This is a genomic window from Legionella pneumophila subsp. pneumophila str. Philadelphia 1 (genome assembly GCF_000008485.1).
GTDB lineage: Bacteria > Pseudomonadota > Gammaproteobacteria > Legionellales > Legionellaceae > Legionella > Legionella pneumophila.
On sequence record NC_002942.5, the window covers coordinates 3,220,343 to 3,335,685 of the forward strand.

Consider the following 115,343-nt stretch of genomic DNA (forward strand, 5'->3'; position numbering starts at 1 on the left):
TTTCTTTTGGAAAGCCTATTCACCCCAAATTAAACCAATTACTATAGCAACCATACATGGCATGACAATGAAAAATGAATATTCTATGAAAATCAATGATTTTCGGTATATGCGCCGCGGCAAACATCTCAGCGAACTGCAGTCGGAGGAAGCAAATCTCCTTGCTCCAGTCAATCAGCGTGGTAAAGGCACAGAACGAGCTTTACTGGTATTGCATGGTTTCTCTTCTTCACCGGCAGTTTACCGATATCTGATTCCTAATTTAAAAAATTATGATGCCATCCTTTGTCCTGTATTGGCTGGTCACGCCGAAAGTATAGAAGCCTTTTCAAAATCCAAAGCAGCTGATTGGCTTCAATCAGCAAAAAGCGCCTGTGAACTCTTAATAAATCAGTATCAAAAAGTTGATGTTTTAGGATTATCCCTGGGAGGATTATTAGCCTGTCAATTAAGTCAATCCTATGCTATCAATCACCTGTTTCTATTAGCCCCCGCATTAAAATTACACATGCGCATCAACGCCATGCTGAAATTAGCCCAGATTCTTAAGTGCCTCGGATTTCGACAACTTCGCAACGCTGCAGGGAATATTATCACCGATGAGCATGCCGAAATCGCTTATAGAAAACTTCCCATTTCCACAATCATTGAAATGCTAACCTTGGCTCAGGGATATGAATGGCTCCCCCCAACTTGCCCGGCCGATCTTTTTCTTGGAATTCATGATCAAGTGGTTGCTTCTCAACAAGTAGAACAATTATTTTGTAATTTACCTAATGTCAAAATACATTGGCTAAAAAATTCCGCGCATGTACTGCCGCTAGACAACGATCTGAATGAGATTATTGATTGTATTAATAAAAGCAAATGAATGGAAATAAAAAATTGCCATGATTGATTTGTAACCAATCAAACAACCTCTTCTTTAGACTTGCAAGCGTTATAGCGATTTAGATATTGAATAAGAAAAAAAATCATTGTATTTTAACGGCTCATTTTGTTCTTTGGAAATTAAACATGTTTTTTTATAATGCCTCATTAAAAAATGATGAATTAAATGCATCAAAAATTGCTGTTCTCGTTACAGGATTAGCCTCATTATTACTCATTGGAAATTATAGTGATGAAGAGTCCTACGAGGATGTCTCTCCCTCTTTCCTTAGTCGGATGATGGAAGATACTCCTAATTATCCATTTACATCCGATGAGGAAGGATTTGAAGTCAACATAGGGATTCCGTTTCAACTCTAATTTATAGCAAGCTAAATTCACCAAGGGTTTACCCTTATGAATTTAGCTCTTTTATCCTGAATCAATGCTAGGGAAACTGCTTATTGTATCTATCAAAATCTTTTAAATCAGATTGGCCCCATTCACGCATATCCAGCACTGAGCCATTAAATGCCATGAAATCAGCCCTGGTTTTTGATAAGTTATAATAGTAAATATCACTGGCATCAGTAGCAAGGCTGCTTTGATGATTCACAGCTGAAATTTCTGCTACGGATTTATCATGGGTTTTCACAAAACTACGTTGAGCTCGTAAATATTTCCCCTTAAATTGAGCAAAATCCCACAATTCAACATCCAGTCGATTCACAATTCCAGCCAATTGAATTTTGGCCGCCTTTTTTGCTCTAATGGTTAAAGTATCGCTTTTTATCCAATACAAACTTAACGTGCCTTTTCCATACATATCAAGCTGTCTTAGATTGACAAAACCAGATATCAGTACTTTGGGATCTCCTTTCAATACGATTTGCAAATTCCTGCTGGATACACCATTGATTTGTGTCACGCCATTACCGACTGCCTCGAGTTTTTGCAACCCAATGTTTCCTGCCAGTCTGGTGGTACCTTCGTTCGCTAAATACAAGTCCAAGTAGCTGGTCCGTAAATTATTCCCTGTCACAACCCCAGCGCCCTCATAGCGAAACCGGTTGAGGAATTTGGTTTTAATATCCACAGTCACAGCACCATAATCCGGGTATCCCTGGCCCAAAGACACATAGAGTGTATTTTGTTTTACTATCGTTCTTACTTGAACCAAATCTCTGGGATCACCGCGTAACATGACCTCTGGCTTATTATACCCGGTATGCAAATTAACATTCAGTCGTCCCTGAACTACGATTTGATTGAACGATGACACTTGGCGAAACTGCCGTGTACTGCTGGTACCTTGTTTTTTAACTTCCGCTGGAGGTGTTTGCGGTTTATGATGGGCGCAGCTTGCCAATACAAACATAAGTAAAATCAATAAGTAGCACCGCTTTAGCATAATCTGTATTCCTATATCAATAATCTCTCTACATTAGAGGAAGTTTTGACAATGTGCAAGGCAGTCTCCTATAAGGAAGCAATGCCATATTATTTTAAAAAAGTTTTGTGAACGAGCCATCTCCTCCACTTGAATACCTATAACCATTTTTCATTACTAAAATCAGAAATGGTGACATTGCTATTACAATAATCATGGTGTTGTGAGTGGCTGGCTTTATCAACCAAAGACTCTAGAGACTCTTTAAAAGGTATGAGAGCAGGTAATTGGACATAAATATCCACCAAGATCCCATTCTTGCAACTTAAAGTCACTTTACCTGTATTGTTTTCCCCGAAAGATCTTTTAATCAATTCACGCAAAGTAGTCAATTTTACAGTATCACCACGATGAGCGGTAAGATATTGACCGAACTCTGTATTATTAACTTCTGTAGTCAAGCGCATAGCCAAACTAAAATAACCATCCGTGCTTAAATCCTGACAGCTCCCATGTTTGTTCCATTCATGGCGCTCCAGACAACTGCCATAATTGTAACTCGGCATAAGTTTCTTTAAATTTTGAGCAACATCAGAAGATAAATCCAATGGAGAATAATCACAATGGTTTGTTCGAGGGCTTATTCCACAATAGCCATAATTATGGCCGCATGCTTCTTGATTAGGCCATAATCCATGCAGGATCAGATGATTGGCCTGATAAACTGTCTTTGTTAATTTCAAACACTCTGGTTTGCCTATTTCATATCCATAAGTTTCACAAAAACCTGGCTGTGAACTTAAAGCCAACACATAAGAATCAGCCATCCCGGGAGAAAGATCACAGCTCGCTTTGGGACGCTCAGTGTATTCAATGACCCCGCAATCAACACTCACCCAGCGCAGATTAGGTTGATGATCTGAAAATTGTATACGCAACCAATCCGGTTTGGTTTTATTAATTTCTTTTAATTGATATTTCTGGTTGGGCTCAACCATCAAATTATCAGGATTTGATTTACGATTCTTGGAAAGGTAAGCAGGGCATGATTTTGTTGCTTCGAAAGTACCATTGACGAGAATTGAGGCATTAACAGTGAAAGAACAAAAAAGCAAAAGCAGGGTGATTGGTTTTATCATTACGACATCCTGGCTTGTCTTTGGTAAGCCCATTATACCCTAGTCGGATATGAATGCCAGCAATTATTTTTTCATGAAATTGATTAATAAGGATTTTTTCAATACAACTACATTCCGAATAAAAGAATACTATGATATAGAGGTAGGTACTGGAGAAAATAAATGACCCAACAAGATCCTGTAGTGATTAAATCCAAGGGAGACCAGGCTTTAGAGAAGGGGGATTTGCCTCTTGCCTTAACACTGTATGATGAAGCATTAGCGATAAACCCACAATTTTCCGGAGCCTATTATCAAAAAGGAACCGTTTTACTTCGCATGGGTAAAACAATACAAGCAGCAGCCATGTACTGGCAAGCTTATTTATTCAGCGAATTCAAAACTGACATAGGATTAATGACAGCAAAAACTCTGGCGCATGCTAATTATTCTTTGTCAGCCTGCAAGCTTTTTGAATCATTTAAAATTGAAGAAATGGACGGTGAAAGCCTCGCCTATTACCTCTATGCTCTAAGGCAACAAGGAAGGGTACAAGAAGCGTATTCCTTGTTCCCTTATGTAAACCAATTCAATATCCCCAAAACAAGTTGGGCAAGAGCCATTATTTTGCTTGACCTTAATAAAGTAGAGGAAGCGCGCTTCTTACTTGAACCACTTGAAAAAACGGATAAAGATGGACACATCACCATTTTACTGCATGCGGTATATCTGGCTTTAAATGATAAAAAAGCAGTAAAATCTCTTTTAGACAGAGCAATTCAACGCATACCCAATAATGATTATTTTTGCTGCCAGCGAATTGCAATAGACATACTCAATGGTTTAAACAAGACACCGATAGAAACGTATCGCGCATTCAAACGCTTTGATCTCATTGATGCAGCTGATTATCTTCATAAACATGCTGACAAACATTTGCGACATAGTGGAACAACTTATCAAACATTTGATTTATTAGCACCACAGGTTCTTTCTGAAGGCTTAATACTGGAATTTGGAGTGCGATTTGGCTATTCCATTTCCCATATTGCCAAACTCTTTCCCAAACGCAAAATTTTCGGTTTTGACAGTTTTCAAGGGTTACCTGAAGATTGGCACCACGAAAAGGCTGGCTCTTATTCCACCTATGGTAAAATTCCCTCCGTAGCAAGTAATGTGACTTTAATCGCTGGATGGTTTAATGAAACTTTGCCAGATTTTAAAAAAAATAACAGGGAACCCATAGCTTTTATGAATATCGATTGTGATCTCTATTCTTCCACAAAATTGGTGTTCAACGAATTAAACCCCCAGATTGCACCAGGTACTATCATAGTATTCGATGAGTACATTGGTAATATCAATTGGCGCCAGGATGAATTTAAAGCTTTCCAAGAATGGGTAAAAGAAAATAAAGTGGAATATCGTTATCTTACTGCCAGCTTTTATACCAAACAGGTCTCGGTACAAATTCTTAAGAGAAAGTGAAAAATAATTGAAAAAATTAATGCAATTTATTGGCATTAAAAAACCACCTTCCTCTTCGTTTTTTTAGACAAAGAGGAAGGTAATTCAGTGAATACGGGATTATATAGCAGTTACTTCTTCTGCTTGCAAACCTTTCGCTCCCTTAGTAACAAGGAACTCCACTCGTTGTCCCTCTAGCAAAGTTTTGCGCCCAGCGTTGCTAACGATAGAGCGGAAGTGTACAAATACATCGTCTTGACCATTATCACGACTAATGAAGCCATAACCTTTATCATCATTAAACCACTTAACGTGGCCAGTTTCTTTCACAGACATTTCAAAGTTCCAAATAAAATTAAACAAACACTTGTAATGAGCGATAAGAGAAAAAATACAATGTAATCATCGATGAGAAATTCACGACCAAGGGAAATATAAGGAAGGAGTTTGTCGAAAAACAAGATTTTAACCAATAATGCTCGTAGAACAAGTAATTATATTATAATATACTATTCTACAAATAGCGAGCATTATGTACAATATCTTCGATAAATGTACCACTTTTATCTTACCGTCTATGGCCTGTTACTGTGCTCATCCGACACCCTGGGCTCACCCAACGAAGCGAGTGGCGGTTTCGTTGGCGATGTAAAAAACTGCCAGGCCCTATTCATATTTTTCCAGCTGAAATCCTCTTCATACCTCACAGTGGGAGCATACCATTCCGTCATGGCATCGGTTGCCTTATTTGCCACACAGGCTACGTCTTCAAAACTTCCCAGAGCATAAGAGCCCAAATACATAGTATTCGTGCGCTGTTGCTCTTTATCCAATTGCAATCGCAAATCCCAGGGAAGAGTCGACATATAATCTTCCCAGATTTTATCCTTTACAACCGTAACTTCAGTTACATCCGGGATAGACTCTAATTCTTTTCTTAGCGCTTCATGATCAAATTTAAATTCATTATTATTGGGAGATAAATTCACATAAACCGTGCATAACCGTCCATCTTCCGGATTACTCCTGTTATCCCTGGTTGTAATAAGCGCCAAATGCCCAAAGCCCCTTTCCTCAAGTGCTTTTGTGAAAAAATACTGTTGCGGCGGCAATCCTTTGATTTTATAAACAGCAACAGGATAGCGATAATAATCCAGACTCTCTATACAATTGTTTTCAACTTCAGTTAAGTCTAAACCCAGAGATTTCCAGTTTTTTGGTGAAGTCGCCAAAACCAAAGTATCGGCTGTTTCTGTTTGCTCGATACCATTATGCACATAAGTCACAGTCACCTTATTTTTTTCTCTCTTAATCCTGGAAACAGAAGCACTGGTACGCACATCAAATTGTTCCGCGATTCTCTCCATTAAAAGCTGAAAACCGCCATGTATTGCTAATAGTGAGGGCCTGCCAATTAATTGATCGGCTAAGAGGATGTCCGGCATGGTGACCTTGCCCATATACTCAAGAACACAATAAGCCGGACAAAAGTTTAAATCCCCGTAACCAAATCCAGGCACAAATGGCTTTAAAAGGACAGGTAAATAAGACATGTTGTTCAGCTTACAATATTCAGAAAAGGGGTTTAACAATTGATCTGGAAGTGCTTTTTTATTTTGTTTTGCCTTTTTATAAACATCATAATCACTATTAAAAGCCCATAATTCTCTAAGCAACTTCATTTCCATGCTTATTTTTTCTAACGAACTGGCTTTTTCAAATAATTGCTTGATTTCTATCGTTTCAGAAGCTGTTGGCATTACCTTTTCAAATTCAATGCCGTGCTCAGCTAATGCATCAAGAACAACACCATAGTTGGGAGCAACCAATGCGGCTCCCCATTCCGTTTTTAACTCAGGATGAGCTGCATCCGAGTAGGTGTGGCATTTGCCGCCCACTACGGGTTCACGTTCAAGGAATATACATTCTACTGTCTTATTTTGTAATTTTGCTATTTCCTTTAATTGGCGTGCAGCGAATAAGCCGCTCGGGCCTGCCCCTATAAAAATGACTTTGGATGGTAAGGTCTTCATTGAAATCCTCTTTGGTGAAATCCATTTACAACTTACCTTTATTAAATACAACTACTCAAACTGGAACTATTTACTGCCTACGCAAAATGCCCTGAAGTTGAAAAAATATATAGTGACTTGATTTTTAAAAACCGCGTTAAGCAGCAGTACGTAGAGAATCGATTATTTAAAATTCAAGTGACTATAGCTATAAAAAAACAATCACTTATTATTAATTTTATGAAAAGCTACAGTTAACTTAACACAAGGTTCGATAAATGAAAACTTACAAAAAATCAGCATCAAGGAATTGATGCAGGCGTGATATTTTTTGGCAGCACAGACTGTAATTCATGAGCCAACTCCAATAAGAGCAAATCATTGCCTTTTGCTGAACCCATTTGCACAGAGACAGGCAAATGATGGTGGAACATAACTGGTACAGTCATAGCGGGTAAGCCACCTTGATTAAACAGGGAAGTAAAAGGTGAAAACTCTTTCTTTTTTTGTAGATACTTATTGAATTCCTCATCAGTGCGCAAATGACCGATTAACAGGGGTAATTGAGCCAATGCAGGAGTTAATACAATGTCTGTTTTTTCCAATAATTGATGCAGAGGTCTTAGTGATTGATATAGTTTGTTTTTGGCAATAATGAATTCATAAGCGGAGACCATTTTTCCTCTGTAATAAAATTCCCATGTTATGGGTTCCAATTCATGAATCATTGGTTTTCTGCCACTGATTTGTTCTTGAGTTTTTATTTTCGCATACGTGCTCGCTGCAATTAAAGTATGGGCGCATGAACTGATAACTTGCAGATCCAATGGCAAGTGCACTTCATTTAATCTGTGACCTGAATTTTTCAGGATTTCTTTTATTTTCTCTACCGCCTCCTGGCATTCCCTTGCAATTGGTACCTCTGCAAAAGCGCCTGTCAACTCGGTAATAAGTAATTTTTTTTTCTTTCTCGATAGTCTGTTAAGTCGCATGGGGTTTATTACATTTTTAAACAATGCAATAGCATCACTCATGGAACGAGTTAGTATAAAACTGGTAGCCATCCCGGACCATGCTTCATCAACCAATGGCCCTGAGGGAACCAGACCTGGTGTCGGTTTGAATCCAAACAAACCACAACAAGCCGCTGGAATACGAATCGACCCGCCTCCATCGCTTGCCGTAGCCACAGGCGCTATCCCTGCCATTATGGCAGCAGCAGAACCACCAGAAGATCCGCCTGCCGTTCTCATAGTATCAAAAGGATTTCTGCAAGGCCCAAATAAATTAGAGTCAGTAACGCAGGAAAGGCCTAATTCTGAAGTATTTGTTTTTGCAAATGGTACAAAACCAAGAGCAATCAATTTATTAATCAAATCACTGTTTGTCTCAGCCAGATTATTTGAAAAAAACCTTGACCCTTCCGTTAGTCGAATGCCCTCTATGGCATGGCCCAGATCCTTGACTAATAACGGAACACCATAATAGGGCTCGTTACCTTTCATTTTAGCAAGGCATTGATGCGCATATTCAAAACAATCTGTAACTACGGCATTTAATGAAGGATTCACTTGATATAGGCGTTCTTGCGCACACCGCAAAACTTCCTCAGCACCAACCTGATGGTTTTTGATCAGTTCAGCAAGCTCCTGCACATCATAGTGGATATACTCATTAACATGCATACTCAATTCCTACAATAGCCAGAGAGCTTTATAAAGAGAGAACATTACTCTTTACAAGGTTATCTATAACATTATAGCTGTTGTTATCATAGTCGCCTGAGCCAGCTTAGCCAAATTATGACGGCATACAATCTGGCAGTAGTCCCGTGATTACAGAAAAAAGAGGATAAATAAGTTGTCCATATTGACAGTAAAGGAATAACTGGCAAAAACCACCGCTTAAACAGATTTAATTTCTAAAATGGATTAATAGGAGGTAAATTACTGTTTTTTCGCTTTTTCACAGATTCGTTACGTTTTACCGCTTGCACAGCCCGCAATAATTCATCCCCGCGCCATAATGTTTTTTCCTGACTTCGGTACAAGACTTGCGAAAGCAGATGCAATTGTTTCCTTAAATGCGCGTCTCTTACCAATTGCGCCAAGTCAGTTAAATTAAGCATTGGAGCATCAGGCCATTGCAAAGAGGCCCATTTTAAAACAGCATCACGAGCTTTTTTGGGATTACATTGACTACAAGCTTTATTTAAAGCATCCAAAGCTTTTTTATACTCCTTTTTACTGGATGACTCTCTCGGTCGCTTTTGCCATATCCATAAGCTTAAAGTGATTAACCAGGCCAAACCAAAAAATATTGCCAACTTCACAGCCCAACCTCCTGATTCATTGGCAACTGATGCAGAATCAGGCGCTAATTGACTGCTGGCAGACATTTCTTTACCTGTGACTTGAGTGTTTGCAGTATTTGCCTTGACCGCAGTAGAAGGGATGATATCTATGCTCCTTGGAGGTAAAACAGCGATTTCTTCTTTACCTGTTTCAGTATTAAACCAGGTAAGACGCAATTCGGGTATTGTCGTTTTGCCTGCTTTGTTGAACAAATAAGTGACCTTGATTTCGACACTGCCAATTAGCTCACCTTGCTTAACCTGATTGCGTTCCGCCCCTTTCTCTGGATAAACGCTAAAGAAATCTGTTTCTTGAAAGGTAAGTGTTGGCAATAACTGAGCTGGAATGCCTATTCCTTCCAATGTCACTGTACGTGTTAACGTACTTCCCTGACTGAGAGTCTGATTACTGTTTTCATATTGCTCGGATAACTTAACCTGTTTTGCTGGCAACCATAATTTGCCTTGATACTTTTTAGGGATTGGCTTGATAGTTAAGTTAATCGCTTTATCCGTCGCTTTGGTGCGTTGGGGGTTATAGTCATATACAAGAGCATTAAAAATCGGTGATATGATTTTCAAAGTGCCACTTTTTTGCGGATATATCGCATAAGTTTGCTCTTCAACAACATAATTAATGTTGTTATGAACAGCATGGTAACGTTTCGCATCCCCTAACGGAATCAGCAAGGCATCATCAACTTTTGGACCTTGATAATCGGCATCTAACAATCGTTTGCTATTGTATAATTTGACCGTATAAATAATTTGTTGGTTAACATAGGGGTTTTTCTCATTCACTTCAGCTGTCAGGAAAACGTCCTGCTTTTGTATAGCCTCATCTGGCAAAGCTTGTGTATTGGCACTACCCTGGACATTGATAGTGATTGGCAGACTTTGTTCAAGACCTACTTTTATTGGAGGAATAGTAAAAATACCTGGCTTTAGCGCTCTCAAGAGTACAATCCATTGACTTTGTGATTGCGCCTGCCCATTAATAATGGAATAGTTTACATGCCTTTCTGTACCCAAAATCACAAAATCCTTTTGCAATTCAGTCAGATCGGGAACTCCGCCCCCCTGTTGATCTTCTTGAGTAATGGATAATTTAAAGGTTTCTCCCATTGTGACTTGCGAAGGCTCAAGTTCAACTTTGATTTCTGCAAAAGATAATGATGAAAATAAACTCAATAAACCCCATAACATTAATTTCTTCATTGATACCACCCACGCTCTCTACGTAAATGATCACGTAAAAATTTTTCTCTCATTAATCCACCCGGATCATCAGGTATTAATCGCAACCATTGTTCTTTAGCAAGTTGTTTCTCCTGATTCGCTTCGGACTGAATTTCTCCCTCTTGCTTGTCATTTTTTTTATTTTGAACTTTATTCTGTTGTGCCTTATTTTGCTTGTCCTGATTTTGCTGATCCTGGTTCTGCTGATCTTTGTTTTGCTTGTCCTGATTTTGCTGATCCTGGTTCTGTTGATCTTTGTTTTGCTTGTCCTGATTTTGTTGATCCTGGTTCTGCTGATTTTTGTTCTGCTTGTCCTGATTTTGCTTGTCCTGGTTCTGTTGATCTTTGTTTTGCTTGTCCTGATTTTGCTGATCCTGGTTCCGTTGATCTTTGTTTTGCTTGTCCTGATTTTGCTGATCCTGGTTCTGTTGATCTTTGTTTTGCTTGTCCTGATTTTGTTGATCCTGGTTCTGTTGATCCTTATCCTGCTGATTCTGGCTTTTTTTCTTTTCTTTATCTTTCTTCAACAATTCACTGATTAATTTTCGATTATATAAAGCATCCTGATTATTTGGATTAAATGCCAAGGCTTTGTCATATGCTCGTATTGCTTCCTCATATTTCCCTAAGTGTGCTAGAGCATTTCCCTGATTATAGTAGCCTTGTTCCGTTTTTAACTCATTGAATAATTTGGCTGCCTGTTCATAATCTCCTGCTCTGTATGCTGCGCTTGCAGCCCAGTCATTGCGCTCAAAAAGATCTTTAGCTTTTGCAAATTGTCCCTTTTCCATCAAATGTTGAGCTTGTTGATTGGGAGTAAACCATAAATCAGACCAACTAAATGCCTTAAGTTGATTGGATATTAGTGCAGCTGCCACAATAGTTAAAACCCGCCACATCATATCGTCACCCTTTGCATCCAACCTCGCTGAAATACGGGTAATAATAAAAGCAATGCGGGAATCAAGAACCAGCGGCCTTCATCACGCCATAATGGGATATCTTCATTTTTTTCAAGAGCAAATTTTTCTTTGCCTTGAGAGGCGTTCAACCACTTTTCCAAATCACTTGAATCTGGTGAGTATACCAACAAGTATCCATCTCCCGCATTGGCGAAGCGCTGAAACAAGGGGTTCAAATTTTCATCAGCTCTGATTGGCATAATTGAAGAAAAAATACCTGATTCTGCCAGCTTTTTAGCTTTTTCAATAGCGCTAGAGGACGGTGTTTCAGCGGTTAAAACTAAAATTTCGCCATGGTCATAACCCGCTTGCTTAATTAATTGGCTTGCTTCATCCAAGGCACTGTCTAAATTATATCCTGCAACGGGCATGATATCAGGGGTCAAGGCTGACAATAAGGAAGAGATAGTTTGACCATCGTCTGTTAAAGGAGATACAACAAAAGGTTCGCCTGTGAAAACAATCAAACCAAACTGCCCTATATCCTTGCGGGTAAATAAATCATGCAATTTGAATTTAGCCCGACTAAGACGATTTGGCGATAAATCCCCAAGCATCATTTTATCTGACATATCCAATAACAAAACCCTTGGCTGAATTGGCTTATAAGTAGATTGAGGCAATTTGTACCAAGTTGGACCAGACACACTCAAAATCATAAATAAAATACTAAAAAACAGGAATGATAAAGATAAGGCACGTTTACTCTGACCTTTACTGTGTAATAAATGTTCCAGAAGATGGGGATCACATACCGCCTCCCAGGCATGTAATTTTGGTTTTTGCCGCCAATAAATTACCACCAACGCAAACAAAGGCACTATCATCAACAAACACCATGGCCTTAAAAAATGAAACTCAGCTATCATGACTTAAGCTCCGCTCTACTTTTAAAAAAGACCTTAAGTACACAAATAAATCCGCCTTGCTAATCAACCAATAAAAGCATAATAACAAAGCAAAGGCAACGAACCAGGGATAATATTCCTTTTGAGGCCGAACAGTTGCCTGTTCTTGCTTCACGGTTTCCAGTTGATTGATGGTTTGGTATATGGATTGTAAAGACTCAGGATCTGTCGCCCTGAAATAACGACCACCTGTCATTTTTGCCATTTTTTCCAATGTCTTTTCATCCAGTTCGGCGGAAAGGGTGGGGGCAAAAAAATCACCAGTTAACGCTCTTGGATCTGCCTCCGAACCTAAGCCTATAGTATAGATTTTGATTCCATCTTGCTTGGCTAACTCTGCTGCTTTTAAGGGGGCTAATACACCTGAGTTGTTTGCTCCGTCCGTCAGCAAAATAATAACTCTTCCTTTGGAAGGAACATCTTGTAACCTTTTGACGGCTAAACCTACTGCATCACCAATCGAAGTAGTTTTACCTGCAAGACCAGCTGTTGCGTCGTCTATCCTCATTAGTACGCTATGTCTGTCATAGGTTAATGGTGTTTGCAAATAAGCTCGAGTACCAAACAGAATCAAACCGATTCTATCTCCGACTCTGTCCTCAACAAATTGCTCTGCAGCCCTTTTCACGACAAGCAAACGACTGACTGGTCGGCCATGCAGTAGCATATCCGTAATTTCCATGCTGCCTGAAAGATCCAATACCATCATGATATTATATCCTTCCCTTGCTACAGGCTTTGGCTCACCAACCCATCGCGGACCAGAAAGGGCGATAACCAGCAATACCCAAACTAAAACAGGAATTAATAGCAGCGTTTTAGCCGAGATTAGCCGGTTCTCTTGTTCAACAATACCTGCCATTGCCTCAAAAAAAGGAACCTTCAATGCAGCAGGTAATTTTACTTTTGCCCGCGGTAACAAATACCAGAGAAACAAAGGGACAGGAATAAGTGACAAAGCCCATGGGGTAGCTAATTCGAACACGGCTTCCCCCTTTGCTTGATCCATTTTTCTGCACGAGTAAATAAAGGATTTAAATTCAGTGCATCTGATGTTTTATAGGGTGAATCCAATAACATCGATTTAACCGGAGTAAAATCAATCCCCTTGCCAGTCTGATTTAAAAATTCAACCCAAGCTTCACCATGCATACTAGCGACTTCTGCTCTTGGATAATAAACCAAGGCAACTCGCTTTAGCAATTCAGAAATATGGGCACTGGCCAATTGAGTGTTTTTATCTTTTTCATACTGTTCTTTGTGGATTTTTAATAAAGTTAAGGCTTGTTTCTTGGGTAATGCGTTAACATGCCTTTTATAAATGAAATAGGCAACCCCTGCCACTAAAACAACGATAAGAACCATTAAGCCATACCACCCTGGCGCAAGAGGCCACCAGCCAACAGGCTCAGGCAAATGAATGTCTCGTAATTGAGCTAATGGTTCTGTTTTAGCCACGAGACCTCCGGGGAAAGGTCAAGCGCACCAGTGGAGTGAGATTGGTATCAGCAGTCACCTGGACATACTGAATTTGCAACCGCTTAAATTGATCATTTAACTGCTCAATTCTCTGCTGGCAATAGAGCTGATAAGCTGTGCTAACAGTTTCCAGGCCAGTGTCTAATATGATTTCCTGTTTACCATCGCTAATGGCATATTGTTGCGGTTTTGGAGGAGCCAGTTCAATTCTGTCACAAACATGATAGGCCAGTATGTCATTATGGCCTCGTAAACGATTTAAATGCTTCTCACACTCAACATCCATAGAATAAAAATCGCTTATCAAAACAAGTATACTTCCAGGCCGAATAACCCGACGCAGCCTCATTAAGGCATCACTTAACATACGTGGCTTTTCTTCTCGCTGAACCTCTGTTTGAGTGGTATATCGACTTAAAGAAGCCAATAAAGGGAGTACGCCCGAATCTCGTCCTCGCGGAATAAACTCACTGTGTTCTGTAGCTGAAAAAAAGAATCCTCCTACCCGATCTCCTTGTTTTATCACTGTCCATGCTAAAAGAGAAGCCAATCGTGCAGCTACCACTGACTTAAATGCTATCTTGGTACCGAAAATCATGGAAGGGTTAAAATCTACAAGCAGAACCACTGGCCTTTCCCGCTCCTCCTGATAAATTTTGACATGAGGCCTTCCAGTACGCGCAGTAACGCGCCATTCCATATGACGAATTTCATCACCAGCCTGATAATTCCTTACTTCCGCAAAATCCATTCCCCGTCCACGAAACTTGGAAATATGGTTTCCAGAACGCAACGCTCTTCCTTGCGGCTTATAATGAACGGAATGAACATACCGTCTTAAATCGATTAATTCGCTTAATTCAGCTACAACTCCGTCAGTCATAAAAAACCTCTAAGGGATGGCGACTAAACGTAATAAAGAGTCTATAAAGTCATCGCTGCTAATGCCTTCTGCTTCTGCTTCAAAACTTAACAAAATCCTGTGGCGCAGTACATCATGAGCGATAACGTGTATATCATCGGGAGTCACATAATCTCTACCTGCAAGCCAGGCATGAGCCTTGGAACAACGGTCCAGTGCGATAGTAGCGCGTGGGCTTGCCCCAAAACGCAACCAGCGTCCCAATTCGTCACTGTATACTCCGGGATTACGGGTAGCAACTACCAACTGAACCAGATAATTTTCAAGTGCTTCACTGGTATGTACTTTCAATACTTGTTTTCGAGCTTCAAATAAAGTTTTTTGGGACAATTTCGTCACTTTGATTTGATTTTCTGTTGCATTACCCAGTGCTTCTTTACGTGCCAAAGTTAAAATGTCATGTTCTACTTTTGCATCAGGGTAACTAATTTTCACATACATTAAAAATCTGTCCAATTGGGCTTCTGGTAAAGGATAAGTTCCTTCTTGTTCTATAGGATTTTGAGTTGCCATGACCAGAAACAATTCTGGCAGAGGATAAGTTTTTCCTCCAATAGTGACTTGCCTTTCTGCCATCGCTTCAAGCAGGGCTGACTGTACTTTGGCAGGGGCGCGGTTGATCTCATCAGCCAGGATAAGATGATGAAATATAGGGCCGGGCTGAAAGACAAAAGAACCATTTTGCGGATGGTAGACGTCCGTACCAGTTAAGTCCCCAGGTAGCAGATCGGGGGTGAATTGAATCCGATGAAAATCACCTTCAACTACGTCTGACAATTCTTTAACGGCTCTGGTTTTTGCTAAACCCGGAGCTCCTTCAACCAACAAATGGCCATCTGCAAGCAAAGCGATCAACAGACGAGAGATCAAATCCTTTTGACCCAAAATACGCGAATTAAGATGACGACTTAACTGTAGTATTTTTTGTTGCACATTATCTGCGACTTTATCGTCTAGTTGCTCCATAACAATTACCCTTTTAAAAAAATAATATCCTAACTTGAATCCATTGGGATGCCAAGTAGAATGAGTCTATTTTGGATAAAAATAAATCATTTTGATATCTGATTAATGCATCTTGGGCTATGCACAACATAAGGAAACTTAAGCAAAGACACTTAACAGGGCGCTAATTCAGCCGGTTACTCCTGATAGTCACTTTGCAACTCCAGAGGCATCATCGACTGCACTCTCTCATACAATGAAATAATTTCCTCACAAAAAACATGCAATTGTTGCTGATTTTCCCAAAGGTCGTAATCTACTCCTTTATTAAACACTTGCTGTCTTGATAAAGTTTTTAAAAGAAAAATATCATTGCTGGATAAACCAAGATGACTATTCAACTCAACCAATTCCATCAGATTTTTATATTCCTTTATTGGTCTATGATCATGCAAACAATAAGCTTTGAAGGTTAGCTGAAAAGCAACGTACATGAGTGAAGTGATTGGAGAAAAAACTGCGATGGTTTCCCCACCTCGATACATTCCATTGGCAATTTGCTGCAACATATAATCTGCTGTATAGGCGTGTTGCGTAGCAATGCCTAGCAGCTCCAAAGGTGACAAATACCTCCTGTCCATATGGAAGCCTCTCCCTTTTTTCTGGTTCTTCATGATGAATCATGTTAAAATAAAAAGCGATTATAGCCTTTAATTCCATTGATGCACACTTTTATTAACAGTCCTCTGCAAATCGGCTCTTTAAAACTCCCTCATCGACTGATTCAAGGACCTTTGGCAGGATACAGTTGCGCCCCTTTCAGAGATCTATTCAATATTTATACACCGCCTGCTTATTGCGTTTCTGAAATGTGTTCTGCCATCGACATTCTTCATAAACATTCCTCTCAATCCCGGTATATTTACAGAGCTCCCACAGAAAAATTCCTGGCTTACCAAATCTCCGGAAATGAGCCACATGTCCTTGCAGAAGCAGCAGCTAAACTGCAATCACTGGGTGCGGATCTAATTGATATTAATTGCGGCTGCCCTAAAAGCAAAATTCGTAAAAAAGGGGCTGGTAGCGCTTTATTGGAAGATCCACAAAAATTGATTGCCATTATCTCTAGGGTACGCGCAGCGATCAGCATTCCGCTGACTATTAAAATACGCATTCAAAACAATGAAAAGGATTTAACCTTAGCCAAACAAATAGAGGACGCTGGTGCTCATGCCCTGATAGTGCATGGCAGGCGATGGACAGAAGATTATGATATCCCATGCAATTGGCAGCAAATTGCAAATATCAAGAATGCTGTCAATATACCAGTCATTGTAAATGGTGATATTAACAATATATTCAGTTTAAGAAAGGCCCTGGAAATCAGCGCGTGCGATGGTTTTATGATTTCTCGAGCAGGTACGGGCAAACCCTGGCTATATCGGGATTTATTGAATCTGGAAACAAATGATGTCGCTTTTGATGAGAAATTAAAACTGTTTATGCTCCACCTCGAAGGATTGTCATGCCTTGAAAACGAGTATAAAGCGGTACTGCAAAGCAAGTCCCTGGTTCGCTATTACTTCAAAAAGCAACTGAACGAACAACAACTGCAACAGTTCTATCAATTAGGTTCATTAATGGAAATCAAGGATTTTTTAGCTGAGGCAACTCACCGAGTTTCCCCCATATTAGTTGCCGCCTCATGATATAAGGTCAGGATTTGTATATTATTTCTATAATTTGATAACCATTACATTCCGCTGTTTAGTTCAGCTCACGCTGAAGATTAAAGGGTTATGAGGAGAACTTCCTTGGATTACAAGACTATCTAATCCAAGGATTATGAGTTTTTTAATAGAAGTTATACTTATTCAATTAAACTTATTTTGATAATCGTGCTTGCTCACTAGGCATCCAACTCAAGCCATCCGTTCGCAGGGATTGTGTACGCTCAACTTCTTCTGAGGAAGTTATCCAATTTGGAATATTATCGGAAGTAAAATTAGTCTTCCCAGCCACACAGGCATGCGTTTGCAATACACGTAAAATTTGTGCATCAGGCTGTTTGAGGTTTTCAATATAACGTGTTGGTTCACCAGTAGGTAATAGCGGTAGTATTTCACGAGTTACTGCACAGGGCCCAGAGAACTCCATCACCAAGGGTTTGTATAATAAAGAAAGCTGAGTGCCCAAATATTTCTTAATTAAATTCTCTTTTTCAGATGAGTTTAATCTTGATACGTTATCCATACCATGAACTAAATAAGCCACTAATGCATTTGTTAAGACAATGGTATTACCTTGTTGTAATGCTTCCTGGAATAATGGGGCATCCTCTGGCGCACCAACCATTTCAGCAAATCGCTGTACGCCAATAAATCTTACATAAGAACTCAAATTACTGTGAGCCTGTGTCAATGCTTTTCGTAACATCGGTAGAGACAACTTGTTGTTGTTTTCTTCACAATCTTTCAAAAGCTGATGGTAGCCTGGCATCAGGCCAAGTCTCTTGAGTTCTGGATTACCACTCTTAGAAATCCGCTCTGTAACATGGAGGTAGTTGCCAATCAGCGATTGAGCAATCCGTTTAATGGCAATGCTTCTATCCTTACATTCACCAGTGAAATTGATAATATCCGTATTAAATGCAACATTTTCCATGGGCAAATTAACCCCATCTTTAACCAATGCAGATCCCATATTTAATAGCACAGGATGTCCCGCATAAACCTCTTCAGACTTAATGCTTTTATTACCAGTAAGCATTGGCATATCGGCATCAACGTAGGCTATGGGAACATCTCCTATGACACCTGATATCCATCGCACCAGATCAGAGGCAGCAGCAGGATTCCCTCCTTTACCTTCACGCATCGCCTTTAACTCGGCCTGTGCCAAATTCCATAATTCTAAATCCTCGCCCTGACATTTTAACTCATCAAAATCTAATAATGTAATACCATTCTCTTTTGCCCACTGAACAAAATTAGTATTTTCTTTCTTGGTCAAACAAGCTCGGCTATAAACTAATTTTGTTACTCCTGGTGCATTTTGTTTGGCTCTTTCTTCCAAAATATCCTTAATTTTTTTTGGCATGGCACTGTTAGGATTATTACTAAACCAAATACAAAAAGAATTTTTTGTTGAAAAACTATAGGGATCGTTTAACTGAATAGTTACTCCCAAGTGATTCCTTTTAGATTCATTAAGGATTTCTGTATGGTTCTCTTTAATACGATTCACTATTGGGAGCAATATTTCCTCAAATTTTGAGGGTATTGGCTTTTTATCCCGAATACATTCGTATAACTTTTCAGCTTGCTCACCTGAATAAGTCTCTTGGACTTGAAGTGCCAATAACCTGAAGATGTATTCGACCTGTTTTAGATTTGGTTCATCCATTAAAATTGATTCGCATATTTCTCTGGCATTTTGCTTAAGAAGCTTCACTACAGGTGATTTTCCAAATGTAATTGCAGCGCCAAAGATATTCGGCTTATTATCACTAACCGTATCCTTCTCTGGTGTGATATCAACTCTTTGTTCAGAAGTTAACGGTTGGATATTACTTAATATTTGTTGCTTTTTTATCCATTCTTCTGCTGCCCCAAATCCATATGCCATGTAAGAGGAAAGTCGATTACAAAAATTATCGTTTTCGAATAATTTATTGATTGACTCCTCAGGGAATGGCTTCAACTTACGTTTTAAAACGGTTATAAGTCTGGTTGCTTCATTTTGATTACATCCACCCTCAGTCATCAATTTGAAACGCCAATATTGTTCGCTCATAATATCTCCAAATAGACGCCAATTTGGTTATATTATAAGCAGTAAAGTGGGTTAAAACAAATCACAAAGAACAGTTAATAACCTAAAATGCAGTAGATCCAATGATTCAGGATTTACGAAAAATTTTAGCTTGTCAAACTTCTACCTCCATCTACTTTCAATGTTTGACCAGTGATAAATGAATTTTCAGCCAGAGCAAGAACAGCCTGAGCAATAAAATCGGGTTTGCCATGGCTTTTTAACGGTGTTTTCTCGATAATTTTTTGTTGTGCTTCCGCAGTTAAACTATTGTCATTCTCAGGCCAGGCAATGGCGCCAGGCGCAACGGCATTGACTCTTATTTCTGGTGCTAGCTCACGAGCAAGCGACCTCGTTTGCATCTCCAATGCGGCTTTAGTTTGACAATATACCGAATATCCTTTAAGTGGCTTATCTGCATGAATATCAGTTATGTTAATAATGGAACCCTTGCATGGAGCCAGTAAAGGACAAGCTGCCATACTCAGTAGAAAGGGAGCCTGGACATTCACTGCAAACAGATATTGCCAGTCTGCCTCATTCAATAAATGGCAATCCGTTCGTTTAAAAGCAGAAGCATTATTCACTAGCAAATCCAAACGACCGGCCCAATGTTTCACTTTGGATATGATCTCTTCTGCTGCATCAGGCTCAGTTAATTCTTTTTGCATGACAATGGCGCTATTCGTACGCAACCGATTCAAATCTTTGGCCAGAATATCGGCTTCATGCAAAGCAGAACGACAATGGATGGCTACCTGATATCCAGAGAGATGTAATTTTTTAACAATTGCTGCGCCGATACGTTTAGCGCCTCCAGTCACTAAAGCAACCTTGGCTTCTTGCGTGTTTGTCTGATTCAAGGTACGTTCCCCATATGGTAACAGACTCCTTTCGCAACCTCACTGCAAAAAGTAATCAGCCAGGATGCTCGAATCCTCAAGTATTATTGTGTACACTTCAGTATTTTCTTTGTTTCTCCTCGCACCCTCTTGTTCACAGCGAGTTTAAAAGAAATCTAACGATAGTTTAAGTGATTATGAATTTAAAACAAACTCTAATAAACCAGTTAAAGCTGCAAAAAGAAATCCCTTTTATAGACTTTATGCAGCAAGCACTCTATGCCCCCTATGAAGGCTATTATACTTCAGGACTGCAAAAACTAGGAAAACACGGTGATTTTATCACTGCTCCTGAATTAACCTCCTTGTATGGCAAAACTTTAGCCAACCAATTCCAACAAATTCTTCCCTTGCTGGACTCCCCCGTACTATTCGAGTTTGGGGCCGGAACTGGAAAGCTCTGTATTGATACATTAACTCATTTGGAACAATTACAATGCTTGCCTGAATCGTATTTCATCCTGGAAGTAAGTGCTAACTTACGCCATCGTCAGCAAGAATTGATTCAACAAAAAATCCCGCAATTGGCCGGTTTGATTCACTGGCTGGACAAATGGCCAGAGGCTCCTTTTAATGGAGTGATAATAGCGAATGAAGTACTGGATGCCATGCCAGTTTATCGCTTTATGCAATCTGAAACAGAAATCCTGGAAAGCTATGTCACTCTGGATGAACATGATCAATTAACAGAAATCTTCAAACCAGTACAAAATCAACGACTATTGGCCTATATCAAAAATCGTTTACCACCACTGGATTACCCTTACCTTACCGAGGCTAATTTGTTTCTTGATGATTGGCTGTTAAATTGCAGTCATATGTTGAAAAAAGGGGCTTTGTTTATTATTGATTATGGCTTCCCTCGCCATGAATACTATCATCCTGATCGTAATCAAGGCACGTTAATGTGTCATTATCAACATTATTCTCATCCCAATCCTTTACTTAACCCGGGAGAACAAGATATCACCGCACATGTTGATTTTACTCATGTTGCTGAGGCAGGGCACCAGGCGGGATTTCATATTGCAGGGTATACTAATCAAGCCTCTTTTTTGCTGGCGAACGGTTTGCTAAGCTTAATCCATACTCTTGATGATGAACAGGAACTGTTTGCAGCAAAACAGGCCATTAAACAGTTAACTCAACCGAGTGAAATGGGAGAGCTATTCAAAGTCATTGCGTTAACCAAAGATCTGGAAATTGATTTAAATGGTTTTCTGATAAATGATAAGAGAGTGAATTTATAATTATGAAAAAATATCTGACTACTGTGGAATTACAGAAAGAATCCATGAAGTTTTCTGCCGGGCATACCACCATCTTTTCGGCAACAGAAAGAGAGCCTTTGCATGGTCATATGTATTCTGTTTATTTGGCTCTAACTACCTGGGTAGAAGAAAATGGTATGACTTTTGATTACCGTTATTACAAAGAGCGGATTCATAAATTATGCCGCTACTTAAATCAAACTTTTCTTATGCCACAATTTTCACCTTTTTTAGAATACTCGGAAGATGAAGAATATTATTATTTCATCTTCAATAAGAAAAAAATCCCTTTTCTTAAAGAAGATATCACCTTAATGCCCTTAACCAATATTACCGTGGAAGAGTTATCACGCTGGTTTGTTAATGAACTGATTAAAGAAAAAGAGGAGTTAGATAATCATCGTATCGAAAAAGTAGTAGTCAAAGTGTTTTCCGCGCCCGGCCAATCAGCGAGTCATGAATGGCTTAGAAGTTAAATGAACGATATTTATCAGGTTTGTATCCCCCATACCAATCGAGATTGTTTTGATTACGAAGCCCTGGATTTAACTCCATGCATTGGCGGAAGAGTATGGGTTCCTTTTCGCAATCAAGCCCGAGTGGGCATTGTAATCAATAAAGTTTGTGACCAGCAAACGGGCCATTCGTTAAAGAAAATCACTTCAATAATCGATGAGAAACCTCTCGTTCCTGAAGATCTCTTAGAGCTTTGTCTATGGGTAGGAAGCTATTATCAGTCACCATTATCTGAAGTGATTCCTTTGGTAATACCAAAAAAATATCGCCTGGGTTTACCCTGCTCACTACCTACAGAAGATTTTTATCAATTGAATATACCTGTTGAAAAGGCGAAGACACTCATCTCGAAAAAAGCAAAAAAACAACATGAGTTGATTGATTTTTTAAGCAGGCACCAGAAAGGGATTTCCAAACAGACCCTAAAACAACATGGCTACAACGGAACTCAAATTGCGGCACTACTTGCTTGTCAAGCAATTAACCTGTCACAGCAAGTTACCTTGCCAACCAAAATTCCTGAAAAACTCAGTCCACCGCTAACACTCAATCCTGAACAAGCCGTTGCCGTAGATTCCATTTTCGAACACATCCATCATTACCAATGCTTTTTACTGCAAGGTGTTACCGGGAGTGGTAAGACAGAGGTTTATTTGCATGTCATTGCCAAAATATTGGAGCAAGGCAAACAAGTATTGGTGCTGGTACCAGAAATCGGGTTAACCCCTCAGCTTTTATCTCGTTTTACAGCCCGATTTAACCACCCCATAACCGTATTACATTCCAATTTGAATGAATCAGAAAGGCAAATTGCCTGGCAGCTGGCAAAAGAGAACAAAGTTAAAATGGTGATTGGAACTCGTTCTGCCGTTTTTACCCCTCTACCCAATCTTGGTTTAATTATCATCGATGAAGAGCATGACAGTTCGCTCAAACAAATGGAAGGGGTGCGTTATTCTGCGCGAGATACTGCTTTAATGCGTGCTCATCTTGCCAATATTCCTATCATTCTTGGTACAGCCACTCCCAGTCTGGAAACCATCCACAACTACAAACAAAAAAAATATAATTTATTACGCTTAACGCATAAAGCTGCCTCCACTACACCGTTACACTATCAACTGATTGATTTACGATCGCAAATGGTACAGCATGGCTTGGCTCTCCCAACCCTTAAAATCATAGAAAATCATTTGCTGCAACAAAACCAGGTTCTTGTTTTCATTAACCGACGCGGCTTTGCCCCAGTGTTACTTTGCCATCAATGTGGATGGATGGTTGATTGCAAAGCATGCGATAGCCATTTAACCTTGCATAAACAGGCAGGACAAATGATTTGTCATCATTGTGGATTAACCCAAAGAATACCCTTGTTTTGCAATAACTGCCAAAGTAAGGAATTAATCCCCGTAGGATCTGGCACCCAGAGAATTTATGAGTTTTTAAGCCATCAGTTTCCAGATACGAATGTTTTACGAATTGACCGAGATGAGGTTCGTAAAAAAAATTCTCTAAACAGCCATTTGGACAAAATTAATAAAGGGGAAGCTCAGCTGATCATAGGCACTCAAATGCTAGCCAAGGGACACCATTTCCCCCGTCTATCCCTGGTCGTTGTCGTAGATGCTGATGCAGGCTTTTACAACCAGGATTTCCGGGCTATTGAACATTTGGGGCAATTATTAACTCAAGTATCTGGACGAGCAGGGCGAGCAGAACATCCCGGGCAAGTATTGATTCAAACTTATTTACCTGATCATCCCCTGCTTAATCTACTCATTCAGCATGGGTATGATGAATTTGCGAACGCTTTATTAATTTCAAGACAAGAGGCTGAAATGCCACCTTTTCAGTTTTTAGCGGTCATCAGAGCTCAGGGCAAAACCGTCAACAAGGTGGAGCAATTCCTAAAAGCAACCAAAGATCAAATTCAAGCTCATCCTCTCACGGTACTGGGTCCTGCACCAGCTCCTTTACCACGAAAAGCTAACCAGCATAGGATGCAACTATTAATTAAATCCCCTTCAAGAAAAGTTCTAAAAAGTTCATTGACGCAATTAAGAGAGTGGTTAACAATGAATAAATTAAGTAATGGCATCCGCTGGAATGTGGATGTTGATCCTATGGACTTATCATGACTGAAATAAACAAAATAATACATAAAAAAACTTTTGATATCGCCTGGGGCGATATGGACGCATTAGGACATGTTAACAATGCTCGCTATTTTGACTATTTTCAGGAAGCCCGGATTGATTGGCTCCGGGAGCTTGACATCAAAATGACAGGTCAAACAGGTCCTGTTGTCATTCATGTGGCCTGTACCTTTCTGAAACCAATCGTTTATCCTGCTACTGTAACCATACACAGCAAGGTAAATAGTCTTGGCAATTCCAGCATGATTATGGACCATGATTTGTATCAGGAAGAAACGCTTATGGCACAAGGTGTGAGTAAAATAGTTTGGATTGATTATACCCAAAATAAATCCGTGCCTTTGCCTGATATTATTAGGAATTTAGTGTAGAGCCTATTCGGACAATCGCTCTCTTACGGTCACGGCTCAGTTTTAGTTATAATCCGAGCTGCGACCGTAAGGAGCAGACGATAATTTAATATACAGAAAGAGTATTTTCAGCCAAATCAACGCTCATCACACACAGTAAAATAACCATGTCGATAGGGGTTGGAGCGTCCTCTGAATTCGTAATCACGGCAACGTTGCCCGCGATCATCGACATAGCGCTCTTTCAAGCGAAAAGCATAATCTCCAAAGTTCATATCCTGTTGCCATTCCTGAGCGTCTCTTTGTTTTTGCTCAGCATCCATTTTATTCAGAAATTTACTCAATTTACTCGTAAAGCCTGCGCTACAAACAACAGTCAGCAATACAAACACTATAATTTTTTTCACAGCAATGAGCCTCAAATAAACAATTGAGGCAATATTAAACCATAGTTGGCAATAAAAATCCAATGCTGATAATAATTAAACGGCGATAGGCGCTTTAATTGCGGGATGTGATTGATAATTCAAAAATTCAAAATCCTCATAAGCATAGTCAAATAAAGAAGCCGGTTTTCTCTTAATAGCTAAGGAGGGCAATGGCAAAGGTTCTCTTGTTAATTGGATTTGCGCTTGCTCCAAATGATTAAGATACAAATGACAATCTCCCCCGGTCCATATAAATTCAGCCACATCCAAATTACATTGCTGAGCAACCATATGAGTAAGCAACGAATAAGAAGCGATATTGAAAGGAACTCCTAAAAATACATCGGCTGAGCGTTGATATAATTGACAGGATAGCTTGTTGTTTGCAACATAAAACTGAAACAAGGCATGACAAGGCATTAAAGCCATTTTATCCAATTCACCCACATTCCAGGCGCTTACAATCAAGCGACGAGAGTCAGGGTTGCTCTTTATTTGTTGCACTACTTCACTTAATTGATCAATGGTGCGTCCATCAGCAGTTGGCCAACTTCTCCATTGCTTCCCATAGACAGGCCCTAAATCACCATTATTATCTGCCCATTCATCCCAAATAGTTACCCCGTTTTCCTTAAGATAAGAAATATTGGTATCACCACGCAAGAACCACAGTAATTCATGAACAATACTTCTCGTATGCAGTTTTTTAGTGGTAACAAGCGGGAATCCCTGGGCCAAATCAAAACGCATTTGATACCCAAATACAGATAATGTTCCAGTGCCCGTTCTATCGGATTTTTCTACCCCATGTTGTAAAATATGCTCCAACAATTGCAAATATGTTTTCATCGCTTAGCCCACCATAACCAAATTCCAATTAATAACATAGGGATGGATAAAACCTGCCCCATTGTCAGCCAGCCAAATGCCACAAAACCCAATTGCGAATCAGGTTGCCTAAAGCTTTCAGCAATTAACCTGCAAATCGCGTATCCCATTAAAAATAAAGCGCTCACTCTCCCTTGTTGTCTCGGCTTTGATGCGTAACACCAAATCAAAATAAATAAAGCGACCCCTTCCAAACCAAATTCATACAATTGAGAGGGGTGTCTTGGTTGATCATCAACATGAGGATATATCATACCCCACGGAACATCAGTGACACGCCCCCATAATTCCCCATTAATGAAATTTCCCAGGCGACCTGCCGCTAAACCTAAAGGAACTAGAGGGGCGACAAAGTCTCCAACCTCCAAGAAAGTTTTTCCGTATTTACGGCAAAAGAGCCAGGCGGCAATTACCACTCCAAGCAAACCACCATGGAAAGACATCCCTCCTTCCCATATTTTAAATAATACCCAGGGGTGGTGGATAAACTCCTGAAAGTCATAAAACAACATGTAACCTACTCGTCCCCCAAGAATAACACCAAGGGCACTATAAAAGATCAAATCACTTAACTGGTCGTTATTCCAGTTCAATTTATAATGTTTGATGCGCCAATAACCCAGTAGCCAGGCGCCAACAAAACCGATTAAATACATCAAACCATACCAATGAACTTTTAATGGCCCTAAAGAAAAAGCAATTGGATTAATATTTGGATAGGTGAGCATGGTTATTCAAATTCCTTTCACAAAAACATATGAATTCCGGTGGTAATTAAAATCACGATAAATCCATATCTTAAATAATTTACGGGTAAAAGATAATTTAATTTCGCCCCAAATGGTGCAATCAAACTACTTGGAATTGCTACCCCTAAAACTGCTGGCCAATATATATACCCTGTGGAATACGATATTTTTGCCATGTCTAATGTGCCAGTAATCATAAACATAATTGTACCCACTAGGCCAACTGCAAAAGTGCCCAAATTGGATACTGCGGCAATCTTTCTGACTGGAACTCCACAATAGGTCAGATAAGGGATAATGATGACTCCTCCTCCAACCCCTAATAAACCAGATATCGAACCTATTGAACTACTGACTAAATTATTAAGCCAATATCCCGGAAATTTATCAGTGTGGCTCACTCGGACATCAAGAAGCATTTTCATAGCTACGCCAAGCAAGAACAGTCCAAATATTATTTTCAATAAATGGGTTGGAATAAAAGAAGCCATTATGGAACCTAAAATAGTACCAAGAACCAAACCAGGACATAACTTCTTAAAAAGGGGTAAGAGTATCTCATCCATTTTATTATGTGCTTTTAAGGATGCATAAGAAGTAAAAATCATCACCGCCAGTGAACAACCTGCAGCGACATGCATAAGGATATCTTCTGGAATCACCTGCGAGTGTTGAAAAATATAGACGAGTCCTGGTACCACAATAAGCCCGCCACCAACGCCCAGAGCGCCCGCCATTATTCCTGCAAAAGCACCAATAATGATGTAAATCACTCCATTAATCAGTAACTCACCGGATATCATGACTTTCCTGCTCTGATTAATCCCCCTAATCCTTCCTCTTCTAGAGCCTTTTGCAAATGAAATCGTATTTCAGCAGGATGTTCAAATTCCAAAACTTCTGCCAGAATTTTACGGGCATTCGCGATAGCAAAATTGCGAATAACCCATTTCACCCTGGGTAAACTGGCGGAATTCATGCTTAAGGTGTCAAAACCCATAGCAATTAACAAAATCACCGCTAAAGGATCGCTGGCCATTTCGCCACAAATACTCACCTCAACACCAGCCGCATGCCCTCCTTCGACTATTTTTAGCAATGTACGCAACATGGCTGGATGCAAGGGATCATAAAGTGCGGCAACTCGGGCGTTATTTCTATCCACAGCCAATAAATATTGGGTAAGATCGTTACTACCCACCGAAATAAAATCTACTCGTTTCGCCATTTCTCTTGCCAGATAAGCAGCGGCAGGCACTTCAATCATCACACCAATTTTGGGTTTTACTATTTCGCACCCCTCTTCCACCAGCTCTTCAAATGCCTGTTCAATCAAATAAACGGCTTCCTCTACTTCGCTAAGTGTTGTGACCATAGGCAACATGATACGTAAATTATCCAGTTCCTCACTGGCACGCATCATGGCACGAACCTGAATCAGGAAGACATCTGGATGATCAAGAGTTATCCTTATTCCACGCCATCCTAAATAAGGGTTTTCCTCTTCAACTGGAAAATAAGGTAGAATTTTGTCTCCACCAATATCCAGGGTACGCATAGTCACCAAACGTGGAGCAAAGGCCTTGAGAGTCTGTCTGTAAATAATGGTCTGCTCATCTTCTGAAGGGAATCGATCTCGACTCATAAATGGTACTTCTGAACGGTATAAACCAACTCCTTCAGCGCCAACACTCATTGATAAACCGGCATCCATTGCCAAGCCGGTATTGACTTGCAAAGAGACTCTGTAGTTATCAGTAGTTTCAGCTGGTTTATCACGCAAGCTTACCAGGCTTTGGTTTAATTCCTGTTCTTCTTGAGCTAATTGCTTAAATTCCGCTAATAATGATTTGGAAGGAGAGATATAAACATGCCCATAATAGCCATCAACAATCAAAGCCCGACGCGATACCAACTCTACTTTTAATCCTCTCAACCCCATCACAGTAGGTACACCGAGAGCTCTCGCTAAAATAGCAACATGGGAGTTATTGGAGCCTTTAGCTGAAACGACACCAGCCAATTGCCCTTCTGGAACTTCTGCCAGAGCGGCAGCAGTAATTTCTTCTCCTATTAAAATGGTTCTCTTCGGATAAACAATTTCTTCTCTTTGGGTACGTTGTAATTCCGCCAAAACTCTTCGGCCCAAATCACGGAAATCGCTGGCTCGTTCGCGCAGATAATCATCGCCCATGCTTTCAAATTGCTGCACGTGTTTCTTGATCACTGTAGCCAGGGCAGCTTGAGCGCTGATTTTCTCTTCACGAATCACATGCTCTACTTCAGCACCCAAGCTATCCCTATCCAAAATTCTTAAATACACATCGAATAAAGCATGCTCTTCCTCAGCAACAGTTTCTTTCATGCGTTTACTTAAACGCCTGATATCATCTCTTGTCGTTTCCAAAGCTTCATAAAACGCATTGATTTCATCTTCCAATTCTTCAACCGGATTACGAGGGACAGCATCAATATCCGCAGGTGGGTACACAACCACGGCAGTACCAATTCCTATACCAGGAACACTGCCTATTCCAGTCAGTGCAGTATAAGTCGCTTCTACCTTGTCGACGCCTATACCCTTTTTAGGTTGTGTTAACTCGGCCAATTCACCTGTTGCCTCTGCATGAGCAATAATCCCGCCTAATTGAGCCGCCAAGGTAATAAGAAATGATTCTTCAGCATCATCAAAATAACGTTGTTCAAGCTGTTGTACAACTAAAACACCGTATAATTTTCTATGTTGAATAATAGGGACGCCTAAAAAAGCGTTCAGGTGATCTTCGCCGATTAATGGATTATGATAAAAATCCGGATGAGAGGGAGCATTTTCTATATTGATAGGTTCCTCTCTTCGTCCTATCAACCCGATAAGACCGCAATCAAGAGCAATTCTGACTCTAAACTCTGCCTGCTTGTTCAAACCTTCCGTGGCTATCAATACGTATTCAGCATTTTTATTATCAATAAGATAAACGGAAACAGCCTCTGCATTAATGGCTGTATTAATACGTTGCACCAAAATGCCAAGTGCTTCTTTCAAATCACTGGCAGCGGTAACATCTTGTACTATCCGTTTAAGTATTTTAAGCATCTAAGCTCTTTGATTACCTCTTTTACGTTTTAAGCCATAAGGGGTACGGCGTTCTTTTTTTAACAAAGGTTCTAATTCTTTTAACGCTTGAATATAAACCTGCCTCTTAAAGAAAATAACTTGTTGCTCAGGCTCATGAAAATCCACCCACCGCCAGCTATCGAATTCGGGAGAATCACTCAAATCCAATCTGACTTTTTGCTCGCTTGTTACAAGCTTTAACAAATACCATTTTTGTTTCTGGCCAATCACCAAAGGCTCACTGCCATGACGCAAATATTGCTTCGGAAGTCGATACTTTAGCCAACGCCTGGTCGAACCCAATATTTCAACATCACCTTTATCTAACCCCACTTCTTCATGCAATTCACGATACATTGCTTGCATGGCTGTCTCGCCTGGTGCCAATCCACCTTGCGGGAATTGCCAAGCGTCATGCCCGCTTCGTCTCCCCCAAAAAACTCTATCGGAATCGTTGACGAGTATAATACCTACATTCAAGCGATATCCGGCACGATCGATAACCATGATGTCACTGCTTAGAATAAACCGTTAATAACTTGATTTTTCCACAAAGTACAAGAGCTTACAATTAAATCTGTAAATATTATTTGGACTAATTTATTCCCTGTTTTCATATTGCATTTTTTGATTTATTATAGAACAAAAATTACTCATCATAATGACTCTCAATACCTTGGAGACAGATAACTTTAATGTTTTTAACGAGGGAGTTTCTATAAACTAAATGACCGAATTAAACACTTTTTTACCAAAGAGATTGGGGCTTTTCGCAAGTCTTGAAATTAGTTGTTATTGGTATAGCCAAGTTTTCGCTATACTTATCGAAAGAATAATAAATCATTGATTATAAATCCGCATGAAAAAACGAGTTTTAATTATCAATACTGGCGGCACAATCAGTAGCATAAAAACATCGCATGGTTATGAGCCTTCACCGGGATTCATTCAAAAAGCGTTGGCAGACATTCCTGCTCTAAAACATCAAGACATGCCTGACTACGTTATCAAAGAATATCAGCCGCTACTTGATTCCTCTAATATGACCGTCACGGAATGGAACAGGATTGCCAGAGATATTGCTCACGAATACGAACAGTTTGACGGATTTGTTGTATTACATGGCACTGATACCATGGCTTACACTGCTTCCGCTTTGTCATTTATGTTGGAGTATTTGGGAAAACCCGTCATAGTCACTGGTTCACAGATTCCTTTATCCGAGATTCGTAACGATGCGACAGATAATCTAATTACTTCCTTATGGCTTTGTGCTCATCAACCTATCCATGAAGTATGCATCTACTTTAATCAACATTTGTTTCGAGGCAATCGCACCCAAAAAATCAGTGCCCAACGCTTCAATGCTTTTGATTCACCCAACTACCCACCCTTGGCATCGATTGGTATCGATATCGAGTTACATCAACACCGTTTATTGCCACACCCCAAAGCACCGTTCCATCTACAAACCATTACTCCTCACTTTATCGCAAACTTCCGCCTGTTCCCAGGCTTTGCCTCTGACGTTCTTGAATACATTTTAAATCAACCTTTACGAGGTTTAATCCTTGAAACCTATGGGGCAGGTAATGCCCAGAACAATGATCCAAGATTTTTAAGTTTGCTTAAGGAGGCTTGCGGCAGGGGGGTTATTATTATTAATTGCACCCAATGCCACCAGGGGAAAGTGGAAATGAATCAATACGCAACAGGACATACTTTAAAAGAAGCAGGCTTGATTAGCGGCCATGATATGACACCTGAGGCGGCTCATTGCAAATTGCTGTATTTATTAAGCAAGAATCTGGAAATCCCTGAAATCAAAAAACTGATTGAAACCAATTTGTGTGGTGAACTGCAGATTTAAGAACGAGGGATCTCCTTGCTCCAACAGAAAGTATCTTTTGGAGACCTCTCGTATGCATTCGAGGCAGAGAAATCAAAATACACCCATTGAAAGTAAATTACAATGTATGAGTATTTTCAGATGAATGTTCTTCATCCTCCTCGTCTGTTGCCTCTGTTTTTTTTACATCGGATGGTTTGGTCTCTTCTTGCTTTACCACTGTTTGTTTTACTGTCGGTCTTTCAAACTGGCTTTCAGTCATTCCCTGAATGGTGCGAACCGCCGTATTAAATTCAACGCCAAACCGCCCTTCTCCTGAGCTAAACCAATCCGATGGTGTAACTACTGAAACACCCCAAAAGCTTAAACCAGGAAGAGAAAAACCTTTATCTTTCTTGATAGCGTTTTGATTGTCCTGAGCGAGATCTTGCAACACTTGCAACGCTCTTTTTCTTTGTTCTTCCAAATTGTGGCTTGGATTAATTCGCTCGCTTAGTGCCTGCAGCCTTACTGCCAATTGCACTTCTTTTTTGGTGCGGATTTCGTAATCTATCCCTGTTCTAGGGCTAAAAATTTCATCTCCCAGATAGATAGCAGCATGGTAATAGACAATATTTTCAGGTGTTTCTGTATAAGCTTTATTTAACAAGTCAAAATCAAATTTCTTTAGTTTGCCAAGAAAATCGTTGGAATGATTTTTCAAATTATTGAGACAGGTTACAGATTCCCCTTTATCTCTCGGCTCACCATAGGATTCTCTTATGGATTGAATTTGTATTCTGGCAGTATCTATCAATGCATTGATTGACAGCAAATCTGCTTCGTCATTACCTGAATCTTTAAAAAGAACGATACTTTCTTCGAGTTTATCAATGACATTCTTTTGATCGATTGATAATTTGGTATTATACCCAATGGTTTCTGACTTCCATTTCAAATTGGCGGATAACTCACTCAATTTTTCCTTCATTAATTTCTTTAAAACCTTTAGAAATATATTCATTGCTCTACTCCTTTAACTGCAACTTATTTATCATATAGCTCTTTACATCATTCATAACATTGGGGCAGACTGTTTAAATCAGCACCGATTATGATATTTAACTTAGGAAAACACAAATCTCATGAATTTACAAATTATTATTTTAGCTGCAGGGCAAGGTAAAAGAATGTATTCGGACACGCCCAAAGTTCTTCACCACCTAGCTGGCAAACCGCTGTTAACCCACGTCGTGGAAACCGCTCAGCAACTAAATCCCAATGCAATTCATGTCATTTATGGTCATGGTGGTGAACAAATTAAAAGTTCACTCCCCAACTTACCTGTTCATTGGGTGCATCAGGCAGAGCAACTAGGGACTGGCCATGCTGTTTTGCAAGCCATGCCCCATATCCCTGACGATGCATACGTTCTGGTTTTATCTGCCGATGTTCCCCTGATACAAGTGGAAACTCTTCAATCATTAATTGAATGCAGCCAACGTCAAAATCCAGATCATTCTGTTTTAGCACTCCTGGTTGCAGAACTGGAAAATCCAAGCGGTCTTGGGCGTATTATCAGAAACAACCAAGGTGAAATTTATAGCATTGTAGAAGAAAAGGATGCAAATGAGCAAGTAAAGAATATAAAAGAAATTTATTCCGGGGTGTGTTGTACTTTGGCAAATAATCTGAAGAAATGGTTGCCTCAACTAAGTAATAGTAACGCACAAGGCGAATATTATTTAACTGAAATTATCTCATTGGCTGTACAAAATAAAACACCCATTACGTCATTAACCGCCAAGAACAGCTTTGAGGTACAGGGCATTAATAATCGCCAACAACTTCAGCAACTCGAACGCATCTGGCAGCAAAGAGCAGCCAATCAACTCATGGAAAAAGGCGCGACCCTGGCTGATGCCAACCGCTTTGATTTGAGAGGAGAATTATATTGTGGCAAAGACGTCTATATCGACATTAACTGCATTTTTACAGGCAAGGTAGTTTTAGGTAATGGCTGTAAAATTGGCCCAAACTGCAGTCTGACTAATGTGACATTAGGCGATGGGTGCGAAGTTTACGCTAATAGCGTACTGGAAGGCTGCCACATTGCAAACGACTGCCACATCGGTCCTTTTGCCCGCTTGCGCTCAGGGACGCAATTAGCTTCCCATTGTAAAATCGGCAATTTTGTTGAAACTAAAAAAGCGATTTTTGATGAAGGCACGAAAGCCAGTCATCTCAGTTACTTAGGGGACGTCCTGTTAGGAAAAAATGTAAACGTTGGCGCTGGAACCATTACTTGTAATTACGATGGGGTTAATAAGCATCAAACAATTATCGAAGATGGTGTTTTTATTGGGTCAGATACTCAATTAATTGCTCCAGTTACCGTGGGCGCTAACGCAACAATAGGAGCAGGGAGCACCATACGCCGGAATGTGCCGCCCGATGAGTTAACATTAACCGAATCACGACAAAAAACCATCTACGGCTGGAAAAGGCCGGTAAAAAGAGAGAGGGATTAAATAAAAGAGGACAGAAATGCCTTCTGCTGTCATCATTCTTCTGATTATTCTTATTGCAATTGCTTTACGGCAGGTTGTCAGAGTTATCATTCCAATTTGGGCAATTATGGCAACAGGAGCCATTGCTGTTTTGCTCTGCCAACAGATAACACCATCACGCGCTTTCGCTGCCGTTGAGCCGGATGTCATGCTTTATTTGTTCGGTGTTTTTTTCATTTCACAAGCCGCAGAGGAAAGTGGCTACCTCGCTTTTCTGACCGATCAAATTTTTTATTATGCAAATAATGGAAAACAAACGTTAATGTTGATTGTTTTTATTCTGGGTTTAAGCTCCGCGGTGTTAATGAATGATACCATTGCCATTATAGGTACACCTATCATTTTACAACTGTGTCAATCACATAAAAATTTAATTAAACCCTTGCTGTTGGCGTTGGCATTTTCAATTACCATTGGAAGCACCATGAGTCCTATAGGCAATCCACAAAATTTATTGATTGCTATTAAGGGAGAGATGGCTTCGCCATTTTTTGAGTTTTTCAAACACTTGGCTGTACCTACTTTGTTAAATCTGGGTATAGTTTATTTTTTTATTCTTTTTTTATACAGAAATGAATTAAAAGAACCTATTAAAAAACCAGTCCTACCTTTGATAAATGACCGTAGCAATCTTACTTTAGTTAAAATGAGCTTGCTCATGATGTTAGTTCTGACTATGATCAAAATCTTGACGGATTTCCTGCATTATTCAGAATTTCAGCTGAATTTTAGTTATATTGCACTCTTGTCGTCTGTACCAATTTGGTTTAGCAAGCATCGATGGAATTATATAAAAAGACTGGATTGGGGAACTTTAGTTTTTTTTGCGAGCACCTTTATTTTAATGCAAAGCGTATGGGATAGCGGCTTTTTCCAAACCGGAATGAGTGATTCTCATATTGATGTCAACCACATCGTAGTGATTTTTATAATGAGTATCGCCCTGAGCCAATTGATCTCTAATGTCCCATTAGTAACAATATATTTGCCTTTATTGATGAGTCATAATCATTCCAATATAACCCTGCTGAGCCTGGCTGCGGGAAGTACTATTGCCGGTAATCTCTCTATCCTGGGGGCAGCAAGTAACATTATTATTATTCAAAATAGTGAAAAACGTGGTATCAGGGGTTTTGGGTTTCTGGAGTTTATACTTGTGGGAGCCCCACTTACCTTACTTAATCTATTAGTGTATATCTCATTCCTTCAAAAAATATAAGAGAATGAACCATTAAATTTGTTTATTTAATTCCTCTCTGTTTGCACAACTAATGAATAATTTCTTTCTAAAATCTTGCACATCCATAAAATGACCGGGAGAGCAATTAACGCTGTCAATAGTTTGTATTGCCAAACACTCACCGCTAAATTAATAATTTGTTCGTAAGGATAAATACCACCATAAAGCAAACTGTAGTCAACCAGGCATAATAACGAGTTGACTGATATATTAGCGATTAATATTCGCAAGGATCGGTTAATTTTCCATTTTGAATACTTTAAATAGTGCAATAGCATTGCATTACCAAGAAAAGTGACAAACAATGACAACGATGCAGCTGATAACCTGCGTGGCATGATGTAATGATAAAAAGGATTCAAATTAAAAAAAGGAGGAGAAGGTAGTGCAACACTCCCCATCAATAACATATCAAAAATAAATTGTGCCGCAAGAAGAGCCAATGCTAATTTCAAGTTGGCCTGGTAACCCCACAATTCGCCAACTATAGAACTGATAATGATAGTAATTGGAAAGAAAATACAGCTGGCCGATAAAACCAAGTCTTTATTGATTGCTATGATTCGATACTCACAGGCCAAACACACCAACATCACGGTCACAGCGAAGCAAATCAAATATTGATAAATTGGAAAAAGCGTTAGTTCTGTGGTTTCAATTAATGCTTTGCCCTTATGTTGTTTGTCGTTCAATAAAAATGTTAAATAAACTACGCCAATAATTAGGAGCAAAAGAGACGAGATCATGAATGAATCGATGAAAATTTGCTTGAAACTGTGAGCATGTGGAGCAGAAAATAATAGATAAAAATCCAGGCAAAAAAAACTTACTCCCCCCAGCAAAGCTAATAACACGCATTGCTTTGGAGTTGATAAAACCCTGTCATTTTTAGTGCAAAACAATAAATGAGGCAAATAGAAACTGAGTGCAAAAGCAATAGTTGTAGCAAAAAATTTCTTGGGTATTTCTTCAAAAATTACTTGATAGGCTGGATTATCATGCATGTATTCAGCAGCAGGTAAATTGACGAGCACATAAACCCCAATACAAAACATATATAAAGTCATCAAACAAATATTAAGTAAATGGCGTTGCTCTTTGAAGGTACAATTTCTCAATGCGAATAAAAATAACGCTGCAATAAGGGGACAAATCAAGCTGTTTATTGCAAATACAAGCCCCCCGAGTAGAATAATTTTAAAAGAAACGTTAATTAATAATATCAGGCAAGTTATCATACTCACTGCGATGAATAGAAACCCGGGGGATTGTTGGGGTGATAACGATTGATTCATACGACAAGAGCTTCCATAGTATATAACAACTCATTCTGCCTTATTGATAGAGACTGACTATAGGGGGTTAATTCTTTATGATTTACATGGAAGTATTAACAACATCCCTATAAGCTTCAAATAATAATTGCCCTTTATTAAGCTAATCAGGTCGCAAATATAGCATTATAGCCCTTTGCATAGCAAGATAAACGAGAGTCGTCAACTGTCGACTTAAACGATGACTAAATGATAAGTTAATAAGAAAATAAATAAACTGAGATAACTTCATGAATACTCATAAAACAAAGGCTTCAGCAAAAGCGGGACTCTTACCGGGGACTGCCGTATATATAGGCGAACACCCACCGCAACCAACTCAAGTAACGATACATATTTATGACAAAAAAAATTATAAGCGTTTAGATTCCTTCGATACCCGACAAGTGAAAGAGGCCTATGAAGCTGGACATAATATTTGGATAGATATTTCAGGTCTTGCAGACATCGAGAAAATTACTAAAATTTGCTCAGAATACAACATACACCCCTTGGTTATCGAGGATTTGCTTAATACCAGACAAAGACCCAAACTGGATATTGTAGACGATTATATTTTTGTTGTTTTTAAATTATTACAATCCCCTCCCGATCACTTATCTTACAATACAGAACAGTTCTGTTTAATCATCAAGCAAAAACTTTTACTCACATTCAGAGAATCTGAAAAATATAATTTATCTTCCATTTATCAACGCCTTAATGGAGAGCACTCGTTAACCAGAGAATATGGAAGTGATTATTTGACCTATCTGATCATGGACTATATTGTTGATGATTATTTCAACTTTGTCGAAACTTCAGCCCAACTGCTTGAAACCTTGGAAGATCAATTAATTAATAAACCAGAAACGATTAGGTTACAAGCGTTATACACCATCAAAAGAAGAACCATTACCCTCAGAAAAATCATTCCTCCTTTGAGAGATATTGTCCATTTGTTGCTTACAGACGATGGGGGGTTAATCAATAAAAAGTATAATCTTTACTTCCGGGACTTATATGATCATTGCATTCGCCTGGTAGAATCGATCGATTTGCATAGAGAAATGTCGGCAAGTATGCTAGACATATACCTGTCTACTATAAATAATCGCATGAATGAATCCATGAAAATTCTGACCTTGTTTGCCAGTATTTTTATTCCTTTAAGTTTTATTGCCGGGGTTTATGGAATGAATTTTAAATTTATGCCTGAGCTGGATTGGCGATACGGTTACCCTATGATTCTGGTTACCATGGTACTTCTGGCAATACTCATGCTGTATTTTTTTAAACGAAAAAAATTATTTTAAGTGGCGGAAAGCGCCCCATTTACAACCTGCATAATATCATCGATAGAACTGGGTAGGGTCTTTACCGGGCAACACACTTCTGTTGCCCTCTTGTCAGAAAAGCCTCTAAAATTTATTTAGTCATGCTCAGTTCTGTTATCGCAACTTTTTCTTGATCTGGATTAACCCGACGTCTCCTGGTTGAAAATAAACTATCAGGGCTAATCGTCACTACAACTCCAGTCTGAGGTTGGGATCGAACAGGAATCAGGCTTTTTGCTGGCACTACTTCCTTAGTATCTTTTTCCGTAATTAGTAGATGGGGAGAAACTATGGGTTCCTTTTCAACAGATACGGGAGTAGGCTGAAGAGGTGTCACCCCATTCAAAGCCAGATTGGAACCTGTAATTAATTTTGGTTCACCTTTGATATTGTGTCTCTCAAACCACAATTTGAATGCTGTAGCCAGGTTCCAGAAGTCTTCTTCTTTGCTTAACATTAAAACAAAGCGTGTTACTTTTTTAGGGATTCCAAATTTGAGATTGATGGCGGCTGCTACAGTTTTTGGTGCCCATGCCAAAGTAGCCATCGTTTTGGTTTTCCCCACTCCTTCTACAAATTCAACAGCAGAAATAGCTCCTGAGCGAATAGTAGGCCAGTACATAAACACAATTGGATCGTTGATTAAGCCATTAGCACCGCGAAAAACAGGCGGTAAAACCAAAACATACGCTTTATCTATGGCTTTGCTAAAAAATCCGGGAGCTGTTTTCTTTTCCTTCTCCAAATCCATATTCAACACCATAGTGCCAAATTTTAGAGCTGGAGATAATGGAATTAACGGCTCAGCATCTTTATCCGGTTTGAAATCAATGGGTATCCTTTTAATTAAACCTGAAAATATGACATCCGCTACAAAGCGATTGACGCGTTCATAAACATTAAACGGATCAAAAGACGAAGCTTTGTCTTTCAAATCAGATTTAGGCAACTCCATATGTGCAGCAACATTAATATGCATCAGCAGCAATAAATGGCGCAGAGCCCTGTAATATAAAAATGGAGGCATGCCCACAGTGGATTCCAGAGCCTTGTCCATTAACATACTTGTCGCTTCAAAGGTTAACCCAAATCCTAAAACAGACTCTGGTTTCATGGCCAAATATTTATGGCGCTCACACAGCTCTGGTGTAGTTAAACGAATAATATAGCGGCCATTGAAATATACTCTTAATACTTGCGAGAGAGGCTCACCTACATAAGGAATTAAACTAACCCCGTAAGTCAGTGCATCATTACCCATTAAAACAAGAGGCTCTCTTCCCCAACCTTTAATTTTACGCTTATAGTTACAATCCAATTCATCGCAGATTGAAGGAGGAAGAGATTTTTTATTTGAATTAAATGAGGAAGGGCCTAATGAGTCAAGAACCGCTACATGTGCTACAGTTTGAACTCCTTGCCGCCAGGTGTATGCTTTGACCAGATAATTCGTTAGAGCTAATCCCGATAAAAAAAGAGAATAAGGCGCATACCATGATGCATCCTCATCATAACCCTCTCCGAAATAATTTTGTGCCGTATTGTTTGCAAAATTTAAAGCAACTAACGGTAAAACATCGTTAACAAGAATGTAACCCATTCCATAGGCAATTTTCTTCGCCTGAGGATTGTTGACCAAGGTGGGAACAGCATCACGTAAGGCTATTGCCTGCTCTAACACTTGAAAAGTTGTATTTGCGGTATAGCTAAATACACCAGTCGTGATTTTTGACAATGAGGCGTTGTTCCAAACCCATTTTGAACCTTCCCACAGGCTTGACCCAATTGTTTTGACTCCATTTACCACCGATGAAAACCACTTCATAATGCTCTCCTGCAACAGCGGAATTTCATTTTATGAGTAAAAATTGGGAAATACCAGAGGGAAAGAGCACTTTTCTTGAACTTTATTGAAATTTTTTATAAGAGCTGATGGTCAATTGAACTTTTGTGTTTTAACTGTACAAAAGCTAATCTCAACCCGGATGATTTGATAGAATGAATTTGAAATACAACAGCCAGTCATTTTTATGAGGCATAGATTGTTCATTATCGTTTGATTTTCCTTCATTATGGCTTTGTCTTAAAATAAATTCTTGTTTTTGTATTCGCAAAGATCTTCAATGATGCAAGTCTTGCAATGTGGTTTACGTGCTGTACAGACATAACGGCCATGTAATATTAACCAGTGATGAGCGTCATGTAAAAACTCACGAGGCACTTTTTTTAATAACTCCTGCTCAACCGCCAGCGGTGTATTACCCTTCGCTATGCCAATCCGGTTAGCCACTCTGAAAATATGGGTGTCGACCGCTATGGTTGGCTGACCAAATGCTGTATTCAAAACCACATTTGCAGTTTTTCGGCCAACACCAGGCAATGCTTCCAGCGCCTCTCTCTGGCCAGGAACTTGTCCCTCATGCTGATCAATAAGTATTTCACAGGTTTTCATGATATTTTGTGCTTTGCTATTATAAAGACCTATGGACTTAATGTAATCTTTTAGTCTATCTAATCCCAAATCCAGTAAGGCTTGTGGGGTATTCGCTACCGGGAATAGTTTAGCTGTCGCTTTGTTCACACTGACGTCCGTTGCCTGGGCTGAAAGCATGACGGCAATTAATAACTCAAAGGGGGTACTATACTGCAACTCCGTTGTAGGATGAGGGTTTTGTTCTTGAAAACGTTTGAAAATTTCTTGTGATTTTTGTTTATTCATATGTTTTTTTTGCTTTCACCCGAGCCAAAGCCTCAAGAATATAATTTTGTTTTGCCTGTACGTCTTGAGTATGATCTTGTGCATGGGCTGAAAGTTTCTTTCTTTCCCTATATATTTGCTGTTTTTCATGCTCATCCCGCAACTGGCGCATTTGTTTGGCATTATAACGCTGGCGGGCCAAATCCTTATCATATCCAGCCGCAGGCAAACTAACCATCTCAATGCAGTCAACAGGACAAGGATCCACACACAAGCCGCATCCAGTACACTCATGAGTAATAATGGCATGCATTAATTTACTACTACCAATAATTGCATCAACAGGACAGGCCTTGATGCATTTAGTACAACCAATGCATTCATCCTCTTTGATAGCAGCAACTGAAGGAGGCCGAGTATTATCTATTGCTTCTTTCAAATATGGAGATGCATCAACATGCAGTAATTTTCCCAAAGCTTTTACAGTTTCAACACCACCAGGAGGGCATTTATTAATAGGGGCCGCTCCTTGGGCAAGCGCTTCAGCATAAGGCAAACAACCTGCATATCCGCATTCCCCACACTGGGTTTGCGGCAATAACGCATCAATTTCTTTAACAGAGGCCATTACTTCACCTTCATGCCAGGAAGTGCTCCTGCATCAGGCTGTAATAAATAAATTCCCTGCCCATCCCCTGCCGCCAATACCATGCCTTCAGAAACACCGAAACGCATAGTGCGGGGCTCCAAATTAGCAACCATTACTGTCAAACGCCCAATCAATTCTTCAGCATCATAAGCCTTTTTTATGCCGGCAAAAACCTGCTTTTGAGCATCACCCAAGTCTAAAATCAAGCGCATTAGTTTATCTGCGCCTTCCACAGGCTCTGCATTGACAATTTTTGCAATCCGTAAATCGACTTTGGCAAAGTCCTCAATACTGATTAAGTTAGCGTCCTCAACTGGCGTGTTTTCTTTTACTGGGGTAGTCATCAGAGATTCCTTGCTTTGAACCAACATCGCTTCAATTTTTTCTTTTTCTACTCTAACCATCAAAGGCTTAAAAGTATTGATACGATGGTTTAGCAAAGGTTTATCGATAGAATCCCAGTGTAAAGGCTCAGAATTTAAAAATTCTTCTGAAGCTTTGGCCATCATTGGCAAGACTGGTTTTAAATAGGTTATTAAAATGCGGAATAAATTGATTCCCATTGTGCATATGGCATGAACTTCATTTAATTTGCTTTCATCTTTAGCCAATACCCAAGGTTTATTGGCATCGATGTATTGATTGACTTTGTCAGCACAATCCATGATTTGTCTTATTGCCCGCGCATAGTCTCTTGAAACAAATGCGTCAATCACGGACTCTCTTGCGCTCAGCAAGTCGTTGTATAATTTTTGATCATTCAACTCTGAGCTCAACCGATTATCAAAACGCTTATTAATAAATCCCGCACATCGGCTTGCAATATTCACTACCTTCCCGACCAGATCCGCATTCACCCTATTGACAAAATCGTCAAAATTCAAATCCAAATCGTCTACTCGACCATTCAATTTGGCAGCGAAATAGTAACGCAGATATTCAGGATGCAAGTGAGCCAGATAAGCGCGTGCTTCTATAAAAGTACCGCGCGATTTGGACATTTTCTGCCCCTCAACCGTTAAAAACCCATGGGTATACACGGCCGTAGGTGTTCTGAAACCGCTGGCAGCTAACATAGCTGGCCAGAACAAAGCATGAAAATACACAATATCCTTGCCTACAAAATGATATAATTCTGTTTTTGAAGCCTTATCCCAAAACTCATCAAAAGAAACGCCACGCTCATCGCAATACTTTTTAAAGCTTGCCATATAGCCTATGGGAGCATCTAACCAAACGTAAAAGTATTTATCCGGAACACCGGGGATAGGGAAGCCAAAATAGGGAGCATCGCGAGAAATATCCCATTGCTTTAAACCCGCCTCAAACCATTCGCTGAGTTTATTCGTTACTTCGGTTTGTAAATGCCCCTTTCTTGTCCAATCCTTAAGTAACTCTTCGTAACGCGGCAAATCAAAAAAATAATGCTCTGATTCTTTTTCTACTGGGCTGACTCCCGATATAACAGAAACAGGGTTAATCAAATCCGTCGGCGAATAAGTGGCGCCACAAACCTCGCAATTATCGCCATACTGATCGACAGCAGCACATTTGGGGCAAGTTCCCTTCACATACCTGTCCGGCAAAAACATTTGCTTTACGGGATCATAAAACTGGCGAATTGTTTTCTTGACTATATCACCGCCTGCCTGCAAACGTTCAAATATGGTAGTCGCCAATGCCTGATTTTCAGGTGAATGGGTGGTATGGTAATAATCATAATCAATGGCGAAGGCTTTAAAATCCTTTTCATGACTTAACTTAATTTCGGCGGTTAAAGCTTCCGGAGTAATTCCCAGTTGCTCTGCTTTCAGCATAATGGGTGTTCCATGAGCGTCATCCCCACAAACGCTAATACATTGAATACCCAACATTTTGTGAGTACGGACCCAAATATCTGTTTGAATATGCTCAACCAAATGTCCCAGATGCAAATGCCCATTAGCATAAGGCAGTGCACTGGTCACTAACATTTTTCGTTCACTAGTCATAGTTATAGAATACTCATCACCTATAATAAAGCGACTAATTATAACGCAAAGACAATGGAAATGCTGCAATAGAAAACAGGTTTTTATTGGTAGTTATTTATGAAGTGTTAACTTTTACCGAGATGATCCGATAATTTAAGTACTACTTATTCTCTTATAATTTGTTAATATCAACAGGACTACGAGAAACCACAAGGTCAAGGTAAAAAATGTTTTTAATAAAGAGATTGGGGGGTCGTAAGTCCTGATCAAATTAAATTTTCAACGAGTGAATACACATGGCCAACAATCCAAGACTTATCATAGGCATCAGTGGCTCATCAGGCATAATCTATGGGATTAGACTATTACAAGTCTTGCAAAAACTACCCATAGAAACGCATTTAGTCATTAGCAAAGCAGGGCAATTGACCCGTGCTTATGAAACAAATATTAGTGCCGCAGAACTCAAAGCTTTAGCAGATGTCTATCATCCCTGCACTGACCTCACCGCATCCATTGCCAGCGGCTCATTTAAAACTTTAGGCATGATCATTGCGCCCTGTTCAATGAAAACCTTAGGTGAAATTGCGCATGGTATCAGTAGCAACCTGTTGACCCGAGCCGCTGATGTCGTTCTTAAAGAACGCAGAAAATTGGTGCTCTTGCCGAGGGAAACACCTTTGCATCTTGTTCATCTGAACAATATGGTGTGTATTACACAAATGGGAGGCATTATCTGCCCTCCAGTGCCCGCCTTTTATAATCATCCGCAAAACATAGACGACTTAATCAATGATACCGTTGGGAGAGTACTCGATTTATTTGATTTGGATTGTGGATTGGTGAAACGCTGGGGCGAAACATAAAAAAACGCGGCTAAAGCCGCGTTTTTAATGACCACTTGCTTGTAATATTTTTATATTACTTTGAGCCAGTGAGGGATACAGTAGAAGTTGGGTTCTCAACCACTTCAGGAGTAACATCCTTAGGTTGTGCAAATACCTTAGTAGTGTGGACAGGCTCTTCTTCTTCAGAGCTTGAACTGGAAAGTTGTACAGTTTGTTGTTGCTCAGAACCTTTGCTTAAGCCACTGAATTGGTTTCTACGTACTTCTTCAAATGTCTCATCGTTAACAGGTGTAAACTCTGGGTTGCTGGAAGGCTTTTTGCTACGCAAATTAGAGATGCATTCTCTTAATGCGTTAAAAGCATTAACAACTGTAGCGCCAAGATAAACGCCAGTACTGGTTAAAGCAGCAGCAACACCGGCAGTAGCAGCAACTTGAGCCGCATAACCAGCACCAACTACTGAAGCGATTGATACTCCAAAAACAGAGAAGTTAACTACAGCAGCCAAAGCAGCAGGCCAGAAAGCAACGGTTAAAGCAGCAGCACCAGCAACAACTAAAGAAGACCAAAACGCAACTGAAATTGCCTTTTGATGACTAGAAATGAAATTGGCAACGCTTGTTCCCAAATATTTAACAGCGTCCAGAGTCAAACCAATCAAACCACGGTTTCTTACATAGTTACCATCTTCATCTTGAATGTAGTTACCGCGTTTGTCTTTTGCGTAAGAACCTAAAAATAGGTTAGTTAAACCAGAAAAAACGGCTGCTGGCAAATAAAATACGCCAGTTGCAAATTGTTTTAATGTCATTTTTTTACTCCAAGGTTATAAATCGGAGCAGATTGTAGCAACCCATTTCCTAAATGTGAATTAATTGTGCGCAATATGTTGTTACAAAAGTGTAAAGTAAGTTCATTTTATTGTCTTCATCTCAACCAGGTTTTTGCCAAGAGCTCGATAAAATTTACAATGTATGATCAGGTGATCAGGATTTTCGAAAACCCAAGATAGAAGCAAAAAATGCCATCAATTAAGATGCTTGAATAAGCTAAATGATCAAATTCAAGCGATCAACGTTTTTCGTAAACCCTGAAGATATATTTGATTTGTGCTCGAATTTTAGATTCTAAGTTCTGTCATTTCATAGCCCCCATCAAGAGCCTGATGGTTTGAATCTGTTGAAAAATTCAATGGGTTTGGTCTGTCTTCAGCAGAATCAGTAGAAGTATAATCATTAAATTCTTCATCCACCTCGACTTCAAAAGACTCACTGGCCTCTCCCTCCAAATGACCCATTAAATAACGGTAGGTATCCTCTTCATTGATCTCAACTTGATGTTCCTGCTTATGACCAAAGTATGAATAAACATGTTTAGCAATGCTAATTGATTGTTTCCATGCCACCAGGCCTCCTAAAATTGCTCCAAAAGCAGCTCCAGTAACAATACAGCCCAGGGTTAGCACAGCGAGAGGAAGATGCAATGACGTTAAAAAAGCCAATGGTGCCATTCCAAAAATACTTATGCTGGCAAATGCCGCCAGAACCGGGGGGAAGAACAGAGCCAGAAATGTAACACTCAAACCTACAACCGCCGATCCAATCAAAAGCATTGTCAAATAGCTCTTGTTATTTTTATACCATTCTTTGATTTTATCCCACATAAAAAACTCCAAACCAAAATTTCAGGGATTATATCATTAATTTAACTGTGTGGGTTAAATATGAACACATTTTTGATATCGAGTGGGATCATCTACTCCAGCACTCTTAAAACCCCGCTTTCTAAAAGTACAGCTATCACACTGTCCGCAAGCTTCACCTGCTTCATTCGCTTGATAGCAGGAAACCGTTAATCCGTAATCAACACCAAGTTCAGTACCTAATTGAATAGTCTGCACTTTGCTCAGATATTGCAGAGGAGCATTGATAGTAAAGCGATCGCCTTCAATTCCTGCTTTCGTTGCCAAGTTTGCCAAAGATTGGAAAGATTCAATAAACTCCGGGCGACAATCAGGATAATGGGAATAATCAACAGAACTGGCACCAATAAAAATATCTCTGGCACCAATTGATTCAGCATAACCCAAAGCCATAGCCAAAAAAATAGTATTACGGGCTGGGACATAGGTGACTGGTATTTCCGGGCTTTCCTTGAATTCGGGGACCTCAATAGATGCATCAGTCAAAGCGGAGCCACCAAATAAAGCGATATCCAGGGTGACTATTTTATGATCAGCTGCACCCATATGTTTCGCAATTCGAGTTGCGGCACACAGTTCTGCGGAATGCCTCTGGCCGTAAGAAAAGCTTAATGCATAACAAGCAAACCCCTGAGATTTAGCCAACGCGAGACAAGTCGTTGAATCCAAACCGCCAGAAAGCAAGACCACAGCTTTTTTCATAATGCAAAACCTCAAAAAATTGGAACAATTGCTTGCTCTTAAAAATTCCTGCTAAAATGCAGGTCAATTATGCCACAATATGGAATGTGATGACGACACCTCTATATCCAATAATTTTAGCCGGGGGCTCTGGCACTCGACTATGGCCTTTATCAAGACAAAATTTTCCTAAGCAATTTTTAAAATTAAATGGCGAATTGTCTTTAATTCAACAAACCATGAAAAGAGCGATGGGATTGCCTGGCAATCAAACCATTATCGTAAGTAATGATGCCCATTACTTTATCTGTCAGGATCAATTGCAAGATTTTAATGCACAAACCACTTACTTGCTTGAGCCTTGTGCAAGAAATACAGCCCCCGCGATAGCATGCGCAGCCCATTATTTGGCAAACACAGTAGGAAAGGATGCTGTCATGCTGGTTTTACCCTCGGATCACTGGATAGCTGATGATGAAATCTGGCTGGCCGCCATGTTAGAGGGGGGACAATTTGCCTCAGAAAACAATGCGATAGTGACATTTGGGATAAAGCCTGATAGCCCCAAAACCGGTTATGGCTACATTGAGGCCGGCACCACTTTATCCAGTGATATAAAGCAAGTTTTGAGCTTTAGAGAAAAACCAGACGCGCACACTGCCGCACAATTCGTCAGTAAAGGGAATTATTTCTGGAATAGCGGCATGTTCATTTGTCGTGCAGGGGTTTATCTTGAAGAGCTGGAACAATTTGAAGCCAACATCTACCAATTCAGTCAACAAGCATTGACCCTTGCGCAGCATCATCATGATTTTTTGCGCCTTGATCTGGATTGTTTTTCTCAATGTAAAGAAGAGTCTATAGACTATGCCATAATGGAAAAAACAGACAAAGCTGTTGTAATACCCATTTCAATACAATGGAGCGATCTGGGCTGCTGGACCGCTGTGGCCGACGCGAACAAACAAGACGAACAAGGCAATACTCTCATTGGAAATGTCATCGCCCAGGATAGTCACAATTGCCTCATTAATAGTGAAGAGTTGTTAGTCACAACCGTTGGCATTCAGGATCAAATCATCGTTGCAACGAGTGACGCTGTGTTAGTTGCCGATAAACGCTATTCGCAACAAGTGAAAGATTTGGTTCACTCCTTACGCAAAGATCATCCTCATTTAACTCAAGATCATCAACGTGTTCCCAGACCATGGGGGTATTATGAAGTGCTGGCAGAGGGCACCTCATTCAAAGTCAAACGTCTTATGGTGAAGCCTGGTGCAAAACTCTCTTTACAAACGCATCAGCATCGGGCCGAGCATTGGGTTATCGTTGGCGGTGAGGCCGAGGTAGTTAATGGAAACAATACGTTCCGATTATCAAAAAACCAATCCACCTACATTCCGAAAAACGCATTGCATCGATTAAGTAACCCACATAATGAACCACTTTATGTTATCGAAGTACAAAGTGGCTCCTATCTGGGCGAAGACGACATCAAACGCTTTGATGATATTTATTTAAGAAAGGAAGTTGAACTGGCAGAGTGAATTCTATCCAAAACAGCTCTCTTGATTCCACTCACTGTGCTTAGCACTCTTGCCTAAGTTGCAATACACTTTATCCCTATTCCTGCAAATTTTAGTATCAATACTGTAAAGCCAACCGCATTCATCTTGTACCCAAAATAAATACTATGTTATAAAAAAGAACAAATTTGCTTTTTATAGTATCATTTATATAGGTAATTAACAAAAATTAAAAAAGAGATGACTTTATGGCAACCAGTAGTTTAATTCTTCAATCTTACCTGAAAACCCTCAAAACAGATGAGAAATCTGAACTACGCTATGAAGACAAAGTAGAAGAACTTCTTGAATACAATAGCAATGCCAAAGGAAGCGATTTTCTAACGCCACTGAGTTTTTATCTGCCCATTATTGAAAATACTGATGAAGTCATGCTTCGCTACATGAGTGAAGAAAACAAGCAGAAACTCATACGAGATCTGCAAGTTGCCTACTTACTTTTACTCACACAAAAAAAATACGAGGAAGAACATCAGAAATATGAAAACATAAAAACCTATGCGCAGCACATTAAACGATGTGAAGAACTGCTAGACCACCTCAATTATAATCAAGTCTGCAAAGAACAAAAAAGAGCGCCCTCTCCAGAACATGGCTATGCCAGCGATGGTTATCCAGTAAAGTACTTGAGCATTTTTTTGGGTAAAGAACTGGCAGAAATGATAGTCGATTCTATGGATCGCAAAACCAAAACCATCAAAGAATCAATGGGCTGGTTTAATGAAAAACGTTTGTATTGGGTTTGGGCATCCAGCCTGCTCAAAGTGATACTCGCTGCATTACCTGATGATTTTTTCAATGTCGGTCAGGCAACCCAGGTAGTCAAAGCCCCTGACCCTTATACTGGAACCCTGAGTTGGGCTTTGTATTATTTTCGCTTTTCCCTCAATATGTTTTTGCTACTCAAACATACAATTAGTGGTCCATGGATGAGTGAGAGGGAAAAAAAGACACCGTGGACAGAACGGTTCCTCACCCAGTGGGATCAAAGAAAATTCACCTTGCTCAATGACTCCATCTGGGCAACAGGAAACTTGATTTGCTTTTTCTGGCTTACTGGCAAAGGCGCTCTCGGGACCTGGGGTGATGTATTGACTTTGGCATTGCTAGTCTTTGACATCAGCATAGCCATTTGGGATTACGAAGAGCAAAAGACTCGCCACAACAAAGAAATGCTGGCTTATGAGGAAGACATTAAAAAATTAAAGCAGTTAATTAGCAAGGCAGAAGAAGAACCCGGAAAAGAGGATGAAAAGCTTAGAATAATCAAAGAATATGAATTGCAATTGCAAGGTTTAATGCGGGCGCAAAAAGAATCTGAAAGAAATTGGGATCTGCAAAAAGTCAGTTTATATGCAGGTATAGCTTATGCTGTCGGACTCATGCTCGCTTTTGCATTACTGGCTGCGCCTTTCTTCCCCGTTTCCGGACCGGCTTTACTGGCAATCACCATAACAGGCGCTGTTCTTTGCCTGGCTTTTACAGTGATTTATAATGGTGTGAAAGGCGGCATGGAAGTCTACAAAGCACATTGCTCCGCCAAGGAAGCGAAAGAAGGATATAATAACAAGATCGAGCTATTTAAACTCTTATTGGAAAAAAATCCATCACTGGATGATAATGAAAAAAAATTTCTCTTCCTGGAAATCAAAAAATTAAAGGCAGAAACTGAATACCAGAAGCAAATGGTTGTTTTTCAAACCATGCATTTGCTACGTTCGGTGATTTTGGAATCATTTATACCAGCCGTTGTTTTTGCCAGCTTCGTGTTTTTACCGTTAGGAATTGGATTTGCCGTGTTGGGCGCCACAATTGGTGTTGCCTTGGCGACCAACTTAATGATTAATGCTGCTTTCAAACCTGCGAAAGAGGAAGTCAAAGCCTTTGATGAAAAGGAATATGAGGCTTTTTGTAAAGATCCGGATAATTGGAGTAAACCCTCCAAATCAAAACAAGGGTTCTTTCAGTCCAAAGAGAAAAAACCTCTTTTAGATAACGTTGCTGCAAAAACACAGGAAAAAGAAAAGGATAGGCTAGAGCTGCTGGATGATGAGAGCAGTATACCTCTGTTGTTAAGTAGCAAAAACAATCCCAGCATATAATCTTCATTACATCTTGGGACAATTGCCAAAAAAGTGTATAATTGCTCATTTTTTTATATGTTAGCTTGGATCTTTTTTGCAGATGGTCCAAAAATCCAATTTATAATTTTGGCATAACTAATGGTTAAACATGAATCTCGAACAATTATATGATGTCATAGTCGTTGGCGGAGGGCATGCTGGTACAGAAGCAGCGCTTGCAGCAGCACGCTTGGGTGTAAAAACCTTGTTATTGACCCATAACATAGACTTGCTTGGACAAATGTCCTGCAATCCAGCCATAGGGGGCATTGGTAAAGGTCACCTGGTTAAAGAAATTGATGCCCTTGACGGGGCCATGGCTAAAGCCGCCGATCAGGCGGGGATCCAATTTCGAATTCTTAATGCCTCAAAAGGACCTGCCGTTCGAGCCACACGCGCACAAGCTGATCGTGTTTTGTATAGAAAAGCCATTCGCACACAATTGCAATCACAGGCTAACTTAACCATATTTCAACAAGCAGTTGATGATTTGAAAATTGAAGGCGGATTAGTCACTGGTGTTGTAACCCAAATGGGGCTCACGCTCAAGGCACGCGCTGTTGTATTAACAGTAGGAACTTTTCTGGGTGGCAAGATTCATGTCGGTATGAACCAATACGCAGGAGGCAGGGCAGGAGATCCTCCATCCATTGCGTTATCTAAAAGCTTGCGGGATTTGGATTTACCGGTAGGGCGTTTGAAAACAGGAACTCCTCCTCGAATTGACAGACGCACCATTGATTTTAGCCAGATGGTGGAACAACCAGGTGATACCCCGGTTCCAGTATTTTCCTATTTGGGAGCGGCAAGCGACCATCCTCAACAAGTACCATGCCATATTACCCATACTACAGAAGCCACTCATGACATAATAAGAAATAATTTGGATAAATCGCCAATGTATGCGGGAGTCATTGAAGGAGTTGGCCCTCGTTATTGCCCCTCGATAGAAGACAAAATTGTTCGCTTTGCTGATAAAACATCTCACCAGATTTTTGTGGAACCGGAAGGTCTGACAACGGAAGAAATATACCCTAATGGAATTTCTACCAGCCTCCCCTTCGAGGTACAAGTGCAATTTGTGCGCACCATTAAAGGTTTTGAAAACGCCCACATCACCAGGCCAGGTTACGCCATCGAGTATGATTATTTTGATCCACGCGGATTAACCTCATTTTTGCAAACCAAAGCCATTCCTAATTTGTTTTTTGCCGGGCAAATCAATGGGACAACCGGATATGAGGAAGCAGCAGCACAAGGAATTATAGCGGGCATGAATGCGGCATTGCAAATCAAAGATCAAGAGTTATGGTGTCCGCGCAGAGATGAGGCCTACATAGGTGTACTTATCGATGATTTGATTACGTGCGGAACGCAAGAGCCCTATAGAATGTTTACTTCAAGAGCAGAGTATCGTTTGCTATTACGTGAGGATAATGCCGATTTAAGACTAACTGAGAAAGGTCGACAGCTTGGCTTGGTAGGTGATGAACGATGGGACAGCTTTTCCAAAAAGCGTGAAGCAATTGAGTCCACTCAAGCTTTGTTATACAACAGCTGGGTGAGGGTTCATCATAATGATTTGTTTAAAGAGACTTTGTTTAATCCAATGCAACACGATTGCCGTGCCGTTGAATTTTTAAAACGACCGGAGATAAATTATCAGCATCTTTTAATGATGGATGATTTGAATTTGCCTGAATTGCCACAAGAAATAACAGAGCAAATTGAAATTCAGAATAAATATGCCGGGTACATAGACAGGCAACAACAAGAAATTGAGAAATTACGCAAGCATGAAAACACCCTGCTCCCAGAGACTTTGGATTATAATGACGTCGTTGGTTTATCGAGTGAGGTCATTCAAAAACTAAACCGGATTAAACCAACTTCCTTGGCTCAAGCCGGGCGGATTTCTGGCGTAACACCTGCCGCGCTGTCTCTTTTACTTGTTCATCTGAAAAAGAGTCGGCTTCCAGTATGATAGATAATACGAAAATAAGATCATTGCTTGAAAAGGGTTTAGCCGAGTTTAAACTCGATTCCATCGGCGACCTCTTGCTTGATTTTTTGCTCCTGCTCAATAAATGGAATAAAACATATAACCTCACTGCAATACGTGATATTGAAACCATGGTCAGCAAGCACCTGTTCGACAGTCTGGCTATTTTACCCTGGATAAAGGGAAACCATATTATCGATGTGGGTACTGGCCCGGGTTTACCTGGCATCCCTTTGGCTATTGCCAAACCTGACTTACAATTTGTATTATTGGACAGTAATGGGAAAAAAATTCGCTTTCTCAATGAAGTAAAACGTCAACTCAATATAAAAAACATTGAACCAATACAAATTCGAGTAGAGAACTACCACCCAAACCAAGGTTTTGATACAGTAATAAGCAGAGCATTTAGCAGTCTCGAACAAATGATAAAATGGACTCAACATCTTGTCGCTCAGGATGGTTTGTGGTTAGCCATGAAAGGGCGGTTTCCGGATACTGAATTGGTTCCGATTCATCAAACATACCGAGTTGAGAGGTATGCTGTCCCGGGTATCGAGGGAGAGCGTTGCTGTGTGCTTATTAACAACACGAACAAGGAATAATTATGGCGAAAGTCATAGCCATTGCCAACCAAAAAGGTGGAGTAGGTAAAACAACCACAGCCATCAATTTATCTGCATCTCTTGCCGCATCCAAACAGCAAGTTTTGCTGATCGATTTAGATCCTCAGGGTAATGCGACGATGGGTAGTGGGGTAGATAAAAGACAGTTGGTTCACACAACCAATGATGTCTTGTTACGTGATTGCCTGGCTGAGCAGGCATGCCTTGCGACAACTTGCGGATATGATTTAATTCCCGGTAACGAAGATTTAACGGTTGCAGAAGTCAGCCTGATGGAGCGCAATCATCGGGAAACTTTCTTATTTAAAGCGTTACAACCCATCCAGTCCAATTATGATTTTATTTTAATTGACTGCCCTCCTGCTTTGAATACATTAACCATTAACGCCTTTGTTGCTGCTGACTCTGTTTTGATACCCATGCAGTGTGAATACTATGCTTTGGAAGGATTGGCTGCTTTGTTGTCAACCATTGAGCAAGTGAAATCGACGGTAAATTCGCGTTTGCACATCGAAGGCGTGCTTCGTACCATGTATGATGCACGTAACAGATTATGCGCCGAAGTTTCCAAGCAGTTATTAGAGCATTTCCCTGCAAAAGTGTATAGAACCGTTGTGCCACGCAATGTAAGACTGGCCGAAGCGCCAAGTCATGGAATGCCTGCCTTGCAATATGATAAATCCTCACCGGGAGCAGCAGCTTATATGGTTCTCGCTGCCGAAGTGATTAGTAAACAAACTGTAGCCAGTTAATTTGGGGTAAGTAATGACAGTAAAACGCAGTAGTTTAGGCCGTAATTTATCTGCTTTATTAAGTCAATCAAGCAGCTCTTTATTAGCAAATGAGCAACCCCAGACAGAACAGCAACTCAAACTCGCAGTGACTTGTTTGCAGCCAGGCAAGTATCAGCCCCGTGGAGGAATGGAAGAAGCCCCTCTCAATGAACTTGCGCAATCCATTAAAAAGCAAGGCGTATTACAGCCCTTACTGGTTCGTGAGTTAGATAATGGCAAGTATGAAATCATCGCAGGAGAAAGACGCTGGCGTGCAAGCCAACTGGCAGGTCTTACAGAAGTTCCTGTTATCCTTAAACAAGTAGATGATGAAACGGCCATGGCAATGGCGCTGGTTGAAAACTTGCAGCGTGAAGATTTAAATGCCATGGATCAGGCAAGAGCCATGTATAGACTCACTAATGAATTTGCTCTTACCCATCAGCAAGTTGCCGATCTCTTATGTAAATCCAGAACCGCAGTAAGCAATTTTCTTCGTTTGCTTTCTCTTTCAACGCCAGTAAAGAAGCTTTTGGAAAATGGGGACATAGACATGGGTCATGCCAGAGCATTACTTGCTTTGGATGAAGAGCAGCAAAGTCAAGTCGCTCAGTTGATCATTGCTAAAAATTTATCGGTCAGAGAAACGGAGCAACTGGTTGAGCGAGTAAAAAATGGAAAACCAGAATTAAAAACCCATCACAAAGACAATCCTATGTTTAAAGAACAGTTAAACTCTTTAGCAAAACATTTACAGACTAAAATCAAATTAAAACAAGGGAAAACCGGTAAAGGAACATTAGTTATTCATTATGAAAACGATCATAATTTGCAAAAAATTATTGAGCAATTATTAAGCTAAACTTTGCAATTTGCGATTCAGTATCTATCTAAACCCTATTCACCTCAACTGTCAAACAGGACAGTAAATTGCGCACGGCTGCAAGTGCTGTTTGTTCTTGCGGATTAAAATCCATAGCCACTGCAAAACCAATATCTGCCTCACTTTCAAAATTTTTTCCTTCATCAAATTTTTGTTTAATGCGTTCTGTTAAAAAGTTAAGTGCAATTTCATCGATATAAATATCACTTGGCCTTTTATTAGTTAGCATTTTGGACAAAGTCAAATGTAGGGCATACTGTAATAAATATATGGCATTTTCTGATAGTTGATTAAGAATATTGTCATGATATTTAACTGATCCCGCATAAAGGTAGGTAAATTGATAATCTAAGGGAGAAAATTCATCTTCCAAAATATCTGTTTGATGCGCTTTCGTATATTCACACCTGTATAAGATAAAATGTTCATTGTAATTATCTCTATCAAGTATTTTAAATGATCCTTGAAAAACAAAAGGAAACCTCCATGTAGCTACCAACACTAGCGTTTCTATATTTATAGAAGAATTTAAATTACTTGCTATTTTCATATTTAAATTTCAGTTGCTTCTCTTATTCCCAATATATATGCACTAGTTAGAATACCGAACTTAGTTAGATTAAAAGCGATCTAATTGTTTAATTTTATTCCTTATAGTCTAGAATTTAAAGTACAGGGCTATTTTATCATTTTGATTTATTAGCACACAATTCAGTAGAAATTAGGGGAAGCCGTGTTAATTCAGCCTATTCAACCAGTTGCTATAACAATAAAAATTGGTGTGAATAATTATGATTGTCAAATGATTAGCTTGTCTGAATCGGAATTGGAATTAAAAAGTAATGATTATTTTGAAAAAGAAAGTCAGGTTACTTTTATTGCAAAATATTTTCGAGGCCATGCCATCGTTCGTGAATTAGAGTTTTCAGATTACTGCTTTACTTATAAAATGGAAATTGTTCGTATTCAATTTCAACCGGGCTTGCTTATCAACACCCGGTTGTAATAAAGGATGAATTAGATTAGCTCTATAGCCAATAGACAAAGACAAATAGGAACAACCACACCACATCCACAAAGTGCCAATACCAGGCAACCCCTTCGAAAGCAAAATGCCGTTCAGGAGTAAAATGACCCTTCTTGCAACGAACCAGAATAACGATAAGCATGATTGTTCCGATTGTTACGTGCAAACCATGGAATCCTGTAAGCATAAAAAAAGTAGTACCATAAATACCTGCATCCAGCGTTAAATTCATTTCCGTATATGCTTCATGATACTCATAGCTTTGTAGCATCAAGAACAAAACGCCCAAAGCGATAGTTAATGACATACCTGTCAGTAATTGGGTCCGCTTTCTTAATTTTAAAGCCCAATGTGCCCAGGTGATGGTTACCCCGGAAGTTAATAAAATAATGGTGTTTATTGCAGCCAGACCCCATGCTCCCATGGCTTCATGAGCCCCGGCAAAAGTCTGATTATTTGGGTTACTCAGCAAAGGCCAAATTGCTTTGAACTCAGGCCATAAGGTGTAATGAGTAATAGGATGCATCTCACCACCCAAAATAGGAACTGACCAATATCTTGTAAAAAACAGGGCTCCGAAAAAAGCTCCGAAAAAGCATACTTCAGAAAATATGAACCAGCACATACCCCAGCGAAATGAACGATCAACTTGCAAATCATATAGGCCTTTGCTGTTTTCATAGATGACTTGTCCAAACCAGCCAAACATCATTGCAACCAAAATACATAAGCCCGCTATAAATACGTAAGGGCCATACCAGTCATGATGTAGCCAGCATGCTGCACCAACCAGTGTAGTGGTCAAACCTATTGAGCCAACCAAAGGCCAGTGACTGGGTTTGGGAATATAATATGTACCGTGTGCTCCCATTATGCTTTAATCTCCTGTAACAATAAGTCATTCAGCCAAAGCTGATACTCAAAGACCGTTGATATTTGGCTAGCGTGAATTGCATTGTCACGATTTCAAGAAACAACGTTCAGAAAATCGAGGCAAGCCAGCCGCAAAGGTAGACATATCAACGACGCCTAATTACTTGATCTGCCTGTCACATCAAATAATGTATAAGACAGAGTAACCGTATTCACATTTTTCGGTAAATCCGTATCTAAATGGAATAGTAAAGGCATATTCATTGCCTCATGGCCATTTAGCGTTTGTTGAGTAAAACAAAAACATTCCGTTTTTTTTAAATATTTTGCTGCAATTCCTGGTGTCACACTTGGGATTGCCTGAACTGTCATTGTATGGTCTGTTTTATTTTCCGCATAGAACGCCAGCTTTACAATTTCTCCTGGGTGCACTTTAATTTTTTTTGTCTTGGGATAGAAGGCCCAAGGCACACCACTGTTATTGGTTGCTACGAATTCAACCAAGACTTCTCTATCTGCTGCAATTTTTGCCTTGTCTTCATCATAAGCAACGGCCTCCATTTTGGTTTTGCCGTTGATGCCCAGATTCTTGCATAGGCTATTATAAATAGGGACCAGAGCAAAACCAAAAGCAAACATCCCTAATACTAATAATGTTAATATGGTGAGCAGTTTTTTCTGTTTTTTTTCTTCAATCATCAAACTCCACCTTTATTTAATCTCAGGTGGAGTGGTAAACGTATGGTAAGGTGGTGGAGATGGCAAAGTCCATTCCAATCCATGTGACCCTTCCCAAACCCTGCTCGTTGCTACATCCTTATTAGTGCCTCTTTTTCTTACTGTGGCTACCACATTGTACAGGAACAACAATTGCGACAAACCGAAAGCAAAAGCAGCCACTGTTACAATCATATTAAAATTGGCAAACTGCAAAGCATAGTCAGGGATTCGCCTTGGCATACCAGCTAGCCCCAGAAAATGCATGGGGAAAAAAGTCAAATTAACTGAAATGACAGAAAGCCAAAAATGCCATTTACCCAAACGCTCATTGTACATATGTCCAGTCCACTTGGGTAACCAATAATAAGTCGCAGCTACCAGAGCAAAGATAACGCCGGGCACAAGAACATAATGGAAGTGAGCCACAACAAAATAGCTGTCCTGATATTGAAAATCGGCCGGTACCAATGCCAACATTAAGCCTGTAAATCCACCTATAGTGAATAAAAATACAAACGCTATGGCAAACAGCATTGGCGTTTCAAAGGTCATAGCCCCTTTGAACATTGTACTCACCCAGTTGAACACCTTGATACCGGTAGGTACCGCAATCAGCATGGTGGTGTACATAAAGAATAATTCAGCCCCCAGGGGAATTCCCGTGGTGAACATATGGTGAGCCCAAACTATAAAGGATAATACAGCGATGCTCACTGTGGCATAAACCATAAAATGATAACCAAATAAGGGTTTACGGCTGAAAGTGGGAATTATTTCTGAAATAACCCCAAAAGCTGGCAAGACCAGAACATACACTTCAGGGTGACCAAAGAACCAAAACACGTGTTGAAACAGGATAGGATCTCCTCCACCTGCCGCATTAAAGAAAGAAGTGCCAAAGTGTCTATCGGCTAACATCATAGTAACTGCACCCGCCAGAACAGGCATGATGGCGATCAGAAGGAACGCCGTAATAAGCCAGGTCCAGACGAATAGGGGCATCTTCATCAGGGTCATACCCGGAGCCCTCAGGTTTAAAATCGTGGCTATGATATTAATTGATCCCATGATGGATGAGAGTCCCATCATATGAATGGAAAAAATCATGAAATCAGTACTGGGTGGCGCATAAGTTGTAGAGAGAGGCGCGTACATGGTCCAGCCAAAATTTGGACCGCCACCGGCATGAAACATGGTAGAAAACAACAGACAAAAAGCAAATGGTAAAATCCAGAAGCTCCAGTTGTTTAGTCTTGGCAAAGCCATATCGGGAGCACCTATCATCATGGGGATTTGCCAGTTTGCCATACCGGTAAACGCTGGCATGACGACACCAAACAGCATGACTAATCCATGCAATGTTGTCATTTGGTTAAAGAAATTAGGATCGACGAATCGATGGCCAGGTTGAAATAACTCAAGCCTGATAACCAAAGCCATTGCTCCTGCAACAAAGAAGCTTATCAGTGCTAACCATAAATACAGAGTACCTATGTCTTTGTGGTTGGTTGTAAATAGCCACCTTTTGATAAATCCCATAAAGCCTTTGCCTTGTTCGGGACCATGATCTTCATGAGAATCTTCTGAATGCGCTATTGCGTATTTCATTGCAAACCTCCAGCTTTAGCTTTATTAACCATGGTAGGTTTAATATCGGTACCATGTCGCAGTGCCGCAACATCTGCGGGTTGAATTAAATCATTAGTATTATTTCCCCAAGCATTACGCTCATACGTAACAATTGCTGCTATTTCCTCATCAGTCAGTTGATCTTTATAAGACTGCATTGCTGAGCCAGGAACACCATTGAGGAGTAATTCAATGTGTCGTGAAATTGGCTTTCCAACGGCAACAGAACTACCCTTGAGGGGAGGATACATCGGTGGCAAGCCAGTACCATTAGGCTGATGACAAGCTGAGCAAATCAGATCATATTTTTGCTTGCCAAGCGTCATTAACTGATCACGGGTCATTGTTTTTTGTTCACGCGGTTTATCCGACTTTTCAGCATAAATGTCTTCTACTTTGGTTTGCTCACTAACCCATCGATCGAATTCTTCTTCACTAACTGCTTTCACTACGATAGGCATAAAACCATGATTAATTCCGCAAAGCTCGGCACATTGACCTCTGTATACACCCGGCTTTTCAATTCTGGCCCATGCCTCATGCATAAATCCCGGGATAGCGTCTCGCTTGACGCCCAGCTCAGGCACCCACCATGAGTGGACTACATCGTTCGATGTCACTAAAAATCGAATTTTTTTGTTGACTGGTACGACTAAGGGATTATCTACTTCCAGCAAGTACCACTGATTTTTCTTTTGTTTGTTTTCAATTTGCTCATAGGGTGTTGATAAGCTACTGAAGTAACTAATACCCTGATCAAGATACTGGTACTGCCACTTCCACTGATAGCCGACCACCTTGACCGTCACATCAGACAGCTGCGTATCATCCATACGGATTAATACTCGGGTAGCTGGAACTGCAAGCCCGACAAGGATTAAAAACGGGATAATAGTCCAGATGATTTCCAATTTTGGATTATCATGAAAACTTGCTGGCTGATATCCTTTTGACTTTCTGTGATGGATTAATGAGTAGATCATCACGCCAAAAACAACCACTCCTATAACCGCACAAACAGCCATAGCGACCATATGGAGGTAATACATATCGTTGCTTAAAGGAGTCACCCCTTTGTACATGTTTAACTGCCACTCATCCGCAGCAGCCCACAGCGACTGCGCAGAAGTCAAGGCACTAAATAACGCAATTAATTTACAGATATTTAACCTGTTTAACATCCCAATCCCTCATCTCTTCAAGTAGCCGGGAAACCGACTAATGTTTAAGCTAGTTCATTTATTCAAATGTTGCTGGTAACCCTACCACAAAGAATAATTACCTTCGGTTTTAGATTGACTGACCATGTATTTGATCGCTTCAATTACTTCATCTGTCGAACAATGATTGCAACCACCATTTGGCAAATGATTTTTCCCTCTGATTGTGTTTTCGATCAAAACATCCATATTTTGTGCTATCAGCGGCTTCCAGGTCACTTTATCGCCTATTTTAGGAGCACCCAATTTGCCTTCATTATGGCAAACAGCACAGTTTTCATTATATACAGCCTTTCCACTGGCAGGGTATTTTTTAACACCGCCAGACGCCAAATCTTGCCACTGAGACCGGGTCAGGGACGCATTGAGCAAATAATCAACCGCTGAAATAATGTCATTGTCGGAACAAGTCACACAAGCGCCTTTAACCGGCATTTGGTTATAGCCATAAATGGCATGTCGATATAAACCAGTTAAACCGCTGTTTTTCAAGCGTGTATACCAGCTGGCTGAATCACCAATCACTGGAGCACCCATTTTATTGTCCTTATGACAAATCAGACAGGCCTTCAAATACACTTGTCTTCCACGTGCAACGCTAGGAGGCAAATCAGAAGGAGAAACACCAAGGTATTCTTCACTCTCTACTGTCTTGAGATAAGTTGCAATAGCCAACCTGTCTTCTTCAGTCAAGTGACTCAAGCTATTATGATTCACTTCAGCCATAGGACCAGCTACGGGCCCCGCTTTATTAATTAATTCGCCAGCCTTAAATACATCGGCTACCTCTTGATGGCTCGCTGATTCCAATCCATATTTGGTGATATTGGGAGCCCAATATCCATCGATAAAACTACCGGTTAGATAGTATCTGTTTTTCGCTGATCCAAATATATTCATTGGGGTATGGCACATACTGCAATGCCCTAAAGTATCGACTATATACCTTCCACGATTCCATTCAGGGGATTTATCAGGATCATATTCAATGGAATTTTCCTGAGGGAAGAAAAACAACAAGTTCCATCCCCATAAAGCAAAGCGAGCCCCGGGGACACCAAAAGGAAATGGCAATGATTTGTTCTTTAACTTAACGGGAGGAATGCTCATAAAATAAGCATACAGAGCACGAGCATCATCGTCAGTTATCTTGGAAAAATAGACATATGGAAATACTGGAAAATAATTTCTGCCTTTAGGATCACGACCATCTTTAAGAGCGCGAATAAAATCTTTTTCTGTCCAATTTCCTATACCCGTTTCTTTATCGGGGGTAATATTAGGGCTATAGAATAAGCCAAAAGGCGTATTAATAGGTAAACCACCAGCATAAGCGGGAGTACCCCCTTCAACGTCGGTATGGCAGGCAATGCAATCACCCATTTTTGCCAGATACTCACCACGTTTAATCAACTCTGCTTGCTCGCCAGTAGCTGGCTTGGTCGGGGGGTATTTGGGATAAAAAGGATTCATGATCTGCTCTACGGGAGAAAACAAATCTGTTTCTGTTTTTTCGGCCTGAACTTTTTCCGTCTGTACTTTTTCAGATTGTAACGTTTCATCTGGTACAGACTCAGCTTGTACAGATTGCCCTGCAATACCCAGTGCAACAACTAGCGCCGCAATAATAGATTTTTTTATAACCAAAGAGCCCACGCTCCCTCCTATTTGTTCTTATTTTTCACGACTCTCATGAGGAGACAGAATAATTGTCGCATTGTATACTCCTCGCTTATCAAGTTGCAACGTTATTCAACCGTTTAAATTCAGCCCTGTTTAAAAATTATAATTATGCCAACCCAGCTGTCACCTGCCTTATATCCCACAACCTTTTCTCGAAATTTCATCATTTCATGAAATGCCATAATCAGGCTCAAAGACATCATTCAGGTATGGTCATTGATACGATACTCTGGGCTAACTCAGCAAAAATAAGGAATTTTGATAACACAACTGATTTATTTTATCAGCCTTCTACTAACAGATTAAATTCATCACTGATATAATCCTCTGATTTTCAATATAGAGGTAATTAACGTGTCTTTCAAACCTGCCGTAGAATTAGTCAAATTGCAGCAAAATAACAGAGAAGTCGCGGTTATTGATGGCCAAAAAATACTGATTATCTGGCATGATAATCAAGTACATGCCATCCAGTCACAGTGCCCGCATTTAAAATTGCCACTGACCAAGGGAAAAATTACAGAATCCTGTTCTATCATTTGCCCTTTTCATAAAAGCGAATTTGATTTGAAAACCGGCGAAGCGAAATGCTGGTCCCCCTGGCCTCCTGTTGTTGGCAATCTTTTGGGTAAAGTGTCCTCCCGGAAGCATTTAAAAATATACCCAACCCAGATAGAAAATGGGCAAGTTTTGGTTGATGTAGGCTAGCCATTCCCATTGCTACCCCTCTATATCAATAGAGGAACAGCTCTGAATGAGGAAAATTTAAAGTGAAAATATTTAATGCAATGTTCTCCAAGGTAAACGGAGGCCTGGAACAAGTATTTTTAAACTATATTCCAGCTTTAAGTTCTCAAGGCAATCTGGTCATTCCAATTATTCATCCCAAAGCAGAAATAAGGAACAGTTGCCCCCAAGACCATTTAATCACCGTGCATAATTTCAATCAGCATGATTTTTTTGCAATTCATCGCCTGAAAAAATTAATTAAAATCCATCAACCGGATTGCATCATTACCCATAGTTACAGAGCAGCCTATTTGTTCAAAAAAACCAGGACCAAAGTCCCCAAGATAGCTGTGTGCCATGTCAAAGGCCACTATGACTTTGGTACTGATGCGATTATTGCACTCACAGAGCAAATGCGTCGGGATATTATCAATTCGGGGATAGAGGAGCGCCGGGTATTTACCATTCCCAATTTGATTCATATTCCAGACGGCCTGCAATATAGAGAACCTAAAAACAACCAGATCCCGATAATTGGTGTTTGTGCCCGATTTGCTGCAATCAAAGGAGTAGATGTCTTTATAAACGCTTTGGCGGAACTAAAAAAGAGAGGTGTTGCTTTTCAAGCAAAAATTGCTGGTGACGGCAAGGAGAAAGAACAATACATCGAATTAATTCGTCATCATGGTTTGGAGCATGAAATCACTTTACTTGGATGGATTGAGGATAAAGAGTCATTTTATAAAAGCATTGATATTTTCTGTTTGCCTTCTAGGGAAGAATCTTTTGGCCTGGTTGTACTGGAAAGCATGATGCATTCCTTGCCCATGGTTCTCACTCGCTTATCCGGCCCACTTGAAATTGCAGGTAACTCAGGCTGTGCTCTTTTTGTTCCCCCAGAAGACCCTGTCAGCATGGCGGATGGTTTAGAACGCCTCTTGCGAGACAAAGACCTGTCAAAACAACTTGCGCTCAAAGCATTTCAGAGAGTGCAACATTACTCCAGCACAAAAGTTGCTCCCATGTTGCATAAAGTCCTGGAGAAAGCATGTGAAATCAATCAACAATAAAACATCTTGCGCAAAATTATGATATAATCGCCTTTTTTTTACTGTCCTGATGCAATTATGTTGATTTATTTTAATGGATTACTCTTGGGATTATCATTGATAATGGCCTTAGGTCCGCAAAATGTTTTTCTTATCAGGCAAGGTGCGCGAAAAAATCATGCGGCTCTCTCTGCCGTCATTTGCTTTTTCTGCGATGTCATTTTGGTGTGCGGCAGTGTCGCTGGATTACATCAATTGCTTTTGGCTCATCCAAACTTGCAAATCTGGATGGTATGGCTAGGCTCTGCCTTTTTAATTTATTATGCAATAAAAAACTTAAAAAGCGCGTTGTCCAAAAACAAACAAACCGTTGTAGAAACACATCAGCCTCATACAAGAATGCAAATCATTTTATTTGCCCTGGGGTTTAGTCTGCTTAATCCTCACGCCATTATAGATACCCTGGTGATTGTGGGCAGCGGCAGCAGTCAATATCCTGACCATAAACTGGCTTTTTTAGCAGGGGTAATTTCTGCCAGCATGATTTGGTTCAGTTCATTAACGATGACTACTCGTTATTTTTCAAACCTATTAACCCAAAATAAAGTATGGCAAAAAATAGAGTTACTTAGTGGTATTTTAATGGCTTATATTGCGATGAAATTAATCACAAGCAGCTTATAGATTAAGCCATAGAGAGTTCATGTCAGGGTTTTAGGATAATAGAAAGGGCCAATCAGTGTGTCGCCAATTGACCCAGTGGAATGACACATAGCAAGTCCAACCTCGCAAAATAAATATCTCATACTCCACTGATTAATGTCAACATTTTTACCATATTTGCACATCAACATTGTTGTTACTTTTTTATTCAGTTAAAATGGATCATTTTATATCAATCGGGCCATTATGTTTTACGGCGATACAGTACAAGAAACTCGACAGCTATTTTTTATCAGCTGGAATAAGTACCAGAATAAAAAAGAACTTTCTCCCTTGGAAAAAGAAATTGCCCAAGTGATTCTTGATCATCCGGAATACCATAAAGTCATTGAACAAATTCCATCTTTTCCTGAACATACTTATTATCCTGAATTAGGCGAAACCAATCCCTTCCTTCATATGGGGCTTCATCTTGCCGTTCGCGAACAAGTAGCGACCGATAGGCCACAAGGCATCCGTACTGTTTACACCAAGTTAATAGAAAAATATCAGGATCCCATGGCTGTTGAACATTTAATCATGGATCAATTGGCAGAATGCTTATGGCTTTCCCAAAAAAACAATAGGCCGCCAGATGAAAACCACTATTTAATTACCTTGCAAAATTTGTAGCGTGTATCCTGGAAATACCCCTGTTTTCATCTGTACATGGATAAAAAAAAGTATACAATTTTTAACTGGGTATCTTAATGATTATCGGTTAATATGAACACTTTAATGATACTATCCGGCAAATATGACGAATCAGAAACAAACCACCCATTTTGGTTTTAAATCAGTAGACTGGAATGAGAAAGAAAAGAAAGTAGCAGAAGTATTTCATTCTGTTGCTAAAAATTATGATCGTATGAATGATCTGATGTCCTTGGGAATTCATCATCTATGGAAACGCTATACCATTGAATTAAGTCATGTTCGACCTGGGCAGAGCGTATTGGATTTGGCCGGGGGCAGCGGTGATTTAACCCGGTTATTATTGCAAAAAGTGGGCGACTCCGGACAAGTTATTCTTGCCGACATCAACGCAGCCATGCTCCATGTTGGCCGCGATCGCTTGCTTGATGAGGGATTATTTAAAAACATTCGTTATGTTCAGGGTAATGCGCAATGCCTCCCTTTTGCGGATAACAGTTTTCATTGCATCACTATGGGATTTGGACTTAGAAATGTTACTGATAAAGACGAAGCGCTGCAATCCATGTACAGAGTATGCAAACCGGGTGGGAAATTAATGGTGCTTGAATTTTCAACACCAGTTTTTCCTGGACTTAAGCCCGTTTATGATTGGTATTCATTTAACATTTTGCCAAAAATCGGAAAATTTGTTGCTAACGATGAAGCCAGCTATCAATACCTTGCAGAATCAATCAGAATGCATCCTGATCAGGAAACATTAAAAGCAATGATTGAACGGGTTGGATTTGAGGATTGTCATTATCATAATTTAAGTGGCGGTATAGTCGCTCTGCATATCGCCTACAAATATTGAGTTGATTATGTTAAAAGAATACTCGCTGAAAGCATTACAAACAGCCATCAATCAGGCGATGAAGCTTGATGAGCAAATGCCGCAAAAACTTCAAAAACTCGACGGCAAAACGCTTGAAATGGTCATTACCCCCTTAAATGTTAATTTTTACATTCGCTTTAAAGGGAGTGAAATGCAATTGCTCCATCGCATTGATGGGCGCCCTGATACAATCATTCACAGCAATCCGATAGGATTGATTCGCTTGAGCTTATTACCCACATCGAAAGCCCGCTCTTTATTTAATGACAAGATACGCATCTCAGGCGACATTGAATTGGGGCAAAGCGTAAAGAAACTATTTGACGAAATAGATATTGACTGGGAAGGGCACCTGGCTCACTTCACAGGTGATGTGGTGGCTCATCAAATTGGCTCTTTTGTACGTAAAGGACTGGAATTTAAAAATCAATTCAGCACCTCGATGCAACAAAACATCACCGAATTTCTTCAGGAAGAATTACGCATTTGTCCTTCAAGAAATGAACTGGAAGATTTTTTTGCCGAGGTTGATGAATTGGTGTTAAGTGTTGATCGCCTTCAAGCCCATATCAATAATTTAATGAGCGATGATGAAGGCAATTAAACGATTGGATAATTTTATTCAGGATCTGGATGGATTATCATTGCATATTGAGCGGCTGGAAGCTCGAAATCAACAACCGATGAGCTGTTATGAAATCAATTAAGCAACTTATTCGTCTTATACATATCAATTATATTTTAGCCAAAAATGGTCTAGATAATGTTGTTGTGTCTATCAAACTGTTTGCTCCTTTACGTTTTATAGTGTATTTAAACCCATGGAACTGGCTTCGCAAGGAGAAATTAACGCGCGGTGAAGCGCTGCGCAAATCGCTGGAGGAACTCGGCCCCATCTTCATTAAATTCGGACAAGCCCTTTCCACACGCCCCGATATACTTCCTGAAGACATCGCAAAAGAATTAAGTAAACTGCAAGACAAAGTTCCTCCATTCCCCAGCCATATCGCCATGAACATCATTGAACAGGCCTATAAACAGTCTGCCTATGATGTTTTTGCCCAATTTGATCCGATCGCCCTGGCTTCCGCTTCCATGGCACAAGTACATGCGGCAACCCTGAAGACAGGGGAAAATGTCGTTGTAAAAATACTAAGGCCCAATATGCGCCGGCTTATAGAACAAGATTTAAGTATCATGTACACCATCGCCGCATTGGCTGACCGCTATTGGCCTGAGGGAAAGCGCTTCAAACCCAAAGAGATAGTCAAGGAATTTGAACATACCTTACTGGATGAACTGGATTTAATGAGAGAAGCGGCAAATGCCGCTCAATTGCGAAGAAATTTCAATCAATCTCCGATGTTATATATACCTGAAATCTATTGGGATTATTGCCATCATAATATCCTGGTCATTGAACGCATTCATGGCATACCCGTGACCGATATAGCCAGTCTTAGAGATCACGGCATTGACATTAAAAAACTGGCCGAGCGTGGGGTAGAAATTTTCTTTACTCAAGTCTTCCGGGATTGTTTTTTTCATGCAGACATGCACCCGGGAAATATCTTTGTCTCCTACCAAAACCCCAAAGACCCTCAGTATATTTGTGTTGATTTTGGCATCATTGGGACTCTGACAGATAATGACAAGCGTTATCTGGCTGAAAACCTGGTCGCTTTTTTTAACCGTGACTACAAGCGCGTAGCGGAATTACATGTGGAGTCAGGATGGGTATCGCGTGACACCCCTGTTGCAGAATTTGAAAGCAGCATAAGAACCGTTTGCGAACCTATTTTTGAAAAGCCATTAAAAGATATTTCCTTTGGACAAGTGGTTTTCCGTTTATTCCAGGTTGCCAGAAGGTTTCATATGGAAGTGCAGCCCCAACTGATTTTGCTGCAAAAAACCCTGTTGGCGATAGAAGGTTTGGGCAGACAACTCTATCCTGAATTGGATTTATGGGCTACAGCAAAACCATTCCTTGAAAAATGGGTGCGGGAACAAATGGGGCCTAAAGCATTCATTAAACGCTTAAAGCAAAATCTGCCCTTTTTTACCGAGCAACTCCCCCATATGCCCAAACTGATTTTTGATATATTGGAGATGAAAAAGGATCAGTTGTTAACAGTCCATGAACTCACACGCTTGCAATCTGAAAATAACAATCAGACCATCCAATGGAAGAGTATGGGACTGGGTGTATTTTTCTCATTTTTATCATTAGGCGTCATTAGCTATTTTGATTTGCTGGATTATAATCATCTCACAACCATCACGATAGCTGGTTCTGTTTTAGCTGGAATTTTTGTACTCATCAACCGCAAGATAAGGAACTAACATGGGATTAAGTGGAATAAGTCCGTTATCACTTTTATTAATTCTAGCCATTATTATAGCCTTGTTTGGCACTTCCAAATTAAAAACAATAGGCTCTGACCTTGGTGAAGCGATTAAGAATTTCCGCAAAGCCATGAATAGTGAGGAAACAAATGACACTCAAAAAGACGATCATAAACCATCATGAGTCTTGGTGAGTTATTACTTGTTTTCATTGTCGCTATCATTGTGTTTGGGCCATCAAAGCTTCCCATGCTGGCAACCCACCTTGGCATGCTCGTACGAAAACTCAATCAATTAAAAGAACATACTTCTTCATTTTGGCAGCAACAACTCAATGAAATTCAGCTGTATGAAAACCAACGCAAAGCGGAAAAGGCTGATCAGCAATATCAGCAGACAGATTCAGAAAACCAAAATTCTGACCACAAAAAAAACACACGCCCGAGCTAAACTGGAAACAGCACATGGCGTTTAACTCGGACAAGACCTGTGTTATTCACTCTGTTGATTTGGTGACGTTGTAGAGTCGGTTTGATTAGGTTGTACTTCAACCGATTGAATATTAGCAAGATTCTGTTGCAATTTATCAAGATCGGCTTGAGCAGCATAAACCTGAATTTGCGAATCATCTTGAAAAGTGATAACTCCTTTCACCAAATTATGCTCTGTCATCCATTGCGTATCATCAGCGAATAGTGGTGTTGAAAACGCTAAAACGATTGCCAAAACGGATGAATTGACTAATATTTTCATAACGCACTCCTTGCATAAATCGATATCCCTTATGCAGTTGAAAAATATTGTACATTATAATTATAGGCTATTTTTGTTGTTAAATGATTTTCATGGAGTTACGACGACATGGACAAGAAACAAATTGAATAATGTAAAAACATTTCATATAATAAAAATACAAACAAATGGGGTTCTTTGTATGGCCTTTAGTAAATCAGAAACAACCGTTGATAAGTTTTCTCTAGACGAATTCCCTGCATTTTCCGCACATGATTTGGAAATGGCCTTTAGTTTAAAGAAAAAATATCGGGAATCAAAAGAATCAGGTTATCCATTTACCGGTTTTGTCTGTGATTATGAACGCCGTGATAAGCTTTATGATTTTATTTATAGCAGTTGTCATTCACCAAAATTATTTGAAAACAATTTCAAGGTACAAATTGCCTATCTGGATAGAGAGAAATCCGGTGTGCGCCACTGGTCATTAATTGAACTGCAATATTCCATTGAAAAGGGCAATAATACTTTAAAAATTTTGGTGCTTGACAGTTTGGGAGCACAATTATCCTATAACACTGCTCAAATATTAGCGAATGAAGTTGGATTCCAGGATTTGCTTGATGAAAACGAAGATCTTTCAATAAAAATCTACATCCCGGATGTTAAATTACAGCACTCGCGCGCAGGGTGCGCCACCTTTACTATGGATTGCGCCAGCATGTTGTCTACCCAGGATAAATATGAAAATATTTATGATTTTATGGACAAACAAGCCGAGGTAAGTGACAAGGTAAAAATTGCAAAACTCGATACTGATTTTCCGGTGCATTGTGCCAGCTTACCCCCTCGGATATTACGAGGTGCACAAAGCCGAGCCATCATCACAGATGATAAAATTCTGAACTCTACCCCATATATTAATTCTAAAGAGGAAACCTTCAAGCACTCTCTCCTAAAGCACTGTAGTTTTTTTGAAGACCAACCTCAAACACCAGAGAACATAAAGCGCAATGAAAGAATCATGAAGAAAGCGATCAAATGGAGAAACACCATAGACTTGAAAATGAAGACAAGCAGTGCAGAAGAATTTGAAAGCACGTGCGCAATAGATGATCTTGAAGAATATGCCAATAGTTGTCTGTCTTCTAAATCAGTGCGACTATGATGAGATTAAATCTTCCGGAACAACTAGCCAAAACGATCGACTGACTTATGGCAATAAGGAATTTTGTGGTGTTTAAAATAGTAATCTTGATGATAGTCTTCAGCAGGCCAAAAGGGTTGTGCTTGCAATAATTGGGTTACAACCTGATACCCCCTTTTCTTTAATAACTGAATCAATAACTCCGCTTCCTGGCGTTGTTCCTGATTAAAATAAAACACGGCACTTAAATATTGGTGGCCCAAGTCGGGACCTTGTCCATTGGTCTGAGTTGGGTCGTGAATTTCAAAAAATCGTTTTACAATGTCATGATAATTAGTTTTAGCAGCATCATAGACGACGCGCACAGCCTCATAATGCCCTGAAGTACCACTGCATACTTGCTCATAACTTGGCTCTGAAACATGGCCACCTGTATAGCCCGACTCGACTTTTAATACTCCGGGAGTTCGTTTTAAATAATATTCCACTCCCCAAAAACACCCCCCTGCAAGGATGGCTTCTTCTGTGTCCAGTACTTCATTATCCGCGACAAAATCCAATGAAGCGGAATTAACGCAATGACGTAAATTCTTATACGTCATGTATTCCCCTGTGAAAACATGCCCCAAGTGAGCATCACAACGAGCGCATAATATCTCGGTTCGCTGACCATCCGCATCCGGTTTCCTTGCCACAGCGTTAGCTATTTCATCGTCAAAACTGGGCCAGCCACAGCCTGAGCTAAATTGACTGACACCACGAAACAACGCCAGACCACAGCGCCTGCATAAATACGTGCCATGAGTCGCTACTTGATTATAAGAGCCAGTATGAGGATATTCAGTGGCTTTGTCGCACACTATTCTTTTAATGGCTGGGGTTAAGCTTGCGGTTTTATCGAGGTAGTCACTCATTTCATGCTCCTTTGAAAACTCGACTCATGAGAAAATCTCCTGAACACCCTCTATGCCATCAGTCTCAGAAGCCGTCAGTGAACGATTTAAAGTGAAAAATCCTGCTAACAGGGGCTCACCTTTTGTTCAAAAATTATAGCAGGATTAGCTGTTTTTGTATTGCCATTATTCCTGATGCCAGTCTATCCAAATCTTTTTCAGGTAAAAAATTGTGCCAGTCAAGACTGTTTTTTAATTTTTTTTTTGTTATCATAATGAGCGTCCCATACCTTCACTAGCATCTCGCTTTCTGTGGATAACTTGTCTTTATTTTTAATCTCATTAGCATTTGACACCATGCCCTTTTTATATAACCCCTTGCCCTGTATAGATTTATTAAATATTAATACGTGAGTTGTATTAATTACTTATCCCCATTTTCTGTGGATAACTCTGTGAATACACTCTGGTTATAGACTAAAATCCAGCACTTAAAAGGATGCTTGCTCTTTTTGCAAAGTGTCATAAAAAACAATGCTGAAAATGCTATCTTGCGACAGTCCTTCCCATTCTCAAAGTGTATACTTTCAGATCATTCTATTTCGATCGATTTGTGTATTGAGATGATTTGCCCTGGTTTTATGCGCTATAGTATAAACAAGGTCTTACAACAGAGAGTGCCATGGCAGACATCATTAATCTTAATAAAAAAAGAAAGGCTAAAGTTCGCTTGGAAAAAGAAAAAAAAGCATCTGAAAATCGCATAAAATTTGGAAGGACAAAAAAAGAAAAGCAACAAGAAAAACAAGACAATGAACGCAGTGAACGTCATCTGGATGGTCACAAGCTGGATAAAAAAGAGGAAAATTAAAGACAGGAACTCTTTTAATAGAGACAGGACTTACGAAAAACTCCAAGGTCAAGGCAAAAATGTTTTTAATGAGGGAGTTTAGATAAACTAAATGACCGAATTAAAAACATTTTTTAACATAGAGATTGGGGTTTTTCGTAAGTCCTGAGAGATTTTGATTTTTAAGCTCCAACAGGAAAGCACCCTCTCCTCAAGAAGGTGCTTGGTTCCAATCCATTAATAAGTTAATGAAGAACAGCAGGTATCCCCTTTTTCCTGTACTTTGCCTTGAGGAAGATCCATAGCCGGATTCCTCTTAAAAAAACCAAAAGGATGCAGCTTGGCAGAAATGATCGAAGTAGGCATGACCGGAAAGTCTTCGGGTCTTGGAAAATGCGTAGACCCCAGCGTTACCCACAAAACCAAATTTTCATTGTCAATTTTACGGTTCTGTTTGATGTACGCAGGCAAACCACAACCCCCGGAACTCTGATTGGGGTAATCTCCTGCCGCGTATTTTTCTTGAGGATCATATTGTGTTACCCACACCTGCTTGCTGGCAAATCCCCCGCGTTTATAAATATAACTCTCTTCATCTGCCAGCAGTAAGGGGGTTTCTGGCAATTCCAGTTTATAAGCGGGTGCTGTGCCAATGCCATTGACGCTATTGGGATTGAATATCTTCCAGGTTCTCTGGGTTTGCGCACAAGCCGAGCGGGCTGCCTCACCTTCATGTTCAAATGTTTTCTGGCTGCTGCCAAACGCATTTCCATAGGGATTTTTTCCACCCATGGCGATAGGATAAAACTCGTGCTCACTGAATGAGTTCTTTTCACCATCAACCATCATATGAAGGCGGGCATTGAAAAAATGCTGATGCGTAGGTGCTGCCAGCTCCGGTGTCAATTTCCCTCCCCATTCATACTGAGCCTCAGGAAATATTGCCGCTGTTTGTACAATACCAGTCAGTTTTATTTCCAGTTTGAGGCTGCCATCCTGTCCAAATCGCCAGTAAAAGCCATAGTCGTAGTTACCTATCGTAGTAAAAAAGCTGACGACCAGCTCACGAGCACGGCGAACCTCAAAGGTGCTGTTGCGTGTTTCATAATGCTTCCACAGGGTGCCCGCGTCTTCCTCGTGCATGCAAATCGCGTTTTTAATCAATCTGGAATTGCCGAAGTCATCCGCCGCAGGAACGTCAAAATAATAAATGTTGCCTAAACAATCACATCCGAGCTTTAGTTCATTTGCCAATTTGCCAAGACCATATTCACCCGCATCAAAAGCGCTTTTCCAGTAATGACTCACGGAAGGGTCCGCATAGGGGACTATCATATCCGTCACACTGGCCCGGTAAATAATTGGCCTTTCTTTCCCTTCATCCAGGTATTTGATCTGGTGCAAAACCAATCCCTCACGCGGCGTAAACCCAACATGGAATGACCAATTTTGCCAATTGACTTCCCAGCCGTTTACTTTAAAACTTGGCCCTTCTGCTTGAATAATATCCAGTGGTTTTAAGTCTTTGCGTTTTTCAGGATAAGAATCCGAATCGTAATTGATTTTTTCTTTAGGAATTGGGACGTTGCGGCCGTCATCAATGACACGCAATACCTTCTCATTGCCAAGGTCTACTATCGCGACAACCCCTTCAATGGGACGGGCATAACCATTATCCTTTAAATTATCACGGTAAAAACTTATCCCTTTGACAATCCGTTGTTCTCTCTCCTCCTCTTCATCAAAATAGCCGGCAGAAAATGCGTCTACTTGAATGTTGTCAATTTGTTCATCATCAAGCCCACGCTTTTCCATCGCGGCTCTCCAGGTCGGATCGGCTTTAACGATTTGCTCACATTTTTGAAAATCCTCAATTAAAATAGGCGGCTTACCATAAGGCGGGGCTTCGAAGACAATCTGTTTCCATTCCACGACTTTTTTACTGTTGAGGTTTACGACTGCTTCAAAGGTTTCATTCGTTTTTTTATTAAAAACAGAGAGAAAAGCACAACGGTCGAAATCGGTATCACTTGAATGCAAAACTTCTTGTTGAGGCGGTTCGTAAGTCATCACCCAGGCAAACCGATAACTGTCGGAGAGCTCTTTTTCTCGTTTTAAAATATCACAACTTTCCTGAATTTCTTCAAGAGTTAAGGGATCTAACACATGCATATTGACATCCTTTACATATTAAAAAAACTGATATTGCTCTTTACGTTAATTAAAGAGACAGTGCGTTGAAATAATTGGATAGAAATAAAAAATAGCGGGATATTGCTAAGAATAGTCGGATAGGCGGTGTGCAGTATGGTATTTTTTAATCAGTGAATACAACATAAGCTTGTCAAATTAAAAGTCTAGCCTTTTAAAAGTGGTATATTATTTAATCTCCTGGCGCATCACATTAGGCGATGCAGCCATTACGGGTGCACTTTATATCATTCTAATCAATTTGAATCAAATAATTGTCCATGCATTTGCCGTATTGGGTCAGTAGCAATATCGATAAAATCATCAGCCATTTTTTTAATTAATTTTTAACCAGGAGCTTTTGCAAAAAATTGACTTAGTCAAGACTGTTTTTTTATTTTTTTTTTTGTTACGATGTAAAGCGATTAACATATTAAGTGCATCTCCTTTCCTGTGAATAACTATTCCTACCCTCCAATGTCATGACCAGCTCAGATCATACTCTTTTTACAAAACCCCTTGTCCTGCAAGGACTTATCAAGTATTGATACATCAATTGCATTGATCACTTATCCCCATTTTCTGTGGATAACTCTGTGAATACACTCTGGTTATACACTAAAATCCAGCACTTCAAAGGATGCTTGTTCTTTTTGCAAAGCGTTCTAAACAATAATCAGGGGATTTGGGGGGTACGATAGATACTACTTAAATATTGTGTAATATAGGTTGCTGAATACTATAAATAGTATTTAGTCTAATTATTTGAGTGGTTAAGCTTAGTTAAAAAATTACTTTCGTGAATTCAATTTATCAATGCAGCAAGCTTTCTCCAAATCTAGCATAAGGGTTTATCATTTATAAAATGTTTGAATAAATCGAAAACTCTTGCTGGCTGGTCAATTGGTGCTAGATGGCCTGCACCACGAATTTTAACCTGCGTTAATCCAACCGCTCCTTTCGCATATCCACTCACTTCATTGTTAGTGCGCCATATGCAAGTTGGTGCTTTTGCAAATGCATTTTTGCCATGCCAATCGAGCGAAGCGAGCAGCAGTTCAGTACTTAGAAAATTTGAATCTTTTCCATCTTCTAGCCCATTATATATTAATATACGAATGCCAGCCGCTAACAATTGTGGATACAAGTCAGCCACGGAATCTTGTTCACCTATTTCTAGTTTTTTGGCCGCCGCCGTACTAAATGTTTTGAATTCCGATACAGTCACAGGAATATGCAACGCTTCTCTAACTACTTTTTGATTTAAATAGTTGACCATGTTGGTATCTTCTGGCTCAACCCCCGTTGCAATATTAGCTAAATTAAGTCCTCCGCTCTCCTGTTTTATAAATTCTTGTATTTGTTCACAAGTCTTGTTTGCCTTTGATGTGGAGGGTGATTGTTTATCAATTTCTTTAACACAGTTTTCGTATAAGACTCGCACTCTTTTTCTTGCTTTGTTGTCAATCAGCCCGTGATAATAGGCATAATCAATATTCGCTTTTTGCTGTAGCCGGGGGTTAATCCAAGGATCGCCTAATAATAGCCCTTTTAGATTCATATTTTTATCTTTGAGAAGACGAATAGCTAACTGCGGTAAGTATTTTCCTGCGTAAGATTCACCAGCTAAGAATAGAGGTTTCCCATAGAGCTCTGGGTGTTTTTTAAAAATGAGCTGTAATGCACCTTGTAACTGATCAATAGCTTCCCCTTCACTGCCATAAGATTTTGAGGAACCATAGGAGTAACCGACTCCTGCCGGTTGGTCAATTACCAAATAGTTAGCTGCTTTTGTCCATGAATCTTTGCGGGCAGTTAATTTCCCATTTTTATCCACCTGATAAGGACCGTTTTCCATAAAAAACCCATATAAACTTGCTGCCCCTGGGCCACCGTTCAACCATAAAACAATGGGAGCATCCATAGATGGATTATTTGATTCTACAAACCAATAAAATAATCCCGCTTTTGGATTAACAGGAAAATATCCAGCATATTGATTGTTCTTAATGGGACCCCAACCTGGCAAATAGGTTACCTGATCAGGAGTTGCAGCCATTGCGGATGAAATAAAAAGTAACGTTATTAATACACTACGAAAAATACTCATGGGGATCCATTATTGATAAAATTGAATATTTTACACGCACTGAAACAAACCATCCATCATCAAAGGATTGTGGGTAAGACGGTTCATTACATTAGAACCCAAATCATCACGAAGTGGGACCAAGACAATTGTTTCGACAGTGTTGAAACAATTTCGCGATTTGGGAAAATCCGTGAGAACTTCAACATTCGAGATAAGTTGATCTTCCCATAGCCACGCCCAAACTGGCAATGAAAGATATCTGTACTCTAAATTCTCAAGTATTCCTTTAGAAAGTTTGTGTCAATAGGGATCCGATCCAAGGCCCTCCCCCCATCGCAGGTGATCTCTATCTAATGTCAACACAGCACAATGAAAACTCCTGTCTCGAGAGTTATAGTTTTTCCATATGAAGATAGCTCCTTTTAAATTTAAAAAGGGCCTAATCTTTATTGACAAAATAGGATTTGGCCAAGTAAATTGCCATGTTAAGATTTCTCCGAAAATTTATTACAAGGAAATATAGATGTCGTATTCAAAAATCGATGTACTTGAACGCAAATGGAGTTCATTAGAGGCAATAGTAAAATCATATACAGATCCTGTTGAATATCACTTATCCGAAATCAAAAAATTAATGACGGCAGAGTTTGTTGTTGATTTCAGTAGCCATGCTATTTATCTCCATACAGAATATGTGCATCGTTTCACCCAACAATTAATCAATTTGCGAAATACCTCACCAAATGATGAAAAATTACTTTACATTCATCAATTATGGACAGATCTGTTAAATTGCAGAAATCAAAATCCTCTTAAAATTAAACACCACAAAAAGTTAGATGGCGAATGTACCTTTAATTTTTCGTTAAAAATGATGGAAGGTAAGCCCTATGGCTTCAAAGAAGTTCAGATTTTAGATCCCAATAATACTGCTGAACTTAATAAAGCAATGGGGGAAATTAAACGTATCGATTCTTTAGCCCATGGAGCAAATTTTGGCGATTTGCCTTTTATAGGGGATATCGTCCTATCTTCAATGTTACATTATAAAGAGACTATTTGTTTTATTGCCAAGGATAAAAACGACGAAGTTATTGGGTATTGTTGGGGAATGATGTTACGAGATATTCCTGCTGGTGAAAAGAATAAAGTCAATGTATTTTGGGTAATGAATTTAGCCAAACATCCAGATTTTTATGATCCTAATATTAAAGTCGGGGAGGCATTGCGACAACATTTAGCAAATACCTTATCTAAAAATCCTGATTGTCATTTTCTGGGTTATGAACATGTTTTAAATCATAACTTTCATTTAGCAATAGTCGATGGAGGAGTACCGAAGAAGGAAGAAACGATAAGTATTGGTCAGAATCAATACCAAGCTAAATCCCTGGTTAAATATGAACCTTTAAAAATGCAATACGATCGCAAACATATCATTAAAACCAATAACCATCAGTATCCCTACCCCAAAGTGGACGTCATCAAATCTAATTTCTTCACTGCTCTTTGGTATGCAGCCCCAACTGCCTTTGATTTTATTTTGGGTGGTATATTAATTTACGGTCGAGCTTATTATCAACAATGGACACATTCCATGTTAGGGCAACCGGTAACACATAGAATTGAGAAACCTATTTCGCAAGAGCAACAAATTTGTGACTTGAACATTTTAAAAAGAATTATATTAAGTGACGTATGGGGACAGCAAGGGACCACATTATTTTTTGATGCATGCATCCCTAACACGATTCAAAAGCTGCAACAATTAGTCAAAGAAGATCAAATTGAATTTCCTAGTTTGCAACAATGTGTCGCAAAAAGTGGTTGGGCTTTATGCAGAAGCAAATTGACCGCTTACTTTTATTTTGCCATTACACAAAGTCAATATCCTAGTGCAGCGATCAACTTATTGATACAAAACGACATGACACCTAAAAAATGGATTGAATTAATCAGTGAGGAGCGTCAAATATCTGCTCAGCAAAGCAGTGAAAGAGCTTCCATCTAAGAGAGGACTATATACTCCATTTTGTTTAAGAAAATTAAAGCTTACCCTGGTTCAAGGTAACAATGACTTATTGAGAAACATTTTGAGGGATAAATATTTGCCATAAGTTATTTTGCGTCAGTGTTCAATAAATTATTTGACGGCATTAAGTTATCAACTAATTAAACCCCAAATGTCTGCCTTAATTCTGATTCTCCCATCCAGTAACAAAGTAATGGTGCGGGTATCTGCATAATATTTGTCTTAATTTCTGGTAGGGCTTTCATAATACCGAAGTCATCTAACGATTTAGTTACTACATAACCATGAGCAATACTTTTTTTCTTACATAGTTCTAACAATCCTTTCAATGCTTTGGCATTCGTATGTTGTGAACGATATTTGACTTCAAAAGGAATTATTTGATCACCAATCTGTGCTACAACATCCACTTCATGGTCTTTGGTGCCGCGCCAATAACTAAACCGTACATTTTGCGAGTAATATCGAGCAAATAGATGTTTAAACACAGCTGTTTCTGTGGCAATACCTAAGGATTCAGGATCATCCAGAATACTTTTATCTTTCAGTAATACAGCTGGAGCTATAGCTGCGTCTGCTAAATAAATTTTATATTTTGCTCTCAAAATATCTTTACCGTAACCAAAGGGAGGTAAGCGATAAATGAGATTTGTAGCCTCCAACAAAAAAATATAATTTTGTATTGTGGGTCTCTTTACTTCAAGATTACTGCAAAGATCAGTCATATCTAGCAATCCCCCATCATGCATGCATAGATAAAGGAAGGTTTGCTCTAACTCTAAAATACGACGAACACCAAACAGTGCTGTCATATCTCTTTTTAGTACTTTATCAATTATATCTTCTCTTAAAAGGCGCTGTGCCTGGGTAATATTTTCAACTTGAGCTGTTTGTGGAAATCCACCTCGTAATAAATACTCATGAAAATGTCCTACATAATGAACCGCTAATTCTTTAACCTTATAAAATTCTTGTTGTGGCCACTCGAATAATTCTCGCAAGGTCTTAACAGTTGGTAACTGGGGCAAATCAATCTTCTTTATTTGTAAATATTCATAAAATGAGAGTGTTGTTAGACGAATAGTATGCCAACGCCCTACCCCTGACTCTTGATCTGCTTCTATAATTGGTGTTGCAGATCCCGTAAAAAAAATTCTTCTACTCTTTGAAAAATCGACTTGGTGTTTAATCCATGTTCCCCAACTCCGCATGAATTGAGCTTCATCAATAAAAATATATTCTAAATCACCTGTTTTAGGTTCTCGTTCCCTCCATGCCTCTAATACAGCATCAATATCAGACATTTTTATTAATGGATGATCAAAAGTTACATACAAAATATTTCCTGGCTTTACCCCTTCTTTCAAAAGCTTATCAATAGCTTGTAACAAAAGGGTTGTTTTACCTATCTGTCGAGCTCCAGACAAAAATATTGCTCTGGGGACAGGTGGTTTAATTAACCATAATTCCAACTCTTGGTAAGCTGCTCTATGCCAAGTAGGTAAATCCTGAATGGATTCACCTCTCCACCAGGGATTAAATTGGGATACTACTGCAATTAATTCATGAGTAGAAATTTTCATAAAAAAACACTAAAAAGATTGTTTAGTTAAAGTATACTATAACTAATTAGGAATAATAGTGTGTTTTTTAGAAATTTAAGCAAGGTCGGGCCAATGCCAGACCTTGCTTGCCCGTAATTGAGTCAATACGGAGACTATTATTAAACCGTCACCGCGTTATAGCCTTATTGTCCAATACGATTCATCGTCCTGCCCCCTGAAATATTTTCATGGAAACAGGGGGCGTTATGAATTTACTCCCTGTTCCTTGTTGGCCTTCCATAAGCTTCGTTTTCCTGTAAGGATTCGTTCGGTACCCGGTTGCTTCGTTTGTATGACATGAAACCATCATAGTGTCCTCTGCAAAGATTAACTTCACAGGATTGTTATGCGAAATAAAGATGAAAAAGCGAAAGAGGTTGCCACTGATTCGAGATGTGCCGAAGCCAATCGGCTTACCCAGCTGATTACAGGGGCAATCCTTGCCGACAATTGTTTTTTCCCAAGTGGCGTCTATTCAATAAAACCTATGGTATCAAGCCCACAACCGCCTCAGGAAAAAACTACACCTAGCATGTAAACAAAGCCTGAATGCGACCATACTGCTTGCCAAAAGCACAGGATAAAGCAAATGGCTTTTTTAAGAGTCGCTCAATAAAAAAGGTTCTTTTATTCATTTCATCAAAAGAACTTTTCATCATTTATTATCTAGCCATCAGAATACTATTTACTGACCCTGGCAAATTTTATCGGTCATATAAGCTTGCTAAGCTCGTTTTCTATATTTTGAGTTAAAAGCTCCTTTAGAGAAACTTTGAATTGTGCCGACACTGTCTGCACTTTTTATAGAAAGTTAAAACATCAATTATCAACCAGCTAATGCTGCTAATACATGTTCAGGATCTTTATTTATTGCGCGAAGAAGAGCTTTTGCAGGACCTGTTGGCTCTCTTCTCCCCTGCTCCCAATTTCTTAATGTTCCAATACTTACATCAATTAAATGACAAAATTTTTCTTGGGTTAGGCCTGTTTTTTTTCTAATTTCTTTTACATGAACAGCATCCACTACGAACTCACGTGAAGGAACACGCTCACCATCAATAATTTCGTTCATCTGAGTCATACTTTCGTATAATCGTTCAAATAATTTTTTATCCATGATTACCACCGTTCATTTAATTGCCGTAACATTTTCTTTTGATCTGTAGTCAGATCATCTTGAATACCTTTTTTATAAATAAGTAAGAGTCTTATTTGTGAAGCAGGAGTTACATAATAATAAATAATTCTAACACCGCCTCGCTTCCCATTTGCCTTGAAATGACCATCGAACTTTTCGCAGTTTGCCAGTTTGCCAGTTTGCCAGTTTGCTGAATTACGTCTCCAGCTAAAGGATTATCAGCAAGATACTCTTGAAACTCAGCATACTCCTCATCAGATAATAATTCCTTCACGTCTTCTGTAAAAATTGGAGTTTCAATAAAAATCATTGCTATTCTTATTTTTCTTTGATGAATAAAGTATATATCCTAAATAAAAGTAAGTCAATGACGTATTTGGCATGTATATAAAACGATCGTTTTAAGAACCTGGTTGTAGATCATATCGGTAAGTTATATTTGATGAAGTTAGGTGAATTAGGTAAATAAATGTTGTTTTATCCGGCATAACTCTCGTAATTAAGCCTGCCTCGATTACTCAGCACTTTTGTTTTCATTAATTATCTTTTTGAGAGTGGCCTGTTTATTTGGCCATTGTTCAATCAAAGACTTATTCAATTGTGGACAATTTTGGGCAAGCCAGGGGCCAAATTGTATCAGGATCAAAGGAATTCTCGGTTTGATGCATTCTTCCAACTCTTTGCGAGCTGCTTTTTTGCATAGATTCTTGTTTGCGATGCAGTTTTTTATAATATCGTCGCTTAATTGCTGCCAGTTTTCTGGAGGGGTTACTCCTAAAAATGTTTCTGTCATAATTTTGGGCAGGATATTGTGACTGATAGAGGCAAATTTCTTTGGATTGATGTTTTCCTCGCAAAATTCATGCTGTAAGAGTTTATTGATTTGTTTTCCAATGCGTTCTGCTTGCTCTATGTTAAAACAGGGGAGCAAATTAGCAGAGTCCAATTGCGACAATGGTTTCGCCATGAGTAAATTACTGCTTAAAAACAGTCCTAAATAAATTAATATCTTTATCATTTTTTTATCCTTGGCGTTTCCTAACCATGTCAATATAACAGAGTCTTGCGAGTCTGTAGAAAACCAGCCGATGAAGAGTGGCTATGTGTTGAATTATCATTTCCCAACTCTAGGCAGGATATTTAAACCAGACCGGCAGCACTTTACACAAATACACCATGAACTTCCATAATCCCACCTGATGCTCAATAGTCCCAAACGGATCGACACTGAGTTCAGGATAGGCTATGCCCAAGCCGAATAAGCCTGGTCCTATAATGCCCACATGAGGATTAGGAGTAACGTGTTCATAATTATCAATGGTCATATTTTTACGTCTTTCAAAACCAACGGCATAAATCACTTTATCGCATTCTGGAAGATGGCGTGCAATATTTAATTCGCTTGGGTAGTAACGGACAAGATTGGCAGGCAAGACACCGTCGATGTGTTTCCTGGCCCAAGCAGCCGTATCACCTTTCAAGCCTGTGTTGTCGAATAAAATCCAATTGCCCATGTTGATGGCATAACGGCAAGGGGAGCGATAAAAATTAATCACTTTCTTTACGCCTAATTCGATAAGAGAGCGTAAAATCATAATGGCCGAGTGGGATGAGCCAAAAACTCCGTAAGTCTCATTCGTATCAACAACATGGGCAAGACGCTGTTTATCGATTGCAATTTCAAACGGTACCACATTAACACCAGGGTAGTTGAGGCTGGAGGGGACAGCCCCTGTTGCTAAAATAACATTTTTCGCTCGGTATTGTTGTGTATCAGAGCATAAAGTCCAGCAACCTCCAGAAAGAGACAAGCTGTGAATGACAGTCTCTTCTGCAATAACCTGATTCACCAGAACGCTGGTAACCCATTGCAAGGGCTCCGCAACGTCACTCAACAGGCAGGTATTATCAGGATCCAGGTTGTTTAAACGAAATGTGGAGGGTGCTTTTTTATAGGAAAATGAGTTTGCAGCATGCAGAAAACTTGAGAAGAGCTTGACCGTAGTATTACTGGAAACGTGCCGCCAGAGCTGCCCAAAATCACCCACTTTAAAATGAGGATCAATCCATAATATTTCAGAGGGTGCAATCCCATAATCCAATAGTTTACCTACTGCAGCAATTCCGGCAGGTCCCGCGCCAACAACTGACCACTGAAAGGATTTCTGATTCATTTTAATACCTAACGTGAGTTATGGCTAAAGAGGATATAACAGCCCGTCGATACCCAGGGTACGTTCGGGCTGAGGAGATGCCTAAGCATCGTCTCGAAGCCTTGGCATGAAACATAAAATCCGATGCTAGGCTTCGAGACGGCATAAATGCCTCCTCAGCCCGAGCGGCTCGAGATAACAACTGATTTTATCCATAACTCACGTTACCTATGATTTATAAAGCTTAAAAAGCTTGGCCTATGAGAACTCCACTGAACGCCTGTCCAGTGGAATTCATCAGTAGATATTTATGTCTCCAACAAATCATTGACCCTGGCAAATTTTATCAGCCATATACCCGATAGCCCCGGCATAATAAATGGAGTTATTATAACGTAGGATCATCTTGTAGTTGGGAAACGCCAGGAAGGTCGGGCCACCATAAGGCTGTACGATACTGGCCTGCAAATTTTGATAGGGCAGGGGTTCACCGCTTTCCGTGCGCACACCTAAAGCATTCCATTCGCTGACTGGTTTGACTATGCCTTTCCCTTCCAATTTCATATCAAACTTGGCGGGAAGTTTCACTTGAATAGCCCAGGGCTCTCCGGCCTGCCAGCCGTTTTGTTTCATGTAATTCGCTATGGAGGCAAAAACGTCGGGTTTGCTCTTCCATATATCTTTTCGTCCATCCCCATCGTAGTCGACCGCGTATTTGACCCAGCTGGATGGTAAAAATTGAGGTTGACCAGAGGCGCCAGCCCACTCCCCTTTGAAATCAGCCAGGCTGACATGCCCACCTTTCAGGATGTGTAAAGCGAGAAACAATTCCTTGCGGAAAAAGTCTTTACGGTTTGAATCATAGGCCAAAGTAGCCAGCGCATTGATTACCGGGAAATTTCCCATGTAGGAACCGTAACTGGTTTCCATACCCCAAAACGACACAATAAAGCAAGGATTAACTCCGTATTGTTGGGCAATCTCTTCCAGTATTTCCTTGTTTTTCTTGTACTCTTTTCTTCCAATCACAATTCGGTAATTGTCTGCTCTGGTATTACGATATTTCATGAACGTTAACCTGTGTTCAGGTTGAGAGCGTAAAAAACCTTTTATTTTCCGGCTTGGTTCATGAATGCCGGCAAAGGCTTCATCAAATAAACTGGGTGGAATCCCTTGTTGTAAGGCTTCCTCACGCACCCCGGCAACCCATTGATTCCAGCTTTGACTTGCATAGGTTATTTGGTTAAATAACATCAGTGCAACAATAGCGAGCCCCCACTTTTTCATAGCTCTTCCCCTCAGTTATATTTATTGTTTAATAATATGTATTTCGCCCAGCGTTTCTTTCTCTTTAATTGTTACAAAAAACAATCCGCTCAAAACATACTGGTATTCTTAAAAGATAGCTCATTTATTAAAAATTGGCCTGTCTATTCGTCATTCTCTGGCAATATACCGACAAAGCTTGAACCAGAAAGTCAGACCTAACAATAAGTATTGTACAGAAAGTAATCTTTCATGGAAATCTATAATTAGAACCCGCTCATTAGAAGAAAGTGGGGCTATAAACTAGTCTTGGCCTGCGAAGATTGTTATGGGATTTTTTCGCATCTTTTTCCATTCTATTTTTTGTCAACATGATAACTCCATTGATAACAAAATAGATTTTAGGAGGCCGTATGGAGCACAGCTTCTTTAACATGCAGAGATTAAATACCATAACCCAGGTATTGATATGCTTGTATGTAAGTAAACTGGAATAAAAAGAAATTAGTGTTCATAGTATAACTGAGGCTTTGATCCACAGGAGTTAAATATGCATATCAAAAATATATTCACATGGAATTTAATGGGCGCAGTAATTCTATCTATGCCCTTATTTGCGGGCGAGCAAGTTAAATTGAAATCAATTGACTCATTAATTGATAAATACATTGAGAAATATAAAAATGAAGAGCTGGTTACAGGTGTGGGTGCGACTTTTTTAAGCGGAACTGAAATAATATCAACAGCCCATGGTTTTGAGAACAATAAAAGAAAAAAACGCCTTACAAATAATGCATATTTTCAAATTGGCAGTATAACCAAATCGTTTACAGCCGCATTAATCTTAAAGCTTGAAGCGGAAGGGAAATTAAACATCAACCAAACAATTGGAGATTGGTTGCCAGAATATGATGACTGGAAAGGCATTACTATAAAGCAATTACTTAATATGACAAGTACAATTCCAGGTTATGCAACGATTCCAACGCTTGCAGATTCGATTACTGATAATCCTAAAAAACAGTGGACTAGTAAAGAACTGGTAGATTTAGCATATGGATATAAACACCCCACCTCAGGTTATAATTACTCTGATACCAACTACTTAATTCTGGGTATGATTATAGAAAAAGTCACTCACGATTCCTTTCATAATCAATTACAGAAAAAAATTCTAAAGCCCTTACAATTAAAAGAGACCTATTATATTACTGATTCTTATACCCCATATTTTTTAAAAAAAATGCCGGAAAGTTACTATTATGGTAGAACAGTGGAAAACTTAAAACATGGTCAAAAGTCAACCAATGACAATTTATCAATGGCGGGACCTGCTGGTGCTATTGTCGCAACTACATCGGATGTCGCCAAATGGATAAAAGCTTTATTTTCATCCGATTTTTTACTGCCGAAACAGCAAATGGAGTTAAAATCCCTCATTTCGATGAAAACGGGTACTCCAATCTCCCATGTTGATTCAGAAGAGCCTAATGGCTTTGGTTTAGGTGTTGTTCAAGGCTATAAGCCGCAATTGGGAAAATATTGGTATTATGAAGGTGATACAGTGGGATTTAGAGTCTTATATATTTATCATCCTTGTAATGAAAAAATAGTGGTTATTGCATTAAACAGTTCGCCTTTTGTTGATGAAGCAGCGGGAGATCATAGTGGTGATTTGTTATTGGAATTGTACAAAAACGCTTTTGGCATATCACAGAAATGTGAATAAAATAGGGTAAAATCCAACTTCTTTTGGCAACCTTTCAAAAAGAGGCGAGTCATGCAAGAGAGATATAGGTTATGGCCTTAAAGTACTTGTAAATCCGGTGCAAAAAACCTATTTAGATAAAAAACGCTTCTGGAATACCTCGTGTTTTTCATTATAAAATGAGTTTTTATAATTCGATAAAGTCGCTTCATTAAATTAACCGGTACAACCTCAAAATCTGGAGTAAGTAAGTTATGACCAATATCGATGTTCGCTGGCAACAACGGTTAAATAATTATGCAAGAGCGCTTCAACAATTATCACTTGCCGTCAACCTGGCGCAAACAAGACCCTTATCCGACTTGGAAAAGCAAGGCTTAATCCAAGCCTTTGAATTTACCCATGAGCTGGCTTGGAATGTGATGAAAGATTATTTCTTTTTCCAGGGAAATTCTGCAATTACTGGTTCTCGTGATGCAACACGCGAATCATTTAACAAGGGATTAATTAAAGAAGGTGAAATCTGGATGGAAATGATTAAAAGTCGCAACCAAACCTCTCATACCTACAACCAATCCGTTGCCGATGAAATTGTCAAAAATATTATTAATTTCTACCACACCTCTTTTCAGGCATTCCTGGAAAAAATGCAAGGTCTGAAAGAGCATGAATGAGCAATTAAACCATCTGTATGGCTTGCCCAGCCATGCTATTGAAGCATTGAAATGTGTCTTTAAAGAGTATTCTCAAATTGATAATGCGATTCTCTACGGATCTCGTGCCAAAGGCACATATCATCAGGGCTCAGATATTGATCTTTGCCTTACCGGAAACTTATTAGGGATCACTGAATTACTTGCTATTGAAAATAAAATTGATGATTTACTGTTACCCTGGAAGGTTGATATATCCCTGAAACACACCATAGACAATCCCGATTTGCTTGAACACATTGAGCGAGCGGGTATCCTGTTTTATACAAAAGAATCGTAGGACTTTAGGGTCTGTTGACATTTCGCTGGCTTTTCGGCCAAGATAGTAGAAATGTCAACAGACCCTAATAAACTATTCACTGCGTAAAGAAACCATCGGCTCCAGTTTCGAGGCCCGTCGGGCCGGATAAAATCCGAAAAATATTCCAGTGGCAGCAGAAACGAGAAAGCCGGCAATTGGGGGGAGTAAGTAGATAGTAAAAGTCCAGTCACTGAAATAAGCGACTATTCTGGTAAAAATCAAACCTAAAATGACTCCGAGCACACCCCCTAGCAAAGACAGCATGACAGATTCCACCAAAAATAAGGCCTGGATTTCTCTGTTTTTCGCACCCACTGCTTTGCGAATCCCAATTTCTTTTTTGCGCTCGCTGACCGAAACCAGCATCACATTCATGACACCGATGCCGCCAACCAGCAAGGATATTCCACCAATGACCGCCAACAGCAAGGTAAAAATACGACCCTGATTTTCCATGCTGGCTATAATTTGTTTGGCGCTGCGCGGAAAAACACTGAGCTTCGGCGCCTGAGAATTAATGATTTCCTTTATTTCATTAATGACCTCATCAATGGGGCTGTCCGGCTTGAGAAGCAATACTGCATTATTGATTTTGGCGTCCTTGCTGACCAGGCTCATTCCAGCCAGGGGAATAATGACAGCCTGGTTAATGTCCTCATTAAAAAAACCATTTTCTTTCCAACGCTCGGCAACGCCGATAATGGTATACAAGGATTGGCCTATGCGTAATTGCTTGCCAATGGGATCATCCAGGGTAATTTCTTTGATTTGTTGTGCCAGGCTATCGCCAATAACACAAAAATGCTCAAAAGAATCCAAAAAAGAAACAAAATGCCCCCGTGCCAAGGTCACATGAATGATATCAGCAAGGCTTTCATCGGCGCCAATCACTGCCCCTTGCATCACTTTGCCATTAAAACTTAAAGTTTGGTAAGCCGTGCTGTAAGGCGCAATTCTTAAGACATAAGGTATACGCTCAGCTATCTGCTGCCATTGATCTATTGTTAACGAGTCGGATTCACTATGGGATTTGCTGGGCACCTTTTGATAAACAGAAACAGCCAGCAAATCGGTACCCAATGCCTTGAATTGCTCCAGCGCCTTTTCTGTAGCCAGTTGTCCGCAGCTAATCAAGGCAACGACAGCGGCGGTCCCTACCAGTATTCCCAGCACAGCCAAAAGCGATCGGAGCTTGGAGGCTGTTAAATTAACCAAGGCTTGTTGACAATGATTAAGAAAATTCATTGCCCGGACTCCGCTATAATTGCTCCATCGGCTAAGGTTATTCGGCGTTTGCATTGCGCTGCCACGTGCTCATCATGGGTCACCATGATAATAGTCCGGCCTTCCTGGTGTAAGGCCAAAAACAAATTCATTACCTCGCTACCTGTTCTTGAATCCAGCGCACCGGTCGGCTCATCAGCGAGAATAACCTGTGGGTCGGTCACTAACGCTCTGGCGATAGCGACTCGCTGCTGCTGACCGCCAGATAATTGGGTTGGCCTGTGGCGGATGTATTGGCGCATTCCAACTTTATCCAGTGCTTGCTCCACTTTTTCTTTTATCAAAGTGGGATTGACCCCTCGGTACGTCAAAGGCAAAGCCACATTTTGCATCGCTGTAAAACGAGGAAGCAAATTAAACTGCTGAAAAACAAAACCTATATTTTGATTGCGCAAATCAGCCGCCTCATCGTCGCTTAAACTGGCCACATTTCTATTATTTAAGGTATAAGTTCCTGCATCCGGTTTATCTAATAAGCCAATGATGTTCATTAACGTGGATTTACCAGAGCCGGACGCACCGACAATAGCGAGCAAATCACCTTCGTTTACGGTCAAAGACACTGCTTTTAATACCGTGGTACTGATACCCTCAAGATGATAAGTCTTCACCAAATCAGAAAGTTGGATTAAAGGTCTGTCAATCATAAACCACGACATCTCCTGATTTAAGGCCACTTTCAACCACTACTGAATCCGCTTGAGCGGCACCGGTAGTAATCATTCGTTTCTGAACTTTCCCCTTGGCTAATTGGACCTGAACAACGCTGCTGCCTTTTTCCCTTTTAACCGCCGCGATAGGGATCAACAATTGATTATTCGATTCCACATTCAGCTCTATGGAGGCACTCATCCCTACTTTAATCCATGACTGTTGTTCAGGAGTTAGGGAATTGACCTCCACTACAGCGGTAAAGGAGGGTAATCCTCCCGTGCTGGTATTCGATGCCTGCGCATTCACCGCCACCAATTTACCTTTCAGTTGATGCCTGCCAAATGCAACGCCACTAATTGTTGCCTCCATTCCCGGGCGAATTTTATCAATGTCTATCTCTGGGACATCAATTTCCACACTGATTCCTTTCAAATCGCCTATCAAGGCAATGACTTGCCCTGACTTTATGGTCGATCCTACGGTCACTCGATTGTTTTTATCCTCTCCTGATTTGGGAGGGTACAGCATTATCCCATCACTGGGAGCCTTTAAATGAATCAGATTATGATTTGACGTAAGAATCTTCCTCACTTTGTCAAAATCAGCCAGACTGAGATTAGATATATTCTGAGTGTTTTTATCATCCATTTTTTCCAACATTTCAGAAAGCTTGCGAGTGGCCTGCATTAAAGTAACTCGCGCTGTATCTAACCCGGATTTTTCACTTAAGTAATTGTTTTTGGAGATTAACCCGGCATTCCACAGCTCTTCGGTTCCTACAAATTTTGCCTTGGCAATGGAATAACTGTCTTTCGCCTTTAAGTAATCCGTTAATGTGTCGTTATACTGCTTTTGCAATTCATTGGAATTTAAAGTTAAAACAATCTCACCCTTTTTAACCATCTGACCATAATGGAAATGCATGGTTTCAACAACGGCTTCCATTGGACTGGTCAGGCTGCTTTCCCTTATGGGTTGCACGGTCCCGGTAAAATGCAAGGTCTTGTGTAAAGGTTGAGGTTTCACTTCATACGTTTTTAATGAAGAGGTTTGCGGCTTATCAGAACTGCCACAAGAAACCAGCATTAAAATCAATGACACTATAGAGAATATTTTCAGATAATTGTTCATCCGCCATACCTTAGTTTAATCTGCCAGTAATCCAGCGTGGTCCCTAAAATCCTTTGCAACGCGGATAACTGATTGAGATACGCAATTTTTGCCCCTATCAATCCTGACTGTGCCTGAATCAATTGATTCTGAGTATTGTTCACATCCAGGGCGCTGGATATTCCTGCCTGCTGTTTTTTCTTTTCCAAAGCGTAAGACTGCTCTGCCAATTTGACTTGCTTTTGTGCCAGCTCATAGCGCTTGGCCAAGCTTTGAATATTATTGATGGTATTGGTTACACTGGTAATTAAAGCTCTTTTGGCTGCGATAAGATTGATTTTGTCTTTTTCCAACTGGACTTTAGCATTAATTAATTGACTACGCCGTCCAATGTCATTCAATGGAATGGTCAGGGTGACCCTGGCTGATTCCGTGATATTATTCCCATTGTAAATGCTGCTTAAACCACTGCTGGTTCCGGTGACATCGTTGACTGCGCCGCCTTGCACAGTACCCGCCAAATCAAGCTGCCAAAGTTGCTGATTTTTTGCAACAGTGTAAGCCCTCTCATCCGCACGCAAAGCCATTTTCTGGGCCAGATACTGAGTATTGTGACTTAATGCGATGGCAATGGATTCTTGCAAGTCAGGCACTATAATTTCCTTTATCGTCACATCACTGGGAACTGAAATATGCAAATCCGGATCAAGCCCTATCATTTGCAATAATTCCTGAGAGGCTAATTTAAAATCATTTTCACCTTGTTCTACCATCAAACTCAAAGATTCTATCTGATAGGATTGCTGAATATTTCCGGTAGGTTCTAATTGTCCCGCTGCAATCTTTTTTTCATTAATACGATAGGATTTTCTGGCTTCTTCCAATTGCAAGCGCTGATTCTCTAAATTGTTCCCACTTAAAATCAAAGCCCTGTACGCCGTAATCACCTGCGTAATCTGATCCATAACCGATTGCTGTAAACTTAATTTATTTAGCCATTCCTTATCAATCGCATCCAGCAGTTTTGCTTCATTCGCTGACTTGCCAAATCCACGGAGCAAAGGCTGAGTAATGGATAAATTCAATACCGGATTATAGCTGTTGTTGGTGGAAACATTGTTATCGATGGATACGGACGCCTTGGTGCCTATTTTGGTTTTCAAATCCAATTCAGGACTGGCCAGAAAAGAATGATTCGTAGAACTGCCTATCCCCTCAAAAGTACTTTTTTGCACAATCCCTGAAGCACCCAGAGCATATTGCAATTCAAACTCATTATTAGCCAAACGCAATTGATAGCGCTGAATAATACGGTCTAATTCCGCATTCTGGATATTAGGATTATAACGCAAGGCCAACAGTATGGCTTCTCTTATCGTCAACTGATGCCTTGTTTTCTTTTTTGATTCAGGCGAGGTAGGCAACTCTATCCAATTTTTCAGCATGTATTCCGGGTTGGCAATGGCTGCCTTTAGTCTTTCCTCCGCTTGCTCCACTCTCTGAGCTTCAGCTGAAGGATTTTCTGTCCAGGAATAAAGTGAATTATCAGCATTTGAAGAAGTCTTGGCACTTGAGGCATGAAAACTAATCAGGCCCGATAAAATAATTACCGGTAACAATGCTGTGCTTTTATTTAAAAATTTCACCGTTGTTATCGCCTGTGTTTATAAAAATGCCTATCCATCAAGGTTATTCAAAACGACTAACCCCATACCCGGGTACCGAAAAGCGTTGCCTGTCCTGCAGGCGTAATGCCGTTAATTGCCCACCCCAAAGACATCCGGTATCTATCGCATGAATCCGCGGATGAGAACTTCGCCCCATGAGCGCCGCCCAATGACCAAAAACGATATCCATTTCAATTTCTTTTCGGCATGGCACTTCAAACCAGGGATACAGATGATTGGGGGCTTTGGATAAAGTCCCTTTATAACCCAAATCTAATCGTCCATGGGCATCACAATAGCGCATCCGGGTAAAATAATTGGTAATGACTCGTAATCTATCCAGCCCAACCAAATCATCTGACCAAATATCCGGCTTATTGCCGTACATCTGGGCGAAAAATTCGTGATATGAATCGCCTGAAAGCACCGCTTCTAATTCATTAGCCAGGTCCATGGCCTTCGATAAATCCCATAAAGGAGCAATACCTGCATGACACATGACTATGTTTAACTCAGATGACCTGCAAAGAAGGGATTGCTTGCGCAACCAATGCCCAAGCTCCTCTCCATCATCAGCCAGCATCACCTCTTCAAGTGTATCATCATGCCCTTTCCAGGGTTGCCCGCCGAATAATAAGCCTAATAAATGCAAATCATGATTACCCAAGGTTATTTTGGGCTTCACAGGCAAGGAATAAATAAACCGTAATACAGCCAATGAATCAGGACCGCGGTTTACCAAGTCCCCAACAAACCACAAGCAATCTTCCTTCTCGTTAAAATCAATTAGCTCAAGCAAACGTTGTAAAGGATCATAACAACCTTGTACATCCCCTATTGCATAATCAGGCACCGCGTTTTGCTCCAAGTGTCAATTGGGATATATCCTGCTCAATATTCTGCCATTGGCCATTGGCTGCCAATCGCTGCAAAGGGGCTATTGCAATCGCACTTGATTGCTGTGTGAATTGGCTGGTGTATTGTGATTTATGAATTAACTCCAGTGCTGACATGGACTCTATTTTGCCCGTATTCAAATGATGCACCTGGACAGAGTTGGGCAAAGCAACCCCATATCCTGCAAAAACGACTCCGGTATACATTTGCTGAGTATGAGCCTGTTCAAAACGACTGGTTACATTGCCCCCTGCATCCCGGCCATGAAGCCCTAATGACAAAAACCCATTCTGTATGGCTTGCCAATTTTTATATTCAGGATGCTCACGAACAAACAATTGAAACATTTCAGGGCACATCAGCATGCCGCCAGGAACCATAAACAACGGGGCCTTGTTCACCATAATTCGACCTTCATCCAACGACTTGATAAGCCATTGGATGAATTCGACCCCTATTGCCTGTTCCTTTTCTGTTATGGATTCCGGTACACCGCCGGTAAAAGTCACCGCTCTGCCATAACGGCCGCTTCGTCTTGCTCCACTTCGTGCCATAAACGCCAGAAAATAACGCTGTATCGCAATAGCATCAGCCCGAATTAGAATAGCGCCCAAAGTACCAGCAGAATGATAGTCTTCATTCAGCAAGGCTAACCAAACAGCCAAAACTTCTGGATTGGAGGCAATCCAGGCAAAACCACTGACTGGCATCAAAGTTCTGGCCAGCAACAAGTTCAGCCGGCGGCGGAACTCCGCATCCGCTTCTTTTTCAAATTGATAATCATAATAACTTCCAGTTTGAATTAAGCTCTCTAACAGGGGGTTCCATTGCTTTAACAATTGGCCATTGCTATCAAACAAATTAATGCGAAACTCATCAAATAATTTGCCAATGCCTTGCAAAATTGCCGCGGAGTAAAGCGCATATTGCCAAAGTTTTTGCTCTTCAGAAAGCAAATCGGGCTGTTCTTGAACGGTAAACTCCTTGAACAGACTCAATGCAGCTTCTGTTCTATTTAAAGCATGATCGACCATCCCACCAGGTTGAGAATAATAACTGTTCGCGGTTTCTGGCAAATTTTGACAATAGTTGACCAGATTCTCGATAAGAACAGAACATAAACTCTCATAGCGAGAGGCTTCCAACCCGCTCAACGCTCTCATTTTCTGGAGTAGTACCTGACGTTTCTCTTCACTCAGAAACTGCTCTGCGGTCACCATACGGATTAAATCTTTTAATGACTTGGACTGAGCAGATATAGAGCTTTTACGCTGACGATGAAACAAGACAACCTCCACAATAACTTATCATATAATTTTACACTAATTGGAAATAAATTTCGCTAGTTGGACATATTCCGCCACCGAAATTTGTTCTGGCCGCTTACCTCCATCAATGCCTAAATCATTGAGTTGAGATAATGAGATAATCCCTTTCAAATTATTAGTAAGAGTTTTGCGTCTCATAGCAAATGCTTTAGCAACAATATTTTCCAGTTTCTCAGTGTTTACAGACTCAAATGGCGAAACACGATAAGGTGTTAATCGAACTATTGCTGAGTCTACCTTGGGCCTGGGCTCAAACGCTTCTGGAGGAACATCAAATAAATACTCTACCTCACAATGATACTGCAACATCACGCTTAGTCGCCCATAGGCTTTAGTGCCGTGGGCTGCTGCTATTCGTTCTACAACTTCTTTTTGTAACATAAAATGCATGTCATCAATACAAGTTATAAATTTCAATAAATAGATCAGCAATGGAGTAGAAATATTATAAGGTAAATTACCCACTACTCTTAAATGGGGGCCGAATTGACAAAAGTCAACGGTTAACGCATCAGCAGGAATTAAATTCAGTTTGCCTTGAGATGCAGGCAAGCAGGTTAAATAGCTTTGTAAATCCGTATCGATTTCAATGGCTGTTAATTGATTCAGTTTTTGCAATAATGGCTGAGTTAAAGCGCCTAAACCAGGGCCAATCTCCAGCATATTATCATCCGCCAAAGGATTGATAGCGCGTAGAATCTCATTAATAATATATTTGTCTTGTAAGAAATTTTGACCAAAACGTTTACGTGGGCTATGCCTCACTTTCTATCACCTATGTTAGGATAAAATTAATTCAGTAATCTTGTTGACATCACAAGGTATACCCCATTTGGGGAAGCCTGTTAATTTTACCGTAGGTTAGTGTCAAGTGCCAGCAAACCCCGACAATACGCAATAACTCAAAGCCTTCTCCCTCAATTTTAAAAATTTATATAGCGTAACCTCCAAGGTATGGGGTAAAATTCAACCACAATGACCAAGGTTGATATTCTTATCTCTTTTTTTAGTTATTTCAATCTGGAAAAAGCCATGTAACAAATAAACTCAGTTGTATTTAGCCAGTTGCTTTTTCCAGACTCAAATTTAGGAAGCAAATAATGGCTTATAGAAAAATGCTTAAATCAAAAATTCATCGTGCTTGCGTCACACAGGCAGATCTGGATTATGAAGGGAGTATCACTATTTCACCAGAGCTTTTAAAAGTGGCAAACATATTGCCATATGAAGCGGTTAATGTCTGGAATATCACTGCCGGAACCCGATTTGAAACTTATGCCATTACAGGTGAAAAGGGTTCAACGGATATCTGTGTCAATGGAGCGGCAGCTCATTTGGTAACCCCCGGTGATTTGGTTATTATCGCCTCTTTTACGCAAATTCTGGAAGAGGATTGCGCAGCACATGAACCCACTGTTGTTTTTGTTGATCAATTCAATCGTCTGAAAGAAATCCGACCTGAAAGAATCGGTGTTAAAAGTAGAATTCCTAACCCGGCTTGAATTGGACCCATAGCAATGGGTTCATATGCTACTTTGTCAGACAATGATCAAAAATAGAAAAATCAAATGGAATGGTTTATTCTATGATCTCGGCATTCAACCCCAATGAGCTTTATGTTAATTCATTTAATTGAATTACGGCAAAGAGCAATCTATACCCTTCTCTGGTTTGGCGCTTTAGCGCTATTGTTTTTTTTCATATCAGACCAACTGTTTCATCTCCTGGTAAAGCCGTTATTGCGATCTTTACCGAATCAAGAGGGCTTGATTGCCACACAGATTACTTCCTCGGTTTTCACCCCTTTAAAACTTGCAGTGGATACCGCTTTGTTGCTCACTGCTCCGTTTGCTTTATTGCAACTTTGGCGTTTTATGCGCCCGGGACTCTATAAAAACGAGCAGGAACAAATCAGAGGCACCATCATTTTAAGTCTTTTGCTCTTTGTCTTTGGGGCACTATTTTGCTTTTATCTTGTCCTCCCTTATATGTTCCAGTTTTTTGCTCAGGCCCTTCCGGAAGGAGTGCGACTCATGCCTGACATGGCTTACGCCATAGATTTCATTACACGCATGCTGCTTTTATTTGGTTTTTCTTTTCAGGTTCCACTAATTTGTCTTGTACTGGTAAAAACCCATTTCACTACAGTTGAGACACTTATAAAAATCAGGCCTTATGTGATAGTTGGGGCATTTATTATTGGTATGCTACTCACCCCCCCTGATGTTTTTTCTCAAGTTGCATTAGCATTGCCTTTGTGTTTGCTTTATGAGGCGGGGATTATTTTAGCCAGGATTTATGGGAAATCCCCCATGCCCACTTTAATTCAGTAAGCTCAAGTTAAAAGCGGAATTACCGATATATTTATCATAATGCTCAAAAATGGAGCCTTTTATGAATAAAATAGCCAAATACAATATCGGTGATCTGGTTATTCATAAACGCATCAGATACCGGGCGATTGTTATTGATGTGGACCCCATATTCCAAGCCTCAGGGAAATACAATCCCAGGGCAACTCAGCATGAATTCGCAACAAGAAACCCATGGTACCGCCTGTTAGTTGATGACAGCAGCCAAATAACTTATGTCGAAGAATGCCAGTTACTTCCTGATACGAGTCAGGAACCTATCAACAACCCAAATATTGATGATTATTTAATTAAAAACAAGGGCAGTTATCAGAAAACTATCCCGTCTCACTAGCTTATGAGGTGGAAATGCCAACAGGGCATGGAGTTGGTTATGTATTCCTCAACATCAACACCAGCAAGGCAATAAAACCTATTAAAATCAGACCTAAAACCCCCATCGTCATAAAGCTTTTGCTCATATTTTCCTTGCTAAATTGCCCTGGGCTTCCCTTAATAAATCGGTACAATATAAAAATAATCAATCCGGCGCCAATGAGTCCTAAAATTTGATATAAAGTTTCCATTAATTCACTCCATTCCACTCAGTTTTTTGCATCATCTGTTTTGGATTCAAAACTAAAGGCATCTGAAAACATCTGGGTAGGCGATATGCCATAACCAACCAAGGTATCACGAGTACTGTACACCATATCGAAAGGACCGCTGATGACAATTTGCCAGTCCCGTAGAATGTTTGCATGCCTGGCAAGAACTCGAGAAGCCAAAGTATCCTCACTTTTATTGGATAATAGCGAAAAATATTGGAAGTGGCTGGCATGGGAGCGCCAACTCCTTACTTTTTCATCCATGTATAAATCGCTTTGTGAGCGTGCTCCCCAAAATAACTCAAATGGCCTGCTGTCCGAATCTGCCAGTAACTGCTCAATCATGGCTTTAATTGGCGCAAATCCAGTCCCACCGGCAATGAATAAAATGGGTTTTTGGGGATGTAATTGATCGATACTGCATTCACCCAAAGGTAATCTTAAGCGCAGAGATCCATATTGTTTGATATGAGCCAATAACGATTGATGGTAATCATTATCCTGGCTATGGCGAATATGCAATTCATAACGATGAGAACCTAAAGGCGCATTTGCAATTGAATAACTAAACGCATCATTTGCAAACAGGATTTGCAAATACTGTCCGGCTTGATAATCAACGTATTCATCAGGCATTAAGACCAATCGCACGATGCTGTCCGTTAAAGGGGAAATGTCCTCCACCTGAGCTTGAATTATTTTATCTGTCATTATTTTAATCCTAATAAGGACCAATAACCATTTACTCTATTAAGCACATCTTCATCCATCGTAATTGGTTTACCCCATTCTCTTTGTGTTTCTCCTGGCCATTTACTGGTAGCATCCATACCCATCTTGGAACCCAATCCTGAAACTGGGGAAGCGAAGTCCAGATAATCAATGGGTGTATTTTCTACCATGACTGTATCGCGGGACGGATCCATGCGTGTGGTCATTGCCCATATGACATCTTGCCAATTGCGCGCGTCCACATCATCATCACAAACAATGACGAACTTGGTATACATAAACTGGCGCAAGAAAGACCAAACAGCCATCATAATACGTTTAGCATGTCCTGGATATTGCTTTTTTATAGTGACTACAGCCAAACGATAAGAGCATCCTTCTGGCGGCAAATAAAAATCCACAATCTCTGGGAATTGTTTTTGTAACAAGGGAATGAACACTTCATTTAAGGCAACTCCCAAAATGGCTGGCTCATCTGGCGGTCTTCCGGTATAAGTACTGTGGTAAATAGGTTTATCGCGATGAGTAATACGCTCTACCGTAAAAACAGGAAAAGATTGGACTTCATTATAATAACCGGTGTGATCGCCATAAGGCCCTTCGGGCGCCTCATTTCCTGGCTCCAGATAACCTTCCAAAACAATTTCTGCGCTGGCTGGAACATGCAAATCATTGCCAATGCATCGAGTCAACCGAGTTCGTTGTCCTCTAAGCAAGCCCGCAAAAGCGTATTCAGACAAAGTATCAGGAACGGGAGTAACTGCTGCCAGTATGGTGGCTGGATCAGCGCCTAAAGTCACCGCAACAGGGAAACGCTCTTTGGGATATTCTTGTTGCCAGGCCTGGTAATCCAAAGCACCTCCGCGGTGAGATAACCAGCGCATGATCAATTTGTTTTTACTTAATAGTTGCTGGCGATAGATGCCCATGTTTTCTCTGGACTGGTGTGGGCCACGAGTAGTAACCAAACCCCAGGTAATTAGAGGAGCAACATCTCCGGGCCAACACGTTTGGATGGGCAATAAGGTTAAATCCACTTCATCCTTTTCCCACACATGAGTCTGGCACTCGGCTCCACTGACATATTTGGGTGCCATATTCAGCGCTTGTTTCAATAAGGGCAACTTGCTAAAAGCGTCTTTGAAGCCTTTGGGAGGATCGGGCTCCTTTAAAGCAGCCAATAATTTTCCAATCTCCCTCAAAGCCACTATTGATTCCTCACCCATTCCCAAAGCCACGCGCTCTACCGTACCAAAAAGATTGGTCAGTACAGGCATGTTGTAATTGGGGGTATTGGTAAACAGAAGGGCTGGCCCTCCTGAGCGCAACACTTTATCGCTGACTAGGGTCATCTCAAGATGAGGTGATACAGGATAATCAATACGTTTTAATAATTCACGTGATTCAAGTTGGGCTATGAAATCTCTCAGATCTGAATACTTCATTAATTATCTCAAAAAGAAGCTTACTGTAAACCCGTACCAGCACAGCGTAATACAGGCTATGAGCATGAATTATAAACCTGAAAATAAGGCGAATTTGAACCCCGAATTATGCTCCGCTAATTACGGGGTTAATTATCATTTAAATTATTCCTGACGCTTCATTGCATCAAAGAATTCGGCATTTGTCTTATGATTCTTCATGCGTTCCAATAAGAATTCAATCGCATCGCATTCATCCATGGATTGCAGGATTTTACGCAATATCCAGGTGCGCTGTAATTCTTCGGGGCTCAACAGGAGATCTTCACGGCGAGTACCAGAGCGATTAATGTTAATCGCAGGGAAAACCCTTCTCTCGGCAATATTACGACTCAAGTGGATTTCCATGTTACCTGTACCTTTGAACTCTTCGTAAATCACTTCGTCCATTTTGGAACCCGTGTCTACCAGAGCCGTTGCAATAATGGTTAAACTGCCGCCCTCTTCTATGTTACGTGCCGCACCATACAATCTTTTGGGCCTTTGCAGGGCATTCGCATCAACACCACCAGTCAGTACTTTACCTGATGCCGGTACAACCGTATTGTAAGCTCTGGCCAAGCGAGTGATCGAATCCAGCAGAATAACCACATCACGTTTATGCTCAACCAGACGTTTTGCTTTTTCTATTACCATTTCGGCAACCTGAACATGGCGATTGGCGGGCTCGTCAAAAGTACTCGCAACAACTTCACCTTTGACAGAACGCTGCATTTCCGTTACTTCTTCAGGACGTTCATCAATCAGCAAAACAATGAGATAACATTCAGGATAATTTTTTTCTATAGAGCGAGCAATGTTTTGCAACATTAATGTCTTACCTGCTTTCGGAGGTGACACGATCAAACCACGCTGTCCGCGGCCGAAAGGAGCGCATAAATCAACTACTCTTGCCGTGAGATCTTCTGTGCTGCCATTACCTTGCTCCATAACCAGACGCTCGGTAGCAAACAAGGGAGTTAAGTTTTCAAATAAAATCTTACGCTTTGCGCTATCCGGTGTATCGTAGTTAATTTGATCAACTTTTAATAAAGCAAAATAGCGTTCGCTGTCTTTGGGGGGGCGGATTTTACCAGAAATAGTATCCCCCGAACGAAGACCGAAACGTCTGATTTGACTGGGAGAGACGTAAATGTCATCAGGGCCTGCCAGATAGGAGCCATCAGCGGAACGCAAGAAACCAAAACCATCAGTCAAAACTTCCAAAACACCATCGCCATGGATGTCTTCCCCTTTTAAAGCATGGGCTTTAAGGATGGCGAAAATGATGTCTTGCTTGCGCATACGGGAGGTATTTTCCACACCCATCTCTTGTGCGATATTAACGAGATCGGCAATAGGTAATTGCTTAAGTTCACTAAGATTCATACTTCTCACTTGATTTGTTGTTTAAATGAATTGAATATCCGAAGAAAAAATTATGTTAGGGAATAGCAGCTAAGGAATCCGCTGCCTATGTGGCTCACTTGTTTTAAAGCATGTCACATATAGCTACAGGCTATCACAGCTTTACAACAAGATCCAACATTTTTAAACTAAAAATAAAAAGTTATTTTGACTTTTTTGATTTTAACTTTTAAATCTTTAAGAAAAAATCCCTTTAAGTAGGTTAATTTTAACACAAGCCCCATAAAAAAGTAAAAGCCCTGTAAATAAATTTTCATCTCAGGGCTTTTTAACTTTAATACCGTTACAGATTACTTTCAACAAAAGCACTTAATTGGGATTTAGACAGCAAACCCATTTTAACTGCTTCAACCTGACCATTTTTAAAAAGAATCAAAGTGGGGATACTCATCACACCAAATTTAGCTGGAGCTTGAGGATTTTCATCGATATTGATTTTAGCAAACGTCATATCTTTACTATGAGTGGCTGCCACTTCTTCCAGAATAGGTGTCAATGCACGGCATGGTCCACACCACTCAGCCCAAAAATCAACAAGAACAGGCTTGGATGAATTAATTACATCCTGCTCAAAGCTTGCGTCGGTTACTGTTTTAATATGATCACTCATAAATAAACCTCAGTTATTAGAAATATAAAGGTCTGGTCCAAGACCAGATTATGCTATTCGATCTAAAATCTTTCCTGTGTATCCTGTGTGTTTTGTTTTAGAGCAAACACAAGATTTTCAAAAAGAGTAGTTTACATATAATACTCCAGAAATACTTGTAATAGAGCTATAAAACAAAAGACGCAGCTTATACCGATTTGGAAAGAAGTCTATTATAGATCACCTCCGGCAGCTTGCAAAACACTTAACGCAGTTATTGCCGCGGTTTCCGTACGCAATACTCGCGGCCCCAGTGACAAAGGCAGAAATCCATGACCACTGGTCAATCTAATTTCCTCATCACTGAAACCACCTTCCGGGCCAATAATCAAGGCAACATCAGGAGGTTGGACAGGATAATCGCGCCATGTCTTGCTAAATGCCGGATGCAAAATGAGCTTGAGATGTTCTTTGGCTTCTCTGACAAATTGATCCAAATAAACTGGCTGTCTCAACTCTGGAATTTGATTACGCCCACATTGCTCGCAAGCTCCAATGATAATATTAAGCCATTGGTGCATTTTTTTTGCCATTTTTTCTTTGTCTATTTTAACCTGGCAACGCTCGGTAATGAGAGGTGTAATGCATGCCACTCCTAACTCTGCCGATTTTTGCATCACCATTTCCATCCGCTCGCCCTTGGAAATGGCTTGAGCCAAATGTATCTTTAATGGGGATTCCCTGTTCACCTCAAGAACAGAGGCAATTCTAACGAATACCTGCTTTTTTTTGACCCTCTCAATAGATGCTGTAAACTCTTTGTTGTCCCCATTAAACAGTGTCAGTTGTTCACCTTGCTCCATGCGCAAGACTACGCCAACATGCTGCCCCGCCTCAGGCGATAATTCCAGAAGTTGCCCCGGCTGGTATTCGCCAGGTTGATAGATACGTATTGTTCTCACAGCCAATTATCCTTGGTTTTAGTAAAGGATACTATAACAAAAATTACCAATTTACGTCTGCTATGCTAGAATTTTGGCGATTGATTTTATTCTTTCCCAACTCGCTGATAAAGCAGCTAGACATAAATAAACATAATCAACAGATTAACTTTGCTAAGGAATTGATAACATGGCTAAAACACGTGTAGAAACAGACAGCATGGGTGAAATTGAAGTCCCGTCTGATAAATATTGGGGCGCCCAAACCGAACGTTCATTGCATCACTTCAATATAGGCAAAGACATTATGCCACGCGAAGTAACCCATGCCTTTGGTATCCTGAAAAAGGCAGCCGCCCTGACGAATCTTGAATTAGGCAAACTGCCAAAAGACAAAGCGGATTTGATTGTTCAGGCAGCAGAAGAAGTGAGCAAAGGACTATTGGATGAGCATTTTCCCTTGCATGTCTGGCAAACGGGAAGCGGCACACAATCGAATATGAACGCCAATGAAGTCATTTCCAATCGGGCCATTGAGCTGGCTGGCGGCACCCTGGGAAGCAAGTCCCCTATTCATCCCAATGATCACGTCAATATGTCTCAATCATCGAATGACACCTTCCCAACAGCCATGCATATTGCAGCGGCGATAGCTTTTAACGAAAAATTGTTACCTGCTGTACGCAATTTACGTCATGTTTTCGCAGCGAAAATGGACGCTTTCAAAAACATCATAAAAATTGGCAGAACCCATTTGCAAGATGCGGTTCCACTGACTTTGGGGCAAGAGTTTTCAGGTTATGTTGCCCAACTGGATGCGTGCGTTCACCGTCTGGAAGAAGTCTTGCCTGAATTATATGAGCTGGCTGCCGGGGGCACTGCCGTTGGAACCGGATTGAACACCCATCCGCAATTCGCAGTCAAAGTTGCTGAACACATCGCTAAAATAACCAAACTGCCTTTTGTGACCGCTCCTAACAAATTTGCCGCTCTGGCTTCTCACGAACCTCTGGTGCATGCGCACGGTGCCATGAAAACTCTCGCCTGCGCATTAATGAAAATCGCCAATGACATACGCTGGCTCGCCTCAGGACCTCGTTGCGGGATTGGTGAGCTGATTATTCCAGAAAATGAGCCAGGCTCATCCATCATGCCAGGCAAAGTCAACCCGACACAATGCGAAGCCATGACCATGGTTTGTGCCCAGGTACTGGGTAATGATACAGCCGTTGGAATTGCTGACAGCCAGGGTAATTTTGAATTAAACGTGTTTAAACCGGTTATCATATTTAACGTATTGCACTCATTAAACCTGCTCGCCGACAGCTGCCATTCCTTCCAGGAGTTTTGCGCAGAAGGAATAGAGCCTAATCAGCCGGTGATTGATTACTATTTACACCATTCCCTCATGCTGGTTACTGCCCTTAATCAACACATTGGTTATGATAAAGCGGCTAAAATCGCCAAAACCGCTCATCATGACAATATTTCATTGCAAGAAGCCGCCGTGAAACTGGGAATTTTAACCGCCGAGCAATTTGCTGAGTTTGTGAAACCGGAAAAGATGATTTCCCCTGAGCAATGAAATTGAGAGGGTTAAGACATACCGGGGTTCTGGTATGTCTTAACCTAAGATGTAGTAGAAAACAAAATGACAACAAACAATAGTTTGAATTTTACTCAACCAAATGGGTCTGATTTTTTATATGAAGATCGATTTCGTTTTGTTTACAAGCATCCTTTAAAATAGAAGCTTTTACTATGTGTCTTGGTTGAGCTAATAACAGGAAAAATACTAATGGGTCAAAAACTAAAACAAATAAATTATAGGACTGGGCTAAAAAAATTACACCTATAGTAATGCTCATGAGGTATAAATAGGCCAAATATAAATTTATAAGCGCTGCAATTAAAGAAATTGCCAAACAGAGCAATAGTGTAGTCAATTGCCCCATATAGAACACATTAGGAGAAAGAATGTTTAAATAACTGCAGTAAAAAATAATGGTAATGAAAAAAATATAGAATTTAGTTTTCCCTGAAAGTAACCAATCAACATAACGAAATTGATGTAAGAGTAGCAAAATACAATAGATAAAACTTACAATGCTAGGCATTCCCAAAATGCTATATAGTATTTCGGTAATTGAGTTGGTATTACCATAACTCAAATTAGAACATGTGCATATGATAACTATAAAAACTAGAGCGTTTCTTAATGAAGTTGCTTTTATCCTGTTAAGGATAAAATAGCATATACAGATTGAATAAAACAATTTGCTATAAATTAATGCAGTCATTTTTTCAAACTATCCAGGTAATATTTATTAAAACGTATATGAATGACCTCATTCGCATTTTTGTCATAGATAATATCAACATAACCTCTATCCACTAATGTAGAAGGGTAAGTAACACTTTTATTGTTAATTTCACCCGTATCCAAAGTAAACAGATACGAAAATATTCCGGTCGAATTCTCCATTCTGGATAACACAAGTTGGCCTTTGATATTATTTTTATGCGTTCTGTTATGGACTAAAAATACCTCTGAATTAAAATTAAATAAATTAATAGAATTATTCATATTTTTAATATTCGTTTTTTGGGGATCAAGCCATGAAAGTCCTCCTTCCTGGCAATATTGGATCCGCATCCAGTGATCTGTTTTATTAGCATTACGAAATCCAGCTAAGCAATTCAAGCTTGAAAGGGGAATGATTGATGGCTGTAATTGCCCCCCAATGTGATTGATTTGAATGCTTTCTGTATAGCTCCCTTTTTTATCAAACCGGAGCATTAAAGGATATTTGCTTTCTAATTCATGGTATGCTGGCAAAAAAAAACCACCATCTACTAATGGAAGGGGGGATGCTCTGATTAAGGTACTTAAATTAAAAAAGGGACTTAAATACAAGGTAGCTTTATAGTTGAAACTCTTCCCTTTATCTAATGACTCAAAATGATAAATTTTGCTAGCCGCCCAACCTGCAAAAGCAGTTGCAACAACAAACAAATGCAACTTGCCATTTTGATTATAAATAACAGGATTACCTAATTTTCTAATCAATTGATGGCTATTCTTGCGCAGTTTCTCTCGAGTCAGCACTATTTTGGGGGTTGACCATTTATTTCTATGGATATCATAAATAGAGCTATAAATTTTAACATCAGGTCCTCCCTCACGACTCCCAGCAAAATACATGGCGAGCAAATGACTGTCATCAACTTTAGTCAATGTAGCAGAATGTGCCTTTTTAATACCTTTTGGCATAGGTAATTTTTCTCTTATATAAACAGGATTGGCATTTGTGTTATTTTCTATCTTAATAGGTTGAGATAATTCAAATGCGCAATTTTTAGGGGCCTTAGAAGTTAGCAAGCCAATAAAAAAAACTATTATTAACCATCCTAAATAAACCAGATGATTTTTTGATGACATCAACATTTGAAAAATATTCATTTTCATTTTGTAAAATAATATTTGGGTTTCTTTACATTTTTAGCTTATAATTTCCATCGTCTATGAACCCACCACCATTGCTCCGGATATTCCAAAATTAATTTTTCAAGCATTTGATTATAGCGAAGAGTATTTCTGTAGATAGCTTGTTCTTTATCGACATGAAATTCCCATTCTATTTCTGGATGAAATTTAATAACGTGCTTGCCGTTGTGTAGCCTATAGCCGGATACGGGGACTACTGGTGTTTGATGTTTATGGGCAAAAAAGGCCAAACTTCGGTATGTCCCAGCATGAAGGCCAAAAAACTCGACAGCGATTCCTGATTTATTTTCCAATTTCGCATGCTGATCGAGTGTAAAAAGTACTAATTCCTTGTTTCTTAAGGCTTGATTTATTTTTTTTGGCGCACTAATGCTGCTGGTAATTGTTAATCCATAGCGTATCATCCTATTAAACAATATTGATTCCAGCCATTTTATTTTAATGGGTCGTCTGATGATATTAAATTGCCCATATTGAGGCATCAGGCGAGAAAAACCTAAAGTATAAGCTAATTCCCAATTACCTAAATGACCAGTGAGCAGAAAAACCCCTTTATTCTGACTCACAGCGCTTTCCAAATGCTCTAAACCATGAATCTCTATCTTATTAGTCAATCCTTTAGAACTTGCCCAACCCATCCAAATGAGTTCTTTTAAATTAGATGCGACATGAGAGTAAAACGCTTTGGCTAATCTTGTTTTTTCAGCAGGAGTCGCTGAATTTTTAAAAACGAGGTCGATATTACTCAATACAATTTGCTTACGAAGAGGCAAAATCCAGTAAAAAAGAAGCCCTGCAAAAGTCACTCGGAGTTTGGACAAATAGTGGTTAGTCATTATTTTTCCAACGTTTGTATGACCATAACCATTGCTCAGGGTAAGGCAATAACATCTCTTCCAATCTTTTATTATAAAGCTGAGTGTTTTCGACAAGAGTTTGTTTATAATCCGGATAAACAACCGGTTTTATTTCCGGATAAATATGTACTACATGTTGTTTTTTATTGGTACGATAAAAAGTGATTGATAACACACATGAATCATAAAGACTTGCTAAATAGGCCAAACTGAGATTAGTCTCCGTTTTCCGTCCTAAAAAATCGGTTTTTATCTTATTTTTAATTTTCGAAGAAGGGCAAACATCGAAAGGGAAAAAGACAATGGCCTTGTTTTTCAAAACCCTGCGAGTCTGACTCACCGCATTTTTATGACTGACTATTTTAAATCCGCAATTTTCAAATCGCCGCAAAAAAATGGAATCCAAAAAAGCAAAACGCAAATTTTTGCGGATACAATAAAAATCAAAATTTCTGCCATCAAATTTATCAAGAAAAAATAACGGTGCAAACTCCCAGTTACCAAAGTGTCCCGTCAATACTAAAACCCCTTTTCCCTTGCTTAGAGCGTTCTCTAAATGCTCAATACCAATGATTTTGACACGCTTTTCCAAAGTTTTTTTACTCAGCAGCGAGTATAAAATAATTTCTTTGATGCTTGTTAGCATGTGGGAATAATAGGCCATGCATAAACGTTTTTTTTCGGCTGGTGATAGGGAGAATTGAAAAACGCGATCGATATTTTTTTTTGCATTACTTCTTTTGTAAGAAGAGAAAAAATAGACGCAGCGTCCCAACCAAGTCAAGGGAAGAGAATTTAAATCACGTTTCAGCTCGAACATAAAAAGAAAACTACCCTGTGTTTTGCCTAAGCACTATTCCTGACTATGAAGCCTGGTTTAGACAGGCAGTCTACAATCTAATCATTTTAAAGTAAACAGAACTTACTGATACTGACTAACTCCTGCGAATACGTTATTTGTAGCTGGATATCATTGAAGTTGTCCTTTATAATCCAGAGCGAACAAATACAATATTCAAAGATCAGGGAGTAGATACATAGATGAATAAAAAAAGCATTTTATTGATGAGCATGCTCTTGGTAAGTCCACTTAGCATGAGTGGCACAGTAGGAGAGGCGCAACAAGATGGTAAGAGATTTGTTTTTAGTGCTTCAGCAATTTATGGCTCGTTAAGTGACGGCACCTTGGATACCAGGGAATATGCTGATACCATAAAGTCTTCCGGGCTAATTAGCTCTGGCTTGTTTAATGTGGATTCCCGTTGGGGGTATTCATTAAGTGCCGGATATCTTTTTGGGCCCGAATTCAGCTATGATTTGGTATTAAGCTACACCAATATAAAAAATCACGGCTCCAGCATAACTGTCAACTCTGCACAGGGTGATCTCATGGACAACAGGCTAAGCCTGATTCTTAAAGATTTTTCAGGACTGCAAATGATTGGCCCTGCCCTTGCTGCGGTAAATTCTGATTATGATTATCAAACCGCGGATTTAATTACTCATAGGACTGTTCCAAGCAAATTTGCCAAACAGCTCCATTATACTCGCTATTACGGGGCAAAAGCCGCAGAAATAGTAAAAGAATTTACCGCTCGTTATAGTGGTGAATCTCGTTTTGGCTTCACCCTTCCCCCTGCAATACAGCCCCTTGCGGACAATATTAATTTTCATGCGAAATATAAAGGGATTGGCCCTAAAGCGGGAGCAGGAGTCTATTGGGATGTTAATCGATTTATTACTGTAGGCGGGGATATTTCTTTCTCTGTATTGGCTGGTAATAGCAAAAGTCATTGGAACGAAAGGGTTGAAATAACCGGGGCTCAACCAATTTTGGATTTCCCCAATACGGGCGGCCGTTACGCTTATTTCCTTAATCATCCTTCCTCGCTATGGGTTTCTCCAGTTCTAGGAGCCAATTTGGTGGTGGCCTCTCATTTCAATTTGAATAATGACAGTGTAATTGGTGTTGAGGGCGGAATCGGCTCTGAGCAATACTGGTCGATGAATGAAGGGGAAAGGTATGGTCTGTCAAATGGTGGTAACAGGATAAATATTAGCGAGCGTTTTGCGGTACGTAATGTATTTATAAAAGCAAGTTATATTGTTTAGTTCAGACATAACCTGACACGACTTGCGATGAGCGCAAGTCGTGTGACTGAGTGCTTTCCCTCTATATCAAATCATTTTCCCAGAACAGATTTAAGAGTAGTATAGAGCACGTTGTAACCAGCATTTAATTTATAGTTGTAGTGGAGGTGAACCATGCAAATGAGTCAGTTGGATCATGTTCATGCGGTTAACAATTTATATATGCTCTCCCATCAAATTCATCCTACAGCTATCGTATCAGCCAACGCCAGAATTGGACGAGATGTGGTTGTAGGTCCATATTCAATTGTTGAAGACAATGTCAGCATTGGACAAGGAACCGTCATTGGTTCTCATGTGTCGATAAAGTCCTGGACAGAAATAGGTGAATATAATCAGATTGAAACGGGAGCAATCATTGGAGCAATCCCGCAGGATCTGAAGTTCAGCGGAGAAAACAGCACCGCCATAATCGGTAATAATAACATTATTCGCGAATACGTTACGATCAGTAGAGGAACATCTGGGGGAGGAGGAATTACTCGAATAGGAAACAACAATGTCATAATGACTTCCGCCCATATAGCCCATGATGTTCAGATGGGTAATCATAATATCATCTCCAATGCGGTAGCCGTAGCCGGGCATGTAATCATTGACGATTGGGTAACCATAGGCGGTTTATGCGGCATACACCAATTCGTACAATTAGGACGGATGAGTATGATTGGTTCTCAAACCAGAATTACAAAAGACGTACTGCCTTTCACGTTGGTTTGCGGAAACCCAGCCAAGCGTTTTGGTATTAACATTGAAAGATTGCAACGAAATGGATACAGTTCTGTCGCAAGAATGCAAATTCAACGAGCCTACAAGATACTTTTTCATGATGGTCATCTTTTGACAAATGCCATTGAAATACTCAAGCGTGAATTCATAGACAATAATGATGTGGCTTATATTCTCAAGTTTCTTGAAAATTCCAAACGCAGCTTTTATCGCTAATTTTTTAGAGTGTGTATGTCAAATTACCAATTTACAAAACCTGCAGGACCATTTCGTTTATTCGAATTAGCTAAGATTTCTGGTGCTACACTGTATGAAGGTAAAGGAGAAACCTTTACAGTTTCTGGTTTGGCAAAACTTTCAGAAGCCACAAGCAATGATTTGGTAATGCTGCATCAAAAAAAATACGTCAAAGAATTAAAGCATACAGCTGCTCGTGTTTGTATCATCGGGCCAGACTATGTGAAATATGCCCCTGATAGCATGTATTTACTGGTGCACCCCAATCCCTACAAAGCATTTGCTTTGATTGCTCAAGCGTTTTATCCTTCTGAAAAACCACCCGGTTTCATTGCCACTTCGGCAATGATTGAGTCGAGCGCTATTATTGGCGTGGATTGTTTTATTGCTCATGGGGCTTATATTGGCAATCAGGTTAAAATTGGCAACAGATGCAAAATTGGAGTGAATACTTATATTGGCGATACTGTAACCATAGGCGATGATTGTCTTATAGAAGACAACGTCAGCATTAGGCATGCTGTTATAGGGAATAACGTGGTCATTTATTCCGGTGCTCGTATAGGCCAGGATGGTTTTGGCTTTGCCAGTGATGCGAATGGCCATTATAAAATTCCCCATGCGGGTGGTGTCATTATTGGCAATGATGTTGAAATCGGGGCTAATACCTGCATTGACCGAGGCTCTCTGGATAATACGGTGATTGAAGATTGGTGTCGTCTGGATAATCTTGTGCAGATTGGGCATAATGTCAAGATTGGTAAAGGCTCTGTCCTAGTGGCTCAAGTTGGAATCGCCGGCAGTACAGAGCTTGGTGAACATGTCACTTTGGCAGGACAAGTTGGCGTGATTGGACACTTGAAGATCGGTAAAGGCGCCACTGTTTTAGCCAGCGCTAAAGTCTATAAAAATGTGAAATCCGGAGACAGGGTCGGCGGCCACCCAGCGGTATCAATTAGTGATTGGCAAAAACAAATCCGATTTTTAAAAACAGCGATTAAGTCAAAGAAGTCCCCAAAATCCTGAGGATAGATAAAGCCGCTTTCTCATTAGCATTTTGCCTTAATGTGCAGTGAATATCAGTAAATTGTTTAATTAGTTCGTTTTGATTGGATGAGTCGAGTAAATTCAGAACTGATTCTGTAATGCTATCAACATTCGCTTTTTCCTGAACAAATTCAGGGATTAATTTTTTACCAGCCAATAAATTAGGCAACGCAATATAGGGAACTTTTACTTGCGGCGCGATAATCGCATGAGTAAGTATACCCCATTTAAAGGCAACCACCATGGGTCGTTTTAAAAGCATCGCCTCAAGTGTTGCTGTTCCGGATTTTGTTAAAACAACGTCAGAGATAGCCATGGCCTCACGAGCATTCCCTTGAATAATCTGAATTTTTAAGTGGCCATACTCGGCATGGAGTTGTTTAAAAAAAACTGGATACAAATCCTGACACGCAATCGGTACTATGAAATGCACATGAGGCCTCTCCACAGCAATTCTTTGCATTACTTCCAAAAACAAGGGCCCCATGTATTTGATTTCACCTACCCGACTACCCGGTAATACTGCCAGAATGGTGTCATCAGAATGGTAGTTATATTTTTTACGCAAAGTAGAACAACTTGGGTTTATTTCGATTAAATCAGCTAAAGGATGACCAATAAATTGTGCCGATACCCCATGTTGTCGATAAAATGCTTCTTCAAATGGAAATAGGGTTAATACTAAATCAACTGCCTTTTTTATTAAATGCACCCGTTTTTGTCGCCATGCCCAAACTTTGGGGCTCACCAGATGAATGGTTTTAATATGCTGTTTTTTTAACCGTGCTTCAACGGATAAATTAAAGTCAGGGTAATCAATCCCAATGAATACATCTGGTGGATTAATTGTCCATTCCCTCAATAACCTTTCTCTTATTAAATACAGTTGAGGATATCGTCGCAGAACATCACTGATTCCCATCACAGAAAGCTCGGAGATATCAATCAGGGAATGGAAGCCTTCCTTGAGCATTTGAGGACCACCGACCCCCATGAATTCTACGTTGGTTAAATGCTGTTTCAGCTCACGAATTACCCCTGCTCCCAGTAAATCTCCAGATAGTTCGCCGGCAACCATCGCAATTCGGGTCGGTCTTTTCATAGTCAAATTGCACCAATATAAAATTTAAATGACTTGATGTTAGCCTAAACTAATAACCATAGCCAAGCAGTATTAATTCCGCAAACGCACAGATTGCCAATTGAGTGTCAGAAAACGCTTTACAAATAATTTTTCAGCCTGGCAAAAATGTCTGCCTGGGCAAGTCCTCTTGGCAAAGATCATCTAGATCTCATTGTAAAATACCATAGCCGGGCGAGGGGCATTGTATATTTTAAGTTGTCTGACTAATTTTAAATTATTCTTGAATACGTCCCAATGAAAATCAAATAGATGAAATATCAGAGCAGTGTAGTTATTTGCAAGGAGACATTGAATCTTATCTTTACCGAAGAGTTCTCTTTCCTCTGCCAAATCAGGTTTTATAATAACCAGTTTTTCAAGCACTATTGGTGTGCTGCAATGTTGATTAGGCTTTAAATCAATATGATGCTTGGATCTTCCATTATAAGAATAGAGTGACTCCAAAGATAATAAATGTAGGGCTTCTCTACTATCGTTCCATAATTTCAAACGAGGAAATCCCGGCAATACATGAGGGATATCCTGTTTGAACTCTATGGCTGTTATATCATCTGCGGCCAATAAAGCGCCTTGTTTTATATGAAATGCAGCTGCCGTAGATTTTCCTGCCCCGGTATGGCCAGAGATGGCAAAAGCAGGTTGACCTGGGTAGCAAACTGTATTGGCATGCAAAACAAGCAAATTTCTCTGCTGGAGCAGGCAGCCAAAACAGGCACCAGTAAGAAGAATATGAATTGGTGTAGTCAGCTCGACGGATTTAATCTGGTATAAAATTGTACTTCCCTCTTCAATATAAAAGCTCCATTGGTTATCGGTAATCCATAGCTGATTTTTTAAAGACGCGTATTTGTTTCCCAAGCGACTCGCGTTTGTAGGTATATCAGGAATTTCACTGGTTTTACGAATAATGACATCTGGAACACAATAAGAAGTTTGCTCTATTTTTCCAAGTGGAATGTCACTTTGTATGTTCAATTGGTATGCGCGATAGTAAAACATAAACGTCTTTATAAAAAATTGATAAATAATTAATTCATAGCAACCGTAGTGTCTTCAAGAACATTGAAATTTAACGGATACTCCTCTTTTAAATTAAACTTGCCAAAATCGATTATTTCATCCGCATAAACTATGGTACTTTCCCGGTGAGCTATTAAAATGACTGTCATGGTCTGTTTTAAAGCAGCAAGCGACTGCATAATAACAGCCTCGCTTTGGGGATCAAGTGCACTGGTTGCCTCATCGAGAATGAGCAGCGTTGGCGATGACAGTATGGCTCTGGCAATCGCCAGCTTTTGCCGCTCTCCGCCAGATAAATGCACTCCTCTGTCACCAATCATAGTATTCAATCCATTGGGCATAGACCTGACCAGGTTTTCAGCATCAACCAGGGCAAGAACTTTCCATAGCTTCTCTTCATTCACATCATTGTTTAGCCACGTGATGTTATTCCTGATTGAATCATTAAAAAGAAAAATATTTTGAGGAACATAACTAACCCATTTTTTCTTGGAAGTTGCATGTTCCACATCCATTGGAACTACGGACTGGTTAAAGAGAATTGAGCCATCATCCGGCTTCAACAAGCCCAATATTAAATCGACACAGGTGGATTTCCCAACACCAGATGGGCCTTTTATTGCAGTTATTTTATTTCGATGTATGTCAAATGAAACATTTTTTAAAATTGCTTTTTCTCCATAGGAGAAGGAAACTTGCTTTACTTTAATTAATATATCCTTAGGTAATGGTACTCGCGTATGAAAGGGTATCACATTTGATGATTCTTTATTTGATAAAAAATCATTTTTAAGGATTAAATAGTTTCGAAACAAGGGAGAAATATTCAATGCATAAGACATGCTTTGCTGCATCGTTGATATTCTTCTTATGATTTGATTGTAAACAAATAATAAAACAACCAACGTTGGAATTGAAATCTGTAACAGGGAAATGGAAATAAGAAAAATTAAAGTGAACGCGATCGCGCCGATTGCAGTATATCCAAATTTAATTTTCATCTGGTTGCTTAAAAATTTAATGTTATTGTCCATCACCTTGAATGAGATATCACGCTCTTGCTTGAGATATTCATGTGTAAGCTCATGAATTTTAGCTATTTTTATTCCTTCAAGAAAATTTGACAAATTGATTTGCCTGCTTCTGCTCAGATCAAGTTCTTGTTTTCCCATACCAGCAGAATTTGATTTTTTAAAAAAAATTGCTATCGAAATCACAGTAATTAGCGAAATGACTGTTAATCCCGCAGAAAGCATTAAACCAACAATCAAATACACCGAGTTTTTGATTATGTTATTAAATAAACTCAACGTATAAGTCGTTAAAGCAGAGATCTTCATCAACCCAACATTCAATACATACTCAGAATCTTTCAGTTTACTTTTTAGCAGGTATTCCCATCGCGCATTCACCAAGTTTTGGATTAAGCTTTCACGGCAGTATCTCTCAAAATTTTTCATAAATTTTATTTTTGTTAATTCAGCGAGATAATTGGTCATGGAGACTGAGCATATGATGAGGCAATAAACCGATAAGACAAAAGTGATTGGAATTTGGCCATCGTGCATCGGCAATTGTTGCCATAAACTGGATAACCAATTGAGATCAGAGCCGGACTTATTTTGGGCTAGCCAACCACTATAGCTTAACATTGGCACCAATGAGACCACTCCAATACCGCCCAGAAAGCTTGAAAGAATTACCATTGCTTGTGAAAACACAAGCTGGAATGGCGAATATTCATATAAAAACCTGATGAAATCGAGAAAGTCTTTATATTTTCCCGCATATTTTTTATAAAATTCAGCCATAAAACAACACTTAATTTTTTACCCGGTCTAATGCATAAGTACAAAAAATAGTATAACCCACGCCGTTTCCTCCAGTGATATAGTGTTTACCGCACCGCAACCATACGTGCCCTATGACCTCATCTCCTTCTCGCTTCATACCAAAATAAATCGTTGTGGGCATATTTTTGCGACGTAATAGCAAAAATGCTGCAACACTTTGCTGTAAACAGGCACTTTTCCATGGCAACAATCTATTTATTTTAGGAAACAGTTTTTGGCAACATTTTAGCCAATACAAATGGTCGAAGTCTTCATACAAAGTTTCGGCGTGTTTATGCCCAAACGACTTGGCATATCTGTTAAACGGATATAACCAGGTAATGATTCTTGATACTATCAGGTAATAAACAATAAGCACAGCAACATGAACTCGTGTTTTTCCCTTGTCCAATAAAACCAGAAAAAGATGGGCATATCTTATTTTCTTTATTTCAGTCAATTGTATTATCCAATTCTGCTTAAAAACTATGACAGCGAATGATTATAAATTCTTTATCTATGAACAGACTTTGATTAATTTATGTTGAACCATTTGTTGTATAAACGCTTTAATATCATTAAAGCAGGTATCGAAATCAACCTTATATATTTCCATAAGCCCAGAAACAAGTTGGCTCACCGTTTTTTTTGATTCCAGCAAATTCCATATTTTGTAACCTACGGAATTAACTACCAAATAATGACTCGCTTCTTCATCAAGCAGGATCAAGTCCTCATCAACGCTGGAAAAAA

At 39.9% G+C, this 115,343-nt stretch carries 113 protein-coding genes (1 of these 113 cut by a window edge); 43 read left to right on the top strand and 70 right to left on the bottom strand.

What is annotated here, in order from left to right; genetic code table 11:
* Positions 1 to 85 precede the first annotated feature (85 nt).
* Together LPG_RS14350 and LPG_RS14355 are read left to right on the top strand one after the other, a co-directional pair.
* A complete protein-coding gene (locus tag LPG_RS14350) occupies positions 86 to 871 on the top strand; it encodes an alpha/beta hydrolase (protein ID WP_027223810.1) in 786 nt (261 codons plus the stop codon).
* Between the two features lie 146 nt (positions 872 to 1,017).
* Entirely contained in the window at positions 1,018 to 1,251 is a 234-nt protein-coding gene (locus tag LPG_RS14355; RefSeq protein WP_010948533.1) for a hypothetical protein, read from the top strand.
* Positions 1,252 to 1,318: 67 nt separating this feature from the next.
* Here the strand turns inward: LPG_RS14355 and LPG_RS14360 are convergent, their stop codons facing one another.
* Complete coding sequence (locus tag LPG_RS14360; RefSeq protein WP_010948534.1) at positions 1,319 to 2,281, bottom strand: GIN domain-containing protein; 963 nt, start codon at positions 2,279 to 2,281, stop codon at positions 1,319 to 1,321.
* A gap of 137 nt (positions 2,282 to 2,418) precedes the next feature.
* Positions 2,419 to 3,399: a ribonuclease T2 family protein gene (locus tag LPG_RS14365; RefSeq protein WP_015443921.1), complete on the bottom strand. Its 981-nt coding sequence runs from the start codon at positions 3,397 to 3,399 to the stop codon at positions 2,419 to 2,421.
* Between the two features lie 162 nt (positions 3,400 to 3,561).
* Here LPG_RS14365 and LPG_RS14370 point away from each other — a divergent pair, with 162 nt between their 5' ends.
* Positions 3,562 to 4,866, top strand: coding sequence for a class I SAM-dependent methyltransferase (locus LPG_RS14370; protein WP_010948536.1), 1,305 nt, complete (start codon positions 3,562 to 3,564; stop codon positions 4,864 to 4,866).
* Positions 4,867 to 4,965: 99 nt separating this feature from the next.
* On the opposite strand, the gene LPG_RS14375 is transcribed toward LPG_RS14370, so the two are convergent.
* The 11 genes from LPG_RS14375 to LPG_RS14425 form a co-directional block, all read right to left on the bottom strand.
* A complete protein-coding gene (locus LPG_RS14375) occupies positions 4,966 to 5,181 on the bottom strand; it encodes a cold-shock protein (protein WP_010948537.1) in 216 nt (71 codons plus the stop codon).
* A gap of 239 nt (positions 5,182 to 5,420) precedes the next feature.
* Positions 5,421 to 6,878: an FAD-dependent oxidoreductase gene (locus tag LPG_RS14380; protein WP_015443919.1), complete on the bottom strand. Its 1,458-nt coding sequence runs from the start codon at positions 6,876 to 6,878 to the stop codon at positions 5,421 to 5,423.
* A 281-nt stretch (positions 6,879 to 7,159) separates the two neighbouring features.
* Positions 7,160 to 8,542 carry an amidase gene (locus tag LPG_RS14385; protein WP_015443917.1) on the bottom strand — a complete coding sequence of 461 codons (1,383 nt, stop codon included), beginning with the start codon at positions 8,540 to 8,542 and terminating at the stop codon, positions 7,160 to 7,162.
* Between the two features lie 236 nt (positions 8,543 to 8,778).
* The gene (locus LPG_RS14390; protein ID WP_015443916.1) at positions 8,779 to 10,428 is read right to left on the bottom strand and encodes a BatD family protein; all 1,650 of its coding nucleotides are present in this window, start codon (positions 10,426 to 10,428) and stop codon (positions 8,779 to 8,781) included.
* Positions 10,425 to 11,351: a tetratricopeptide repeat protein gene (locus tag LPG_RS14395; RefSeq protein WP_010948541.1), complete on the bottom strand. Its 927-nt coding sequence runs from the start codon at positions 11,349 to 11,351 to the stop codon at positions 10,425 to 10,427. The genes LPG_RS14390 and LPG_RS14395 overlap by 4 nt, the downstream gene beginning before the upstream one ends.
* Complete coding sequence (locus LPG_RS14400; protein WP_010948542.1) at positions 11,348 to 12,280, bottom strand: VWA domain-containing protein; 933 nt, start codon at positions 12,278 to 12,280, stop codon at positions 11,348 to 11,350. Before LPG_RS14400 ends, LPG_RS14395 begins: the two co-directional genes overlap by 4 nt.
* Entirely contained in the window at positions 12,270 to 13,304 is a 1,035-nt protein-coding gene (locus LPG_RS14405; protein WP_016357043.1) for a vWA domain-containing protein, read from the bottom strand. The genes LPG_RS14400 and LPG_RS14405 overlap by 11 nt, the downstream gene beginning before the upstream one ends.
* Positions 13,292 to 13,777 carry a DUF4381 domain-containing protein gene (locus LPG_RS14410; RefSeq protein ID WP_015443914.1) on the bottom strand — a complete coding sequence of 162 codons (486 nt, stop codon included), beginning with the start codon at positions 13,775 to 13,777 and terminating at the stop codon, positions 13,292 to 13,294. Before LPG_RS14410 ends, LPG_RS14405 begins: the two co-directional genes overlap by 13 nt.
* The gene (locus LPG_RS14415; protein WP_010948544.1) at positions 13,770 to 14,681 is read right to left on the bottom strand and encodes a DUF58 domain-containing protein; all 912 of its coding nucleotides are present in this window, start codon (positions 14,679 to 14,681) and stop codon (positions 13,770 to 13,772) included. Before LPG_RS14415 ends, LPG_RS14410 begins: the two co-directional genes overlap by 8 nt.
* 9 nt (positions 14,682 to 14,690) lie before the next feature.
* Positions 14,691 to 15,686: an AAA family ATPase gene (locus LPG_RS14420; protein ID WP_010948545.1), complete on the bottom strand. Its 996-nt coding sequence runs from the start codon at positions 15,684 to 15,686 to the stop codon at positions 14,691 to 14,693.
* A gap of 176 nt (positions 15,687 to 15,862) precedes the next feature.
* Positions 15,863 to 16,306, bottom strand: a complete 444-nt coding sequence (locus LPG_RS14425; protein WP_011216694.1) for a hypothetical protein — start codon at positions 16,304 to 16,306, stop codon at positions 15,863 to 15,865.
* Positions 16,307 to 16,387: 81 nt separating this feature from the next.
* On the opposite strand from LPG_RS14425, the gene LPG_RS14430 reads away from it, so the two are divergent.
* Entirely contained in the window at positions 16,388 to 17,374 is a 987-nt protein-coding gene (locus LPG_RS14430; protein ID WP_015443913.1) for a tRNA dihydrouridine synthase, read from the top strand.
* A 175-nt stretch (positions 17,375 to 17,549) separates the two neighbouring features.
* Here LPG_RS14430 and lgt2 read toward each other — a convergent pair whose 3' ends face one another.
* Both lgt2 and LPG_RS14440 read right to left on the bottom strand, forming a co-directional pair.
* Positions 17,550 to 19,460 (bottom strand): Dot/Icm type IV secretion system effector glucosyltransferase Lgt2/LegC8, encoded by a 1,911-nt coding sequence (lgt2, locus tag LPG_RS14435; protein WP_010948548.1) that lies wholly within the window; start codon positions 19,458 to 19,460, stop codon positions 17,550 to 17,552.
* Between the two features lie 125 nt (positions 19,461 to 19,585).
* Complete coding sequence (locus LPG_RS14440) at positions 19,586 to 20,341, bottom strand: pteridine reductase (protein ID WP_015443912.1); 756 nt, start codon at positions 20,339 to 20,341, stop codon at positions 19,586 to 19,588.
* 176 nt (positions 20,342 to 20,517) lie between these two features.
* Here LPG_RS14440 and LPG_RS14445 point away from each other — a divergent pair, with 176 nt between their 5' ends.
* The 4 genes from LPG_RS14445 to LPG_RS14460 are packed head-to-tail and all read left to right on the top strand — an operon-like array spanning position 20,518 to position 24,694.
* Positions 20,518 to 21,630: a class I SAM-dependent methyltransferase gene (locus tag LPG_RS14445; RefSeq protein ID WP_015443911.1), complete on the top strand. Its 1,113-nt coding sequence runs from the start codon at positions 20,518 to 20,520 to the stop codon at positions 21,628 to 21,630.
* A 2-nt stretch (positions 21,631 to 21,632) separates the two neighbouring features.
* On the top strand, positions 21,633 to 22,127 hold the full coding sequence (locus LPG_RS14450) for a 6-pyruvoyl trahydropterin synthase family protein (protein WP_010948551.1): 495 nt from the start codon (positions 21,633 to 21,635) through the stop codon (positions 22,125 to 22,127).
* A complete protein-coding gene (locus LPG_RS14455; protein ID WP_010948552.1) occupies positions 22,128 to 24,305 on the top strand; it encodes a primosomal protein N' in 2,178 nt (725 codons plus the stop codon).
* Positions 24,302 to 24,694: an acyl-CoA thioesterase gene (locus LPG_RS14460; protein ID WP_010948553.1), complete on the top strand. Its 393-nt coding sequence runs from the start codon at positions 24,302 to 24,304 to the stop codon at positions 24,692 to 24,694. The genes LPG_RS14455 and LPG_RS14460 overlap by 4 nt, the downstream gene beginning before the upstream one ends.
* A gap of 116 nt (positions 24,695 to 24,810) precedes the next feature.
* Here the strand turns inward: LPG_RS14460 and LPG_RS14465 are convergent, their stop codons facing one another.
* The 6 genes from LPG_RS14465 to LPG_RS14490 all read right to left on the bottom strand — a co-directional run bounded on the left by LPG_RS14465 (position 24,811) and on the right by LPG_RS14490 (position 30,360).
* Positions 24,811 to 25,080 (bottom strand): hypothetical protein, encoded by a 270-nt coding sequence (locus LPG_RS14465; protein WP_016357044.1) that lies wholly within the window; start codon positions 25,078 to 25,080, stop codon positions 24,811 to 24,813.
* Between the two features lie 75 nt (positions 25,081 to 25,155).
* Positions 25,156 to 25,950, bottom strand: a complete 795-nt coding sequence (gene thyA, locus LPG_RS14470) for a thymidylate synthase (RefSeq protein WP_010948554.1) — start codon at positions 25,948 to 25,950, stop codon at positions 25,156 to 25,158.
* Positions 25,947 to 26,717 carry a prolipoprotein diacylglyceryl transferase gene (gene lgt / locus LPG_RS14475; protein WP_010948555.1) on the bottom strand — a complete coding sequence of 257 codons (771 nt, stop codon included), beginning with the start codon at positions 26,715 to 26,717 and terminating at the stop codon, positions 25,947 to 25,949. Before lgt ends, thyA begins: the two co-directional genes overlap by 4 nt.
* 17 nt (positions 26,718 to 26,734) lie before the next feature.
* Positions 26,735 to 27,541, bottom strand: a complete 807-nt coding sequence (locus LPG_RS14480) for a sulfite exporter TauE/SafE family protein (protein ID WP_010948556.1) — start codon at positions 27,539 to 27,541, stop codon at positions 26,735 to 26,737.
* Positions 27,538 to 29,832, bottom strand: a complete 2,295-nt coding sequence (ptsP, locus tag LPG_RS14485) for a phosphoenolpyruvate--protein phosphotransferase (RefSeq protein WP_010948557.1) — start codon at positions 29,830 to 29,832, stop codon at positions 27,538 to 27,540. The genes LPG_RS14480 and ptsP overlap by 4 nt, the downstream gene beginning before the upstream one ends.
* Positions 29,833 to 30,360: an RNA pyrophosphohydrolase gene (locus LPG_RS14490; protein WP_010948558.1), complete on the bottom strand. Its 528-nt coding sequence runs from the start codon at positions 30,358 to 30,360 to the stop codon at positions 29,833 to 29,835.
* Between the two features lie 352 nt (positions 30,361 to 30,712).
* Here LPG_RS14490 and ansA point away from each other — a divergent pair, with 352 nt between their 5' ends.
* Positions 30,713 to 31,723 (top strand): asparaginase, encoded by a 1,011-nt coding sequence (gene ansA / locus LPG_RS14495; RefSeq protein WP_010948559.1) that lies wholly within the window; start codon positions 30,713 to 30,715, stop codon positions 31,721 to 31,723.
* 97 nt (positions 31,724 to 31,820) lie between these two features.
* On the opposite strand, the gene LPG_RS14500 is transcribed toward ansA, so the two are convergent.
* Complete coding sequence (locus LPG_RS14500; protein ID WP_010948560.1) at positions 31,821 to 32,705, bottom strand: lpg2874 family Dot/Icm T4SS effector; 885 nt, start codon at positions 32,703 to 32,705, stop codon at positions 31,821 to 31,823.
* A gap of 121 nt (positions 32,706 to 32,826) precedes the next feature.
* Here LPG_RS14500 and glmU point away from each other — a divergent pair, with 121 nt between their 5' ends.
* Both glmU and LPG_RS14510 read left to right on the top strand, forming a co-directional pair.
* A complete protein-coding gene (glmU, locus tag LPG_RS14505; RefSeq protein ID WP_010948561.1) occupies positions 32,827 to 34,212 on the top strand; it encodes a bifunctional UDP-N-acetylglucosamine diphosphorylase/glucosamine-1-phosphate N-acetyltransferase GlmU in 1,386 nt (461 codons plus the stop codon).
* A gap of 16 nt (positions 34,213 to 34,228) precedes the next feature.
* Positions 34,229 to 35,470, top strand: coding sequence for an anion transporter (locus LPG_RS14510; protein ID WP_010948562.1), 1,242 nt, complete (start codon positions 34,229 to 34,231; stop codon positions 35,468 to 35,470).
* Positions 35,471 to 35,496: 26 nt separating this feature from the next.
* On the opposite strand, the gene LPG_RS14515 is transcribed toward LPG_RS14510, so the two are convergent.
* Positions 35,497 to 36,786 carry a VUT family protein gene (locus LPG_RS14515; RefSeq protein WP_010948563.1) on the bottom strand — a complete coding sequence of 430 codons (1,290 nt, stop codon included), beginning with the start codon at positions 36,784 to 36,786 and terminating at the stop codon, positions 35,497 to 35,499.
* 269 nt (positions 36,787 to 37,055) lie between these two features.
* Here LPG_RS14515 and corA point away from each other — a divergent pair, with 269 nt between their 5' ends.
* Complete coding sequence (corA, locus tag LPG_RS14520; protein ID WP_010948564.1) at positions 37,056 to 38,120, top strand: magnesium/cobalt transporter CorA; 1,065 nt, start codon at positions 37,056 to 37,058, stop codon at positions 38,118 to 38,120.
* Positions 38,121 to 38,232: 112 nt separating this feature from the next.
* Here the strand turns inward: corA and LPG_RS14525 are convergent, their stop codons facing one another.
* From LPG_RS14525 to metG, 4 genes are all read right to left on the bottom strand, one after another.
* Positions 38,233 to 39,984 carry a lpg2879 family Dot/Icm T4SS effector gene (locus LPG_RS14525; protein ID WP_010948565.1) on the bottom strand — a complete coding sequence of 584 codons (1,752 nt, stop codon included), beginning with the start codon at positions 39,982 to 39,984 and terminating at the stop codon, positions 38,233 to 38,235.
* 240 nt (positions 39,985 to 40,224) lie between these two features.
* On the bottom strand, positions 40,225 to 40,860 hold the full coding sequence (gene nth / locus LPG_RS14530) for an endonuclease III (RefSeq protein WP_010948566.1): 636 nt from the start codon (positions 40,858 to 40,860) through the stop codon (positions 40,225 to 40,227).
* Complete coding sequence (locus LPG_RS14535; RefSeq protein ID WP_010948567.1) at positions 40,853 to 41,467, bottom strand: RnfABCDGE type electron transport complex subunit B; 615 nt, start codon at positions 41,465 to 41,467, stop codon at positions 40,853 to 40,855. The genes nth and LPG_RS14535 overlap by 8 nt, the downstream gene beginning before the upstream one ends.
* Complete coding sequence (gene metG / locus LPG_RS14540) at positions 41,467 to 43,479, bottom strand: methionine--tRNA ligase (RefSeq protein WP_010948568.1); 2,013 nt, start codon at positions 43,477 to 43,479, stop codon at positions 41,467 to 41,469. Before metG ends, LPG_RS14535 begins: the two co-directional genes overlap by 1 nt.
* 278 nt (positions 43,480 to 43,757) lie before the next feature.
* Between metG and LPG_RS14545 the strand changes: the two genes are divergently transcribed.
* The gene (locus LPG_RS14545; RefSeq protein ID WP_010948569.1) at positions 43,758 to 44,327 is read left to right on the top strand and encodes a UbiX family flavin prenyltransferase; all 570 of its coding nucleotides are present in this window, start codon (positions 43,758 to 43,760) and stop codon (positions 44,325 to 44,327) included.
* Between the two features lie 55 nt (positions 44,328 to 44,382).
* Here LPG_RS14545 and LPG_RS14550 read toward each other — a convergent pair whose 3' ends face one another.
* The 3 genes from LPG_RS14550 to queC form a co-directional block, all read right to left on the bottom strand.
* A complete protein-coding gene (locus LPG_RS14550; RefSeq protein ID WP_010948570.1) occupies positions 44,383 to 45,120 on the bottom strand; it encodes a lpg2884 family Dot/Icm T4SS effector in 738 nt (245 codons plus the stop codon).
* 309 nt (positions 45,121 to 45,429) lie between these two features.
* Positions 45,430 to 45,984, bottom strand: coding sequence for a lpg2885 family Dot/Icm T4SS effector (locus LPG_RS14555; RefSeq protein WP_010948571.1), 555 nt, complete (start codon positions 45,982 to 45,984; stop codon positions 45,430 to 45,432).
* Between the two features lie 42 nt (positions 45,985 to 46,026).
* Positions 46,027 to 46,713: a 7-cyano-7-deazaguanine synthase QueC gene (gene queC, locus LPG_RS14560; protein WP_015443906.1), complete on the bottom strand. Its 687-nt coding sequence runs from the start codon at positions 46,711 to 46,713 to the stop codon at positions 46,027 to 46,029.
* Between the two features lie 89 nt (positions 46,714 to 46,802).
* On the opposite strand from queC, the gene LPG_RS14565 reads away from it, so the two are divergent.
* The 6 genes from LPG_RS14565 to LPG_RS14590 all read left to right on the top strand — a co-directional run bounded on the left by LPG_RS14565 (position 46,803) and on the right by LPG_RS14590 (position 54,664).
* Complete coding sequence (locus LPG_RS14565; RefSeq protein ID WP_015443905.1) at positions 46,803 to 48,239, top strand: mannose-1-phosphate guanylyltransferase/mannose-6-phosphate isomerase; 1,437 nt, start codon at positions 46,803 to 46,805, stop codon at positions 48,237 to 48,239.
* 227 nt (positions 48,240 to 48,466) lie between these two features.
* The gene (locus LPG_RS14570; RefSeq protein ID WP_010948574.1) at positions 48,467 to 50,380 is read left to right on the top strand and encodes a lpg2888 family Dot/Icm T4SS effector; all 1,914 of its coding nucleotides are present in this window, start codon (positions 48,467 to 48,469) and stop codon (positions 50,378 to 50,380) included.
* 130 nt (positions 50,381 to 50,510) lie between these two features.
* Positions 50,511 to 52,385, top strand: coding sequence for a tRNA uridine-5-carboxymethylaminomethyl(34) synthesis enzyme MnmG (gene mnmG / locus LPG_RS14575; protein WP_010948575.1), 1,875 nt, complete (start codon positions 50,511 to 50,513; stop codon positions 52,383 to 52,385).
* Positions 52,382 to 53,008 (top strand): 16S rRNA (guanine(527)-N(7))-methyltransferase RsmG, encoded by a 627-nt coding sequence (gene rsmG, locus LPG_RS14580; RefSeq protein WP_010948576.1) that lies wholly within the window; start codon positions 52,382 to 52,384, stop codon positions 53,006 to 53,008. The genes mnmG and rsmG overlap by 4 nt, the downstream gene beginning before the upstream one ends.
* 2 nt (positions 53,009 to 53,010) lie before the next feature.
* Positions 53,011 to 53,781 (top strand): ParA family protein, encoded by a 771-nt coding sequence (locus tag LPG_RS14585; RefSeq protein WP_010948577.1) that lies wholly within the window; start codon positions 53,011 to 53,013, stop codon positions 53,779 to 53,781.
* 13 nt (positions 53,782 to 53,794) lie between these two features.
* Positions 53,795 to 54,664, top strand: coding sequence for a ParB/RepB/Spo0J family partition protein (locus tag LPG_RS14590; RefSeq protein ID WP_010948578.1), 870 nt, complete (start codon positions 53,795 to 53,797; stop codon positions 54,662 to 54,664).
* A 28-nt stretch (positions 54,665 to 54,692) separates the two neighbouring features.
* Here LPG_RS14590 and LPG_RS14595 read toward each other — a convergent pair whose 3' ends face one another.
* Positions 54,693 to 55,235 (bottom strand): hypothetical protein, encoded by a 543-nt coding sequence (locus LPG_RS14595; RefSeq protein ID WP_010948579.1) that lies wholly within the window; start codon positions 55,233 to 55,235, stop codon positions 54,693 to 54,695.
* Positions 55,236 to 55,418: 183 nt separating this feature from the next.
* Here LPG_RS14595 and LPG_RS14600 point away from each other — a divergent pair, with 183 nt between their 5' ends.
* The gene (locus LPG_RS14600; protein ID WP_014842884.1) at positions 55,419 to 55,691 is read left to right on the top strand and encodes a hypothetical protein; all 273 of its coding nucleotides are present in this window, start codon (positions 55,419 to 55,421) and stop codon (positions 55,689 to 55,691) included.
* A gap of 22 nt (positions 55,692 to 55,713) precedes the next feature.
* On the opposite strand, the gene LPG_RS14605 is transcribed toward LPG_RS14600, so the two are convergent.
* From LPG_RS14605 to LPG_RS14625, 5 genes are all read right to left on the bottom strand, one after another.
* Positions 55,714 to 56,583: a cytochrome c oxidase subunit 3 gene (locus tag LPG_RS14605; RefSeq protein ID WP_010948580.1), complete on the bottom strand. Its 870-nt coding sequence runs from the start codon at positions 56,581 to 56,583 to the stop codon at positions 55,714 to 55,716.
* 158 nt (positions 56,584 to 56,741) lie between these two features.
* On the bottom strand, positions 56,742 to 57,284 hold the full coding sequence (locus LPG_RS14610) for a cytochrome c oxidase assembly protein (RefSeq protein ID WP_011216728.1): 543 nt from the start codon (positions 57,282 to 57,284) through the stop codon (positions 56,742 to 56,744).
* A gap of 12 nt (positions 57,285 to 57,296) precedes the next feature.
* Positions 57,297 to 58,913, bottom strand: coding sequence for a cytochrome c oxidase subunit I (gene ctaD / locus LPG_RS14615; RefSeq protein WP_010948582.1), 1,617 nt, complete (start codon positions 58,911 to 58,913; stop codon positions 57,297 to 57,299).
* Positions 58,910 to 60,115: a cytochrome c oxidase subunit II gene (gene coxB, locus LPG_RS14620; RefSeq protein WP_010948583.1), complete on the bottom strand. Its 1,206-nt coding sequence runs from the start codon at positions 60,113 to 60,115 to the stop codon at positions 58,910 to 58,912. The genes ctaD and coxB overlap by 4 nt, the downstream gene beginning before the upstream one ends.
* Before the next feature lie 81 nt (positions 60,116 to 60,196).
* Positions 60,197 to 61,810, bottom strand: a complete 1,614-nt coding sequence (locus tag LPG_RS14625) for a c-type cytochrome (RefSeq protein ID WP_010948584.1) — start codon at positions 61,808 to 61,810, stop codon at positions 60,197 to 60,199.
* 381 nt (positions 61,811 to 62,191) lie between these two features.
* Between LPG_RS14625 and LPG_RS14630 the strand changes: the two genes are divergently transcribed.
* The 9 genes from LPG_RS14630 (at position 62,192) to LPG_RS14670 (ending at position 68,644) form a co-directional block, all read left to right on the top strand.
* Positions 62,192 to 62,545, top strand: coding sequence for a Rieske (2Fe-2S) protein (locus LPG_RS14630; RefSeq protein WP_015443901.1), 354 nt, complete (start codon positions 62,192 to 62,194; stop codon positions 62,543 to 62,545).
* A 62-nt stretch (positions 62,546 to 62,607) separates the two neighbouring features.
* Entirely contained in the window at positions 62,608 to 63,636 is a 1,029-nt protein-coding gene (locus tag LPG_RS14635) for a glycosyltransferase family 4 protein (RefSeq protein WP_010948585.1), read from the top strand.
* A gap of 57 nt (positions 63,637 to 63,693) precedes the next feature.
* A complete protein-coding gene (locus LPG_RS14640; protein WP_010948586.1) occupies positions 63,694 to 64,299 on the top strand; it encodes a LysE/ArgO family amino acid transporter in 606 nt (201 codons plus the stop codon).
* A gap of 225 nt (positions 64,300 to 64,524) precedes the next feature.
* The gene (locus LPG_RS14645) at positions 64,525 to 64,950 is read left to right on the top strand and encodes a DUF1841 family protein (RefSeq protein ID WP_010948587.1); all 426 of its coding nucleotides are present in this window, start codon (positions 64,525 to 64,527) and stop codon (positions 64,948 to 64,950) included.
* A 124-nt stretch (positions 64,951 to 65,074) separates the two neighbouring features.
* Positions 65,075 to 65,827 carry a bifunctional demethylmenaquinone methyltransferase/2-methoxy-6-polyprenyl-1,4-benzoquinol methylase UbiE gene (ubiE, locus tag LPG_RS14650; RefSeq protein ID WP_010948588.1) on the top strand — a complete coding sequence of 251 codons (753 nt, stop codon included), beginning with the start codon at positions 65,075 to 65,077 and terminating at the stop codon, positions 65,825 to 65,827.
* Between the two features lie 7 nt (positions 65,828 to 65,834).
* Positions 65,835 to 66,452, top strand: coding sequence for a ubiquinone biosynthesis accessory factor UbiJ (locus tag LPG_RS14655; protein WP_015443900.1), 618 nt, complete (start codon positions 65,835 to 65,837; stop codon positions 66,450 to 66,452).
* A gap of 89 nt (positions 66,453 to 66,541) precedes the next feature.
* A complete protein-coding gene (ubiB, locus tag LPG_RS14660) occupies positions 66,542 to 68,191 on the top strand; it encodes a ubiquinone biosynthesis regulatory protein kinase UbiB (protein ID WP_010948590.1) in 1,650 nt (549 codons plus the stop codon).
* Position 68,192: 1 nt separating this feature from the next.
* Complete coding sequence (gene tatA, locus LPG_RS14665; RefSeq protein ID WP_015443899.1) at positions 68,193 to 68,378, top strand: twin-arginine translocase TatA/TatE family subunit; 186 nt, start codon at positions 68,193 to 68,195, stop codon at positions 68,376 to 68,378.
* The gene (locus LPG_RS14670) at positions 68,375 to 68,644 is read left to right on the top strand and encodes a Sec-independent protein translocase subunit TatA/TatB (RefSeq protein WP_010948591.1); all 270 of its coding nucleotides are present in this window, start codon (positions 68,375 to 68,377) and stop codon (positions 68,642 to 68,644) included. Before tatA ends, LPG_RS14670 begins: the two co-directional genes overlap by 4 nt.
* A gap of 42 nt (positions 68,645 to 68,686) precedes the next feature.
* Here the strand turns inward: LPG_RS14670 and LPG_RS14675 are convergent, their stop codons facing one another.
* A complete protein-coding gene (locus LPG_RS14675) occupies positions 68,687 to 68,947 on the bottom strand; it encodes a hypothetical protein (RefSeq protein ID WP_011216740.1) in 261 nt (86 codons plus the stop codon).
* 181 nt (positions 68,948 to 69,128) lie between these two features.
* Here LPG_RS14675 and LPG_RS14680 point away from each other — a divergent pair, with 181 nt between their 5' ends.
* The gene (locus LPG_RS14680) at positions 69,129 to 70,094 is read left to right on the top strand and encodes a hypothetical protein (protein WP_025862431.1); all 966 of its coding nucleotides are present in this window, start codon (positions 69,129 to 69,131) and stop codon (positions 70,092 to 70,094) included.
* Positions 70,095 to 70,117: 23 nt separating this feature from the next.
* Here LPG_RS14680 and LPG_RS14685 read toward each other — a convergent pair whose 3' ends face one another.
* Complete coding sequence (locus tag LPG_RS14685; RefSeq protein WP_010948593.1) at positions 70,118 to 70,987, bottom strand: bifunctional methionine sulfoxide reductase B/A protein; 870 nt, start codon at positions 70,985 to 70,987, stop codon at positions 70,118 to 70,120.
* 661 nt (positions 70,988 to 71,648) lie between these two features.
* Between LPG_RS14685 and LPG_RS14690 the strand changes: the two genes are divergently transcribed.
* On the top strand, positions 71,649 to 71,837 hold the full coding sequence (locus tag LPG_RS14690) for a DUF4169 family protein (RefSeq protein ID WP_010948594.1): 189 nt from the start codon (positions 71,649 to 71,651) through the stop codon (positions 71,835 to 71,837).
* 216 nt (positions 71,838 to 72,053) lie between these two features.
* Here LPG_RS14690 and LPG_RS14695 read toward each other — a convergent pair whose 3' ends face one another.
* The 3 genes from LPG_RS14695 to LPG_RS15490 all read right to left on the bottom strand — a co-directional run bounded on the left by LPG_RS14695 (position 72,054) and on the right by LPG_RS15490 (position 76,355).
* Complete coding sequence (locus LPG_RS14695) at positions 72,054 to 73,988, bottom strand: primary-amine oxidase (RefSeq protein ID WP_010948595.1); 1,935 nt, start codon at positions 73,986 to 73,988, stop codon at positions 72,054 to 72,056.
* Between the two features lie 856 nt (positions 73,989 to 74,844).
* Complete coding sequence (locus LPG_RS14700; protein ID WP_010948596.1) at positions 74,845 to 76,116, bottom strand: S10 family serine carboxypeptidase-like protein; 1,272 nt, start codon at positions 76,114 to 76,116, stop codon at positions 74,845 to 74,847.
* Between the two features lie 86 nt (positions 76,117 to 76,202).
* Entirely contained in the window at positions 76,203 to 76,355 is a 153-nt protein-coding gene (locus tag LPG_RS15490) for a DUF1016 N-terminal domain-containing protein (protein WP_223804321.1), read from the bottom strand.
* A gap of 266 nt (positions 76,356 to 76,621) precedes the next feature.
* On the opposite strand from LPG_RS15490, the gene LPG_RS14710 reads away from it, so the two are divergent.
* Entirely contained in the window at positions 76,622 to 78,109 is a 1,488-nt protein-coding gene (locus tag LPG_RS14710) for a lpg2912 family Dot/Icm T4SS effector (RefSeq protein WP_010948597.1), read from the top strand.
* Positions 78,110 to 78,270: 161 nt separating this feature from the next.
* Here LPG_RS14710 and LPG_RS14715 read toward each other — a convergent pair whose 3' ends face one another.
* Positions 78,271 to 79,713 carry an ATP-binding protein gene (locus tag LPG_RS14715; RefSeq protein WP_010948598.1) on the bottom strand — a complete coding sequence of 481 codons (1,443 nt, stop codon included), beginning with the start codon at positions 79,711 to 79,713 and terminating at the stop codon, positions 78,271 to 78,273.
* Positions 79,714 to 80,080: 367 nt separating this feature from the next.
* Here LPG_RS14715 and LPG_RS14720 point away from each other — a divergent pair, with 367 nt between their 5' ends.
* On the top strand, positions 80,081 to 80,272 hold the full coding sequence (locus tag LPG_RS14720; protein ID WP_014327021.1) for a hypothetical protein: 192 nt from the start codon (positions 80,081 to 80,083) through the stop codon (positions 80,270 to 80,272).
* Here LPG_RS14720 and LPG_RS15455 read toward each other — a convergent pair.
* From LPG_RS15455 to LPG_RS14745, 6 genes are all read right to left on the bottom strand, one after another.
* Positions 80,262 to 80,393, bottom strand: a complete 132-nt coding sequence (locus LPG_RS15455) for a hypothetical protein (RefSeq protein ID WP_015443889.1) — start codon at positions 80,391 to 80,393, stop codon at positions 80,262 to 80,264. The genes LPG_RS14720 and LPG_RS15455 overlap by 11 nt on opposite strands.
* A 167-nt stretch (positions 80,394 to 80,560) precedes the next feature.
* The gene (locus LPG_RS14725; RefSeq protein WP_010948599.1) at positions 80,561 to 80,851 is read right to left on the bottom strand and encodes a helix-turn-helix domain-containing protein; all 291 of its coding nucleotides are present in this window, start codon (positions 80,849 to 80,851) and stop codon (positions 80,561 to 80,563) included.
* A gap of 109 nt (positions 80,852 to 80,960) precedes the next feature.
* The gene (locus tag LPG_RS14730; RefSeq protein ID WP_010948600.1) at positions 80,961 to 81,182 is read right to left on the bottom strand and encodes a hypothetical protein; all 222 of its coding nucleotides are present in this window, start codon (positions 81,180 to 81,182) and stop codon (positions 80,961 to 80,963) included.
* 204 nt (positions 81,183 to 81,386) lie between these two features.
* Positions 81,387 to 81,890 carry a hypothetical protein gene (locus tag LPG_RS14735; RefSeq protein ID WP_015443887.1) on the bottom strand — a complete coding sequence of 168 codons (504 nt, stop codon included), beginning with the start codon at positions 81,888 to 81,890 and terminating at the stop codon, positions 81,387 to 81,389.
* Between the two features lie 109 nt (positions 81,891 to 81,999).
* Positions 82,000 to 83,046, bottom strand: a complete 1,047-nt coding sequence (locus LPG_RS14740) for an FAD-dependent oxidoreductase (RefSeq protein ID WP_010948602.1) — start codon at positions 83,044 to 83,046, stop codon at positions 82,000 to 82,002.
* Positions 83,047 to 83,349: 303 nt separating this feature from the next.
* On the bottom strand, positions 83,350 to 84,312 hold the full coding sequence (locus tag LPG_RS14745) for a lytic murein transglycosylase (RefSeq protein WP_015443886.1): 963 nt from the start codon (positions 84,310 to 84,312) through the stop codon (positions 83,350 to 83,352).
* Positions 84,313 to 84,841: 529 nt separating this feature from the next.
* Here LPG_RS14745 and LPG_RS14750 point away from each other — a divergent pair.
* The 3 genes from LPG_RS14750 to LPG_RS14760 all read left to right on the top strand — a co-directional run bounded on the left by LPG_RS14750 (position 84,842) and on the right by LPG_RS14760 (position 86,992).
* A complete protein-coding gene (locus LPG_RS14750) occupies positions 84,842 to 86,020 on the top strand; it encodes a serine hydrolase domain-containing protein (RefSeq protein ID WP_010948604.1) in 1,179 nt (392 codons plus the stop codon).
* Positions 86,021 to 86,253: 233 nt separating this feature from the next.
* Positions 86,254 to 86,673, top strand: coding sequence for a nucleotidyltransferase substrate binding protein (locus LPG_RS14755; protein ID WP_010948605.1), 420 nt, complete (start codon positions 86,254 to 86,256; stop codon positions 86,671 to 86,673).
* Positions 86,666 to 86,992 carry a nucleotidyltransferase family protein gene (locus LPG_RS14760; protein ID WP_010948606.1) on the top strand — a complete coding sequence of 109 codons (327 nt, stop codon included), beginning with the start codon at positions 86,666 to 86,668 and terminating at the stop codon, positions 86,990 to 86,992. Before LPG_RS14755 ends, LPG_RS14760 begins: the two co-directional genes overlap by 8 nt.
* Positions 86,993 to 87,064: 72 nt before the next feature.
* Here LPG_RS14760 and LPG_RS14765 read toward each other — a convergent pair whose 3' ends face one another.
* From LPG_RS14765 to rsmA, 7 genes are read right to left on the bottom strand one after another with little or no spacing between them, the layout of a single operon-like run.
* Positions 87,065 to 88,258, bottom strand: coding sequence for an ABC transporter permease (locus LPG_RS14765; RefSeq protein WP_015443885.1), 1,194 nt, complete (start codon positions 88,256 to 88,258; stop codon positions 87,065 to 87,067).
* A complete protein-coding gene (locus tag LPG_RS14770; protein WP_011216765.1) occupies positions 88,255 to 88,944 on the bottom strand; it encodes an ABC transporter ATP-binding protein in 690 nt (229 codons plus the stop codon). Before LPG_RS14770 ends, LPG_RS14765 begins: the two co-directional genes overlap by 4 nt.
* Positions 88,937 to 90,082, bottom strand: a complete 1,146-nt coding sequence (locus LPG_RS14775; protein ID WP_010948609.1) for an efflux RND transporter periplasmic adaptor subunit — start codon at positions 90,080 to 90,082, stop codon at positions 88,937 to 88,939. The genes LPG_RS14770 and LPG_RS14775 overlap by 8 nt, the downstream gene beginning before the upstream one ends.
* Positions 90,079 to 91,707, bottom strand: a complete 1,629-nt coding sequence (locus LPG_RS14780) for a TolC family protein (RefSeq protein ID WP_010948610.1) — start codon at positions 91,705 to 91,707, stop codon at positions 90,079 to 90,081. The genes LPG_RS14775 and LPG_RS14780 overlap by 4 nt, the downstream gene beginning before the upstream one ends.
* 43 nt (positions 91,708 to 91,750) lie before the next feature.
* Complete coding sequence (locus tag LPG_RS14785; RefSeq protein WP_015443884.1) at positions 91,751 to 92,581, bottom strand: symmetrical bis(5'-nucleosyl)-tetraphosphatase; 831 nt, start codon at positions 92,579 to 92,581, stop codon at positions 91,751 to 91,753.
* The gene (locus LPG_RS14790; protein ID WP_015443883.1) at positions 92,574 to 93,911 is read right to left on the bottom strand and encodes a helicase/relaxase domain-containing protein; all 1,338 of its coding nucleotides are present in this window, start codon (positions 93,909 to 93,911) and stop codon (positions 92,574 to 92,576) included. Before LPG_RS14790 ends, LPG_RS14785 begins: the two co-directional genes overlap by 8 nt.
* A gap of 36 nt (positions 93,912 to 93,947) precedes the next feature.
* The gene (rsmA, locus tag LPG_RS14795) at positions 93,948 to 94,718 is read right to left on the bottom strand and encodes a 16S rRNA (adenine(1518)-N(6)/adenine(1519)-N(6))-dimethyltransferase RsmA (protein WP_010948613.1); all 771 of its coding nucleotides are present in this window, start codon (positions 94,716 to 94,718) and stop codon (positions 93,948 to 93,950) included.
* A gap of 335 nt (positions 94,719 to 95,053) precedes the next feature.
* Here rsmA and panD point away from each other — a divergent pair, with 335 nt between their 5' ends.
* The 3 genes from panD to hspQ all read left to right on the top strand — a co-directional run bounded on the left by panD (position 95,054) and on the right by hspQ (position 96,659).
* Positions 95,054 to 95,455 (top strand): aspartate 1-decarboxylase, encoded by a 402-nt coding sequence (panD, locus tag LPG_RS14800; protein ID WP_010948614.1) that lies wholly within the window; start codon positions 95,054 to 95,056, stop codon positions 95,453 to 95,455.
* Between the two features lie 105 nt (positions 95,456 to 95,560).
* Entirely contained in the window at positions 95,561 to 96,286 is a 726-nt protein-coding gene (gene tatC / locus LPG_RS14805) for a twin-arginine translocase subunit TatC (RefSeq protein WP_010948615.1), read from the top strand.
* A 61-nt stretch (positions 96,287 to 96,347) separates the two neighbouring features.
* A complete protein-coding gene (hspQ, locus tag LPG_RS14810) occupies positions 96,348 to 96,659 on the top strand; it encodes a heat shock protein HspQ (protein ID WP_011216774.1) in 312 nt (103 codons plus the stop codon).
* Between the two features lie 37 nt (positions 96,660 to 96,696).
* Here the strand turns inward: hspQ and LPG_RS14815 are convergent, their stop codons facing one another.
* The 6 genes from LPG_RS14815 to LPG_RS14840 all read right to left on the bottom strand — a co-directional run bounded on the left by LPG_RS14815 (position 96,697) and on the right by LPG_RS14840 (position 102,092).
* Positions 96,697 to 96,891 (bottom strand): hypothetical protein, encoded by a 195-nt coding sequence (locus LPG_RS14815; protein WP_011216775.1) that lies wholly within the window; start codon positions 96,889 to 96,891, stop codon positions 96,697 to 96,699.
* An 18-nt stretch (positions 96,892 to 96,909) separates the two neighbouring features.
* Positions 96,910 to 97,623 carry an NAD(P)H-flavin reductase gene (locus LPG_RS14820; RefSeq protein WP_015443881.1) on the bottom strand — a complete coding sequence of 238 codons (714 nt, stop codon included), beginning with the start codon at positions 97,621 to 97,623 and terminating at the stop codon, positions 96,910 to 96,912.
* Positions 97,623 to 99,089: a 4-hydroxy-3-polyprenylbenzoate decarboxylase gene (ubiD, locus tag LPG_RS14825; protein ID WP_010948618.1), complete on the bottom strand. Its 1,467-nt coding sequence runs from the start codon at positions 99,087 to 99,089 to the stop codon at positions 97,623 to 97,625. The genes LPG_RS14820 and ubiD overlap by 1 nt, the downstream gene beginning before the upstream one ends.
* A 144-nt stretch (positions 99,090 to 99,233) precedes the next feature.
* Positions 99,234 to 100,496, bottom strand: a complete 1,263-nt coding sequence (rho, locus tag LPG_RS14830) for a transcription termination factor Rho (RefSeq protein WP_011216778.1) — start codon at positions 100,494 to 100,496, stop codon at positions 99,234 to 99,236.
* Between the two features lie 322 nt (positions 100,497 to 100,818).
* Positions 100,819 to 101,145, bottom strand: a complete 327-nt coding sequence (gene trxA / locus LPG_RS14835) for a thioredoxin (protein ID WP_010948620.1) — start codon at positions 101,143 to 101,145, stop codon at positions 100,819 to 100,821.
* Positions 101,146 to 101,357: 212 nt separating this feature from the next.
* The gene (locus LPG_RS14840) at positions 101,358 to 102,092 is read right to left on the bottom strand and encodes an Lpg2936 family Dot/Icm T4SS effector methyltransferase (protein ID WP_010948621.1); all 735 of its coding nucleotides are present in this window, start codon (positions 102,090 to 102,092) and stop codon (positions 101,358 to 101,360) included.
* Between the two features lie 163 nt (positions 102,093 to 102,255).
* Between LPG_RS14840 and fumC the strand changes: the two genes are divergently transcribed.
* The gene (gene fumC, locus LPG_RS14845) at positions 102,256 to 103,650 is read left to right on the top strand and encodes a class II fumarate hydratase (protein ID WP_010948622.1); all 1,395 of its coding nucleotides are present in this window, start codon (positions 102,256 to 102,258) and stop codon (positions 103,648 to 103,650) included.
* A 91-nt stretch (positions 103,651 to 103,741) separates the two neighbouring features.
* On the opposite strand, the gene LPG_RS14850 is transcribed toward fumC, so the two are convergent.
* From LPG_RS14850 to LPG_RS14865, 4 genes are all read right to left on the bottom strand, one after another.
* Entirely contained in the window at positions 103,742 to 104,182 is a 441-nt protein-coding gene (locus tag LPG_RS14850; RefSeq protein ID WP_223804312.1) for a hypothetical protein, read from the bottom strand.
* A gap of 179 nt (positions 104,183 to 104,361) precedes the next feature.
* Complete coding sequence (locus LPG_RS14855) at positions 104,362 to 105,513, bottom strand: sialidase family protein (protein ID WP_015443879.1); 1,152 nt, start codon at positions 105,511 to 105,513, stop codon at positions 104,362 to 104,364.
* Between the two features lie 59 nt (positions 105,514 to 105,572).
* A complete protein-coding gene (locus LPG_RS14860) occupies positions 105,573 to 106,409 on the bottom strand; it encodes a lysophospholipid acyltransferase family protein (RefSeq protein WP_010948625.1) in 837 nt (278 codons plus the stop codon).
* Positions 106,402 to 107,250, bottom strand: a complete 849-nt coding sequence (locus LPG_RS14865; protein WP_010948626.1) for a lysophospholipid acyltransferase family protein — start codon at positions 107,248 to 107,250, stop codon at positions 106,402 to 106,404. The genes LPG_RS14860 and LPG_RS14865 overlap by 8 nt, the downstream gene beginning before the upstream one ends.
* A gap of 221 nt (positions 107,251 to 107,471) precedes the next feature.
* Between LPG_RS14865 and LPG_RS14870 the strand changes: the two genes are divergently transcribed.
* From LPG_RS14870 to lpxD, 3 genes are all read left to right on the top strand, one after another.
* Positions 107,472 to 108,542 (top strand): Lpg1974 family pore-forming outer membrane protein, encoded by a 1,071-nt coding sequence (locus LPG_RS14870; RefSeq protein WP_010948627.1) that lies wholly within the window; start codon positions 107,472 to 107,474, stop codon positions 108,540 to 108,542.
* A 153-nt stretch (positions 108,543 to 108,695) separates the two neighbouring features.
* On the top strand, positions 108,696 to 109,526 hold the full coding sequence (gene lpxA / locus LPG_RS14875) for an acyl-ACP--UDP-N-acetylglucosamine O-acyltransferase (RefSeq protein WP_010948628.1): 831 nt from the start codon (positions 108,696 to 108,698) through the stop codon (positions 109,524 to 109,526).
* 15 nt (positions 109,527 to 109,541) lie between these two features.
* A complete protein-coding gene (lpxD, locus tag LPG_RS14880; RefSeq protein WP_015443878.1) occupies positions 109,542 to 110,573 on the top strand; it encodes a UDP-3-O-(3-hydroxymyristoyl)glucosamine N-acyltransferase in 1,032 nt (343 codons plus the stop codon).
* On the opposite strand, the gene lpxB is transcribed toward lpxD, so the two are convergent.
* The 5 genes from lpxB to LPG_RS14905 all read right to left on the bottom strand — a co-directional run.
* Positions 110,545 to 111,696, bottom strand: coding sequence for a lipid-A-disaccharide synthase (gene lpxB, locus LPG_RS14885; protein WP_015443877.1), 1,152 nt, complete (start codon positions 111,694 to 111,696; stop codon positions 110,545 to 110,547). The genes lpxD and lpxB overlap by 29 nt on opposite strands.
* A gap of 183 nt (positions 111,697 to 111,879) precedes the next feature.
* Positions 111,880 to 112,737, bottom strand: coding sequence for a hypothetical protein (locus LPG_RS14890; protein ID WP_010948631.1), 858 nt, complete (start codon positions 112,735 to 112,737; stop codon positions 111,880 to 111,882).
* A 29-nt stretch (positions 112,738 to 112,766) separates the two neighbouring features.
* Entirely contained in the window at positions 112,767 to 114,569 is a 1,803-nt protein-coding gene (locus LPG_RS14895; RefSeq protein ID WP_010948632.1) for an ABC transporter ATP-binding protein, read from the bottom strand.
* A 10-nt stretch (positions 114,570 to 114,579) separates the two neighbouring features.
* On the bottom strand, positions 114,580 to 115,050 hold the full coding sequence (locus tag LPG_RS14900; protein WP_014327030.1) for a lasso peptide biosynthesis B2 protein: 471 nt from the start codon (positions 115,048 to 115,050) through the stop codon (positions 114,580 to 114,582).
* Between the two features lie 57 nt (positions 115,051 to 115,107).
* On the bottom strand, positions 115,108 to 115,343 hold the 3' portion of the coding sequence (locus LPG_RS14905; protein ID WP_010948633.1) for a PqqD family protein. It continues 79 nt past the right edge of the window; only the last 236 of its 315 coding nucleotides appear in the window; its start codon lies beyond the right edge, outside the window — the gene reads right to left on this strand; its stop codon occupies positions 115,108 to 115,110.

Excerpts from the sequence above, each read along its gene's own strand:
- LPG_RS14350 (WP_027223810.1), top strand. The coding sequence starts at position 86 with ATGAAAATCAATGATTTTCGGTATATGCGCCGCGGCAAACATCTCAGC.
- LPG_RS14355 (WP_010948533.1), top strand. The coding sequence starts at position 1,018 with ATGTTTTTTTATAATGCCTCATTAAAAAATGATGAATTAAATGCATCA.
- LPG_RS14360 (WP_010948534.1), bottom strand. The coding sequence starts at position 2,281 with ATGCTAAAGCGGTGCTACTTATTGATTTTACTTATGTTTGTATTGGCA.
- LPG_RS14365 (WP_015443921.1), bottom strand. The coding sequence starts at position 3,399 with ATGATAAAACCAATCACCCTGCTTTTGCTTTTTTGTTCTTTCACTGTT.
- LPG_RS14370 (WP_010948536.1), top strand. The coding sequence starts at position 3,562 with ATGACCCAACAAGATCCTGTAGTGATTAAATCCAAGGGAGACCAGGCT.
- LPG_RS14375 (WP_010948537.1), bottom strand. The coding sequence starts at position 5,181 with ATGTCTGTGAAAGAAACTGGCCACGTTAAGTGGTTTAATGATGATAAA.
- LPG_RS14380 (WP_015443919.1), bottom strand. The coding sequence starts at position 6,878 with ATGAAGACCTTACCATCCAAAGTCATTTTTATAGGGGCAGGCCCGAGC.
- LPG_RS14385 (WP_015443917.1), bottom strand. The coding sequence starts at position 8,542 with ATGCATGTTAATGAGTATATCCACTATGATGTGCAGGAGCTTGCTGAA.
- LPG_RS14390 (WP_015443916.1), bottom strand. The coding sequence starts at position 10,428 with ATGAAGAAATTAATGTTATGGGGTTTATTGAGTTTATTTTCATCATTA.
- LPG_RS14395 (WP_010948541.1), bottom strand. The coding sequence starts at position 11,351 with ATGATGTGGCGGGTTTTAACTATTGTGGCAGCTGCACTAATATCCAAT.
- LPG_RS14400 (WP_010948542.1), bottom strand. The coding sequence starts at position 12,280 with ATGATAGCTGAGTTTCATTTTTTAAGGCCATGGTGTTTGTTGATGATA.
- LPG_RS14415 (WP_010948544.1), bottom strand. The coding sequence starts at position 14,681 with ATGACTGACGGAGTTGTAGCTGAATTAAGCGAATTAATCGATTTAAGA.
- LPG_RS14420 (WP_010948545.1), bottom strand. The coding sequence starts at position 15,686 with ATGGAGCAACTAGACGATAAAGTCGCAGATAATGTGCAACAAAAAATA.
- LPG_RS14425 (WP_011216694.1), bottom strand. The coding sequence starts at position 16,306 with ATGGACAGGAGGTATTTGTCACCTTTGGAGCTGCTAGGCATTGCTACG.
- LPG_RS14430 (WP_015443913.1), top strand. The coding sequence starts at position 16,388 with ATGCACACTTTTATTAACAGTCCTCTGCAAATCGGCTCTTTAAAACTC.
- lgt2 (WP_010948548.1), bottom strand. The coding sequence starts at position 19,460 with ATGAGCGAACAATATTGGCGTTTCAAATTGATGACTGAGGGTGGATGT.
- LPG_RS14445 (WP_015443911.1), top strand. The coding sequence starts at position 20,518 with ATGAATTTAAAACAAACTCTAATAAACCAGTTAAAGCTGCAAAAAGAA.
- LPG_RS14450 (WP_010948551.1), top strand. The coding sequence starts at position 21,633 with ATGAAAAAATATCTGACTACTGTGGAATTACAGAAAGAATCCATGAAG.
- LPG_RS14455 (WP_010948552.1), top strand. The coding sequence starts at position 22,128 with ATGAACGATATTTATCAGGTTTGTATCCCCCATACCAATCGAGATTGT.
- LPG_RS14460 (WP_010948553.1), top strand. The coding sequence starts at position 24,302 with ATGACTGAAATAAACAAAATAATACATAAAAAAACTTTTGATATCGCC.
- thyA (WP_010948554.1), bottom strand. The coding sequence starts at position 25,950 with ATGAAAACATATTTGCAATTGTTGGAGCATATTTTACAACATGGGGTA.
- lgt (WP_010948555.1), bottom strand. The coding sequence starts at position 26,717 with ATGCTCACCTATCCAAATATTAATCCAATTGCTTTTTCTTTAGGGCCA.
- LPG_RS14480 (WP_010948556.1), bottom strand. The coding sequence starts at position 27,541 with ATGATATCCGGTGAGTTACTGATTAATGGAGTGATTTACATCATTATT.
- ptsP (WP_010948557.1), bottom strand. The coding sequence starts at position 29,832 with ATGCTTAAAATACTTAAACGGATAGTACAAGATGTTACCGCTGCCAGT.
- LPG_RS14490 (WP_010948558.1), bottom strand. The coding sequence starts at position 30,360 with ATGGTTATCGATCGTGCCGGATATCGCTTGAATGTAGGTATTATACTC.
- ansA (WP_010948559.1), top strand. The coding sequence starts at position 30,713 with ATGAAAAAACGAGTTTTAATTATCAATACTGGCGGCACAATCAGTAGC.
- LPG_RS14500 (WP_010948560.1), bottom strand. The coding sequence starts at position 32,705 with ATGAATATATTTCTAAAGGTTTTAAAGAAATTAATGAAGGAAAAATTG.
- glmU (WP_010948561.1), top strand. The coding sequence starts at position 32,827 with ATGAATTTACAAATTATTATTTTAGCTGCAGGGCAAGGTAAAAGAATG.
- LPG_RS14510 (WP_010948562.1), top strand. The coding sequence starts at position 34,229 with ATGCCTTCTGCTGTCATCATTCTTCTGATTATTCTTATTGCAATTGCT.
- LPG_RS14515 (WP_010948563.1), bottom strand. The coding sequence starts at position 36,786 with ATGAATCAATCGTTATCACCCCAACAATCCCCCGGGTTTCTATTCATC.
- corA (WP_010948564.1), top strand. The coding sequence starts at position 37,056 with ATGAATACTCATAAAACAAAGGCTTCAGCAAAAGCGGGACTCTTACCG.
- nth (WP_010948566.1), bottom strand. The coding sequence starts at position 40,860 with ATGAATAAACAAAAATCACAAGAAATTTTCAAACGTTTTCAAGAACAA.
- LPG_RS14535 (WP_010948567.1), bottom strand. The coding sequence starts at position 41,467 with ATGGCCTCTGTTAAAGAAATTGATGCGTTATTGCCGCAAACCCAGTGT.
- metG (WP_010948568.1), bottom strand. The coding sequence starts at position 43,479 with ATGACTAGTGAACGAAAAATGTTAGTGACCAGTGCACTGCCTTATGCT.
- LPG_RS14545 (WP_010948569.1), top strand. The coding sequence starts at position 43,758 with ATGGCCAACAATCCAAGACTTATCATAGGCATCAGTGGCTCATCAGGC.
- LPG_RS14550 (WP_010948570.1), bottom strand. The coding sequence starts at position 45,120 with ATGACATTAAAACAATTTGCAACTGGCGTATTTTATTTGCCAGCAGCC.
- queC (WP_015443906.1), bottom strand. The coding sequence starts at position 46,713 with ATGAAAAAAGCTGTGGTCTTGCTTTCTGGCGGTTTGGATTCAACGACT.
- LPG_RS14565 (WP_015443905.1), top strand. The coding sequence starts at position 46,803 with ATGACGACACCTCTATATCCAATAATTTTAGCCGGGGGCTCTGGCACT.
- LPG_RS14570 (WP_010948574.1), top strand. The coding sequence starts at position 48,467 with ATGGCAACCAGTAGTTTAATTCTTCAATCTTACCTGAAAACCCTCAAA.
- mnmG (WP_010948575.1), top strand. The coding sequence starts at position 50,511 with ATGAATCTCGAACAATTATATGATGTCATAGTCGTTGGCGGAGGGCAT.
- rsmG (WP_010948576.1), top strand. The coding sequence starts at position 52,382 with ATGATAGATAATACGAAAATAAGATCATTGCTTGAAAAGGGTTTAGCC.
- LPG_RS14585 (WP_010948577.1), top strand. The coding sequence starts at position 53,011 with ATGGCGAAAGTCATAGCCATTGCCAACCAAAAAGGTGGAGTAGGTAAA.
- LPG_RS14590 (WP_010948578.1), top strand. The coding sequence starts at position 53,795 with ATGACAGTAAAACGCAGTAGTTTAGGCCGTAATTTATCTGCTTTATTA.
- LPG_RS14595 (WP_010948579.1), bottom strand. The coding sequence starts at position 55,235 with ATGAAAATAGCAAGTAATTTAAATTCTTCTATAAATATAGAAACGCTA.
- LPG_RS14605 (WP_010948580.1), bottom strand. The coding sequence starts at position 56,583 with ATGGGAGCACACGGTACATATTATATTCCCAAACCCAGTCACTGGCCT.
- LPG_RS14610 (WP_011216728.1), bottom strand. The coding sequence starts at position 57,284 with ATGATTGAAGAAAAAAAACAGAAAAAACTGCTCACCATATTAACATTA.
- ctaD (WP_010948582.1), bottom strand. The coding sequence starts at position 58,913 with ATGAAATACGCAATAGCGCATTCAGAAGATTCTCATGAAGATCATGGT.
- coxB (WP_010948583.1), bottom strand. The coding sequence starts at position 60,115 with ATGTTAAACAGGTTAAATATCTGTAAATTAATTGCGTTATTTAGTGCC.
- LPG_RS14640 (WP_010948586.1), top strand. The coding sequence starts at position 63,694 with ATGTTGATTTATTTTAATGGATTACTCTTGGGATTATCATTGATAATG.
- LPG_RS14645 (WP_010948587.1), top strand. The coding sequence starts at position 64,525 with ATGTTTTACGGCGATACAGTACAAGAAACTCGACAGCTATTTTTTATC.
- ubiE (WP_010948588.1), top strand. The coding sequence starts at position 65,075 with ATGACGAATCAGAAACAAACCACCCATTTTGGTTTTAAATCAGTAGAC.
- LPG_RS14655 (WP_015443900.1), top strand. The coding sequence starts at position 65,835 with ATGTTAAAAGAATACTCGCTGAAAGCATTACAAACAGCCATCAATCAG.
- ubiB (WP_010948590.1), top strand. The coding sequence starts at position 66,542 with ATGAAATCAATTAAGCAACTTATTCGTCTTATACATATCAATTATATT.
- tatA (WP_015443899.1), top strand. The coding sequence starts at position 68,193 with ATGGGATTAAGTGGAATAAGTCCGTTATCACTTTTATTAATTCTAGCC.
- LPG_RS14670 (WP_010948591.1), top strand. The coding sequence starts at position 68,375 with ATGAGTCTTGGTGAGTTATTACTTGTTTTCATTGTCGCTATCATTGTG.
- LPG_RS14675 (WP_011216740.1), bottom strand. The coding sequence starts at position 68,947 with ATGAAAATATTAGTCAATTCATCCGTTTTGGCAATCGTTTTAGCGTTT.
- LPG_RS14680 (WP_025862431.1), top strand. The coding sequence starts at position 69,129 with ATGGCCTTTAGTAAATCAGAAACAACCGTTGATAAGTTTTCTCTAGAC.
- LPG_RS14685 (WP_010948593.1), bottom strand. The coding sequence starts at position 70,987 with ATGAGTGACTACCTCGATAAAACCGCAAGCTTAACCCCAGCCATTAAA.
- LPG_RS14690 (WP_010948594.1), top strand. The coding sequence starts at position 71,649 with ATGGCAGACATCATTAATCTTAATAAAAAAAGAAAGGCTAAAGTTCGC.
- LPG_RS14695 (WP_010948595.1), bottom strand. The coding sequence starts at position 73,988 with ATGCATGTGTTAGATCCCTTAACTCTTGAAGAAATTCAGGAAAGTTGT.
- LPG_RS14700 (WP_010948596.1), bottom strand. The coding sequence starts at position 76,116 with ATGAGTATTTTTCGTAGTGTATTAATAACGTTACTTTTTATTTCATCC.
- LPG_RS14710 (WP_010948597.1), top strand. The coding sequence starts at position 76,622 with ATGTCGTATTCAAAAATCGATGTACTTGAACGCAAATGGAGTTCATTA.
- LPG_RS14715 (WP_010948598.1), bottom strand. The coding sequence starts at position 79,713 with ATGAAAATTTCTACTCATGAATTAATTGCAGTAGTATCCCAATTTAAT.
- LPG_RS14720 (WP_014327021.1), top strand. The coding sequence starts at position 80,081 with ATGCGAAATAAAGATGAAAAAGCGAAAGAGGTTGCCACTGATTCGAGA.
- LPG_RS15455 (WP_015443889.1), bottom strand. The coding sequence starts at position 80,393 with ATGATGAAAAGTTCTTTTGATGAAATGAATAAAAGAACCTTTTTTATT.
- LPG_RS14725 (WP_010948599.1), bottom strand. The coding sequence starts at position 80,851 with ATGGATAAAAAATTATTTGAACGATTATACGAAAGTATGACTCAGATG.
- LPG_RS14730 (WP_010948600.1), bottom strand. The coding sequence starts at position 81,182 with ATGATTTTTATTGAAACTCCAATTTTTACAGAAGACGTGAAGGAATTA.
- LPG_RS14735 (WP_015443887.1), bottom strand. The coding sequence starts at position 81,890 with ATGATAAAGATATTAATTTATTTAGGACTGTTTTTAAGCAGTAATTTA.
- LPG_RS14740 (WP_010948602.1), bottom strand. The coding sequence starts at position 83,046 with ATGAATCAGAAATCCTTTCAGTGGTCAGTTGTTGGCGCGGGACCTGCC.
- LPG_RS14745 (WP_015443886.1), bottom strand. The coding sequence starts at position 84,312 with ATGAAAAAGTGGGGGCTCGCTATTGTTGCACTGATGTTATTTAACCAA.
- LPG_RS14750 (WP_010948604.1), top strand. The coding sequence starts at position 84,842 with ATGCATATCAAAAATATATTCACATGGAATTTAATGGGCGCAGTAATT.
- LPG_RS14755 (WP_010948605.1), top strand. The coding sequence starts at position 86,254 with ATGACCAATATCGATGTTCGCTGGCAACAACGGTTAAATAATTATGCA.
- LPG_RS14760 (WP_010948606.1), top strand. The coding sequence starts at position 86,666 with ATGAATGAGCAATTAAACCATCTGTATGGCTTGCCCAGCCATGCTATT.
- LPG_RS14765 (WP_015443885.1), bottom strand. The coding sequence starts at position 88,258 with ATGAATTTTCTTAATCATTGTCAACAAGCCTTGGTTAATTTAACAGCC.
- LPG_RS14770 (WP_011216765.1), bottom strand. The coding sequence starts at position 88,944 with ATGATTGACAGACCTTTAATCCAACTTTCTGATTTGGTGAAGACTTAT.
- LPG_RS14775 (WP_010948609.1), bottom strand. The coding sequence starts at position 90,082 with ATGAACAATTATCTGAAAATATTCTCTATAGTGTCATTGATTTTAATG.
- panD (WP_010948614.1), top strand. The coding sequence starts at position 95,054 with ATGGCTTATAGAAAAATGCTTAAATCAAAAATTCATCGTGCTTGCGTC.
- tatC (WP_010948615.1), top strand. The coding sequence starts at position 95,561 with ATGAGCTTTATGTTAATTCATTTAATTGAATTACGGCAAAGAGCAATC.
- hspQ (WP_011216774.1), top strand. The coding sequence starts at position 96,348 with ATGAATAAAATAGCCAAATACAATATCGGTGATCTGGTTATTCATAAA.
- LPG_RS14815 (WP_011216775.1), bottom strand. The coding sequence starts at position 96,891 with ATGGAAACTTTATATCAAATTTTAGGACTCATTGGCGCCGGATTGATT.
- LPG_RS14820 (WP_015443881.1), bottom strand. The coding sequence starts at position 97,623 with ATGACAGATAAAATAATTCAAGCTCAGGTGGAGGACATTTCCCCTTTA.
- ubiD (WP_010948618.1), bottom strand. The coding sequence starts at position 99,089 with ATGAAGTATTCAGATCTGAGAGATTTCATAGCCCAACTTGAATCACGT.
- rho (WP_011216778.1), bottom strand. The coding sequence starts at position 100,496 with ATGAATCTTAGTGAACTTAAGCAATTACCTATTGCCGATCTCGTTAAT.
- trxA (WP_010948620.1), bottom strand. The coding sequence starts at position 101,145 with ATGAGTGATCATATTAAAACAGTAACCGACGCAAGCTTTGAGCAGGAT.
- fumC (WP_010948622.1), top strand. The coding sequence starts at position 102,256 with ATGGCTAAAACACGTGTAGAAACAGACAGCATGGGTGAAATTGAAGTC.
- LPG_RS14850 (WP_223804312.1), bottom strand. The coding sequence starts at position 104,182 with ATGCCTAGCATTGTAAGTTTTATCTATTGTATTTTGCTACTCTTACAT.
- LPG_RS14855 (WP_015443879.1), bottom strand. The coding sequence starts at position 105,513 with ATGTTGATGTCATCAAAAAATCATCTGGTTTATTTAGGATGGTTAATA.
- LPG_RS14860 (WP_010948625.1), bottom strand. The coding sequence starts at position 106,409 with ATGACTAACCACTATTTGTCCAAACTCCGAGTGACTTTTGCAGGGCTT.
- LPG_RS14865 (WP_010948626.1), bottom strand. The coding sequence starts at position 107,250 with ATGTTCGAGCTGAAACGTGATTTAAATTCTCTTCCCTTGACTTGGTTG.
- LPG_RS14870 (WP_010948627.1), top strand. The coding sequence starts at position 107,472 with ATGAATAAAAAAAGCATTTTATTGATGAGCATGCTCTTGGTAAGTCCA.
- lpxA (WP_010948628.1), top strand. The coding sequence starts at position 108,696 with ATGCAAATGAGTCAGTTGGATCATGTTCATGCGGTTAACAATTTATAT.
- lpxD (WP_015443878.1), top strand. The coding sequence starts at position 109,542 with ATGTCAAATTACCAATTTACAAAACCTGCAGGACCATTTCGTTTATTC.
- lpxB (WP_015443877.1), bottom strand. The coding sequence starts at position 111,696 with ATGAAAAGACCGACCCGAATTGCGATGGTTGCCGGCGAACTATCTGGA.
- LPG_RS14890 (WP_010948631.1), bottom strand. The coding sequence starts at position 112,737 with ATGTTTTACTATCGCGCATACCAATTGAACATACAAAGTGACATTCCA.
- LPG_RS14895 (WP_010948632.1), bottom strand. The coding sequence starts at position 114,569 with ATGGCTGAATTTTATAAAAAATATGCGGGAAAATATAAAGACTTTCTC.